This is a genomic window from Streptomyces sp. NPDC030143 (assembly GCF_055573695.1).
This window is the reverse complement of sequence record NZ_JBVIAY010000005.1, coordinates 115344-216517: the sequence shown is the minus strand read 5'-3', so window position 1 is coordinate 216517 and position 101174 is coordinate 115344. Positions and strand designations below refer to the sequence as shown.

Below are 101174 nucleotides of genomic sequence, written 5' to 3'. Positions count from 1 at the left end.
CTAAAATAATTTCTCCTTTCTTCCCGATACCACACCCCCCCCCCCCTCCCCCCCACCCCCCCCCCCCCCCCCCCCCCCCCCCCGCGCCGGCCGATCTCCCCCGTCGTGCTCATGAACGCATCGTGATCGATGCCGGTCATGCGGTGCAACAGCATTTCCCGGCGGCGCGAACACCCCACGCGTCGGCCGGAACATTGCATTCCTAGTCCTTGATAAGCCGTTTTGTACCCTTGTACGAATCGAGCGAACGGTCTTGGGTGGGACGAGTGATGCCGGTCCGGCCCCACCGACGCCGAACCGGTGGCATGGTGGAATCTCAGGAGGATCCCGACATGTCCGACTCTTCAAGCATCTCGGTGGGCGGCTGTACGGAGCCCCGTACCGCCCTCACCGAGGCCGAGGTCGAAGCCCTCGTCCGCGGCATCTGTTTCAAGACCGGCCCGCCCCGCACCGTCGGGGTGGAGCTCGAATGGCTCGTCCACGAGCTGCGCGAACCGCGGCTCCCCGTGACACCCGAACGACTCGAGGCGGCCTACGCCGCCCTGCGGACCGTGCCTCTCGGCTCGGCCCTCACCGTCGAACCCGGCGGGCAGCTGGAGCTCAGCTCGCGGCCCGCGGCCTCCCTCACGGAATGCGTCACCGCCGTCTCGGCCGACCTGGACGCCGTCCGCGCCGTCCTGCGGGAGCACGGGCTCGCCCTCTCCGGCCTCGGCACGGACCCCTGGCACCCGCCCCGCCGGTTCCTGCGCGAGCCCCGTTACGACGCCATGGAGGCCTGCCTCGACCGCACCGGCCCGGCCGGTAGGGCCATGATGTGCACCTCCGCGTCCGTGCAGGTCTGCCTGGACGCCGGCCACGAGGAGCCGGGCCCGCTGGGGTACGAGCGGCGCTGGTGGATGGCGCACACGCTGGGCGCGGTCCTGGTCGCCGCCTTCGCCAACTCCCCCGTGCTCGGCCGCACCCCCACCGGCTGGCGCTCCACCCGGCAACGGCTGTGGATGGAGATCGGCGCCGGTCGCGCGGGCGCGCCCGTCCCGGACGCCGAGCCGCGCGGGGCCTGGGCCCGGCACGTCCTGGACGCGCCGGTGATGTGCGTACGACGGGACGGCGGCCCCTGGGACGTGCCCGAACGGCTGACGTTGCGCGAGTGGATCAGGACGGGGTCGCCGACCCGGGCGGACCTCGACTACCACATCTCCACCCTGTTCCCGCCGGTGCGCCCGCGCGGCCACCTCGAATTGCGCATGATCGACGCGCAGCCGGGCGAGGACGGCTGGATCGTGCCGCTCGCCGTCACGACCGCCCTGTTCGACGACCCGGAGGCCGCCGAGAGCGCGCACCGAGCGGTGAAACCGCTGGCCGAGCGGGCCCTGTCCCGGCCGGCCCCGCACAACCCGCTGTGGGCCCAGGCGGCCCGCGCCGGACTGACCGATCCCGAACTGCACGAGGCCGCCGTCGCCTGCTTCACGGCGGCGCTGGAGGCCCTGCCCCGGCTCGGCGCCGGCCCCGCGGTCACGGACGCCGTCCGCGTGTTCCTGGACCGCCACGTCCTGCGGGGACGCTGCCCCGCCGACGACCTGCTCGACCGCTTGCGTCACACGGATGGCCGCGCACACGGGAAGGACCCGCGCCCATGACCGACCCCGCCCCCGAGTCCGTCGCGTCCTCCGGGTCCCCCGAGTCCTCCGGGTCCCCCGACGCCGACGCCCTGCGCAAGCGCGCGCTGACCGCGCTGCTCACGGCGCGCGACCGCACCACACTGCTGACCGGCTGCGTCGAGGACCCGGACCTCACCGCCCAGCACTCACCGCTGATGTCGCCCCTGGTGTGGGACCTCGCGCACATCGGCAACCAGGAGGAGCAGTGGCTGCTGCGCGCGGTGGCCGGCCGGGAGGCCATGCGCCCGGAGATCGACGGCCTGTACGACGCCTTCGAGCATCCGCGCGCCGAGCGGCCGTCACTGCCGCTGCTGCCGCCGGCCGAGGCCCGCCGGTACGTGGCGGAGGTCCGCGGCCGGGCCCTGGACGTGCTGGAGGCGGCCGACTTCCACGGCACGCGGCTGACGGAGGCGGGCTTCGCCTTCGGCATGATCGCGCAGCACGAACAGCAGCACGACGAGACGATGTTGATCACCCATCAGCTCCGCAAGGGCCCGCCGGCCCTGACCGCCCCCGACCCCGGCCCGGCACCGCTGTTCACCGGTCCGGCCGAAGTGCTGGTCCCCGGCGGCCCGTTCACCATGGGCACCTCCGGCGAGCCGTGGGCGCTGGACAACGAACGCCCCGCGCACCGGCGCGAGGTGGCGCCCTTCCACATCGACACCACCCCGGTGACCAACGGGGCCTACCAGGCGTTCATCGAGGACGGCGGCTACGACGACGAGCGCTGGTGGACCCCGCAGGGCTGGGCGCACGTCCGGAAGCACTCCCTGCACGCCCCGCTGTTCTGGCACCGCGACGGCCGCCAGTGGCTGCGGCGCCGCTTCGGCGTCACCGAGGTCGTGCCGCCCGAGGAGCCGGTGCTGCACGTGTGCTGGTACGAGGCCGACGCCTACGCCCGCTGGGCCGGGCGCCGGCTGCCCACCGAGGCCGAGTGGGAGAAGGCGGCCCGCTTCGACCCGGCGACCGGCGGCTCGATGCGCTACCCGTGGGGTGACGCCGACCCCGCCCCCGAACACGCCAACCTCGGCCAGCGCCATCTGCGGCCCGCCCCCGCCGGCAGCTACCCGGCCGGCGAGTCCCCGCTCGGCGTACGGCAGTTGATCGGCGACGTGTGGGAGTGGACGGCGAGCGACTTCCTGCCCTATCCGGGGTTCCGGGCGTTCCCGTACGAGGAGTACTCGGAGGTGTTCTTCGGGTCCGCGTACAAGGTGCTGCGTGGCGGGTCGTTCGCGGTCGACCCGGTCGCCTGCCGGGGCACCTTCCGCAACTGGGACCACCCGATCCGGCGGCAGATCTTCTCCGGGTTCCGCACCGCCCGCTCGGAGGCCGTCTGATGTGCCGTCATCTGGCGTACCTTGGGCCGGTCGAACCGCTCGGCCGGCTCCTCGTGGAGCCCGCGCACAGCCTGTACCGCCAGTCGTGGGCCCCGCGGCGGCAGCGGTACGGCACGGTCAACGCCGACGGTTTCGGGGTGGGGTGGTACGCCGAGGGCGATCCGGTGCCGGCGCGCTACCGCCGGGCCGGCCCCGTCTGGGCGGACCTGTCCTTCGCCGACCTGGCCCGGGTGGTGCGCAGCGGCGCGCTGCTGGCGGCCGTACGGGACGCGACGCTGGCGGGCGCGGACGCGGAGGCCGCGGCGGCGCCGTTCGCGGCGGGGACCTGGCTGTTCAGCCACAACGGGGCGGTCAAGGGCTGGCCGGGCTCCCTGGAGGCGCTCGCGCGCTCCCTGCCCGCGGCCGACCTGCTGTCGATGGAGGCCCGCAACGACTCCGCGTTCGTGTGGGCGCTGGTCCTCACCCGGCTGCGCGCCGGGGACACCGCGGGCCAGGCGCTGGCCGACACCGTGCAGGAGCTGGCCGCGGCCGCCCCCGGCTCCCGGCTCAACCTGCTGACCACGGACGGCGCGACGATCACCGCGACCGCCTGGGGCGACACCCTCTGGTACCTGACGGAGCCCGGCCACGGCACGGTCGTGGCCTCCGAGCCGTACGACGACGACCCGCACTGGCAGGAGGTGCCCGACCGCACCCTCCTCACGGCGAACCGCGCCGAGGTCCTGCTCACCCCACTGAAGGACCCGGACGCGGACGCGGCACCCGCCCGACCCGAGGAGACCCGTACGTGAGCCCGTTCCAGATCACCCGCACCCTGCCCGAGGACGCCACGGACGCCGCGCTGCGCGCCGACGTCCTGCACGGCCTCACCGCCACCCCGAAGACGCTGCCGCCGAAGTGGTTCTACGACGCCCACGGCAGCGAGCTGTTCGAGCGGATCACGGAACTGCCCGAGTACTACCCGACCCGTGCCGAGCGCGAGATCCTCGTCGACCGCGCCGGGGAGATCGCCGCCGCGGCCGGTGCCCGTACGCTGGTCGAACTGGGCTCGGGGTCCTCGGAGAAGACACGCCATCTGATCGACGCGCTGACCTCCCTGCGCACCTATGTGCCGGTCGACGTCAGCGAGAGCGCCCTCACCGGGGCCGGGCAGGCCCTGATCGACGCGCACCCGGGCCTGCGCGTGCACGCCCTGATCGCCGACTTCACCGCCCCGCTGACGCTGCCCGACACTCCGGGCCCGCGGCTGCTGGCGTTCCTCGGCGGCACCATCGGCAACCTGCTCCCCCGCGAGCGGGCGGCCTTCCTCGCCTCGGTCCGCGCCCTGCTGGCGCCGGGCGACGCGCTGCTGCTGGGCACGGACCTCGTCAAGGACGCGGGGGTGCTGGTCCGGGCGTACGACGACGCGGCCGGCGTGACGGCGGCGTTCAACCGGAACGTCCTGACCGTCGTCAACCGCGAGCTCGGCGCCGACTTCGACGTCGGCGCCTTCGCGCACGTCGCGCTCTGGGACGCGGGCAACGAGTGGATCGAGATGCGGCTGCGCTCGCGTCACGCGCAGACGGTGAAGATCCCGGCGCTGGACCTCGCCGTCGACTTCGCGGCGGACGAGGAACTGCGCACGGAGGTGTCGGCGAAGTTCCGCGAGGAGGGCGTGCGCTCCGAACTGTCGGCCGCGGGGCTGGAGTTGACGCACTGGTGGACGGACCGGGCGGGACGCTTCGCGCTGTCGCTGAGCGTGGCCCGCTGACCTCAGGGGGCGGATTTCGGGATGATTCCGGGGGGCGTTCCCGCCGGGTCCCGCGCGTCCGCCGGCGGGACCTGACCGGTCGGCGGGGACGGGTCGACGGGCTGGGCCGTCAGCGACCGGTCGGCGGCGGCGCCGGAGCCGTCGAGGCAGTCGACGAAGCTGACGAACCCCGGCCGGCCGGTGCCCTCGGCCACCACGAACTCGCTCGCGGGGTGGCTTCGCAGCAGACACATGTCGTAGCGGACGGCCGTCGGGAGGGTGTCCTGCCCGACGGTCGCCCGGTACTCGTGGCGGCCCACCAACTGGCAGGAGTCGTAACGGATCAACGGGCCGCGCGGCCCCACCGTGTAGCGGTGCGCCCGGACGTCGGCCGAGAAGCCCTTGAAGGCGAGTCCGGTGTCGTCGCAGTCGCTGAAGTGGACGGTGCCGGTCCGCCAGAGGCACTCGATGATCCGCGTGTCCGGGTCGCGCACCTCGAAGCGGATGTCCTCGGCGTGGAAGCGCTGCACCGAGTCGTGGTGCTGCGCCACGGGGAAGCGGAAGAAGGTGCTGGTGGTGCCGTACTCGTCGGAGCGGTACGGGCGGCTGCCGGTGATGATGTACGAGCCGCCCCGGCAGGTGATCGAGCCGCCGTAGGGGAACTCCAGGAAGTTTCCCCACTCGTACTCGACCTTCATGTCGGTGAACCAGTAGTTGAGGAACTGGTCCTGGTCGTTGGGGTCCGTCCGGTGGCGTCGTGACAGGCCCGAGTACAGGAACGCCCTGCGGTAGCTGCCGCCGACCCGGCACGCCTCCCAGCGCATCTCCGAGTTGGTGTCCGTGCCGTCGAGGGCGATCCCGAACTCCCACTCCCCCATCCACTCGCACTCCGAGAACCGGTAGTCCTGGGCCTGTCCGGTGGAGTACGAGCTGAAGAAGGAGGCGCCCGGCGTGGCCGAGCGGAACTGCATGCGCTCGAAGGAGAGGTTCGCCCAGATGTCCTCGTTGCGGCAGAGATAGGAGCCCGGCCCGTCGTCGGGACGGAAGACGAGGGAGGTCATGCGCTTGCCCGCGCCGCTGAAGCGCAGGCCGTTGGCCGCCCGCAGCGGAGCGACGCCGTTCAGCAGCGCGTGGGGACGGGTGATGAGGAACTCGCCGGCCGGGATCTCGATGACCGTGCGCCCGACTCCGCGGGTGACCCGGGACGCCGCGAGCGAGTAGGCGATCTCGAACGCCGCGGTGTCGTCGGTCCGCCCGTCGCCCACCGCTCCGAGGTCACCGACGTTGATCACGAGCGGCAGCCGGGTGGAGGTGCGGCCCCGCCCGCGTCCGGCGGGGCCCGGTGGCGCGGGAGGCCGCTCCGGCCCGACGGCGGCGGACGCGCTGGTCGCGGTCAGGGCCGTCGCCGCGACCACCGACGCCCCGCCACGCAGAAGCTGCCGACGGCTGACACGAGACATCCCGCCTCCCCGTTCTGCCATAATTGCCTTCTTTCCAACGATTTCTCAGTAAAGGAGGGAAATGACCGAGTTTGCCGAGGTGTTCAGACATCTGTCGGCGGCACAGAAGCCCGCGAAGGGGGTCTCGCTCTACACCCGGTTCGTCAACCGTCCGGCCGGCCGGTTCCTGGCGGCGCTGGCCTACCGGGCGGGAGCGACGCCCAATCAGCTGACCGTCCTCGGCGCGCTGTTCACCTTCCCGGCCCTGGCCGCGGTGGCGCTGGTGCCGCCGGGGCCCGGGATGGCGGTCTGCGTCGGCGCGGCCCTGGCCGTGGGGTTCGCGCTGGATTCGGCGGACGGTCAGCTCGCCCGGGGCCAGCGCTCGGGGAGCCCGTCGGGCGAGTGGCTCGACCACGTCCTGGACTGCGTCAAGATCCTCGCCCTCCACCTCGTGGTGCTGGTGTCGTTCTACCGGTTCTTCACGCTGCCCAGCCGGGCCCTGCTGCTGGCGCCGATGGTCTTCCAGCTCGCGGCCGTGGTGATCTTCTTCGCCGGGATCCTGACGGAGAAGCTCTCGCGGCGGACGCCGGGCGAGGCTCCGGCCGGGTCGCCCCCGGCACTGAGGTCGGTCCTGCTCCTGCCGGTCGACTACGGCCTGACCTGCGTGGCCTTCCTATTCCTGGGAAGCCAGCAGGTCTTTCTCACGGTCTACTGCACTCTGCTGGTGGCCCACGTGCTGTTCATGGGCGCCTTCCTGGTGAAGTGGTTCCGGGAGCTGCGCTGAGGGGATCTCCGGCGCCTGGCGTCGGGAGAGCAGTTCCAGCGCGCCGCGCAGCAGCGTGCTGGAGGTGTGCATGGTGTACGGGAAGTAGACGACGTCGACGCCGACCTGCGCGAACCGCCGTTCGTACTCCTCCCACTTGGGCGTGCCCAGCCAGTCGTCGCCCTTGAAGATGACGTGGAAGCCGACCCGCTTCCACGTCCTCAGCTTGTCGACCTCCGACTCCACGACGACGTCGTCGACGTAGCGCACGCTGCGGACGATCTCCAGGCGTTCCTCGATCGGGACCACCGGGGACCGGCCCTTCAGGCGTGCGGTCAGGTCGTCGGAGGTCACACCGGCCACCAGCCGGTCGCAGTGCCGGCGCGCCTCGCGCAGGATGTTGAGGTGTCCGATGTGGAACAGGTCGTAGACGCCGGGCGCGAATCCGATGCGCGTCACTGCGGGTCACCCACCAGTCGGTCCTGGGCCGCCTTCGGCGGCACGGTCACGGTCACGGAGTTGGACTTGGGCGAGGTGTTGGTTCCGTCGGTCACCTCGATCGTGTACAGGTGGGGCCCGGCGGGGACGGTGTCGGTGTACTCCATCTGCGGGCGCTTCCACTCCTTGGAGACCTTCGACTCCCGCGCCACGAGCTTGCCGTCGCGGTAGACCAGGTACGTCAGGGACGCGTCGTCCCGGTCCCAGGAGGCGCGCCAGGTGAGGGTGACCTCGCCGGGGTCGGTGTCGGCGACGGCGAGCGCGGGCACCCTGGGCGCGCCGGTGTCACGGCCGCCGAAGCGGGTCAGCCCCTGCTGCGGCGCGTCGTTGACCCGGGTGAACTCGCCGCCCACCCACAGCACGCCGCGCGAGACGGCCAGGGTGCGGGGGCCCACCTGTTCGCCGAGTCCGCCGTTGGTGTCGGGGAACCAGTGCAGGATCCTACGGTCGTCGAGCGACTGGACGAGCAGGTGCTGCCGGTCGCCGTGCTCCGGGAACCCGCCGGGCGTCTCGTTGCAATTGTGCGAGTGCGAGGCGCTGTAGAGGTTGCCCCGGTACGGCAGGACGGCCTGGGTGGCGCCGAAGCAGGTGTCCTTCCAGACCATGGTGCCGTTGGTGAGCCGGCCCGCGATCCGGCCGTCGAAGATGCCCGGGCCGTGGCCCTCGGCGCCGACGAAGAAGCGGGTCTGGTCGCGCGCGATCGTCTTCACCGACGACTGGCGCGGGAACCATCCGGGGTAGGACAGGACCGTCTTGCCGCTGGTGGGGTGGAGCGTGACCAGCGAGCGGGCCGACTGACCGTTGACCGACTCGAAGTCGCCCCCGACGAAGAGCCTGCCGTGCGAGGGCGCGGCCGCCAGGGCGCGCACCGGCAGGTCGACGTCGGCCCTGAAGGGCAGGACGGCGCCCTTGAGGTCCACGGCGGCGACCCGGTTCCTGGGCTGACCGCCGACCTGGGCGAAGTCACCGCCCAGGTAGACGGCCTTGTCGGTCGTCTCGATGGCCCGGACGGTGGCCGAGACCACCGGCCTGAAGGTCTTGCTCAGCGCGCAGTCGGCGGTGGTGAGGGCGACGGCGTTGGCCACCCGGGTGGATCCGACCTGGGCGAAGGAACCGCCCACGTACAGCACCCGGCCGTCGGGAGAGGCCTTCATGGCCCGCACGGTGTGGTTGTGGCCGGTGAACGTCGGGGCGCAGGGCAGCAGTTTGCCGGTCACGGCGTCGAAGGCGGCGAAGTTGCGCCGCCTTACCTGCTGTTGGCCGGGTGCGGCTCCCGGCGGGCGGACGGCGTCGAAGGACCCTCCGACGTAGACGACACCGTTCGCGGCGGCCATCGACCAGACGATGCCGTCCGTCTGCCAGGTGGCCAGCGGATCGGCGGAGAACGCGGGTGCGCCCTCGGCGGCGGCGGCGAGGGGGGCGTCGAGCAGGGCGACGGTGCAGCACACGAGCGCGGTGGCCGCGACCCTGGCGACCGGTTTCGTACGGCGTTTTCTCAGGTGCAAGGGAGACCCCGGATGACAGTGGTGTGAGGGGAGTGACGCCGTCGAGGGAGGGGTACGACCGTGTCCGGTCTCATGCGGCGCGGCGGCGCAGCACTCCGACCAGTTCGCTCACCCTCAGCGACGTCCGATATCGCCACAAAGTAATACCAAATACACACATTCCCAAAGCCATCCCGACGGCGAGTCCTGACGGAGTGTCACCTCGCGTCACACGGCAGGCGGTCAGCACCGTCCCTACGACCAACCCGGCGGCGAGGGCGTTCACATAACCGCGGTCGACGGTCGTGAAGCCGAGGCGCAGCCGGATGAGGACGGCCGCCGTGAGGTTCTCCACGACGATGGCGGCGCCCCAGGACACCGCCGCGCCGAGAACCCCCCACACCGGCACGGCGAGCAGGCCGACGGTCAGCTGCACCGTGAAGGCGACCGCGGTGACGGCCAGGTGCCAGGAGCTGCGCCCGGCCATGAGAAGCACGGTCTGGGCGTTGCCGACCGAGACGTTGACGAGGGAGGCGGCGCACAGCACCAGCAGCGCGAGGGCACCGTCGGTGAACTCCGGCCCGAACACGGACAGGACGGTGGCGGGGAAGCAGGCGACGAGACCGAACAGCGGCCACGAGAAGAGCACGGTCCAGCAGGTGGAGACGCGGTGCAGCTCGTGTGCCGCGGCGCGCTCGTCGACGGCGAGCAGCCGGCTGAGCTCGGGTGCGACGGCGAGCCGCACGGCGAGCTGGACGAGGGTGCCCGCGGTGACGACACGGCCGATGGCGGTGTACACCCCGGCGTCGCCGGCGGTGGCCAGCGCCGACAGCAGGATGACGCCGACCCACACGGCGCTGATGTCGAAGACGGAGGAGACCGCGCGGGGTGCGGAGAACGCCCAGAAGACCCGTCGCGGCACGGTCTCGCCCTCGCCGCCCCACGGCCCCGGGGGGCGGCCGGCGCGGCAGCGGCGCAGGGAGATCCAGGCGGCGAGGGAGCCGGCCAGCGCGGGCAGCAGCCAGGCCGAGGCGAGCGAGAGGACGCCGGGGGCGTAGAACGCGACGGGGACGGCGATCAGCACGCGCAGCACCGGCTTGCCGATCTGCTCCACGCCGACGAACGGCACCACCGTGCCGTATCCCCGGGTGGCGCCCAGCAGGATCATGCCGACGGTGGCGGCGGGCAGGAAGAGCCCGAAGAGCCGGACCAGGGCGATCGCGTCCGCGGGAGGCATCTGCGGCAGCAGGGCGGTGGCCACCGCCGGGGAGAGCACCAGGGGCACCGCGGCCGCGGTGCCGGCCACGGCCGCCGGCAGGACGGCCGTGCGCAGCAGCGCGTCCACCGAGCGGCCGTCGTTCACGGCCAGGTCGCGCGGCACGAAGCGGACGAGCCCGGTGTCGGCGCCGAGCTTGCAGGTGTTGCTGAGGATGGTGAACAGGGCGACGCCGGTGAAGATCGCGCCGGCCCCCTCGGCCCCGACGGCCCGGGTGATCAGGCCGACGAGGAGGAAGGAGAAGGCGGCGTTCGCGACGGAACCCGCCATCCCCCACCACCCGCCCCGCGCGGTAGCCGCCACCCCGCTCGGGGCGGCGGCCCCCGGGCGGGGGCGGGCGGTCGCTTCGGAGGCGGTCATCGGCGGGAGACGCTGAAGCTGCTGTCCTGCACGGGAAGGTCCATGGACGAGGTGTCGGCGGGAGACGTGGGACCGTACTTCGGGCGGCGGCGCAGCCGCAGGCGCCGGCGCGGGCGACCGGCGTCCAACACGGCCCCGAGCAGGCGTCCGCCGGAGCAGCCGATCAGCTCCTGGATCTGCCGCAGGTCGTCCCGCCGGGTGCGGTCGAGGCCCGCGACCACGACGACGGCGTCGACGCGCTGGGCGACGGCGAGGGCGTCGGCGTGGTTGAGCAGGGGCGCCGCGACGACCACGGTCGACATGTCGGTGTCGGCGGGCACCAGCCGGTTGCGCCGGATCGTGCCGCCGCTCGCGGAGAAGGCGAGACGGCCCTCGACGTCGGCGTCCACGCGGACGCTCCCGGCCGGCAGGAACGCCTCCTCCAGGGTGGGGGCCTCGTACGGCATCAGCGGCAGCCGGGTGGCGAGGCTGATGGTGTCGGGGGCGGTGTCCACCAGCAGGACGTCCGTCCCGTCCTCGGCGAGGGCGGCGCCCAGGTTGGCGGCGACCTCCTCGGCGTCGCCGTCCTGCCGGGGCGAGACCACGAGCACCTGGCCGGTGTCGGCGGTCACGCCGGTCTGGCGGATCCGGAAGGCGAGGGCCCGGTAGGCCTCCGTGCGGGGGCTGTTGATGCGGCCGACCGTCAGCAGCGCCTCGTCCCCTCCGTCGTCGGAGGGCAGGATGCCGAGCACCGGCGCGCGCAGCGCGGACTGGACCTCGCCGACCGAGCGGACGCGGTTGTCCAGTGCGGAGCGCACCCAGGCCAGCACGATGCCGAGGAGGAGTCCGCCGACGAGCCCGAGGGTGATCAGGGTGCGCAGTCCGGGCCCCGCGGGCAGCGTGGGGGCCGTGGCCCGGCGGACCATGTCGCCGCCGCTGGTGTCACGGGACTTGACGTCGAGGGCACGCTTTTGCAGGTTGTAGAGCTGGTTCTGCACGGCGGGCTTCGCCGTCGGCTCCAGCTTGCCCTGGTTCAGACGCTGGTTCAGCACGGCGATCTGCCGGTCCAGGCCCTGGGTGGTGCGCTGCACCATGGAGTCGTTGCGGCTCTTGCGGTCGGCGAGGTAGGCCTCTGCGAACGCGTTGGCGCCGCGCGCCGCGCGTTCGGGGGCGCCGGCGGTGAACTCGAAGCGCAGGACCTGGGACTTGAGCGGGTTGGTGACGCGCAGCCGGGCCCCGAGTGTGGTCGATTCGCCGGCGGGGCGGCCCAGGACGCGCGCCGCGCGCAGGGCGACGGTCGCGCTGGCGGCGATCCGCTGCTCCGTGCTCATGCTGATCTGGTTGTCGGCCGAGACGCCCACCGCGCCGAACGGGTCGGTGGTGGAGCGCACGAGCACTTCGCTGGTGGCGGTGTAGGTGTGGGCGCGCTGCAGGGAGAGGGCCAGCCCACCGAGGACTCCCAGGAGGATGCCCAGCGCGATCAGGACACGGTGGCGCAGGATGCGGCGCAGTTGGTCGCGTAGCTGGTCCGGCTCGTCGTACCGGTCGTCGAAGGGGATGGGGCCGGTCACAGGGGCCCTCCTGTTCCGGAGATCGTTGCGTGACGGATGGGTGCGGTCGGCACCGCCGCTGTGGACAGCCGGGGCGCCCGGGCGGTGCGGGTGCTGATGAGCAGCGGGATGGCCACCAGGAGCGTCAGCGGGCCGGCGATGCCGAGCAGGCTGCCGCGCAGGAAGACCATCTGGTAGAAGGCGAAGGCGGGGACCAGGAGCGCCGCGAGGGTTCCCGGCCGGTCGCGCAGCAGGTGACGTGTGTCGTCCACGCGCCGCCCTGACGCGCCGAGCAGGAGGAACACGACGACCACCGCGAAGGGGCCGGCCCACAGGTAGCTCTCGATCCACAGGGGTGCCGAGAGGTTGAGGAAGTCGTAGCCCGCGTACCGGGCCAGGGCGATGCCGGTGTCCTCGGGTTTCTCCGGCCACATCGAGCGCGGCACCATGAACAGCGGCGGGCCGAGCGCGTCCTGGGGGGAGAACCCGTTGTCCCGGGCGTGGTCGACGCCTGTCTGCACCTGCTGGAAGGCGTCGTAGTCGCCGTTGGCGGTGAACTGGTCGACCAGGGAGACGACGGTGATGTCCTCCCGGTCGCTGTAGCGGAAGTAGTCGCTGTAGGGGAAGACGACCAGGAGCGCGGCGACGAGGGCGGCGGCCGCCGCGCGGAAGACGCGGGGCCGGCAGAACAGGGGCACGGTGAACACCAGCGTCAGCAGGACCGTGCCGACCCAGAACCTCGGCTTGCTGATGGGGTTGTTGACGATCGCGTTCAGCGTGATCAGCACCGGCAGCAGCAGCCAGCGCAGTCCGCGCAGCCAGCGGTCGCCGCCCGGTGCGCGCGATACCTGCAACAGGCCGAGCAGTGCCCAGAACGCGGGCACGGACAGCGACCAGCTGAGCAGGACCTGGAGGAAGCCGTCCTGGGCGTCGGCCATCGCGCCGGCCTCGGTGATGGCCTGGCGGCTGGTGAAGTACGCGCCGAGACGGCCGGGTTGACGGGAGATCAGCAGAAAGGCGAAGGCGAGGGCGAAGCCGCAGAGCGCCACCAGGCGCCAGGGGGCGATACGGCGGGAGAGCACGCGCTCCAGCAGTCCCGGTCCGGCGTCGGGGCGGGCCCGGCGTCGGGCGGCGGCGAGAGCCGCCCCGGCACTGTAGGCGAGGAGCCCGAGTTCCACGACGGCCACGGCCGCGAGGGCGGTGTCCTCGCCGGAGCGGTAGGGCCACGGGTAGACGTCGGTGGCGATCTGGGCCAGCGGTGCCAGGCCGAGCCAGATGTAGGCGAAGACCCAGAAGCCGAAGGCGACGAACCGCACCTCGGGCGCGGTGAGCACACGGGCGAGCGCGGCACCGGCGTGCGCCACGACGACGCACTGCAGGGCGAGCGCGGGCGACAGGCGCACACCGTCCGACTGGAGGATCAGCCCCGGCAGCAGGACGGCCAGCACCACGGCCCAGAGGGAGACCGCAGCCACACTGCGGACGCGAGCGTCCTGCATCCCGACCTCTCTGCCGAGCGAGTTTTCAGGCTGAAACATCACCGAAAGATATATAGCGCCCTTACTCGTCAAACCATCTCAGGCGCGCACAAATCGTTGACTTTCTTTCATGAGCCCTCAAGCAGGGACATCGGGTGATCTTAGCTATCGGCGGCGTGCCTTTTATCTCAAATCATGACAAGTCTGCATAGCTTGTCGCGCAGGTCTCCGCCGGACCGGCGTCACAGGCGGCGGTGGACCGGCTGACCGCACACCAGATCACCGGACCCGCAAGGGAGTTGCGCATGAGCAAGCAGGTCGATGTCGTCGTCGCCGGAGGCGGAGGTTTCATCGGGGGGCATCTCGTGGGCGACCTTCTCGCCCAGGGACTGACCGTCCGCTCCATCGACATCAAGCCCCGGCACGAGTGGTACCAGGTCCACCAGGACGCCGAGAACGTGGTCGCCGACCTGTCGCTCCTGGAGAGCGCGCGGGCGGGCGTCGAGGGCGCCGGGCAGGTGTACATGCTGGCCGCCGACATGGGCGGCATGGGCTTCATCGAGAACAACAAGGCCGCCTGCATGATGTCGGTGCTCACCAGCACCCACATGCTCCGGGCCGCGCACGAGGCGGGTGTCGAGCGGTACTTCTACTCCTCCTCCGCCTGTGTGTACGCCGCCGGCAAGCAGACCGACCCGAACGTCACCGCCCTGCGCGAGGAGGACGCCTACCCGGCGCAGCCGGAGGACGGCTACGGCTGGGAGAAGCTCTTCTCCGAGCGCATGTGCCGCCACTACGCCGAGGACTACGGGTTCGTCACCCGCGTCGCCCGGTACCACAACGTGTACGGCCCCAACGGCACCTGGACCGGCGGCCGGGAGAAGGCGCCGGCGGCGGTGTGCCGGAAGGTGGCCGAGGCGGTCGTCTCCGGCGACCACCGGATCGAGATCTGGGGCGACGGACTGCAGAGCCGTTCGTTCATGTACATCGACGACTGCGTCCACGGCTCACAGATGATCATGAACGGGGACAGCGGGATCCCGGTCAACCTCGGCTCCTCCGAGCTGGTGAGCATCAACCAGCTCGTCGACATCGTCGAGCGGATCGCCGGTGTCCGCTGCGAGCGCACCTACCGGCTGGACGCCCCGCAGGGCGTGCGCGGCCGCAACTCCGACAACGCCCTGATCCGCGAGATCTACCGCTGGGAACCGTCGATCACCCTCGTCGACGGTCTGGAGAAGACCTACGCCTGGGTCTACGACCAGGTCAAGCGCTCCCACCAGTGACGCCCGACCGAGTCCACCGAGGACGCCGAGCACCAGGACACGGAGAACGATGAGGATCCTCGTCCACGACTACAGCGGCCACCCGTTCCAGGTCCAGCTGAGCCGGGAGCTGGCGCGCCGCGGCCACGACGTCGTCCACTCGACGTGCACGGCCTACGTCTCCGGCAAGGGCAACCTCGCCGGAGACACCCCGGGCCTGCGCTTCGCCACCATCGGGGACGGCACCGTCCTGCGGAAGGAGGCCTACTTCCGCAGGCTCCGCCAGGAGACCCTGCTGGGCCTCGAACTGGCCCGGCAGGTGCGGCGCGAGCGACCCGACGTGGCCCTGCTGTCCAACCTGCCCGTTCCGGTGCTGGTCGTGGCGGCGGCCGTGCTGCGGCGCCTGCGCATCCCCTGGGTGCTGTGGCACCAGGACGTCACGGCCGTCGCCCTGAAGAGCTTCGCCGCCGCCGACGTGGCGAAGTCGATGGGCGTCGCCGCCAAGGTGTTCGGGGCGGGCGAGAAGTGGTCGGCGCGGCGGGCCGCGGCCGTCGTGGTGATCGCCGAGTCCTTCGTGCGCATCCACGAGCAGTGGGGCACCGCCGGCAAGGTCACCGTCATCCCCAACTGGGCGCCGTTGGACGAGATCGTGCCGGTGGCCCGGGACAACGCCTGGTCCGCCGAGCACGGCCTGGACGGCGTGCGGACCGTGCTCTACTCCGGCACGCTGGGGCTGAAGCACAACCCGGTCCTGCTGGTGCGGCTGGCCGAGCGGCTGCGGGACCAGGGCACCCCGGTCCGCCTCGTCGTCGTCAACGACGGCCCGGCGGTGCCCGTCCTGCGCAGGGCGGCGGCCGAACGGGGGGTCGATCTGACCCTGCTGCCGTTCCAGCCCTACGAGCGGCTACCCGAGGTGCTGGGCACGGGCGACCTGCTCGTCGTCCTCCTGGCGGCGGACGCCGGCGAGTTCTCCGTCCCGTCGAAGACGCTGTCGTACCTGTGCGCCGGTCGCCCGGTGCTCGGTCTGATGCCCGCCGACAACCTGGCCGCGCAGTTGCTCCGGCAGGCGGGCTCCGCGGTGTTCCCGCCCGAGGAGTCCTCGCTCGACGACGCCTCGGCCTGGGCCCGGGAGATCCTCGCCGACCCGGCGCGCGCCGGGTCGCTGGGCAAGGAGAGCCGTGCGCTGGCCGAGCGGGAGTTCGCCCTGGAGGACTGCGCCTCCCGCTTCGAGAACATCCTGCGGAGGGTGAGCCGCGCATCGGCGCGGTGAGCCCCGCCCCGGTCTGCCGGACGCCCGCGGGGCCCGGGCCGACCGCCGGCAGGCCCCCGAAGGCCCCCCGGGCCCCGCCGCCACGGCGGGGCCCGGGGGGCCGGATCGCTGCCCCGCAACGGCCCCGGTCACGTGCGGCCGGAGCGGTCCCGGTAGACGGTCTCGAGGCGGTCGACGACCGCCCGGATCGAGAAGGTCTCGTCGATCGCGCGACGGCCGGCGGCGGCCATGCGGCGGCGCAGGGGTTCGTCGGCCAGGAGCAGACAGACCGCGTCGGCCAGGGCCTCCGGACTGCCGTCGGTCACCAGGGCCGCCTCCCGGCGCGCCAGTTCGGCCGCGATGCCGCTGCTGTCGGTGCACACCACCGGCGTGCCCTCGGCGAGGGCTTCCAGGACCGTCATGGGGAACGGCTCGTGCACGCTCGGCAGGACGTACACGGCGGCCCTGCGGTAGGCCTCCAGCGCGGCGGAGTGCTCCAGCGCGCCACCGTAGGAGACCACGTCGGTCAGCCCGCGGTCGGTGACGAGGCGTCGCACCGCCGGGAGGGAGCCCTCGTCCGCGCCGTAGAGCGTGAAGCGCGCCTCGGGCATCTCCTTGTGGACCAGGGCGGCCATCTCGACGAACGCCTCGGGACGTTTGCGGGGGTGGAGCCGGGCGAGGAAGATCACCTCGTGCTCGTGGCGCGGCCGGGCGCCCTCCCGTGCGGCGGCGACGCGCAGACCGTTGGGCAGCGGGAGCAGGGGGGGACCGTCCGGGCCCAGCACCTCGGTGAGGGCCTGCCGCTCGAGTTCGGTGAGGACGAGACAGCGGCGCGCCCGGCGCAGCAGGGGCACGTAGAGGCGGTCGAAGACCCGCGCGACGGCACCGGTGCGGGGCTCGACCATGCCGTGCGTCTGGGTGACGAAGGGGGTGCGGCGCAGGCGCGCGACGGCGAGGGCGGCGAGCGAGACGAGGTCCCGACCCACGTGCAGGTGCACGGCGTCGGCGCGCCCCAGGGAACGCCACAGGTCCACCAGCAGCAGGGGGTGCATGAGTCCGAGGCAGCCGCGGCCCGGCACGAGGCGCCATGCCGGACGGGAGACGAAGCGGACGGCACCGAGGCGCCGCGCGGCCTTGTGGCGGCCCCGCCACAGCGACACCAGCGTCACGGAGTGACCGCGGGCGGCGCACTCCTCGAGCTGGGCGAGGGCCACGCTCGTCGGCCCGCCGAAGGCCCCGTCGTCACTGACCAGCGTGACCACGTGGACGAGTCTCATGCCGTGGCCCCCTTCGCCGGTGCGGACGCCGCCGACGGGCCGGTGCCGGGCTTCCCGCCCGCCGTCAGGACCTCGCCCGCGGCGAGGTCCCGGTGGGCGACCGCGCCGGCGCCGACGACCGCGCCCCGGCCGACGGTGACGCCCCGCAGCACCGCGCCGCGGGCCGCGACCCAGCTGCCCGGCTCCAGCCGGACGGGGCCGTTGTCGAACTCGAAGGTGGCGCTGCGGCGGCGGTGGCTGCCCGTGCACAGCAGCGCGCTCTGGGAGACGCAGCAGTCGCTGCCGATGACGACCGGTTCGAGGTTGAGGATCCAGGCGTCCTCGCCGATCCACACGTCGTCGCCGATGTCCAGCTTCCACGGCCAGTGCACGCGCACCCCGCGCCGGATCAGCACGCGCCGCCCGACGCGTGCACCGAAGGCGCGCAGCAGGGGCGGCCGCCAGCGGGCGGGGAACCACCACTTGACGAAGAGCAGGTGCTGGGCGGCGTACCAGGCGGCCTGGACCGGCAGGGGCCGCCCCTTGTCGTACCCGGCGCCGGTGAAGCCGCGCAGGGAGCGCGCCACGACGGGCCGGGGCGTCGTGGCGCCGGCGGAGCCGGCCGGGGGCGGGGCGGCGGGTTGGGCGGCTGTGGTCTGTGCCATGACGGTGTCCCTTCCGAGGGCCCAAGACGTCGACGTCCGCGATCCTTCACGTCCCCGGCGACGGATCATCCGCGATCACGGCGTGTTGACGGCAGTCGTGCCCGGATGGAGGATGCGGCCCCCACGCCGCCGCGCCCCTCCTCAGTAGGCGCCCTGACCGTCCAGCACCGCGCGCAGGGTGCGGGCCATGACGTTCATGTCGCCGGCCAGCGACCAGTTGTCGACGTACCGCAGGTCGAGGGCGACCGTCTCGCGCCAGGACAGGTCCGACCGTCCGCTCACCTGCCACAGGCCGGTCAGGCCCGGTTTGATGCTGAGCCGGCGCAGTTCGGTCCGGTTGTACTTGGCGACCTCCTCGGGCAGTGGGGGGCGCGGACCGACCAGGGACATGTGGCCGCAGAGGATGTTGAACAGCTGGGGCAGCTCGTCCAGGGAGTAGCGGCGCAGGACGCGCCCGACGGCGGTGACGCGGGGGTCCCGGCGCATCTTGAACATGTGTCCGTCGTTCTCGTTGTCCGCCTCCAGTCCGCTCTTCAGCCGGTCGGCGTCGACCACCATCGTGCGGAACTTCCACATGGGGAACGGCGTCACGTTCCGGCCGACCCGGATCTGGCGGTAGAGGATCGGCCCGGGCGAGCCGAACCGGACGGCCAGCGCCAGCACGAGCAGCAGCGGGGAGAGCAGGAGGATCAGCGTCAGGGCGCCCAGCCGGTCCACCAACCCCTTCACCGCGGTGTGGACGCCCCGCTGCGGCGGAGGCGAGATGTGCAGCAGGGTGAGGCCGGCCGCCGACGTCAGACGCACCCGGCGGCGCGCCACCTCGACGATGCCGGGCAGCACCATCAGCGAGCGGCCGTGGTCGTGCAGCGCCCAGGACAGCCGGCGCACCCGCTCGCCGGACATGTGCGGTCCGGGCGCCACGAAGACCAGGGAGGCCGCGAGTTCGTCGGCGGCGCCGAGCACGGCGGCGGTGTCCGCCTCCGGTGCTTCGGGCGCCTCGTAGGGAAGCCGTTCGCACACCGGCACCCCGGAGCGCACCTCGCCGTCGCCCACCGGGCAGGCGCCGACGACGACGTACTCGTGGTCGGTGCGCTGGGCGAGCTGTTCGACGACCGCGTCGACCGCCGGTGCCTCGCCCACGACCAGCACGGGGCGCAGGGCGCGGGCGTCGCGGCGGGCGGCCAGGAGGTGACGGTGGATCATCTTCTGGCAGACGCCGGTGAACACCAGCGCGGGGATGAGCGCCGTGAACGCCTCGGCGGGCACGCTGTCGAGCCCGCAGACCACCCGGAGCGTGGCCAGGGCGCCGACCAGGACCAGCCAGTCCCGCGCGACCGCCCTGAGACCACCCCCGTCACCCCAGGCCTGCGGTGTGTAGCGCTTGCTCGCCACCCCGATCAGGGGCCAGAGCAGGGCCGCTACGGCCGCCAGCCGCAGCGGGTGCGGTTCGTGCACCTCCACGAAAGCCGCCGCGACCGGGAGGGCCGCGGCGAGGAGGTCCACGCTCACCGAGAAGGGGGCGTACCAGCGCGCCCGGCGCTCCTCGCGGTGGACGGGATGGCGCGCCATCGGGACGGGCGCCTGCCGGGACATCGGGATTCTGAACCGCCGCATGGTCTCCTCACCACCCGATCGCAGAGCGCGGGCATGGCTGCGGCCATCACCGACGACAGCAGCCACACCCCGACAACATGATCCTTATATCATCAGATAGATAGGAATATCGGTCTTCGACGCCTCGCGCTCCGTCGCGGCTTGGGGCACGGTGGAGTGACGCGTGGCGTACGCGTGACGCGCCGCAGCCGGAGTCACAGCCGCAGTCGCACGCAGCAGCAGTCGCAGTCGCGAGAGGAGCACCCGCATGTCGAACCACACGTACCGGGTCACGGAGATCGTCGGCACCTCGCCCGAGGGCGTGGATCAGGCGATCCGCAACGGCATCACCCGCGCCTCGCAGACCCTGCGCAACCTGGACTGGTTCGAGGTGACCCAGGTACGGGGTCAGATCGAGAACGGCGACATCGCCCACTGGCAGGTCGGCCTGAAGGTGGGCTTCCGCCTGGAGGAGTCGGACTGACTCAGGTGCGCCCCTCCCGCTCCTGGGCCACCCGGAGGGCGGCCGAGGGGAGCGCCCAGCGCGCCCGTACGACGGTGAAGCCGGCCGCTTCCGCGTCGCCGCACACCAGGTCGTCGTCGTCGACCAACACGCGCACCGCCCGGTCGCGCGCCAGACGGCGCAAAATGTCCAGCTTGGTGCGGCGGGCGGGGCGGCGGTCGCCGTCGCGCCGCATGTACACGCGCCCCTCGGGCAGGCCCTGCCGTTCGAGCCACTCCAGGGTGTCGCGCCGGCAGCGCTCGGGCCGCCCGGTGAGGTAGACGACCTCGCACTCCCGGGCGCTCTCCACGGCCAGCGCGATGCCCTCGGGGATCGGCGGGTCCTGCGGCGCGGCCGCGAAGAAGGCGTCCCAGTCCCGCGGCCTGCGCTCCAGGAACCGCTGACGGTGGGCGGTGTCGGCGAGGGTGTTGTCCAGGTCGAACACGGCGAGCGGCCGCGGGCTGGTCTCGGTCACACCGACCAGCCTAGGCCCGGGCGTCCCGGCCGCCAATTGTTAATGGGATCCATTTTCATGTAGCGTCCTCGGTGCTCACCGGCCCACCGAGGAGGTCCCCCATGGCCGTGCCCAAGCGGAAGATGTCCCGCAGCAACACCCGTCACCGCCGCGCCCGATGGAAGGCGACGACGGCGCAGCTCGTCCCGGTCACCGTCGACGGCGTGCGCCACCTCGTCCCGCAGCACCTGGTGAAGGCCTACGAGCGCGGCCTGCTGCGTCCCGAGGGCTGACGGCGTGCCCTACGAGCGACTGCCCGTCACCGTGCTGTCCGGGTTCCTCGGAGCGGGCAAGACGACGCTGCTCAACCATGTGCTGAGCGGTCGCGGCGGACTGCGCGTGGCGGTGATCGTCAACGACATGAGTGAGATCAACATCGACGCGGCCCTGGTCCGCGGCGGTGAGGCCGCGCTGTCCCGCACACAGGAGCGGCTGGTCGAGATGACCAACGGGTGTATCTGCTGCACCCTGCGCGACGACCTGCTGGAGGAGGTCGACCGGCTGGCCCGCGAGGGCCGCTTCGACCACCTTCTCATCGAGTCCAGCGGCATCTCCGAACCACTGCCGGTCGCCGCGACCTTCGCCTTCGCCCGGGACGACGGCGCCACCCTCGCCGACGTGGCCCGGCTGGACACGATGGTCACGGTGGTCGACGCGGCGAACTTCCTCACCGAGCTGGACGCCGGCGACGAACTCGCCGAGCGGGGACTCGCGCCCTTCGAGGACGACGAGCGCACGGTCAGCGATCTCCTCGTGGACCAGGTGGAGTTCGCGGACGTCCTCGTCCTCAACAAGCTGGACCTCGTCGACGCCCCGGACGCGGACCGGCTGCGGGCGGCGCTGCGCCGTCTCAACCCGCTGGCCAGGGTCGTCCCCGCCGTGCACGGCCGGGTCGACCTCGCCGAGGTGCTGGGCACCGGCCGGTTCGACCTGGAGCGCGCCCAGCAGGCACCGGGCTGGGTGCGGGAGCTCAACGGCGAGCACGTTCCGGAGACCGAGGAGTACGGCATCTCCTCCACCGTGTTCCGCTCCGAACTGCCCTTCCACCCCGGCCGGTTGTGGGCGTTCGTGACCGAGGGGCTGGACAGCGGGGACTACGGCAAGGTGCTGCGCTCCAAGGGGTTCTTCACCCTCGCCACCCGCCCGCGTGTGACGGGGCTGTGGTCGCAGGCCGGTTCGGTGGCCCGCTTCGAGCCGTCGGCCGCGCGCGACACCGACGCCCCGTACGCCCAGGAACTGGTCCTCATCGGCACGCGGCTGGACGCGGACGCCCTGCGCGCGGCGCTCGCCGGCTGTCTGCTGACACCCGGCGAGCCCCTCCCGGCCGACGACCCGTTCCCGGCGTGGGAGACCCACGGCGTCGACGACGCCTGCGAGCACGAGCAGACGGGAACGGGGGCGGGGACGGGTGGGAATCACCACGTCCCGTACGCGTTGAACACCGTGTGAGCTCTGCGATCGAAGCCGTCCGATTCTCCGTCCTGGACCGCTCCCGCACCCGCGAGGGCCGGCCCCCCGCCGAGGCGCTGCGGGACACCGTGGCGCTGGCGCGGGAGGCCGAGGCGCTCGGGTACCACCGTTTCTGGGTGTCCGAGCACCACGGTGTGCCAGGCGTCGCCGGTTCCGCGCCGACGGTCCTCGCGGCCGCCGTCGCCGGCGCGACGAGCACGATCCGGGTGGGCACGGGCGGGGTGATGCTGCCCAACCACCGGCCGCTGGTCGTCGCCGAACAGTTCGGGGTGCTGGAGTCGCTGTTCCCCGGCCGGATCGACATGGGCCTCGGCCGGTCGGTGGGCTTCACCGACGGCGTGCGCCGGGCCCTCGGCCGCGACAAGGACGACGCCGAGGACTTCGCGGCCCAGCTGGAGGAGCTGCTCGGCTGGTTCCTCGGCACCTCCCCCGCCGGTGTGCACGCCCGGCCCGCCGAGGGCCTGAGCGTGCCGCCGTTCGTGCTGGCCATGGGTGAGGGCGCGCGGATCGCGGCGGAGGCGGGCCTGCCGATGGTCATCGGCGACCTGCGCGACCGCGACCGGATGCTGCGCGGCATCGACCGCTACCGGGACCGCTTCCGCCCCTCCCCCTGGGCGTCCGAGCCGTACGTGGTCGTCTCGGGCACGATCGCCGTCGCCGGGACCCCCGAGGCGGCCCGGCGGCTGCTGATACCGGAGGCCTGGTCGATGGCGCACTCCCGCACCCACGGCACCTTCCCACCGCTGCCGTCGGCCGAGGACGTCGAGCGGCGTCCGATGACCGCGAAGGAACGCGGGTTCTACGAGTCGGGGCTCGCCGGCCACCTCGCGGGCACCGAGGAGCATGTCGCGCACGAACTGGAGGCCCTGCTGAAGGAGACGGACGCCCAGGAGGTCCTGGTCACCACCAGCACCCACGACCGGGACGCGCTGCTGGACTCCTACCGGCGGCTGGCCGCGGTCGTGCGGCCCGCGCGGCGGGACCGCTCGTAGAATCGCAGGGTTTGTCCCTCCCGGCGGCCACCGCCGCCGCAGACCCGTACGGAGCACCCCCGCATGACGAGTCCGCACGACCCGTTCGTCCGCGTGCGCGGTGCCCGCGAGCACAACCTGCGCGGGGTGGACGTCGACATTCCGCGGGACGTGGTGGCCGTGTTCACCGGAGTGTCCGGCTCGGGGAAGTCCTCGCTCGCCTTCGGCACGATCTACGCGGAGGCGCAGCGCCGCTACTTCGAGTCGGTGGCGCCGTACGCGCGCCGGCTGATCCACCAGGTCGGCGCGCCGAAGGTCGCGGAGATCACCGGACTGCCGCCGGCCGTCTCGCTCCGGCAGCGGCGCTCCGCGCCGACCTCGCGTTCGTCGGTCGGGACCGTCACCCACCTGTCGAACTCGCTGCGGATGCTGTTCTCCCGCGCCGGCGACCGTCCGCCGGGCACCCCGCGTCCGGACTCGGACGCCTTCTCCCCGAACACCCCGGCCGGGGCCTGCCCCGAGTGCCACGGTCTGGGCCAGGTGCACCGCACGAGCGAGGAGCTGCTGGTCCCGGATCCGTCGCTGTCCGTCCGGGAGGGCGCGATCGCCGCCTGGCCGGGCGCGTGGCAGGGCAAGAACCTGCGGGACATCCTCGACGCCCTCGGCCACGACGTGGACCGGCCGTGGCGTGAACTGCCCGAACGGGAGCGGCGGTGGATCCTGTTCACGGACGAGCAGCCGGTGGTGACGGTCCACCCGGTGCGGGAGGCCGACCGCGTCCAACGGCCCTACCAGGGCACGTACATGAGCGCGCACCGCTATGTCATGAAGACGTTCTCCGACTCCCGGAGCGCGACCCTGCGGGCGAAGGCCGAACGCTTCCTGACCGCCGCGCCCTGTCCGGCGTGCGGAGGCAGCCGGCTGCGGCCCGAGGCGCTGGCGGTGACCATCGCCGGACGGACCATCGCCGAGCTGGCCGCGTTGCCGCTCACCGAGCTGGCGGGGGTCCTCGCGGGCGCGACGGGCGGCACCGCCCGCGTACTGACCGACGACCTCGTCTCCCGCATCGCCCCCGTCACCGGCCTGGGCCTCGGCTACCTGAGCCTGGACCGGCCCACCCCGACGCTCTCGGCGGGCGAGCTGCAACGCCTGCGCCTGGCCACGCAGCTGCGCTCCGGGCTGTTCGGGGTGGTGTACGTGCTGGACGAGCCGTCGGCGGGGCTGCACCCGGCGGACACCGAGGCGCTGCTGACCGTGCTGGAGCGGCTGAGGGCGGCCGGCAACTCGGTGTTCGTGGTGGAGCACCATCTCGACGTGGTCCGGGCCGCGGACTGGCTGGTGGACGTCGGCCCGCGGGCGGGCGAGCACGGCGGGCGGGTGCTGCACAGCGGTCCGGTGGCGGGCCTGGCATCGGTCGCGGAGTCGGCGACGGCCCGCTTCCTCTTCGACCGGTCCCCCGCCCCCGCGCGCGAGGTCCGCGTGCCGCGCGGACGGGTCGAGGTCGGACCGGTCGACCGGCACAACCTGCGCGGCGTGACGGCCGCGTTCCCGCTCGGCGTGTTCACCGCGGTCACGGGGGTCTCCGGCTCGGGCAAGTCCACCCTCGTCGGCGAGATCACCGAGGAACTGGAGGGCGTTGGCCGGCTCGTCGCCGTCGACCAGAAGCCGATCGGCCGCACCCCGCGCTCCAACCTGGCCACGTACACGGGGTTGTTCGACGTGGTGCGCCGGGTGTTCGCCGCGGGTGAGGAAGCGCGGGAACGGGGCTACGGCGTCGGCCGGTTCTCCTTCAACGTGGCCGGGGGCCGCTGCGAGACCTGCCAGGGAGAGGGCTTCGTCAGCGTCGAGCTGCTCTTCCTGCCGAGCACGTACGCGCCGTGCCCGGACTGCGGCGGCGCCCGCTACAACCCGCGGACGCTGGAGGTGACCTACCGGGGGCGGAACATCGCCCAGGTGCTGGACCTGACGGTGGATGCGGCGGCCGACTTCTTCGCCGACACCCCGGCCGTCGCGCGCAGCCTGTCCACGCTGCTCGACGTCGGCCTCGGCTACCTCCGCCTCGGGCAGCCCGCGACCGAGCTGTCCGGCGGCGAGGCACAGCGCATCAAGCTGGCGAGCGAACTCCAGCGCGCTCGTCGCGGCCCCACCCTCTACCTCCTGGACGAGCCCACCACCGGACTGCACCCGGCCGACGTCGAGGTCCTCCTGCGACAGCTGCACGGCCTGGTCGACGCCGGCCACACGGTGATCGTCGTCGAGCACGACATGGCGGTCGTCGCCGGCGCGGACTGGGTGATCGACCTGGGCCCGGGCGGCGGGGACGAGGGCGGCCGGATCGTGGCGGAGGGGACGCCCGCGCAGGTGGCCGCGGCGGCGGAGAGCGCCACGGCGCCGTATCTGCGACGGGTGCTGTCGCCGGTCCGCTGAACGGGCGGGCTCAGTCGCCGTCCGAGCCGCCGCCCGACCTCCGGCCGCTCGAACGGGAGGCGTGACGCAGCAGCGAGCCCGCGGCGAGGGTCACGGCGGCCACCGCCCTCACCCAGCGCGGGCCGCCCCGCGACGCCCACACCACGCAGACGCATCCCCCCACGACGAGCACGAGCAGGCACGACACGACGAGCAGTTCCAACGACTTCCCCTCTCTCTTCCTTCCACCGCGGCCGGCGTCGTCCTCCCGGCGGGCTTTGGAGGACCCTGCGCTCCGCTACCGGCGTTGTGCGCGCCACGCCCGGTAGTGGTCCACGAGCGTCTCCTCGACCGGACGGTAGACGATCCCCAGCTCCTCGACGCTGCGGCGGTTGTCGACGCGGAAGCGTATGCCGAGGTGTCTGCGGATGTAGTCCTGGGTGAGGCCGAAGGCGGGGCCGAGGAGGCGCACGGGCCAGTGCGGGAGCGCGGTGCGGGGCAGGCGCAGGGAGCGCGGGTGGTGCGCGCGCAGGATCGTCGCCATCTGGTGGAACGACGTCATCTCCGGCGCGGCGACGATGTACCGGCCGTGCGCCTCGGGCCGTTCCGCCGCAGCGATGTGGGCCGCCGCGACGTCGCGTACGTCGGCCGTGGTGAAGCTGAAGTCGGGGGCGCCGTAGAAGAAGAGGCCCTTGAACAGCTCGTCCAGGAGGAACAGGCTGCCGGAGTCCGAGGCCGGGGTGAGCGAGGGCCCCAGGACCAGGCCGGGGTTGACGGAGACCATGTCCCAGCGGTCCTGGGCCCGTGCCGCTTCCCAGGCGGCCTGTTCCGCGACCGTCTTGGCGTAGTGGTAGGGGTTGTTCTCCACCGTGCTCGTCGTGTTGACGTATCTCTCGGACAAGGTCCGGTCGGCCATCTCCAGGACGTCGGCGTAGTCACCGAAGATGGCGCCCACCGTGGAGGTGAACACCAGCCGCTCGACGGTCGGCGTGCGGTCGATGCCGGCCAGGACGTTGCGGGTGCCCCGCAGCGCCGGCTCCACCACGTCCCGCCGGCCGTCCCTGATCCTCTCCGGCATCAGGAAGGGCGAGGCCACGTGGAAGACGACGGCGCAGCCCTTCAGCGCCTCGTCGAAGGAACCCTCGCGCAGGAGGTCGGCCTCGAAGACGTCGAGACGGCCCGGGTGCGCCGCGCGCAGCGCGTGCAGCGGGGCGCGTTTCGCCGCGCCCGCCGTGCCGCGCACGGTGGTGCGCACCCGGTGGCCGCGCTCCAGCAACTGCCGTACGAGGTGGGCGGCGACGAAACCGCTGCCGCCCGTCACCAGGACCGGCTTGCCCGCCGGGTTTGCACTCACGCGCGGGCTCCTCGGGTGGTCCACTCCGCTGTGCGACCAAGGTGCGGGACCGCGGCCGTCGGTTCTGTCATGATCGCACCATGACCGACCGATCACCTTCTGTCTACGGGGAGTTCCTGGCCCGCGTCCGCGCCGACCCGGCCGTGGTCGGCCTGGTCCTGAAAGGGTCCCGGGCCCACGAGGGCATGGCGAACGCCCACTCCGACCACGACCTGTACGTCGTCCTCGCGGACGGGGCCGCTCCGGCGGACCTCGGTCGCCGTACGCCCGAGCTGGACGTGGTCGTGGTGACGCTCGCCGAGCTGCGGGAGGCGGGCATGCCGGGGTTCGAGCGGTATGCCCTGTCCCGCGCCCGGGTCGTGCTCGACCGGCTCGACGGGGAGATCGGCCGGATCATCGCCGCGAAGGGGCGGTTGGACGCGGACGAGGCGTTCCGTGCGGCGGGCGGGTGGCTGGACGCGTACGCCAACTCCCACTACCGGTCCCTGAAGAACGCCCGTGACGGCGAGTCGCTCGCCGCCCGCCTCGACGCTGCGGACAGCCTGGGCTTCCTGCTGGAGTTCCTGTTCGCCCTGGACCGCCGGCCCCGCCCCTACAACAAGTACCTGCGCTGGGAGCTGGCGCACCGGGCGCTGCCGGGGTGGGACACGCAGGCCCTGCTGGACGCCGTGGAACACATCGCGGCGACCGCCGACGTCCGCGCCCAGCGGGCCCTGTTCACCCGCGCCGAACAGGCGGCCCGCACGTCCGGGCACGGCGACGTACTGGACGCCTGGGGCGAGGACCTGGAATTCATGCGGCCGGACGGGTAGCCCGGGCCGGACGGGTAGCCCGGGCCGGACGGGTAGCCCGGGCCGGACGGGTAGCCCGGACTGGGCGGATGGCCCGGACTGGGCGGATGGCCCCCGCCGGACGGGTAACCCGGGCCCGACGTCCTGGCCCGGCAGGTGCCCCGGCCAGGGAGGTGACCGCAGGCGACCCGGCCGGACGGCCGACCCCTGCCTGGCACGGCTGATACGGCCTGGCGGATGGCGTAGGCGAGTGGACGGCCCGCCAACGGGGCCGGGCCGGGCATGCAGGCCCGGCCTGCGAGCGGCCCGGCGCTGCGAGCGACTCCGCCCTGCGAACGGCCCGGCGCTGCCGGCCGGCCCGGCCGGGCCGGCCCCCGGGCTCCGCCACTGGTTCGGGTGGGTTCGCCCCGCTGCGGCGCCGCGCCGCTCGCGCCGGCCGGGTTCCCGGCTGGTCACCCCGCGAGGGCGTCCTCATGTCGGGGCGGGCCGGCCGGGGTGTGCGCCGGGCGTTCCCGGTGCGGCGGCCGGGGGCCCGGTACCAGCACCGTGGATGTCTCCCGCGGCGCGCCGCCCCGCACCCACTCCTCGGCTGCGGCCGCCAGGGCCTTGCGGTCGGGGTGGGCCGTCGGGGGGATCGCCGGACCCACCTCCACCTCCGCCACGAGACGCCGGGCCGTCACGACCCGCCAGAGCGAGGCGAGGAGGGGGTCGTCGCCGACGAAGGCGGGGGCCGTGCCGACGGTGCCGTCGGCCTGGGGGTAGCGGATGCGGACCGGCTGGACGGGGACCCCCGCGTCCAGTGCCGCCTGGAACACGGCCCGGCGGAAGCGGCCCTGCGCGCGGCCGCACCAGGTGCTGCCCTCGGGGAACACCGCGACAGCACTCCCGGCGCGCAGGGCCTCGGCGAGACGGGCGACCGCGGCGGGCAGGGCGCGCAACCGGTCGCGGTCGATGAACAGGGTGCCGCCGCGCTCGGCGAGCGCCCCGGCGACCGGCCACCGCCGCACCTCGGTCTTGGCGAGCATCCGGGCCGGCCGGACGGCGGCCAGCAGCGGGATGTCCAGCCAGGAGATGTGGTTGGCCACGAGCAGCAGCCCGCCGGCGGGGGCGGTGGCCCCGGTGACGCGGACGCGCACCCCCGCCGCCCGCACGACCGCCCGGCCCCACCACCGGACCGCCCCCGCCGGGATCCTCCCCCGCCGGCCGGGGCGCCCCCGGCCGAGCGGCGAGAGGAGGATCCCGGTGAGGACGAGCAGCAGCATCGCGGCCAGCCGCAGCACCGCCCGGGGAGCGGCGGTCGCGGACGCCGTCGCGGTCACGCACGCCCGGGGGGTGCAGGGCGCGCGGGGCAGCCAGACGCTCACGCCGGGACGAGGGAGAGGAAGTGCCGCAGGTAGCGCGGGTTGACCCGGCGCATCGACAGCAGCACGTACAGGTCGGCGACCCCGAAGTCGGGGTCGTGGGCCGGTTCGCCGCACACCCAGGCGCCGAGGCGCAGATAGCCGCGGAGCAGGGCGGGCAGTTCGGTGCGGGCGGCCGGCGAGGCGTCCGCCCGCGGCACCCACGGCAGCAGGGGGCGCACCCGGAACTCCTGGGGCGACAGGTGCTTGTCGCGCACCCGGTCCCAGGTGCCGGCCGCGAGGGCGCCGCCGTCGGCGAGCGGTACGGAGCAGCAGCCGGCCAGCCACTCGTGGCCGCCGTCGACCATGTAGCGGGCGATGCCGGCCCAGATGAGCCCGATGACGGCGCCATCGCGGTGGTCGGGGTGCACGCAGGAGCGGCCGACCTCGACGAGGCCGGGCCTGATGCCGTCGAGGGAGGCGAGGTCGAACTCGCTGTCGGAGTACAGCCGCCCGGCGACGGCGGCGCGCTCCGGCGGCAGCAGCCGGTAGGTGCCGACGACCTGTCCGGTGTCGGCGTCGCGCACCAGCAGGTGGTCGCAGTACGCGTCGAAGGGGTCGGTGTCGAGGCCGGGCTGCGCGGAGGTGAGCAGCGCGCCCATCTCCCCGGCGAAGACCTCGTGGCGCAGGCGTTGCGCGGCCCGCACGTCGGCCTCGTCGCGGGCGAGGGTGACGGTGTAGCGGACGGGTGCCGTGGACTGCGGGGGACGGTCGAGGGTGGAAACGCCGGTCATGGCTGACTCCTGGGCACGCCTGAGGTGGGGACGGAGCGGTACCCCCTGTTTCTTCCGATGCCGGTTGGCGTGTGCGTGACCTGCGCCAGGAGTGCGGATGTGGGAATGCTGAATGTCAGGCGTGCGCGGGCGCCGGAAAGCCAGACGGGACCGGGGTCGAGAGCACCACACCCGGTCCCGCCCGTCCGCCGTCGCGGCGAACGATCAGTGGGGCGGCGTCACCGCTTCACCTTCCGCGTGGCCCGCAGCCACTCCTTGTTCATGCCGGTGATCGACGTCAGCGGAATGCCCTTGGGGCAGGCTGTCGCGCACTCCCCGGCCAGCGTGCACCCGCCGAACCCCTCCTCGTCCATCTGCGCCACCATGTCGAGCACCCGTGTCTCGCGCTCGGGCGCCCCCTGCGGCAGCACGTTGAGGTGGTTGACCTTGGCGGAGGTGAACAGCATGGCCGCGCCGTTGGGACAGGCGGCCACGCAGGCCCCGCAGCCGATGCACTCGGCGTGCTCGAACGCGAGGTCGGCGTCCGGCTTCGGCACGGGCGTCGCGTGCGCCTCCGGCGCGGAGCCGGTCGGGGCGGTGATGTAGCCGCCGGCCTGGATGATCCGGTCGAACGCCGACCGGTCGACGACGAGGTCCTTGATCACGGGGAACGCGGACGCCCGCCACGGCTCGACGTCGATCGTGGCGCCGTCCTCGAAGGACCGCATGTGCAGCTGGCACGTGGTGGTGCGCTCCGGGCCGTGCGCGTCCCCGTTGATCACGAGGCTGCACGCGCCGCAGATGCCCTCACGGCAGTCGTGGTCGAAGGCGACCGGGTCCTCGCCCTCGAGGATGAGCTCCTCGTTGAGCGTGTCGAGCATCTCCAGGAAGGACATGTCGGGCGAGACACCGTCCACCTCGTACGTGGACATGGCGCCTTCGGCGTCGGCGTTCTTCTGCCGCCATACGCGCAGGGTGAGCTTCATGCGTAGCTCCGCTGGGTGGGGTGGACGTACTCGAAGACCAGGTCTTCCTTGTGCAGGACGGGTGCCTCGCCGGTGTCGGTGAACTCCCAGGCGGCCGCGTAGGCGAAGTCCTCGTCCCGGCGGGCGGCCTCACCGTCGGGGGTCTGCGACTCCTCGCGGAAGTGGCCGCCGCAGGACTCGGCGCGGTGCAGCGCGTCGAGGCACATCAGCTCGGCGAGTTCGAGGTAGTCGACGACGCGGTTGGCCTTCTCCAGCGACTGGTTGAACTCCTCGCCCGTGCCGGGCACCTTGATCCGCCGCCAGAACTCCTCGCGGATCTGCGGGATCCGCTCCAGTGCCTTGCGCAGTCCCGTTTCGGTGCGGGCCATGCCGCAGAACTCCCACATCAGCTCGCCGACCTCGCGGTGGAAGGAGTCCGGTGTGCGGTCGCCGTCGACCGACAGCAGCAGGTTCAGCCGGTCCTGGGTCTCGGCCAGGACGTCCTGCACGACGGGGTGCGCGGCGGTCACCGCGTCCTGGTGCGGGTTGCGGGCGAGGTAGTCGTTGATGGTCGCCGGCAGCACGAAGTAGCCGTCGGCCAGGCCCTGCATCAGCGCGGACGCGCCGAGCCGGTTGGCGCCGTGGTCGGAGAAGTTGGCCTCGCCGATCGCGAACAGGCCGGGGACGGTGGTCTGGAGGTCGTAGTCCACCCACAGTCCGCCCATGGTGTAGTGCACGGCCGGGTAGATCCGCATCGGCACCTCGTACGGATCCTCGTCGGTGATCCGCTGGTACATGTCGAAGAGGTTGCCGTACCTGGCCTCGACGGCCGTGCGCCCCATGCGCGCGATGGCGTCGGCGAAGTCGAGGTAGACGCCCTGACCACCGGGGCCCACTCCCCGGCCCTCGTCGCAGACGTTCTTCGCGGCGCGGGAGGCGATGTCGCGGGGGACGAGGTTGCCGAAGGAGGGGTAGATGCGCTCCAGGTAGTAGTCGCGCTCGTCCTCGGAGATCCTGTTCGGCGGCCGGGTGTCGCCCTTGGCCTTCGGCACCCAGATCCGGCCGTCGTTGCGCAGCGACTCGCTCATCAGCGTCAGCTTGGACTGGTGGTCGCCGGTGCGCGGGATGCAGGTCGGGTGGATCTGTGTGAAGCAGGGGTTGGCGAACCAGGCGCCGCGCCGGTGCGCCCGCCAGACGGCGGTCGCGTTGGAGTTCATGGCGTTGGTCGACAGGTAGAAGACGTTGCCGTAGCCGCCGCTGGCGAGGACGACGGCGTCCGCGAAGTACGTGTCGATCCTCCCGGTGACGAGGTCGCGGGCCACGATCCCGCGGGCGCGGCCGTCGACGACGATCAGGTCGAGCATCTCGGTGCGCGGGTGCATCTCGACGTTGCCGGCGGCGATCTGCCGGCTGAGGGCCTGGTAGGCGCCGAGCAGGAGCTGCTGGCCCGTCTGGCCGCGGGCGTAGAAGGTGCGGGAGACCTGGACGCCGCCGAAGGAGCGGGTGTCGAGCAGACCGCCGTACTCGCGGGCGAAGGGCACGCCCTGCGCCACGCACTGGTCGATGATCTCGACGGAGATCTGCGCGAGGCGGTGGACGTTGGACTCGCGCGCCCGGAAGTCGCCGCCCTTGACGGTGTCGTAGAACAGCCGGTGGACCGAGTCGCCGTCGTTGCGGTAGTTCTTCGCCGCGTTGATGCCGCCCTGCGCGGCGATCGAGTGGGCGCGGCGCGGGGAGTCCTGGTAGCAGAACTGGACGACGTGGTAGCCCTGTTCGGCGAGGGTGGCTCCGGCGGAGCCGCCGGCCAGGCCGGTGCCGACGACGATCACCGTGTGCTTGCGCCGGTTGGCCGGGTTGACCAGCCCGGCCTCGAAGCGGCGCTTGTCCCAGCGTTCGTGGATCGGGCCGGACGGGGCCTTGGCGTCGACGGCCGGCGCCCCGGTCGTGTAGTCGGTGTACGAGGTCATGTCAGCTCACCACTCCGGTCATGACGCCCACGGGGACGGCGACGAAACCGGCCGTGAGCAGCAGTGCGAGGACGTTTGCGACGGTCTTCAGGGCGCGGTCGCGGGTGCGGCTGCCGACGCCGAGGGTCTGGGCCGCGCTCCAGAACCCGTGCCGGACGTGCAGCCCGAGGGCAAGCATCGCGACGATGTAGACGGCGTTGCCGTACCAGGTGGAGAAGGTGTCCACGACGTTCTGGTACGGGTGGCCCTCCTGGAATCCGCCGGAGTGCACCGTGCCGGTGGTGAGGTCCAGGACGTGCCAGACGATGAACAGGCCGAGGATGATCCCGCCCCAGCGCATGGTGCGCGTCGCGTAGCTCGCCCGCGGCTTCCGGTGGACGTACCTGCTCGGGCGAGCCCGGATGTCGCGGCGGCTGAGCTGGTAGGCGGAGACGGCGTGCGCGACGACCGCGACGACCAGCACGATCCGGACGAGCCAGAGCGTCCACTCGTAGTGCATGAACGGTTCGCCGACCGTGCGCAGCCAGTGCCCGTAGTGGTTGAACTCCTCCGGGCCGAAGAAGATCTTCAGGTTGCCGATCACATGGGCCACCAGGTACAGCAGCATGATCACGCCGCTGACGGCCATCACCGTCTTCTTCCCGACGGAGGAGTCCCACACGGTACGCGCCATCGACGGCCGTCGGTCCGTCCGCGTTGCCTGAGCCATGGACAGGACGCTAGAGCCGACCGGCCCCATCAGTCCAAGACATGGAACGGCTCGTTTCGATAGGGCGGGGCTATCATGGCTGGGTGCAGTTCCAGCAGCTCCAGTACTTCGTGGCGGTTGCCGAGACGCGGCATTTCACCCGTGCCGCCGAACTCGTGCACGTCGCACAGCCGTCGTTGTCGCAGCAGATCAAGGCCCTGGAGCGGGAGTTGGGGGCGGATCTGTTCCTGCGGGCGCGCGGCAACATCACCCTCACCGACGCCGGCGAGGCGCTGCTGCCACTGGCCCGGCGGATCCTCGCGGACACCGAGACCGCGCGCCACGAGGTGCAGGAGCTGGTGCAACTGCGCGGCGGGCGGGTGCGGCTCGGCGCGACCCCGAGCCTGTGCACGGGTCTGCTGCCCGATGTGCTGCGCGCCTTCCACGACCGCTATCCCGGCATCCGGCTGCTCATCGAGGAGGGCGGCTCGCACGACCTGGTGCGCGGGCTGGCCCGCGGCGCCCTCGACCTCGCCCTGGTCGTCCTGCCGCTGCCGAGCCCCTCCCCCGCCCTGACGACGGTGGAGCTGCTGCGCGAGGACCTGGTGGTGGTCTCGTCCCCGGAGGCCCCCCACCCGGGCCACGGCCGCCGTGCCGTCAGCGTCGCCGACCTGGAGGGCGAGCGCCTGGTGATGTTCCGGCACGGCTACGACCTGCGGGAACTGACCGTCGCGGCGTGCCGCTCGGCCGGGTTCGAGCCGGATTTCGCGGTGGAGGGGGGAGAGATGGACGCGGTGCTGGGGTTCGTGCGGGCGGGGCTGGGCGTGGCGGTCGTCCCGCGCATGGTCGCCACGCGGGCCGGGCACGGGCTGCGGGTGACCCCGCTGGCCCGGCCCGGGCTGCATCGCACGATCGCGCTGGCGCACCGCAGTGACGTGGCTCCGCCCCGGGCCGCGCGGGAGTTGCAGCGGATGCTTCTCGAGCGGTGAGCGTCTGCCCGCGCCGCTGTCGGCACCGTCGCGGTCTCCCGCGTGGTTCCCCGCGCCCCTTTCGGGGCGCTGGTGCCGGGGCGGCGGGGTTCATCCCGCCGCGTCCACCAGGGCCAGTTCGTGCAGGCGGTCGGGCGGGCCCGGGCGGGCGTAGTACCAGCCCTGGGCGGTGTCGCAGCCCAGTATCCGCAGCTGGTCGGCCTGGGCTCCGGTCTCCACGCCCTCGACGGTCACCGCGAGGTCCAGGCTGTGGGCGAGCGAGACGATCCCCTCGACGATCTTGAGGTCCACGGGGTCGGCCGGGAACTGCTGCATGCTCTGGGTGAACGACCGGTCCAGCTTGAGCACGCTCACCGGCAGCCGGCGCAGGTTGGCGAGGTTGGAGTAGCCGGTGCCGAAGTCGTCCAGGGCGATGTCGACGCCCATCTCGGCGAGCCGGCGCAGCGGCTTGAGCAGGTCGTCGTCGGCGCCGATCAGCGCCGACTCGGTGACCTCCAGGCACAGCACCTGGGGCTCGACGCCCGCGCGCTCCAGGATCTCGACGGTGTCCTGCACCAGCCCGGGGTGGGTGAGCTGGCAGGGGGAGAGGTTGACGTTGATGCGCATGGGGTTGGTGTTGCCGTTGCGTTCTCGCCACTGCCGGGCCTGTCGTACGGACTGCTCCAGGACCCAGCGGCCCAGCGGGACGATCAGCCCCGTGTGCTCGGCGAGCGGGATGAACCGGTCGGGGCCGAGCACCCCGTGCTGCGGGTGCAGCCAGCGCACCAGGGCCTCGGCGCCGCGCACACTGCCGTCACCGAGGTGGACCAGGGGCTGGTACTCGATGAAGAACTCGCCGCGTTCCAACGCGGCCGGCAGGGCGGTGGTCAGGCCGTGACGGGTGATCGCGCGGGCGTCCGCCTCGGCGTCGGCGAGCTCGAAGCGGTTGCCGCCCGCCGACTTCGCCCGGTACATCGTGATGTCGGCGCTGCGCAGCACCTCCGCGGCGCTTCGCTCTCCGGCCGCTCCCTCCACGATGCCGATGCTGCCGCGCACGGTCAGCTCGCGGCCCTCGATGCGCACCGGGGCGATCAGGGCGTTCATGATGCGCGCGGCCAGGTCGTCGACCTCGCGGTGGGTGTCCGGTCCGGTGGTCAACGCCACGAACTCGTCACCGCCCAGCCGGGCGACCATCTCGCCGGGCGCGGTGGCGCAGGACTGCAGACGGTCGGCGACCTCGACCAGCAGCCGGTCCCCGGCCGCGTGGCCGAGGCTGTCGTTGATGGTCTTGAAGCCGTCCAGGTCCAGGTAGCACAGGCCGAAGCGCTGTTCCTCCCCGGCGGCCAGCACCTTCTCCAGCCGTTCGAAGAACAGCGTGCGGTTGGGCAGGCCGGTGAGGGCGTCGTGGGTGGCCTCGTAGCGCAGCCGCAGGTTGAGCAGGCGACGCTCGGTGGTGTCCTCCATCAGCGCCAGCTGGTACTGCGGGTTGCCGTCCGCGTCCCGCAGCAGGGAGACCGTCAGGTTCGTCCACAGGACGGTTCCGTCAGGGCGGTAGAACGCCTTCTCCACGTGGTAGTGCTCACGTTCGCCGCGCACCAGTTCCTCGTAGAGCTTCCACACGTGGGGCGCGTCCTCGGCGTGCGTCCACTCCTGGACCTTGCGGCCGCGGACGTTCTGCTCGCCACCGCCGAACATGCGCATCAGGGCGCCGTTGACCTGGAGGACGTTGCCGTCCAGGTCGGCGATGCCGATCCCTATCGCGGCGCCCTCGAAGACCGCGCGGAAGCGGGCCTCGCTCGCGTGCAGCGCCTGTGCCACCACGCCCTGCGCCTGCAACGCGGCCTGGGCGATGGCCTCCTGCTCGGCGAGCGTGCGCTCGCGCAACGCGTACGCGTACCCGGCGGCCATGGCGTGCTGCAGCCGTGAGCAGCGCGTGCGCAGGTCCTCCTGGGGCCCGTCCTCGCCGCAGTAGAGCACCAGGTAGGCGTCGACGCAGTCCAGGCTGGCGCTGAGCGCGTCGGGGTCGGTGCAGTGCGCACCCACGAGCGCGGCGCCGACGGTCCTGGCAGCCTCCGCGTCGAAGGCGCGCGCCCGCAGCGCCTCGCTCAACCGCCGGGCCAGCGGGAGCAGTCGCTCCTCGAACTCCGGCCGGGTCAGCGACGTCGAGGTCACCGGGTACACCGCCCGGCTCCAGATCGTGGCGAACCGGCGCAGTCTGTCCTCCGGCCCGTCCGGCTCGACGGTCACGAAGTACGCCCCACGCCCGCGAAACCGGAGAAGGCATACGGATCCTCGTCCTCCGGAGCCGTCTCCGGCCGCCAGTGCGGCATCGGCACCAGTCCCGGTTCCACCATGTCGTACCCCTCGAAGAACCGCTCGATCTCGGCACGCGAGCGCATGATCAGCGGGTTGCGAATGTCCTTGTACACGTCCACCGCGCCCTCCGCCCGCCGGGGCGGCAGCGGGATCCCCTCGTACGAGGCGTGCGTGAGGACGAGCAGGCTGCCGGGTGCGAGCGCCGCGCTCAGCTCGGCCACCGCCGTGTACGGGTCGTCCTCGTCCTCCACGAAGTGCAGTATGGCAACGAGCAGCAGGGCCACCGGCCGTTGCAGGTCGAGGAGTTGACCGACCTGGGGGCTGGTCAGGATCTCCTGCGGCTTGCGCAGGTCGGCGGCGACGACGTCCGCGTCGGCGTTGCCCTCGAGCACCGCCTGGCTGTGCGCGACGGCCACCGGGTCGTGGTCGACGTAGACGACACGGGCGCCGGGACGGGCCGCCTGGGCCACCTCGTGGACGTTGCCGTAGGTCGGGATGCCCGAACCGACGTCCAGGAACTGGGTGATGCCCTCGCCGGCCGCGTAGCGCACCGCGCGGCGCATGAACGCCCGGTTGGCCTGCATGATCTTCGGCAGTCCCGGCATGAACTCCATGGCTTTGCGGGCCGCTTCCCGGTCGACCTCGAAGTTGTGCGAACCGCCCAGGTAGTAGTCGTAGATCCGCGAGACACTGGGCACGGAGACGTCGATGCTCCGTGGGGCCCAGGCGGGACGCTCCATCCATTTCTCCAAGGCGTAGGCGATCCGGTGTTCGAGCAGAGGCTACTGATCGCCCGCCAAACGGGCGAGTGGAAACGGAAATTGACCGTCCGTTCCCGGTCACTGCCTGCGGCACGTGCCCGATCCGCATCCCCGAGAAGTCCGTCGCAAAGTACCCGATGCCGACAGCGCAGCGGTCCGCCCCCTCCGTGCGGCGCGGAGGGGGCGGACCGGGGGTCGTGCGTGCCGGGGCAGGTGCGGGAGTCAGCCCTGGGGAGGTGATCGCTACTGCTCCGGCGCGCCGACCAGCTTTCCGTCGGGGGCCACGGCGTACCACGTGCCGCCGACGCCCTGACCGTTGATGTCCCCGGGGGCCTTGTCACCGGAGAAGGTGTAGATCGGCGAGCAGTTGACCGTCATCTGCTTGACGCCGTCGGGCCGGGTGAAGCTCATCAGGCCCTTCTTCTGGACGCCCTCGGTGTCGTTGGTGGCGACCGGGGCGACGGCCGGCCACTTCTCCAGGCAGGCGCCCAGGCACTTCGTCACCGGCTTCGGCCACGCCGTGTCCTTCAGGAAGCGGTAGACCGTCATGCCGTTCTTGTCGACGACGATGTCGCCGAGGTTGGGGTCCTTGCGCACGGACAGGCCCGGCAGGTCGGACAGCTTGGCCTTCTTGCCGTCGGGGGCCAGCGCGAACCACTTGCCGCCCACACCCTGGCCGTTGGTGTCGCCGGGTCCGGTGTCCTTTGCGTAGCGGTAGACCGCCCAGCCGTCGATGGTCAGCTGCTTGGTGCCGTCGGAGCGGGTGATCTCGCCGAGCAGGGACTTGTCGATGCCGTCGCCCGCCGTGGCGTCGTCGGCGGGGACCGGCGGCCAGGTGGTCGCGCAGTCACCGTCGCAGTTGCTCTTGGGAGGCTCGGCGGTGTCCTGGTCGAAACGGTAGAGGGTCATGCCGTTGGCGTCGGTGAGGATCTTGCCGAGCTCCCCGTTCACGGACACCGACAACTGGCCCGCTCCGGAGCCGTCCTGGCCGGCCCCGCCGGCCGCTGTCCCGGCTCCCGGCGTGGCGCCGGTGCCCGCGCCGACACCGCCGGCAGCGGTTCCGGTACCGGTACCGGTGCCCACCCCGCCGTAGCCGCTTCCCACGCCCGCGATGCCGCCGGCCGGGGCGGTGGCCCCCACGTTCTGGCTCGCGTTCGACGTGCCGCTTTCCTGACCGCACGCCGTCGTCAGCGCCAGGACGGCCACGGCGCTCGCCACGAGTGAGGCGCTCCGCCAGGAGGTCTTCATCGTCAACAACTCCCCGATCATCACAAGGGTGTTGCAGCGCCCTGCTGCGCCGCCGCACGGTCATGGGTACGCATGTCGGTGGGTGTTGTGTTCAAACACGCCACGAAAAATCTTTCGGCCGCCGGTGACACCGGCCGCTGCGCGACACCCCGTTCGGACGTCTGTGCGTCCAGCCGGACGTGCGAGCGCCCTTCGGGCAAACCCCGCGACCAGGACTTTCCCCCGTTCGGGGCATTCCTGGCCGCACGCGGGCGTGCGCCCGCGCGGCAGGCCTCATGATCTCCGTCGTGCATGGACCCGAACCGACCCGATCGGCCCTCGCAGGCCGGGCGATGGCCCTGGTGACCGTGGCCTGGATCCTCGCGGCCGCGCCGGCCGGGGTGGCCGCGGCCGACGCCTGCGCGTACGCCTCGACGGGGCCGGGCGGTACCGAGGCGGTGGCCGTCGCGGGGAGTCCGCCGTGGCCGGCGCCGCCGCAGTGCCCGGTACCGACGCCGACCCCCGACCCGCCGAAGCCCGAGCCCCCACCCCCGCCTCCGCCTCCGCCTCCGCCGAAACCGACGCCCCCGCCTCCGCCGAAGCCGACGCCTCCGCCCGAGCCGACGCCCGCGCCCACCCCGCCGCCGGAACCGGCCCCCGCCCCCAAGCCGCCGCCTCCCGCGCCCCGACCGGTGCCACCGCCCGCGCCGGCCCCGCCGCAGCCGGCGGCGCCCCCGCCCCGGCCGATGCCCGAGCCGCCTCCCGCGCCCGCCCCGCCTCCGGCTCCCCGCCCCGCCCCGACCCCCGCACCGACGCCCCCGCCGCGTCCGTCCGTGACGCCGGTCAGCTACCCGGAGTACCGGTCGGCGCCACGCGCGCGGCCCGCGCGCGGCGGCCCGTCGCCCGTCACCTACGTCCTGCTCATCACGGTGCCCGCCGTGGTCGCCGTCGCCGCGCTGCGGCCCCGCTAGCGCCGATCCTGGAGGCTTCCCTTGCCGGAATGGCTTGTTCTCACCCTCGCGATGGCCGCCGCCTGTGCGGTGGTGGTCGTCGTCACCCTCCTACGGCACCGCACGGCGGCCGAGGACGAGGACCCCTCCGAGACCCCCGACGTCATCGAGTACATGACGATGTGGATCGGCGTGGTGTACGCCATCGTCCTCGGCCTGGCCATCGCCGGCGTCTGGGAGGCCCGCAGCGTCGCCCAGGACTACGTCCAGGCGGAGGCGCAGGCGCTGCACGAGATCTCCGAGCGGGTCCGGGTCTACCCGCCCGACGTGCGTGACCGCATTCGCGAGGATGTCAACGCCTATGTCGGACACGTCACCACCGTCGAGTGGAAGGCGATGGCCGACGAGGGACGGACGACCGACCGCGGCGACGCACTCCTCGCGCGGCTGCGCGCCGACCTCACCGACTACCGGCCCCGCTCGGACTTCGAGGCGCAGGCCTACCAGCCGCTCCTGGACCAGATGGCGGACGCGGACCAGGCGCGCAACGCCCGGGCCGAGTCCGTCGAGCCGACCATGCCCGGAGTGGTGTGGTTCGGGCTGCTGGCCGGGGCCGTGATCACCATCGGCATGGTCTTCGCCCTCCAGATCCGGCGCACCGCGCGCGAACTGATCCTGGCCGGGCTGTTCTCCGCGCTGATCGCGTTCCTGCTCTTCCTGATCTGGGACTTCGATGCGCCCTACAGCCGGGGCATCACCGCGTCCCCGGATCCCTTCCTGAACCTCTTCCCGGGCGTCGAGGGCTGACGGCGCGGCAGGCGCCCGTCCTCGCTCCGTCGCCCCGGATCCCTGGCGGGACCGGGGCGACGTGTCCGTACCGTGCATGGCTCCGCGGGCGGGTGGGGCGGGCGTGCTCGGCGGGCGGGTGGGCGGACGGGGCGGGTCAGGCGCGGCGTTCGGCGCGGCGGCGCATCCAGAAGACGCCGCCGCCGATGAGGGCCGCGGCCACGAGCCCGCCGCCGATGGCCACGTCGGTCGGGGTGGCACCGCTGGAGCTGCTGCCGCCGATGCCGCCGCGGACACCGCCGATGACGGTGAAGGCCGCGGGGTTGGTCAGGGTGCGTCCGTCGCAGCGGACGGTGATGCTGTGGGTGCCGGGGGTCGCGTTCTGGTTGACCATGGCGGTGCCCCTGGACGTGTGGTGGGCACCGCTGATCGGTGTCAGCCCGGTGGTCGGGAAGGCGTCGGAGCTCATGGTGCCGCCGCGGGGGCAGCCGTCCACGGTGACGGTCAGCTGGCCGCCGCGGGCGATGACACTGGGCAGCGCCACGATGTTGCTGGGGTTGACGTTCATGCCGTCCCGCGCGACGGCGGTGGGGGCGGCCAGACCGAGGGCGGCGACCGCGGCGGCCGAAGCCGCCGAGGCGGCCAGAGAACGAGTCCTGCGCATGTGATCCTCCGCGGAAGGCGCCCCGGGGCCCGTCCCCGGTCTGTTCGGCGAGAGAGCGCCTCCCGGAACGACCCTCGGATGCCGTGCACGGGCCCGCATGTCGGGAATGGTCCGTCCTGGTGAGAGGACACGCCGAGCGATCAGCACACCATCGGACATCACCGCAGGTCACGCCCCGTCAGAAAATATCTGTCCGCTGCAACTCGGATGGCGCACCGCGGAACGCGGGGGCCACCCGTTCGCTGCTGCGGCGTCGCCGGTTCCCCTTGCGGCACTTAGCGTTCTGTCATGCGCGAGAAGGACGCGGCGACGGCCGCGTCGAAAGGGGATGGCGAATGTATGGGTACGAGCTCCCCGCGATGGAGGAAGAGGAGGAGCGGCCGAAGAAGCGCGCCCCCTGGGGCGTCATAGCGCTTGTTCTGCTGACCGGCCTCGCGCTCATCCGCAACGGTTCGGGGGAGTTCGACGTCGGCCCGCCGCAGCCCGCCTCGGCGGCGGCCGCGGACGCCCACGCCGGCCAGGGCGCCTTCGGCCGCGCCCCCGACCCGCTGCCGTACGCCGTGCCCGACCGGGTGCGGATCGCCGCCATCCAGGTCGACGCGCCGGTCATGCCGGTCGGTCTGGACGTGGACGGCTGGGTCGGCGCGCCGCCGCCGGAGGACCCCAACCTGGCCGGCTGGTTCAGCGGCGCCGTCTCGCCCGGCGAGAAGGGGACGGCCGTGGTCGTCGGCCATGTCGACAACGCGCAGGGACCCGCCGTGTTCTACGGGCTCGGCGCCCTGAAGAAGGGGAACCTCGTCGAGGTGGGGCGTCAGGACGCAAGGACCGCGGTGTTCGAGGTCTACGGCGTCGAGGTCTTCGAGAAGAACAACTTCCCCGGCGACCGCGTGTACGCGTCCAAGGGGTCCGCCGAACTGCGGGTGATCACCTGCGGCGGCGGTTTCTCCAAGGTGAACGGATACGACGGGAACGTGGTCGTCTTCGCCCGCCTGGTCGAGGTCCGCTGACGGTTCCCCGACCGGGCGGGTGCCCGCACCCCGGGGCGCGTCCGTCAGACGTACGTCCGGCGCGGGACGGTGACGTGGTAGCCGGAGTCCAGCAGCCGGGGCAGGTATCCGCGCAGGGCCCGCACGCTCTGGGTGCGGTCGCCGCCGGCGTCGTGCGAGAGCACCACGACCCCTGGGCCGGCGCCGTCCTCGACGCGGTCGACGATGGTGCGGGCGCCGGGGCTGGTCCAGTCGAGGGTGTCGACCGTCCAGGCCAGCGGTTCCATGCCCAGCTCGGCGCCGAGCTGGAAGGCGGCGCGGTTCCAGGCGCCGTAGGGGGCGCGGAACCAGCGGGGCCGCTCCCCGTAGGCGTCCTCGATGACGTCACAGGTGCGGGCCATCTCGGAGTGGATCTGGCGGCGGGTCAGTTCGGTGAGCAGCGGGTGGGACCAGGTGTGGTTGCCGACGACGTGCCCCTCGTCGGCCATCCGGGCCAGCAGCTCGCGGTGGTCGGCCGCCATCTCCCCGCACACGAAGAACATCGCCCGCACGTCGTATTCGGCGAGGGTGTCGAGGATGCCGGGCGTGTAGCGGGGGTCGGGGCCGTCGTCGAAGGTCAGCACCATGGTCCGGCCGCGGCCGTCGACGCGCAGCAGGGGTGTGCTCCGCACCGGGGTGCGGCCGGGCGCGGTCTGCGGCGGGCCGTAGCCGGTGAGCGGCTGGAGGCGGTAGGCGGAGGGCCTCTCGGGGAGGTGGCGCGCCGGGGCTCCGGCGGTGGGCCGGACCGGCTCGTCGCCCGCACCCCGCACGAACAGTCCGGCGGTGCCGGCCGCACCGACGGCGGCGGCCCCGGCGAGCAGCGCACGGCGCCGCGTGAACAACGGATCCTTCTGCATGAGTCATCAGTCGCCCGGTGAGCCCCCGGCGCACCACGACGACACCACGTCAGCGGCACGAATCCACCCGCTCGGCCCATCACCCGGGCGTCGGGGCGGGTCGCGCCGCGCCGCGGTCGGCGCGTGCCGTCGGGCCGGAACGGCTCGTGGGTCCGGCTGCGGGAGCGGCGGTCTCGGGCGGGCGTGCGTCGCGCGGCCCGCCCGGCGGGGGGAGCCGGGCGTTCCGTCAGGGGTCCTTGCCCTGTGAGCGCCTGATCAGGCCGTACGACGTGCGCCGGGAGTTCCACACCTTCCGGGGCGACCCCTGCCGCGGTCCGGTGAAGGCGGCGGACGACCTTCGGGCCGACGCGGTGGTGGTGGGCGCCTCGGAGCAGGCCGGTCACCGGATCGTGGGATCGGTGGCGGTGCGGCTGGTGAAGGCGGGGCGGTGGCCGGTGACGGTGGTGTCGTAGCGCCCGGCCCGCCGTCACCGGTGGCCTCACGCGGTCATGCCCCCGGGGGCCGCGTACGCGCCCGCGAGTGGCCGTGCGCCAGGGGCGCCCGCCGTACCGCCCCGCAGGTGGTCGTGCGCCGCAGGTGGCCGTGCCGGTCCGCGGGTGCCCTACTCCCCCATCACCAGCCCGTCCTCGGCCGCGCCCCGGCTGAGGACGACGTCCCTGATGCGGTCGCGGATCCCCCGGACGTCGGCGCCCCGGGCGAGCGCCTTGTTGAGGTTGACGACCCGTCCCGCGTCGATGTCGAACAGCTGGGGGACGAACGCGGCCCTCGTCACCTCCCAGCGGCCGCCGGGCCGGGCGGGCGCGGAGAAGGTGAAGCGGGCGAGCGTGGACTGGTTGCCGCGCGGGTCCTTCACACCCCGGTGGTCGGACATCTCGCCGGCGATCTGGTCGCCCATGCCGTACACCACCCAGGTGCCGTTGACCTTCTCGTACGCCTGGGGCACGTGGGCGTGGGTGCCGAGGATCAGGTCGATGTCGGGGCGGCCGTCGGTACGGAAACCGGTGAGGGTCCGGGCGAGGGCGAGTTGGCGGGCGTCCGGCGCGTCCTGCCACTCGGTGCCCCAGTGCAGGGAGACGACGACCACGTCGGCGCCGGCCTTCCGGGCGGCCTGGGCGTCACCGAGGATGCGGTTCTCGTCGATGCGCTGGACGGCCCAGGGCTGCCCGGCGGGGAGCGGACGGCCGTTGGTGTCGGAGGTGTAGGCGAGGTGGGCGACCTTCGCGGGGCCGGCGTGCAGGAGGGTGACGGTGCTCGCCTCGGCCACGGTGCGGGCGGTGCCCGCGTGCCGGACGCCCACGCCGTCGAGGGCGTCCAGGGTGCGGCGGATGCCGTCCGCGCCGTCGTCCAGGCTGTGGTTGGAGGCGGTGGAGCAGCCGTCGTAGCCGGTGGCGGCGACGGCGTCGGCGATCTCGGGCGGGGACCTGAACAGGGGGTAGCCGCTGTACTGGCCGTTCGCGCCGTAGACGGTCTCCATGTGGCACAGGGCCAGGTCGGCACCGGCCACCACGGACCTGATCCCGGAGAACATGGGGCGGAAGTCGTGGCCGGTGCCCCCGGCGTCGAACCGCGCGCGGTCGATGATCGAGGTGTGCGGAAGGATGTCGCCGGAGGCGACGAGGGTGAAGGCGCGGGCGGAGGGGGACGGGCGGCCGGGCCCGCCGGTCGGCCGCTGTTCGTCCGCCTGGCAGGCGGCGGCCGCGGTGAGGACGGCGGTCAGGGCCAGCGCCACCTGGTGTCTGCGTGCGATCACCGGATCACCCCACTTCATGCTGATAGTCGTATTTACGCACGTCTTACTACTAATCCATGGGCGGATGCGTAGCGGCCCGGCGCTCCCTGTACCCCCCGCGATGCCCGCGATCGGCGTAGCCCGGACCGTTCGTCGAACCGTTCGTCGACGCGATCGACCGTCCGCCGCACAGGCGTGTGCGCGGGCTGTCCCGAACGGGCGCCCTGAGGTGCCATACGCCCATGACCGCCGGAGCCACCCTCACCGCCAGGACGACGACCGCCGAGCACGAACTCGCCGCACTGCAGCGCGACCACGGCCGGCCGCTCTTCGCGCTGCTGCTGAGGCTGTCCGACGGCGACCGCCAGCGCGCCGAGGACCTGGTCCAGGAGACCCTGGTGCGCGCCTGGCAGCATCCCGAGGCGCTGCGCGCCGACGCCTTCGACTCCGTGCGGCCCTGGCTGCTCACCGTGGGCCGGCGGCTCGCGATCGACGCGCGGCGGGCCCGGCAGGCACGGCCGGCCGAGGTGGGCGACGCGGTGCTGGAGAACGCGCCGGTCTGCGCCGACCACGCCGAGCGGGCCGCCGCGGCCCTCGACGTCCGCGAGGCTGTGAAGACACTCACTCCGGAGCACCGTGAAGTCCTGGTGCTGGTGTATTTCCAAGGGGCGAGTGTGGCGGAGGCCGCCGAAACCCTCGGGATTCCTCCCGGTACCGTGAAGTCCCGCGCGTACTACGCGCTGCGCGCCCTGCGCCGGGTGCTTCCCGGTTACGCGGCCGACCTGCGCTGAAACCCACGGGCGGGTCAAGCCTCCGTAAAGCGCCTTGCCGAGGACCCCGGTTGAGTAATCGGGTGTCCTTATCCGTGTTCCGGATGAGGGGTTCCGGCATCGGGTGACGCGCAGGCACCGGAGGAAGGCGGGAAGGGATGCTGCACAGAGGTCATCAGGACACGGACGGCGCCGACGGCGGTGAAGTGACCGTCCCCATGGCCTGGTTGTACGCCGAGTACATCGCCGACGAACTGCTGCGGACCGGCGATCTGATGCCGCCGACGTCCTTCGAGTTCCGCGCCGGCCGCGACGCGCTGGCGCTGACGATCTTCCTGTCCGACACGGACGGCGAACTCCCCGGCATCCGGGTCGTCACCCAGTTGGAGACCTGGCTCTCGCTGACCGCCTACGACCAGCCCTGGCAGGACTGGGTGGGCGAGCGGATGACCCGACTGGCCGTCGAGGCGGCCGAGTCGGGCGATCCCGACCCCGATCTGGAGCTGGCGGCCGCCGCCTGGCGCTGGCTGGAGGAGACCGAGCTGCTCGCCCCCGACCTGAACGCCGTACCGGGCGGCGCACCGGGGGTGGGCGAGGACGAGGGACCCAAGGTCTGGACGCCCGCGTGGCAGCTCGGACTGCCCCTCGGACACCTCGCCATCCACCTCTTCTAGATTCCGACCAATCCGCGGGGCGACCCGCTCCGAACACTTGGGTCACGATTCGGTATGGACCTTGAGTGATTCGGGTGCCTGGTCCGTACCGGTGGGAGCAAGGAGTAACCCCACTGGCACCCAACGGCACGAGGATTCGGCATGAGGTCCCTGGAGAGGCATCGCGACGTCGGCGCGTACGCGCTCGGCGTGCTGGACGAAGCGGAGGCCTTCCGCTTCGAGGACCACCTCATGGAGTGTCCTCGTTGCGCGGCGGAGGTCACCGAGTTCGGTCCCACCACCCGACAACTGATGTTGTACCGGCGGGCGACACCGCGCGCCGTCCATCCCTTCGCCGGGCCCGGCCCCCGGCTGCTGGACAAGCTCCTCGGCGAGGTCGCCGCCCGGCGGCGGACCGCCCGGCGCAGGCTGCTGTTCGCCGTGGCCGCCTCGGTGGTGGCGGCGCTCGCCGGGCCGGCGATCGCGATGTCCGCGGGCGGCGGCGAGGACACCGTCCGGGTCACCGCGACCGACGAGCGCTCCGGGGTCTGGGCCGAGGTGACGATCGACGACGAGGCCTGGGGCAGCGACATCGAGCTGAAGATCAAGGACGCCGCGGGCCCCCGCGCCTGCCACCTGGTCGTCGTCGGACGCGACGGCTCCGAGCACACCGTCACCAGTTGGAAGGCCCCCCATCACGACGCACGCCCCAACACCATGCAGGGCGGCGCGGCCCTGCACCCCGAGGAGATCGCCCGCTACGAGGTGCGGACACAGAGCGGCGAACGACTGGTGACGCTGGACGCTCGCTACTGAACTTGAACTCGTGATGTCGGTCGGCTCGTGGTGACGGCGTCAGGTTCCGAGACCGCCAGCTGTTACCGGCTCGGGTCAGGACGATGGCTGTAGCCAGCGCCGCGCCGAGGCGAGACTCACCTCGACGTCATCGCTCCAAGAGCAGACCTCCAGCCATGAGAGGTAGCCGCCTTGCGCGAAGACCAGGACCTCGCCAGGGCACTCGCCGGTTTCGGTGAACAGCTGTACGTCGGCAGCCACGACGGTGCCGGGGCCCGTTGGCGCGGGCTCCACCGCGTCGGCGTCAAGGTCGAAGTAGGCAGTGCCGCAACCGCACTCACAGCGAGATTGCACCCTGAGTCGGGGCACCTGCCGTCGGAGGGCGACGTGAACAGGCTCGTCCGGGTTCAGGACGAGGCCAAGCACGTCGGCTACGTCCTCGGGCAGGCTGTCATTCATGCCGCCACCGTAACTGACCAGTAGCTTTGGGCTTCGACCAATTTCGGGTCCGTCGACCCGGCGCTCACAGGTCCAGGACCAGGTCGGCTCCGGCCAGGCAGCCGTCGTCGAGCGTCCACCTGAGCGGTCGTCGGCCGTGGGCCCGCTACGCACCGGGACCCTTACTTCAGCAGCCGCGACAGCCTCCGGTCCGCCAGTGGCTTTCCGCCCGTCTGGCAGGTGGGGCAGTACTGGAGGGAGGAGTCGCTGAAGGACACCTCACGGATGGTGTCGCCGCACACCGGGCAGGGCTCGCCGGTGCGGCCGTGGACGCGCAGGCCGCTCTTCTTCTCCGCCTTGAGCCGGCCGGCGGCCACCCCCCTCGACCGTTGCACCGCATCGGTGAGCGTCGTGCGCAGCGCCTCGTACAGGGTGTGGGTCTCGTCCGGCGTGAGCGAGGCCGCCAGTTTGAAGGGGGACATGCGCGCGGCGTGCAGGATCTCGTCGCTGTACGCGTTGCCGACGCCGGCGAGCAGACCCTGGTCACGCAGGGCGCCCTTGAGCTGCCGCCGTTCACCGGCCAGGAGAGTGGCGAAGCGCCGCTCGTCGAAGTCGGGGGCGAGCGGGTCGGGGCCGAGACGGGCGATCCCGGGCACCTCCAGCGGATCCCGCACGACGTACACGGCGAGCCGTTTCTGTGTGCCGGCCTCGGTGAGGTCGAAGCCCTCGCCGGTCTCCAGGGCGACCCGCAGGGCGAGCGGGCCCTTGCCCGGGCGGGGCGGGCCGTCGGGGAGGCGGTCCTTCCAGTGCAGCCAGCCGGCGCGCGCCAGATGCGTGACGAGGTGAAGGCCGTCGTCGGTGGCCAGGTCCAGGAACTTGCCGTGCCGGTGCACCGCACCGACCGCGTGGCCCTCGAGGGCGGTCAGCGGCGGGTCGTAGGTCTTGAGCACGCTGATCGCCACGGGCAGCACCCGGACGATCTCCCGCCCGACCAGGTGCTCGACGAGGAAGTCCTTGAGCGCTTCGACCTCGGGGAGTTCCGGCATACGTCCAGGGTGCCACCCCGCCCGCCAGCCCTCAGCTCCGGCGGCGCGTCAGCGGCCCGGCGTCGCGCTGCCGCCGGTATCCCCCACCACGAACTCGCACCACACGCACTTGCCCCCGCCCCGCGCCTCCACCCCCCACACGTCGCTGAGGAGGTCGACCAGGAGGAGGCCCCGGCCGGAGACGCCGGACTCGCCCGCCTCGCGGCGGCGGGGCAGGGCGCTGGAGGAGTCCTCGACCTCGACGCGCAGGCGGCGGTCGCGGCCGGTGAGGACCCGCAGGGTGACGATGGCGGCGCCCTCGGTGTGCATGAGGGCGTTGGTGACCAGTTCGTCGGCGGCCAGCTCGATCGCGTCGGTGTGGTCCCGGCCGCCCCAGCCGCGTACGGCCGCGCGGATCATGTGCCGGGCGCCGGTGAGGGCCTCGGGGTCGCCGGGGGCGACGTGCTGCTGGATCCGGCCGCCGTCCTGCGGGCTGTCCTGGCCGCGCCGGCGCAGCAGCAGGAGGGCCACGTCGTCGTCGCCGCCACGCTCCTCGGCGACCTCGATGAGCCGGTCGGCGAGCCGGCGGACGTCGTCGGGGGCGGTGCCGATCAGGGAGATCAGGGCCTTCATGCCGTCGTCGAGGTCGGCGCCGGGCTGTTCGATCAGGCCGTCGGTGCACAGCAGCAGGGTGTCGCCCGGGTCGAGCTCGAGGGTGGCGACCGGGTACTCGAGACTGCCGAACTCGGCGGACAGACCGAGCGGCAGTCCACCGGGGACCTCGACGCGCCGGCAGCTCCCGTCGGTGGCGCGCACCAGCGGGTCGATGTGTCCGGCGCGGACCGCCTGGACCACGCCGGTGGCCAGGTCGGCCTCCGCGTACAGACAGGTGGCGAATCGGTCGGTGTCGAGTTCGTGCAGGAAGACGGAGGCCCGGGCCATCACGGTCGCCGGGGTGTGGCCCTCGGCGGCGTAGGCCTTCAGCACGATGCGGAGCTGGCCCATGACGGCGGCGGCGTGCGTGTCGTGACCCTGGACGTCGCCGATGACGGCGCCGACCCGTCCGCCGGGCAGCGGGATCAGGTCGTACCAGTCGCCCCCGATGTCCCGGCCGAGGGAGCCTCCGATGGTGGCGGCGCGGTAGCGGACGGCGACGTCGGCGCCCGGCACGCTGGGGATGGTGCGCGGCAGCATGGCCTGCTGGAGGCCCTGCGCGATGTCGCTCTCCTGCTCGTAGAACATGGCCCGTTGCAGGCTCTGCGCGATGCTGCTGCCGAGGGCGACGAGGATGTTGCGCTCCTCGGGGCTGAAGCCGCGGCGGTCGCTGTAGAGCAGGCCCATGGCGCCGATCGGGCGGGCCTGGACGATCAGCGGCAGATAGGCGGCCGAGGTGATCCTCAGGTCGGTGATGTTCGGCCACAGGAGCGGATAGCCGGCGGCGAACTCCTGGGGCGACTCGATGAACCGGGGCGTGAGGGTGCGCACGACCTCGCTCATCGGGTACGGCTCGTCGATCCGGGTGACGAGGGTGCCCGGGACGAAGCTGCCCTCGGGCCCCTCGGCGATCAGCCGGATGCGCCCCGCCTCGACCAGGCCCATGACGAGGCTGGTGGCGCCGAGGTGGGTGAGGCCGTGGGTGTCCTTGAGGACGTCGATGACGTCCTGCACGGTCCGGGCGTGCGCCAGGGCGGCGGTGGTGAGCTGCACGACGTTGGTCTGTTCCCGGCGCGCGTCGTCGAGGGCGGCCTCCTCGCTGCGGTCGGCGAGGTCGCGCAGTTCGTCGGTGGCGTCGCGGACGATACCGATGATCCGCCGGGGGCGTCCGGTGCCGTCACGCCGGATGTAGCCCTGGGTGTGGGTCCAGCACAGGGTGCCGTCGCGGCGGCGCAGGCGGAAGTAGGCGCCGTAGTTCTCGCTGCCGTCCTTGATGGCCTGGGCGACGAGGGTGTCCAGGCGGACGGCCTCGACGTCCGGGACGCGCGCGGACAGGCTCTCGGGGCGGCCGTCGTACTCCTCCGGGCGCACGTCGAAGATCTCGTACGCGCGGGCGTCCATGTGGAGCAGCCCGGCGTCCAGGTCCCAGTCGAAACTGCCCATGCGGTTGAGCGCCAGGATCGGATCCGGGTGGGCGGGCCAGTCGTCCGGGAGGGACAGCGCGCTCGCTCCCCGATCAGCCATGTGGCCACCTTGCCAGGGTTTGTCCGAATCTTCGACCTGGAGGGCACGACACGGCCGGGGTCCGCCGCCCGCTCCCCCCGGGTCTGCTTCACTCGCCGGGTTGCGGCCGCCGACGCGAGGAACACGACCGGCGTCAGAATGGAGTGAGGAGCGCACCGCCGTGGACTGGTTCACCGCATCCGAGTACTGGCTGAGCCGGCAGGTCTTCCAGCGGGGACTGGCCGGCGTCTACCTGGTCGCGTTCCTGACGGCGGCCCTGCAGTTCCGGGCGTTGATGGGTGAGCGCGGGATGCTGCCGGTACCGCGTTTCACCGCGCGGGTGCCGTTCCGGCGGGCGCCGAGCCTGTTCCACTGGCACTACTCCGACCGTTTCTTCGCGGCGTGCGCGTGGACGGGGTGCGCGGTGTCGGTGGCGTTGCTGGCGGGGCTGGACGGACGACTGCCGCTGTGGGGGGCGATGCTGCTGTGGCTGGTGCCGTGGGCGCTGTACCTGTCGATCGTCAACGTCGGACAGACCTGGTACGGCTTCGGCTGGGAGTCCCTGCTGCTGGAGACCGGCTTCCTCGCGGTGTTCCTCGGCAACGACGAGGTGGCCCCGCCGGTCGTCGTGCTGTTCCTGTTGCGCTGGGTCCTGTTCCGGGTGGAGTTCGGCGCGGGCCTGATCAAGATGCGCGGTGACGCCTGCTGGCGGAAGCTGACCTGCCTCGACCACCACCACGAGACGCAGCCGATGCCGGGTCCGCTGAGCTGGTTCTTCCACCACCTGCCGAAGCCGCTGCACCGGGTGGAGGTGGCCGCCAACCACGTCACCCAGCTGGTCGTGCCGGTGCTGCTGTTCGCCCCCCAGCCGATCGCGACGGCCGCCGCGTCGCTGATGATCCTCACGCAGCTGTGGCTGGTGTTGTCGGGCAACTTCTCCTGGCTGAACTGGGTCACCGTCGTGCTGGCGGTGCCCGCGCTGGAACTGCCCGCCGACCCGCCCTCCACGCCCGACGCCCCGCTCTGGTACGTGGTGGTGGTCCTCGCCGTGGCCGCGTTCCTGCTGTTCCTCAGCCACCGCCCGGTGCTCAACATGCTCTCCCGCCGCCAGGTCATGAACCGCTCCTTCGACCCGCTCCACATGGTCAACACCTACGGCGCGTTCGGCAGCGTGAGCCGGATCCGCCACGAGGTGGTCGTCGAGGGCACGCCGGACGAGGTGCCGCGCGAGGACTCCGACTGGCGGGAGTACGAGTTCCGGGGCAAGCCGGGCGATCCACGGCACTGGCCGCGTCAGTTCGCCCCCTATCACCTGCGGCTGGACTGGATGATGTGGTTCGCCGCGCTCTCCCCCGCGTATGCCGGCCCCTGGTTCGGCGCGCTGGTGGAGCGGCTCCTGGAGAACGACCCGGACACCCTCCGGCTGCTGCGCCGCTCCCCCTTCCCGCCCGACGAGCCCCCGCGGCACATCCGCGCCCGCCTCTTCCGCTACCGGTACACGACCTGGCGGGAGCTGCGGGAGACGGGCGCGTGCTGGGAGCGGACGTACGTGCGGGATTACCTGCCGCCGACCCGTCTGGCGCAGGGCGGGCACAGTGCGAGGACCCCTTAGGGGGTCCGTGGCGCGCAGCGGCCGGCTGGGGCTCGCCGAAGCGGGGAGGCCGGCGACTCCGAGGTGTACTCCCCCTCGACGGGGACCTCGGACTCGACACCGGCGGGAGCGCCGGGCGCCCGGGCGCAGAGGCCGGAGACCCGCGCGAGCGCCGGGCGCTCAGAGGCGGTGGACGCGCGTGGCGGTGCCCGTGAACACTTACTTGAACGACTTAAGGAGATGGCAAACGGCAAGGGGACGACCTTCACGCCCACTCGTTAGAGGGACACGACCATCAACGGTAGGAGCCGCTCGTTCGGCGAGGGCGATGTCAGACGCCCAGCCGGGAACTGCTCGTCTTCGACGAAGCCTCCGCGGACAACGTCGCCTTCGGCGCGACCGCGGAGCCGGAGACGTCGACGATCATCTCCCCGTTCCCGCGCTTGGAGGGCTAGCTCGGTGATTGTAGGTGTGCAGCCAGGCGGGGAAGGCGTCGCGTCGTTCTTGCTCTGAGCGGTAGGGGCGGGCGTAGGCCCACTCGTCCAGCAGCGTCCGGTGGAAGCGCTCGACCTTGCCGTTGGTCTGCGGCCGGTAGGGGCGGGTGCGTTTGTGCGTGATCCCGGCTGCCGTCAGCAGATCGCGCCAGGTATGCGACTTGTAGCAGGCGCCGTTGTCGGTCAGGACCCGCTCGACGGTGATCCCGCAGCCGGTGAAGAACGCGTGGGCGCGGGTCCAGAAGGCGGTGGCGGTCTGCTTCTTCTCGTCGGTGAGGATCTCGCTGTAGGCGAGGCGGGAGGGGTCGTCGACGGCGGTGTGGATGTAGCTGTAGCCGGCGCCGGAGCGGGTGGCCGCGCGCGACCCGGAAGCCGCCCGGGCGGCGGCCGCGCACGTGGGCGAGGTCGAGGAGTGGCTGCGGGCCCGGATCGGTTCCTGAGGGGTCCTTGCCCCGGGCCCGCCCGGGCAGCGCGGCCCGATCAGGCGCTCACAGTGCAAGGACCCTGAGCGGAACCTCTCGACGCGGGGCCCCTGGCGGGGCACAGTTCTCCCACGTACTCGCGAGTAGCACCGCACATCGAGGAGCCCCTGTGACCGAGTGGGTAGGCCGGACCGCCGTCGAGATCGCCGCCGCCGTACGCGACGAGCGCGTCACGCCCCGGGAGGTGGTGGCCGGGCACCTCGCGCGGATCGAGCGGTTCGACGGCCGGATCGGGGCGTTCCGCGTGGTGCGGGCCGAGGCGGCGCTCGCGGAGGCCGACGAGGTCGCCGGGCGTGCGGACCTGACCGGGCTCCCGCTGGCGGGGGTGCCGGTGGCGGTCAAGGACAACCTGGCTGTGCGGGGCGAGTCCTGCCGCGTGGGCTCGGCCGCGACACCCGACGTACCCGCCCGCCGGGATCATGTGACGGTGGCCCGGCTGCGGGCGGCGGGCGCCGTGGTCGTGGGGCTGACCAACGTGCCGGAGCTGTGTGTCTTCGGCACCACCGAGGGCGTCCACGGCACGGCCCGCAACCCGTGGGACACCTCGCGCACGGCGGGCGGCTCCTCCGGGGGCAGCGCGGCCGCGGTCGCCGCCGGGATGGTGCCGATCGCCCTCGGCAACGACGGCATGGGCTCGCTCCGCATACCGGCGGCCAACTGCGGCCTGGTCACCATCAAGCCCGGCCACGGTGTGGTGCCGGCCGGGATCGGCGACGGCGACTGGTTCGGGATGTCGGAGAACGGCCCGCTGGCCACGACCGTGGCGGACGCGCACCTGATGCTGTCGGTGCTCGCCGGGGACCGGGCCACTCCGCTGCGGGATCCGGAGCCGCACCGGATCGCCGTCTCGGTGCGCAGCCCGCTGGCCGGCGTGAGCGTCAGCGGACCGTACGTGGCGGCGGCGCGGGCGGCGGCCGGGGCGCTGGCGCGGGCGGAACACCGGGTGCGGCGGGCCGATCCGCCGTATCCGCTGTCGCTGGGGGTGACCTCGCTGGCGCACTGGACGGCGGGCACGGCCGTCGACGCCCGGGCGCTGGACGCGCGGCTGCTGGCCCGGCGCACCCGGGTGCACGCCGCCGTGGGTCGGCGCTTCGTGAAGGGGGTGGCGGACGGCTCGGCGCGGGAGACGCTGCGCCGGCGACTGGAGCCGTTCTTCGCGGAGTACGACGTGCTGCTGACACCGGCGCTCGCCCGGCGCTCCCCGCGGTCGGTGCCGTGGCACGAGCGGGGCTGGCTGAGCAACGTACTGGTGAACACGAACCACTCGCCGCTGACGCCGGCATGGAACCTGACCGGCTGGCCGGCGATGACGGTTCCGTGCGGCACGCTGCCGTCGGGCGCCCCCACCGCTGTTCAGCTGGTGGGGCGGCCGGGGTCGGAGCGGGAACTGCTGGTGGTGGCACGGCAGTTGGAGGAGCTGCGTCCGTGGCGCCGGACGGCCCCGCTCGACTGACGCGTCCGCGGTGACGCAACGGCCCCCGCGGGACCGGGCCGAACAGCCCCTGCGGACCGCGCCGCGTCCGCGGTGACGGACGGCCCCGCTCACCTGGGCCGGTGGGAAGCGGGGGGCGGCATGGGCGTGGCGCGCACGCCCATGCGGCAGGCGATCGCGACCGGTCCCCGTCCGGTGGTCAGTCCACGCTGGGCAGGATGTGCGGCTCGGCGAGGTCGTCCTCGTAGCCGGCGAGGCGGATGGGGGCGGAGCGTGCCCACACGTCGAGGTTTCCGATCTCTCCGGGTCGGCGGCCACGCTCCGCGCGTTCCTTGGGGCGCTGTTCGCGATTCGTCTTCTCCGGTGTCACCGCGCACTCCTTATGTGTCGGGTCACCCTCGGGTCGTGCCGTCCAGTCTGCGGTCCGGCGCTCAACACGTCCTGAGGTCTGGCTGAAGGCAGGTCGGACGCTGTGGCGCCGGCAACTCCGAGAAGAGCAGGCCGTGTGGACCGGCTTGTCCCATGACGGACCGTGGGTGTGAGGTAGCACTCCGTTCTGCTGTCCGTCCGCTACAGACTAACCAAATGAGCGGGGTGCCGCTCGATAGGGCTCGAAATTTGGGGTAACCATGGCATGTCGTCCCCATGTCGTCGCAGGTGAATTCAACCCTTTCGCCCGCGAAAGCACCCATCGGGGTTCACCCGGACGGGCTACAGGGGTGATCTCCTGCCGGTCATCGGAGCGCAGTTCGGGTTCCGTTGGTCCGGCCGCAAGCTCGCCGTGCTCGGCCGGCGTACCGCCACGGCCGTCTCGCGGGAGGACTGGCGCACGGCGCTGCGCGGCGTCGAGGAGCTGCTGGATCTGCTGCACTCCGGGCGGGGCGTGGGGGACGGCCCGCCCGACGCGGGCAACGCCGTGAGCTGCGACAGCAGGCCGCGCGGCCCAGGCGGGCACAGCGCGAGGACCCCTCAGCCTGCGCCAGGCGGCACAGGAGGCCCGGGCCGCCGTGTTCGACGCGGGGGTGCTGGAGGACCGGCGTACGGTACTGGAGCTGGCGGCGGCGAGGAGCTCCCGTCCGGGAGCGGTCGGCTGACGGCCCGTCGGCGGCCCGCGAGGACGGCCGACGCCCCGCGCGCGGCCGCTACCACTTGCCCGGCGCGTAGTCCTTCAGGAAGACGCCGTACACGTCCTCGCCGACCTCGCCGCGCACGATCGGGTCGTAGACCCGGGCGGCGCCGTCGACCAGGTCGAGGGGGGCGTGGAAGCCCTCCTCGGCCAGGCGCAGCTTGTCGAAGTGCGGGCGCTCGTCGGTGATCCAGCCGGTGTCGACGGAGGTCATCAGAATCCCGTCGGTCTGGAACATCTCCTGGGCGCTGGTCCGCGTGACCATGTTCATCGCGGCCTTGGCGGCGTTCGTGTTCGGGTGGCCCGCGCCCTTGTAGCCGCGGCCGAAGACACCCTCCATGGCCGAGACGTTCACGACGTACGCGCGCCCGCTCGCCGCCCTGCGCGCGGCCTCGGCCATCGCCGGCCGCAACGCGCTGATCAGGATGAACGGTGCCGTGTAGTTGCACAGCTGGGTCTCGAGGAGCTCCACCGGAGAGATCTGCTCGATGGTCTGCACCCAGGTGTTGGTCTCGACGACGTCGGGGACCAGGCCGCCGGCGTCGATGGCCGTGCCGTCGAGGTGGCGGGCGACGCTGGCGTTGCCCGCCACCAGGGCGAGGTCGGCGACCTTCTGCGCGTCGAGGCCGCTGGTGCCGAGCGGCAGCGCGGCCAGTCCGTCGACGGCGCCGGAGTTGAAGGCGCCGATGACGTGGTGGGCGGGGAGTTCACCGGCGGGCAGCGGGGCGCTCTCGCCGTCGACCAGGGCGGCATAGGCCGAGGGCAGGCGGCGCACGGTCTGCGTCGCGTTGTTGACGAGGATGTCGAGGGGGCCCGCCTCGGCGACCTGGTCGGCGAGGGCCACGGCCTGCGCCGGGTCGCGCAGGTCGATGCCGACGACCTCCAGGCGGTGCAGCCAGTCCGCCGAGTCGTCCATGGCCTTGAAGCGGCGGATGGCGTCCTTGGGGAAGCGCGTGGTGATCGTCGTGTGGGCGCCGTCGCGCAGCAGCCGCAGGGCGATGTACATGCCGATCTTGGCGCGGCCGCCGGTGAGCAGGGCGCGCTTGCCGGTGAGGTCGGCGCGGGCGTCGCGCTTGGCGCGGTTCAGACGGGCGCAGTCCGGACAGAGCTGGTGGTAGAAGTAGTCGACCTCGACGTACCGGGTCTTGCAGGTGTAGCAGGAGCGCGGGCGCTGGAGTATCCCCGCGATCTTGCCCTCCTCCGTCACCGACGAGGGGAGGATGCCCTCGGTCTCGTCGTCGATGCGCTGCGCGGAGCCGGTCGCGGTGGCCTCGGTGACCGCCTTGTCGTGCGCGGTCTTGGCGGCCCGGCGCTCCTGGCGGCGGCGCTGCTTGACCATGCGGTAGACGCCGGCGGTGGCGCGGCGCACCGCGATCGCGTCGGGGTGGTCGACCTCCAGCTTGTCGAGCTCCTCGAGCACGCCGAGGCAGACGGCCAGGCGCTCGGGGTCGATACCCGGCCCGTAGACCACCTCGTCGACGGACGCCGAGCCGTCACTAGTCACCGTCATCGCGCTGCGTTCCCTGCTCACCCGTGCGGCGCTCCGACCGCGTCCGCTTTCGAACGCGGAAGTCTACGGAGCGCTGGGCCCCTCCACCAAACCCGATCGGGTCAGCAGTCGCAGGCCGTGATGAGCGTCTCCACCTCCTCGGACAGCGCCCGCGCCAATCGGTCCAGGTCCCGGACGGCCTCGGCGTCGGCGACCAGGCCGAAGTGGACCCTGCCGCGGTAGGTGGAGATCGCGACGGCCAGGGACTGGCCGTGGGCGAGCGGGGCGTAGGGATAGACCTCGGTGAGCGGGTTCCCACCGAGCTTCATGCCGAGGCTCGGCAGGGGCACGCTGGTCACCAGGATGTCGAACCAGAGCCGCGCGGCCTGGCCGGCCAGGGGCCCGCCGATCCGGTGGCCGAGGGCGGGGACGTGGTCGGCGAGCAGGGCGACGGCGCCGGCGCCCCGGCCCGGCCCGGCGTCCTTGTTGCGGTTCATGGCGGCGCGCACGCTGCCCAGCCGGCCGACCGGGTCGGGGTCGTCGACGGGCAGCCGCACCAGGTACCCGGAGAGGCGGTTGCCCTGCGGGTGGGCGGTGCGGGGGCGGCGCTGGGAGACGGGGATCAGCGCGCGCGGGGCGACGCCCGCGCTGCCGTCGCCGCGCTCGTCGAGCCAGCGGCGCAGGGCGCCGGCGACGACCGCGATGAGCACGTCGTTGACCGTGCCGCCGACGACCTTGCGGACGCGGTGCACGTCGTCGAGGTCGACGGCCACGCCGGCGGTGCGCCGGGTGCCGGTCGGAGCGGCGGTGAGGGCGGCGCTGGACCGCTTGGCGAGGGTGTGGACGGCGACGGAGGCGCCGATGTCGAGGGCGCGGCCCACATGGGTGAGGGCCCCCAGCAGCCGGTGCGGGAGCCGGCGCGCGTCGGGCCGGTGGTCGCGGGCCGGCTCGGCGGGACGGGGCCGGCGCTCGGGCAGGTCCATGGGGTCGAGGACGGCCGCGGCCAGCATCAGCGCGCGCAGGCCGTCGGCGAGGGCGTGGTGGAACTTGAACAGCACGGCGAAGCCGTCGCCCCCCTCCCCCGGCAGGACGTGGGCCTCCCACGGCGGGCGGCCGCGCTCCAGCGGGCGCTCCATGAGCCGGCCGGCCACGCTCTGGAAGTCGGCGGCGGGAGGGTGCAGCCGCACATGGTGCAGGGGGTCGAAGTGTGGGTCGGCCTCGCGCACCGCGCCCCCGAAGGAGAGCGGCTGCCAGACGTCCCGGATCCGCATGCGCAGGCCGGTCACGGCGGCCGCCCGCGCGGCGAGCAGGTCCGCGGCGTGCGCGGCCGCGGTCGGCGAGGGCGCGGCGAAGACACCGAGCGCGCCGAGGTGCATGGGGTGCTCGGGGGACTCGATGTTCCAGAAGGCCAGGTCCAGGGGTGCCAGCAGATCGTCAGGGGTCACGGGCCTGCCTCGCGTCGACGGCGGATGGGTCAGCCAGTCAAGCGCCGCGAGCGATTACGGTCAAGGACGGTCGCGCTACGCACAGTTAACGCTGGATTAAGTTCACGGCACCTGCTGGCCCTTTCCCAGGGCGATCACCCCGCCCGGGGACACCGTGTACAGCTCCGCGTCGCGCTCCGGATTCACCCCGATGGTCGCACCCGGCGGCACCTGGACGTTCTTGTCCAGGACCGCTCCGCGCACCACCGCGCCCCGCCCGATGTGGACGTTGTCGTGCAGGATCGAGCCCTGCACGACCGCCCCCGGATCGACCACCACCCCCGGCGACAGCACGGAGCGGGTGACCTGCCCGCGGATGAGGCAGCCCGCGCTGATGATCGACTCGCCGGCGATGCCGCCCGCGTTGAAACGGGCCGGGGAGAGCTGGTTGGAGTGGGTGTAGATGGGCCAGCTCCGGTTGTACAGGTTGAAGGCCGGACGCTCGGCGATCAGGTCCATGTGGGCGTCGTAGTACGCGTCGAGCGTGCCGACGTCGCGCCAGTAGCCCTGGTCGCGGCTGGTCTCGCCGGGCACGTGGTTGTCGCTGAAGTCGTAGAGCTGCGCCTCGCCGCGCCGGGTGAGCTGGGGCAGGATCGAGCCGCCCATGTCGTGGACGGAGGACTCGTCCTCGGCGTCGCGCTGGAGCGCCTCGATGAGGGCCTTGGTGGTGAAGAGGTAGTTGCCCATCGAGGCGAACACGGTCTCCGGGTCGTCGGCGAGGCCGGGCGGGTCGGCGGGCTTCTCCAGGAACCGCTCCACGATCTGCCCGTCCGAGCCCGGCGTGATCACCCCGAAGGACGACGACTCGGCGCGCGGCACGCGGATCCCGGCCACCGTCACGCCCGCCCCGCTGTCGATGTGCTGGGTGAGCATCTGCCGCGGGTCCATACGGTAGACATGGTCGGCACCGAACACCGCCACGTACTCCGGCTGTTCGTCGTGGACCAGGTTCAGCGACTGCAGTATCGCGTCGGCGCTGCCGAGGTACCAGCGCGGGCCGAGCCGCTGCTGGGCCGGCACCGGGGTGACGTAGTTGCCGAGCAGGCTGGACATCCGCCACGTGGTGGTGATGTGCCGGTCCAGCGAGTGCGACTTGTACTGCGTCAGGACGCAGATGCGCAGGATGTCGGCGTTGACGAGGTTGGACAGGACGAAGTCGACGAGCCGGTACGTGCCGCCGAAGGTGACCGCTGGTTTCGCCCGGTCCGTCGTGAGGGGCATCAGGCGCTTGCCCTCACCGCCCGCCAGCACGATCCCGAGAACCGAAGGCCCTCCACGACGCATGGCCGCTCCCCTCACCCTGGTTGACACCATGACTTCCCCGCACGGGGCGCCCTACGCCTGTTTGACGATCTCCTCGTACAGCCGGACCGTGCGCCGGGCCACCGCGTCCCAGCCGAACTCCGCGACCGCGCGGGCCCGTCCGGCCTCGCCCATGCGGCGGCCGGCCCGCGGATCGCCGAGGACCGAGTCGAGCGCCCGCGCGAGACCGGCCTCGAAGTCCTCGTCCACGGTGACCAGCACCCCCGTCTCGCCGTCCTCCACGACCTCGGGGATGCCGCCGACCCGCGAGGCCACGACGGGCGTGCCGCACGCCATCGCCTCCAGGTTGACGATGCCGAGGGGTTCGTACACCGAGGGGCAGACGAACACCGCGGCGTGGGTGAGGAGTTGGACGACCTCCGGGCGCGGCAGCATTCGCGGGATCCAGTGCACGCCGTCCCGGGCCCGGCCGAGCTCCTCGAACAGCTCACGGAACTCGCGGTCGATCTCGGGCGTGTCGGGGGCGCCCGCGCACAGGACGACCTGCGCGGCCGGGTCGATGTCCCGCACGGCGCGCAACAGGTGCGGAACGCCCTTCTGGCGGGTGATGCGCCCGACGAACAGCACGTACGGCCGGGACGGGTCGAGGCCGATCCGGGCGAGGGCGTCGGTGCCGTGGTCGGGCCGGTAAAGGGTCGTGTCGATGCCGTTGTGCACGACGTGGACCCGCTCCGGGGCGAGGTTCGGATAGCAGGCCAGGATGTCCTCGCGCATCGCGCCGGAGACGGCGATCACCGCGTCGGCGGCCTCGACGGCGGTCCGCTCGGCCCAGCTCGACAGGGCGTACCCGCCGCCGAGCTGCTCGGCCTTCCAGGGGCGCAGGGGCTCCAGCGAGTGGGCGGTCAGCACGTGCGGGACGCCGTGGAGCTCCTTGGCGAGGTGGCCGGCGAGGTTGGCGTACCAAGTGTGCGAGTGGACCAGTTCGCGGCCCTGGAGCGCGGCGGCCATGGCGAGGTCGACGGAGAAGGTGCGCAGCGCGTCGTTGGCGCCGTCGAGGGCGGACCAGGGGCGGTGGCGCAGGACGCCGGCCGTCCGGTCCGCCGAGGACACCTCGCCCCAGCAGTGCACCTCCAGGTCGACCAGCTGGCGCAGTTCGCGGGCGAGGAATTCGACGTGGACCCCCGCACCGCCGTACACGTCCGGGGGATACTCCCGGGTCAGCAGTCCCACTCGCACCCGGAACCCCCCATTCTCCGCGGCCGGTTCCTTCATGGTCACCCAGACGGGGCGCGGGGGGAAGAGCGCGGGGGCCGAACGAGGCAGCAGTCGCCGCAGACGCCCCCGCCGGGCACCCGGTAGTAGAGGCAGCAACTGCGGCGCCGGAACGCCGTCCCCGTGAGGGTGCCGGTGCCGGCGAGCAGCGGGTGGGTGAGCAGCTCCGCGGTGAGGGTGCGGGCCCGGTCGGCGGCGTCGGGGCGGCCGTGGGCGTGCGCCCACCGCTCCAGCAGCCGGGCGGCGCCGGCCAGGGCCGAGGCGGCGTTGCCCCGCAGCAGGCCCGGCGCGACCGGGTGGCGGGCGCGCAGGGCCGCCGCCAGGGGGGCGAGGTGACCGTGCAGGACGGTGTCGGCCAGGGTCGTCGTGTCGCCGGGCAGGGGGCGGACCCGCGTCAGCCACAGGTCGTCGGGGGCGCTGCCGTCCGGGTTCCAGCGCAGCAGCCGCGGATCCGTGTCGGGGACGGCGCCGTACAGGGCGGCGCAGCCGAGCGTCACCGACCACAGCCGTGCCGCGAGCCCCTGGTGCGCCACCGACGCGGCGACGCGCGTCTCGGGGGCGCGCAGCGCGCCGGACACCTTGCGGACGCGGAAGGCCAGGGGTTCGCCGTACGGCTCGGACGGCCGGTTCGCGTAGGCGTCGGCGAGGGTCGGCGGGGGCGGGAGCGACGCGGCCGGGGGCGGTGTCGTGCGCAGGGCGAAGAAGCCGCCGAGCGGGCGGAGCGCGGCGAGGTCGGGGTCGAGGTCCACGACGGGCAGTAGTACCAGGGGAGCCGGGGGCGGCGGTCGGGGGGATCCCCGAGACCGCCCCCACCCTGGGGAGGACGGCGGGACCGTCGTACTCCATCGGCAGTAGGACCCGATCGGTGCTCAGGGACGACGACGGGGAACAGATCGACAGGGCAATGTGTTCCCCATGAAAGCCGACCGCTCGCCGCGCCGGGCCCGACGCGCCCGCCTCCCGCAGAGGAGCAGCTCATGAGCGCCCTCGCGTTGTCCGTGCTTCTGTCCCTCGTGTCCGCCGTCGCCTACGCGGCGGGGGCGATCGTGCAGGAGCAGGTCGCGGTGTCCTCGCCGGGCGAGCAGTACGCGCCGCTGCGGCGGCCGGGCTGGTGGGCGGCGGTGGCGCTGAACGGTCTCGGCGGTGTGCTCCACGTGGTGGCGCTGGCGTACGGCCCCCTCAGTCTGGTGCAGCCGCTGGGCGCGCTGACCATCGTGGTGGCGCTGCCCATGGCGGCGCTGTTCGTCGGCCGCAGGGCCGGGGCGACGGCCTGGCGGGGCGCGATCATGGCGACGATCGGCCTGGCGGGTCTGCTGTCGCTGGTCGGTGCCGCCGACGCGCAGTCGCTGAACACCCCGCAGCGGGTGGCCGCGGCCGTGGTCACGGCCGGCGCGGTGGTGGCGCTGACGATCGCCGGACGGGCCGCGCACCGGCACCCCGCGGTACGCAGCATGCTGCTGGCGACCGCGTCCGGTGTGGCCTTCGGCATGTCGTCGGTGTTCACCAAGACCGTCGCGGTCGACTGGACCGGCGGTGTGTCGGCGGCCGACGTGCCCTCCCTCGCGGTGATCGGGGTCCTGGCCACGGCAGGCATGCTGCTGTCGCAGGCCTCCTACCGCAGCGGCGGTCTCGCGGCTCCGCTGGCCACGCTGACCGTGGTGAACCCGGTGGTGGCGGCGGCGGTCGGGATCACGATGTTCGGCGAGACGTTCCGCTACGGCACCACGGGCACCGTCCTCGCGCTGGGGTGCGGGGTGGTGGCGGCGGGCGGCCTGATCCTGCTGACGACCGAGCGCCTGCGGGAGACACACGCTCCGGCCCCTGCGAAGACGGCGGCCTCGGCGGCCGGAGCGGCCGCGGCCCCTGCGAAGACGGTCACCCCGGCGACCGCCGCGGAGCTATTGGAGAAGATCGACGGCCTCCACGGTGTCGGCGCGCCGGACGGGGTCGACGCGACCGTCGGGACGGCCGGGACCGGCGGGCTCGCGCGAAGCGGTGCGCCGGACGGGATCCGCGGGACGGACCGGATGGACGGCCTCGACGAACTCACCGGGATCGACGAACTCACCGGGGTCGACGCGATCGACGAACTCGCCGGCATCGACGCGGTGGCCCTCGTACCGGCGGCCCGCACCGAGGTGTCCGGGGTCGCGGAGAGGTTGTTCGACCCGGTGCCGGCCCTCGACCGGCACCGGGTGCGCGTCAAATCCTGACGCCGCCGGCCCGCAGGTAGGCCAGCGGGTCGATGTCGCTGCCGAAGCCGGGCCCCGTCCGCACCTCGAAGTGCAGATGCGGGCCCGAGCTGTTGCCGGTGGAGCCGGAGCGGCCGATGCGCTGGCCGGCGCCGACCGACTGACCGTCCCGGACGGAGATGGCCGACAGGTGCGCGTACTGCGAGTAGCGGCCGTCGGCGTGCCGGATGACGACCTGGTAGCCGAAGGAGCCGCCCCAGCCCGCGGTCACGACCTCGCCCGAGGCGACGGCCTTCACCGAGGTGCCGGTGGGCACCGGGAAGTCGACGCCCGTGTGGTAGCCCTTCGACCAGGACGAACCCCGCGCGTGGTAGGCCGTGCCCGCGTCGGCGCTGACCGGCGCGACGAGGCCACGGGTCTCGGTGGCCTTGCGGCCGGACTGCCGGGAGGTGTCGGTGGCCTTGCGGCCGGACTGCCGGGAGGCGTCGGAGCCGGCCTTCTGCGACCGCGAGCCGGAGCCGGCCTTCTCCGACCGGGATCCGGAGCCGCCCGGGGCCGGGGCGGTGGACGGGGCCGCCTGGGCGCGCACGTTCAGCCTCTGACCCGGCACGATCAGGTCGGGGTCGCTGCCGATGATGGTGCGGTTGGCGGCGTACAGGCGCTGCCAGCCGCCCCTCACGTCCTGCTCGTCGGCGATCCCGGAGAGGGTGTCGCCGCGGACGACGGTGTACATCTCGGCGGTGCCGGCGCGCGACTGGGGCGTGCTCTGCGGCTGCACGTCCTTGAGCGTGGTCCGCGCGGACTTCGCCTCGGCCTTCTTCTCGGTCTTCTGTGCGGCCTGCCGGCCCGAGGACTGCCCGGACGGGTGGACGTCGGGCGTGTCACCGCCCCGGGTCAGTCCGGCCCGCACCGAGCAGGCGGGCCAGGCACCCGGCCCCTGGCCGTCCAGCACCTTCTCGGCGACGGCTATCTGCTGGTCCTTGGTGGCGAGGTCGGCGCGGGGCGCGTATCTCGTGCCGCCGTACGCCTCCCAGGTGGACTGGGTGAACTGGAGGCCACCGTAATAGCCGTTGCCGGTGTTGATGTTCCAGTCGTTGCTCGACTCGCACGCGGCCACCTTCTCCCAGGTGTCCACGTCGGCAGCCTGGGCGGCCCCGGCTCCGATCAGCGGAATCGCCATGCCGGCGCCGCCCGCCGTGACGGTGAGTGAGGCACGGTTGATCCTGTTGGGCTGATACCGGCGGTGCCGGCCGCGTACGGCCATGGAGGTCCCCCTCGACATGCGTCAGGAGGGGCAAAAGTAAGGGCTGCTAACAGGCCGTGACAAGGCGACTATCGGCCGCCCTGGCTCAACTGAAGCGGGTGGCACACCGGTTGCGCACCCGCTGCGCCGGGGCACGCGACCCGGTGCCGCCTACGTGCGGCCGACGCACCGGCGCGCAAGGATGGTCGGCGGGACGACACCGGTTCCGGTTCCGACCGCGGCGGCACGGACGACACCGGCGGACCAGTACCGCACTCCACGAGCACAGGATCCTTGAGGAGCAACACCGTATGAGCACTTCAGCCCAGATCGGCGTCACGGGACTCGCGGTGATGGGCCGCAATCTCGCCCGCAACTTCGCGCGCAACGGTTACACGGTCGCGGTGCACAACCGGACGGCGTCGCGCACGCACGCCCTGGTGGAGGAGTTCGGTCACGAGGGCGACTTCGTGGCGGCGGAGACCGCCGAGGAGTTCGTGGCGGCGCTGGAACGGCCCCGCCGGCTGGTGATCATGGTGAAGGCGGGTGAGCCGACGGACGCGGTGATCAAGGAGTTCGCCCCGCTCCTGGAGTCGGGAGACATGATCATCGACGGTGGCAACGCGCATTTCGCGGACACCCGGCGCCGGGAGCGCGAGCTGCGCGAGCGGGGCATCCACTTCGTCGGCACGGGCATCTCGGGCGGCGAGGAGGGCGCGCTGCACGGGCCGAGCGTCATGCCGGGCGGCTCCCCGGAGTCGTACGCCTCGCTCGGTCCGATGCTGGAGAGGATCTCCGCGAAGGCGGCGGACGGCTCGCCCTGCGTGACGCACGTGGGTCCGGACGGCGCCGGGCACTTCGTGAAGATGGTGCACAACGGCATCGAGTACGCCGACATGCAGCTGATCGGCGAGGCGTACCAGTTGCTGCGGGACGTGGCCGGCTACTCCCCCGCCGAGATCGCGGACATCTTCCGCACCTGGAACACCGGCCGGCTCGACTCGTACCTGATCGAGATCACCGCCGAGGTGCTGTCGCACGTGGACGCGGCGACGGACGGGCCGTTCGTGGACGTCGTCGTGGACCGGGCCGAACAGAAGGGCACCGGTCGCTGGACCGTGCAGATCGCGCTGGACCTCGGCGTACCGGTGTCGGGCATCGCGGAGGCGGTGTTCGCCCGGTCGCTGTCCGGCCACGCGGCACTGCGGAAGGCCTCCGGCGGGCTGCCCGGGCCGAAGCCGTCCCCGCTGGACCGGGCGGAGGCACAGACTTTCGCCGACCGGGTGGAGCAGGCGCTGTACGCCTCGAAGATCGTGTCGTACACCCAGGGCTTCCACGAGATCGCCGCCGGCAGTGAGGAGTACGGCTGGGACATCGACCTCGGCGCGGTGTCGGCGATCTGGCGCGGCGGCTGCATCATCCGCGCGGCCTTCCTCGACCGTATCCGCGCCGCGTACGACGCCCGCCCGGACCTGCCGAGCCTGCTGTCGGACGAGACGTTCGCCCGGGAGATCGGCGACGCGCAGGACTCCTGGCGCGAGGTGCTGGTGTCGGCGACGCTCCAGGGCGTCCCGACCCCGGGCTTCGCGGCGGCGCTCGCCTACTACGACGCGCTGCGCGCCGAGCGGCTGCCCGCGGCGCTCACGCAGGGGCAGCGGGACTTCTTCGGGGCGCACACGTACCGCAGGGTGGACCGGGAAGGGGCCTTCCACACGTTGTGGGGCGGGGACCGGTCGGAGGTCGAGGCGTAGCGGAGCGGGGTCCGGTCAAGGACCCGGCCGGAGGGATCAACTCGGCTCGGGTCCGGCTCGGGTCGGCTCGAGTGGGCGGCTCGCGCCTCGGGCCGAGTGCGGCCCGGTCGCGCGCGGGCCGAGCGCGCGCGGGCCGAGCGCGGTCCTCCGTGCCGTGGAGTGCCGCATTCCCGACGGCCGGCCGGGGGGGCGGGGCGAGGGGTGGTCCCGCACACGGCCGCCGGGCAGGGCGGCGGGCAGAAGGCGACGATGCCCTCCCACACCGGGGACCGCGTTGACGGTGCCGCACGCCGGGCCGGCCGGCGTGCGGTGGCGTCCCGGCGGACCGGTCGGCGGCGCGGTGGCGTCCCGGCGGACCGGCCGGCGGACGAAGCGCCGGCGGGGCAGGAGGGCGGGCGGACCGACGGTGGGCGGCACTCCCGGCCGCCCACCGCTGCTCGTCCTCTTTCCGCTCGTCCACGTGGGTCAGGTGAGCGGAGGGCCCGGCTCCGGGTTCGGGGCGGGTTCCGGTCCCGGGGGGATGGGGGACGGGGAGGGGTCCGGCGGCGGACCCGGGTGCGGTGGGGCCGGCGGGGTCGGGCCGGGCGAGGGGGTCGGGTCGGGACCGGGCGGCGACGGCGGCGGGGTCGGGTCGGGACCCGGAGGCGGCTCGGGGGGCGGCACCGGGGTGGGGTACGGATCCGGACCCGGCGTCGGCGGGGGTTGCACGGGGTCGGGGTACGGGTTGGTCATCAGGTCCTCCGGCCAGTGGTGAAGCGTGGCTCTGGACTACTCCCCCGCGTACCCGGGTCCGGCGCGGACAGTCACCCGGTGGTGGCAGCGGGTGCGCCGCTCGGGCCTGTGCGCTCGCGCGTGCGCCCGGCCGGGCCCGTGCGCCGGCGGAGTCAGCCGCGGCGCGCCGCCCGCGCACCCGCCGCCAGACCCGGGCGGGGGCTCGACAGCACCGGCACCCCGGTGCGGACGTGGTCCTGGGCGGGCGTCATGGAGGCCTGGGCGAGGACGATCGCGTCGGCGTCGCGGACGGCGTCGGCCGCGGCGGCGACCAGGCGGGCACAGGCGTCCGTGTCGCCCGTCTCGAAGCGGTCCCAGGCGTCGTCGACGAGGACCGGGCGGACGGTGACGGTGCGGCCCGCGCGGGCGGCCTCCTCCTCCAGCAGCTCGGTGGTCGGGCCGAAGGTGCTCGCGACCGTGGCCAGAACGACGACGCGCGGGCCCTCGGCCACCGCGGCGGCGGCCATCGGCCGGTCGACCCGCAGCACCGGGACGGGCGCCCGGGTCGCCTCGGCCACCGCTCCGAGCGTGGAACAGGTGCACAGCACGGCCCCCGCTCCTTCGGCGACGGCGCGATCCAGGAGGGCGCGGACGTCGTCCGCGACCGCGTCGGGGCCGTGCCGGCGCGCCCGGGCCAGCAACTCGGCGTCGACGACGTGCCGCAGCTCCAGGTCCGGGTGGTGGGCGTCGCGCAGGGCGTCGAAGACCGGAACGTGGGCGGGTGAGGTGTGCAGCAGGGCGAGCGCCGTCATCAGAACCGGCCCGGGTGCGCGCGAAGCCAGTCCTTGGCGGCGCCCAGCAGGTCGGGGTCGGCGGCCGGCGCCTCCTCGGGGTGGCGCGCGGCCCACTTCACGACGTACGGGCACAGCGGCGCGACGGGGATCCCCTCGCGCGCGGAGATGCCGTACAGCTCGCGCGCCAGGGAACCGGCGATACCCCGGCCCTCGTGGGCCGGTTCGACGACGGTGTGCACCGGGACGAGGGCGCGCCCGGGCGACTCCAGCACGAAGTACTCGATGCGGCCCACGACGTCACCGCCGTCGCCGACGGCCTCGAGGCGGCCGACCGCCCGGTCGTCGCGGATGTCGAAGTCGCTCATGGGCTCGCTCCTGGTACGTCGGTCAGGCGGACACCGCCTGCGGGCTGCGCTCCTGGTCGGAGCCCGGCACCGGCTCCGAGGGGTCGCTGCCCAGGGCCACGATCCGGTTGTCGCCGTCCACGTGCACGACCTTCGGCCGCAGCGCCCGCGCCTCGGCGTCGGTGACCTGAGCGTAACTGATGATGATCACAAGATCCCCGGGGTGGACGAGGTGGGCGGCGGCTCCGTTGATGCCGACGACGCCCGACCCGCGCTCCCCCTCGATGACGTACGTCTCCAGCCGGGCCCCGTTGGTGATGTCCACGATGTGGACGAGTTCACCGGGCAACAGATCGGCGGCGTCGAGCAGATCGGCGTCGATGGTCACGGAGCCGACGTAGTGCAGGTCGGCCTGGGTGACGGTGGCACGGTGGATCTTGGACTTGAACATGGTGCGCAGCATGTTGGACTCCCGAAAGACGGCTCCCTGCCAGCTTTCTGCAGGTCAGGGGCGTCGCTCACTGTACACGGGCACGCGTCGAACTCGAAGGTGTCGAGGAACATCGGCTGACTCTGCGACAAGGCTCTCTGCCTGCACTTTTACGAGAGCCCGGCTGCCGTGGCAGCACTGATCCGGCATCTGTCAGGACAGCCGTTTCGGAATGTTCAGGCACTGATGCCGATCAGCTGCCGCGTTACCTGATGATGCATCAGATGAATGGGCGGGCCTCTCAGCACGCAAGTGCGATGTATCGGCCGCTGAGGGAGCTGGTGGGCGCCACGCGGCAGTTGTCGCCGTCGGCGCAGGAACCTCTTCGATTACGGGCGGTGACCGCGTTTGTGGTGGGCCGGTTCGCAAGGATGTCGCGGCGGTGTTCCGGGGGTCACTCAAGGCGGTGGACAACTCGGTGGGCGAAGAGGCTGACAGGCGGGCTCAAGGCGACGGTTCGGCATCGTGCCGCTCGCCCTACCGCTTCAGCTCGACGTCGAGGAACTTCAGCGCCGAAGTGACGAGCATGAGCCCGTAGACCGCGTCGATCCGCGAGTACTGCGTACGGGACACGCCGTGCGCACTCGGGTGCGTGCCTGCCGAACACGCGCGGGGACCGGGTCGCCGTTCTTCGGCCAGTACTCGGCGTGTGCGCACCAGACCGGAGTACGGGGCCGCGAGCACGGCCGCCACCCGCGCCTGGGCCCCCGAAGGCCTCGACGAACAGCTGACGTTGACCGACCTCACCGCCCACCGAAGAGGGGCGTCGCCTCACACCGGTTGCCAGATCCGGGCGAGCGTCGAGGCGGTGAGAAGTTGTTCGGGGTGCCCCTGCCCCGCCAGCTGACCGTCGCGGAGCAGGAGGCACGCGTCCGCCGAGCGTGCGGCTTCCAGGTCGTGGGTGGCCTGGACGACGGTTTTGCCGTCGGTGACCAGCTCCGTCAGCAGTGCGGCGATCCGGTCCCTCGCTTCGGGGTCCAGGCCGGTGGTCGGTTCGTCCAGGAGGAGCAGGTCCGACTCCTGGGCGAGTCCTTGGGCGATCAGGACGCGTTGCCGCTGCCCGCCGGAGAGTTCTCCGAGTTGGCGGGTGGCGAGGTCGGTGATGCCGAGCCTCTCCATGGACTGGTCCACGGTGGCGCGGTCCTGCCGGGTCAGTCGGCGCCACGGCCCGCGGTCGCTCCAGCGTCCCATCTCCACTGTCCGCCTGACCGTGAGCGGCAGTGCGTCAGTGACGGCACTGCGCTGGGGGACGAACGCCGGCGGCCGGTCGCCGGAGTGGTGGAGTCGGCCCGATGTGGGTTGGATCACTCCGGCCATGACTCCGAGCAGGGTGGACTTCCCGCTGCCGTTCGGGCCGACGAGCGCCGTGATCGCCAACCCCGGTATCTCGGCGTCGAGTTGACGCAGAACAGGGCGGCCGGGGTATCCAGCGGAGAGCTCTGTGAAGCGGACCCGGGGCGTCCGGATCTCGGCGACGACGGGAGAGGGGCCCTGTGATTTGAACATGGTTTTCATTATAGTTCGTTTACATGGATTGGTTGACGGGTCCCTTCGAGGTGACCTTCGTGCAGAGGGCGCTGTGGGGCGGAATGCTGGTGTCGGCGATCTGCGCTCTGGCCGGCACCTGGGTGGTGCTCAGGGGAATGGCCTTCCTCGGGGACGCCATGTCGCACGGGCTGCTGCCCGGTGTCGCGCTCGCCGCGCTGTTCGGCGGCAACCTGCTGGTGGGGGCGCTGCTGAGCGCGGCCGTCATGACCGTCGGCGTCACGGCCCTCGGCCGCACCCCGCGGCTGTCTCAGGACACGGGTATCGGACTGCTGTTCGTGGGGATGCTGTCGCTGGGTGTGATCATCGTGTCGCGGTCTCAGTCCTTCGCCGTCGACCTGACCGGGTTCCTCTTCGGTGACGTCCTCGCCGTCCGCGAGCAGGATCTGGTGCTGCTGGGGGTGGCGCTGCTGCTGGCACTGGCCGTCGCGGTCCTCGGTCACCGGGCCTTCCTCGCCCTGGCCTTCGACTCGCGCAAGGCCCAGACGCTCGGCCTGCGGCCCCGTCTGGCCCACGCCGTGTTGCTCGGCTTGCTGGCGCTGGCCATCGTGGCCTCCTTCCACATCGTGGGCACGCTGCTGGTGCTCGGCCTGCTCATCGCCCCGCCGGCCGCAGCGCTGCCCTGGGCGCGCAGCGTGCGGGGTGTCATGGCCCTCGCGGCGCTCCTCGGCATCACCGCCACCTTCGGCGGCCTGCTGCTGTCCTGGCACCTGAGCACCGCGGCCGGCGCGACCATCTCGGCCCTCGCGGTGAGCCTGTTCTTCCTCTCACATCTGGCATCCGCTCTCCGGCACCGCCGCCGTGCGCGCCTTCTCGGCGCTCACGCCACAGCGACCGACTGAAAGAACCTGAGGCGATCCCTTTGCACGTCCGAAGAAGCGTCATACCCTGGGCGCCCACCGCGCTCGTGGCGATCTCCCTGCTCACCACGAGTTGCGCGAGCCACGACGACACCGCCTCCGCCCCGCGGGCCACCGCCTCGGCCTCCGCCCCGCACGGCTACGTCGAGGGGGCCCAGGAGAAGGCCGAGCAGCAGTCGCGGCTGCTGCTCAACGACCCGGCCACCGGCGACACCGCGGTCCTCGATCTCATCACCGGGAAGACACACAAGGTGTCCCGGACGACGGGCACCACCGAACTCACCACCGACGGCCGCTTCGGCTACTTCCACACCGCGGACGGAACCCACGTGCTCGACGGCGGCGCCTGGATGGTGGACCACGGCGACCACGTCCACTACTACCGCGCGGCGATACGTGACGTGGGCCGGCTGCCCGCAGGCCCGGGCACCGAGGTCCGCAGCGACGCCGCCGTGACCGCGGTGACCGACGAGGACGGCCGCGCCCGGATCTACCGCCGGGCCGATCTGGAGAAGGGCAAGGTCGGCTCCGCCCGCACGCTTCCCGGGACGCACGCGGGAGCTGTCGTGCCGTACGCGGAGCACCTGCTGGGCGTCACGGACGACGGGAAGGTCGCGGTGTACGACCGCGAGGGCCGGCGGGGCGCGTCGCCGGACGCCCGGTGCGAGGAGGCGCGGGGCGACGCCGTCACCCGGCGCGGAGTCGTCCTCGGCTGCGCCGACGGCGCTCTGCTCGTCCGTGAAGCCGACGGCGAATTCACCGCCCAGAAGATCCCGTACGGCAGCGACGTACCCGAAGCGGAACGGGCCAGGGCCTTCCGGCACCGGCCCGGCAGCGACACGCTCACGTCGCCGGCCGGAAGCCGGGCCGTGTGGGTCCTGGACGTCACCGAGCGCATGTGGACACGAACCAGGACCGGGCCCGTCGTCTCCGCCAACACCGCAGGCGAGGGCTCCGTCCTGATCGTCCTGGAGACCGACGGAGCACTCCACGGCTACGACATCGCCACCGGCAAGCAGGTCTCCAGGACGAAGCCGCTTCTGACGGGGGCCCCCGAGACCCGTACCGACGCGAACGCGGGACCGGTCATCGAGGTCGACCGCAGCCGCGCCTACCTCAACGACCCCAAGGGAAAACGCGTGTACGAGGTCGACTACAACGACAACCTGCGCCTCGCCCGCACCTTCGACCTGGACATCAAGCCGGCCCTGATGGTGGAGACCGGACGATGACCACAAGGACGCGAGGCTCGCGGCGGCCCCGCACCCTCCTGCTGGTCCTGCTCACCCTCGCCCTGGCCGGTGCCGGCACCGGCTGTACGAGCAGCGACGACCGGCCCCGGGTGGTCGTGACGACCAACATCCTGGGCGACATCACCCAGCAGATCATCGGCGACGAAGCCGACGTCACCGTGCTGATGAAGCCGAACGCCGACCCGCACTCCTTCGGCCTGTCCGCCGTGCAGGCCGCCGACCTGGAGCGCGCCGACCTGGTGGTCTTCAACGGGCTGGGCCTGGAGGAGAACGTATTGCGGCACGTGGACGCCGCCCGCGAGGCAGGGGTGGCCACCTTCGAGGCCGGCAAGGCGGTCGACCCGCTCACCTTCCAGGCGCATGACGACGGCGGCCCCGAGGAGGACGCCGGGCAGCCCGACCCGCACTTCTGGACCGACCCCGACCGCGTCCGCAAGGCCGCCCGTCTGATCGCCGACCAGGTTGTCGAGCACGTGGACGGCGTGGACAAGCAGACGATCCGCGCCAACGCCGAACGCTACGACGCGCAACTCGACGACCTCACCACCTCGATGGAGAAGTCCTTCGACCGCATACCCGAACATCGGCGCGCGTTGGTGACCAACCACCACGTCTTCGGCTACCTCGCCGAACGCTTCGGCTTCCGGGTGATCGGCGCGGTGATCCCGAGCGGTACGACGCTGGCCTCACCCAGCTCCTCCGACCTGCGCTCCCTCACCCAGGCCATGCGCAAGGCAGGAGTCCGGACCGTATTCGCCGACTCCTCCCAGCCCAAGCGGCTGGCCGAGGTCCTGCGCACCGAACTGGGCGGCGGCGTGCGCGTCATCGAGCTCTACTCCGAATCGCTGACCGAAAAGGGCGAGGGTGCCGGCACCTACCTGCAGATGATGCGCGCCAACACCACCGCCATGACCGACGGCCTGACCGGCGCCTGAACCAGCCCGCCCCGCACATGAGCCCTGGCCGACCGGCCGCTCGAGCACACCCCCACCCACTGCCGCACCCGCGCGGCACAGAAAGGAACACACCGGTGAACAAGTCCATACGCAACAGAGCCTTCACGGGCACGGCCCTCGCCCTGGCGGCCTCTGCTGTTCTGACCGCATGCGGAGGGGAGGACGGCTCCTCGTCCGACGCGAAGGCCGAGGCAGCGCCGAGCAAGAAGGCCGTGGCGGTCAAGGACCCGGTGGTCGCCACGTTCGACGGCGGACTGTACGTCCTGGACGGCGAAAGCCTGAAGCTGGGTGGCACGATCGAGCTGCCGGGCTTCAACCGGCTCAACCCCGCCGGCGACAACTCCCACGTCATGGTTTCCACCGACGCCGGCTTCCGCGTCCTGAACGCCGCAGAACAGACCCTCACCAGCGTCGAGTACAAGGGCGCCAAGCCCGGTCACGTCGTCCAGCACGCCGGCAAGACGGTGCTCTTCACCGACGGCACCGGCGAGGTCAACGTCTTCGACCCCACCGACCTCAAGAGCGGCAAGAAGCCGGAAGGCCGCACCTACACCTCCGCCGAACCGCACCACGGCGTCGCCATCGAACTGACCAACGGCGAACTCCTCACCACCCTCGGCACCGAGGAGAAGCGCACCGGCGCCCTCGTCCTGGACAAGAACAACAAGGAGCTCCAGCGCAACGAGAAGTGTCCCGGCGTCCACGGCGAGGCCGCCGCCAAGGGCGAGGCCATCGGCATCGGCTGCGAGGACGGCATCCTGATCTACAAGGACGGCAAGTTCACCAAGGTCCAGGCCCCCGACGAGTACGGCCGCATCGGCAACCAGCGCGGCAGCGACACCTCGCCCATCCTCCTGGGCGACTACAAGACCGACCCGGAGGCCGAACTGGAGCGGCCGACCCGCATCTCCCTCATCAACACCGAGACCGCGAAGCTGCGCCTGGTCGACCTGGGCACCAGCTACTCCTTCCGCTCACTCGGCCGCGGGCCCCAGGGAGAGGCCCTCATCCTCGGCACCGACGGCGCCCTCCACATCATTGACCCGGAAACGGGCAAGGTGGACAAGAAGATCCCCGTCGTGGACGAGTGGCAGGAGCCGCTGGACTGGCAGCAGCCCCGGCCCACCCTCTTCGTACGCGACAACACCGCGTACGTCTCCGAACCGGGCAAGCGCAAGCTGCACGCCGTCGACATCGAATCGGGCAAGAAGGTCACCTCTGTGACCCTGCCGCACAGCACCAACGAACTCTCCGGCGTCGTCGCGGGCCACTGATCCTCCGACCTCGGTGAGGCCGTCCCACACCGGGCACTGGCTTGTCGTTGCCGCGCCGGTGCACCGTGGTCTCACCGAGGTGGTCCGAGCAGACCCGTCACCTTGGACGGGCCGCTGGGAGACGCGGGCCACGGGGGTTCCCCGGTTGCCAGAGCCGTGACTACGCGTCCAGGCCACATCCCGCGTCGCCGCAGGTCACGGTGCCTGGCCTCCGCACCGTGCTCGGGGCGGAAACGGCCCGATCGGCGGCGGACGGTGCGGCACCTCGAGGACGCGCACTCCCGGCATCGTGCCTTGGCGACGGGGGTGAGCCCGCCGCCCCTGGGCGACCGGGTCAGGGCGATGTGCCGGGCCCGGCCACGGCGACTGCGTCGCTCCGGGCGGTTGTGATCAGCCCTGCGGAGGCTGCCCGGGACCTCGCTGTGGTGCGGGTCGGCATGGTGAGTACGGCGAGGCAGCCGACGACCAGGCCGATGCCGGCCCACCCCAGCAGGGGCAGCCGTTCACCGACGACGAGGACGGCCAGGACGGCCGCGACGGCGGGTTCCAGCAGCGAGAGGGTGGTCGCGGTGCTGGCCGGCACGTGCGCCAGCCCCCAGCCGAACAGGATGTAGCCGGCGAGCATGGGCACCAGAGCCATGTAGGCGCCGACGGCCGCGTTGGACCAGGAGGCCAGGAGGGGGGCACCGGTGGCCGACAGCACCGGCATCAGCAGCAGCCCGCCGATCCCGAAGACGGTCCCCATCGCCGCACGGGAGGTGACACCCCGGCTGATCAGGCGGTGGGCAGCCCAGGAAAACAGGGCGTAGGTGAGCCCGGCCACCAGGCCGAGTCCCACACCGAGCACGGTCTCGCCCGCGGAGCGTGCGCCGGGACCGGAATGGGAGCCGACGGCTTCGGCCGCGCACAGCAGGACCGTCCCGGACAGGCCCAGAACGGCGCCGGTGATCCAGCGGCGCGTGAGGCGGCGCCCGTCGACTACACGCTCGATCAGGGCCGAGGCGAGCGGGGCCGAGCCGATCGACACGACCGTGCCGACGGCGACCCCGGCCAGGTGCATGGAGCTGTAGAACGCCAGGGGATAGGTCCCCACCGACAGCGCCCCCACCAGCACCGCGCCCTTGTGTGCACGCAGCCGAGGGCCCTCTCGGCGGATACGGGGGGCGGCGATGAGTCCCTGGAGGAGTCCGCCCAGGCCCATGGCCACGGCCCCGATCGCGAGCGGCCCCACTGCGGGGGCGAAGGTCGCGGCGGTGCCAGTGGTGCCCCACAGCACGGACGCGATCAGCACGCACACCGCCCCCACGCCCGTCGAGCCGGCCGTAGGTCCGACGGCCCGCGTCACAGCCGGTCCAGCAGGTCGGCCGCCATCGCCCGGGCGTGCTCAAGACGTGCCCCCGCACCCTCCAGGCCGGCCCGCGCCGTCGCTCCTTCCAGCAGGAACGACAGGTGTTCCGCCATGGCGCGGGCTTCCTCGGGCCGCCCCGGCAGCAGCTGATCAAGATGCCCGGCGAGCAGATCCTCGACCTCTTCCTTGTGCCGGCGCACCACGGCCCGCCCCGCGTCACCGGCAGGCAGCTCGGCGGCGGCATTCAGCAGGCCGCAGCCCCGGAAACCGTGCTCGTAGGCGAAGGCCGCATGATCGGCGTACGCGTCGAAGACGGCCAGCACGCCGCCGCGAGCGTCCTGTGCCCCTTCCAGTCTCCGCCTGTACAGGCCCAGCCACTCCTCGTGCCGCGCATCGAGGTAGGCCATCACCAGCTCGGCCTTGGAGGAGAAGTTGTTGTACAGGCTCATCTTCGCCACGCCCGCCTCGGCGGTGATCGTGTCGATCCCCGTCGCCGCCACGCCGTCCGCGTAGAAGCGCCGGGCTGCGGCAGCGAGCAGCTTTTCGCGCGCTGTCCTCATCACACCGCCTCTCTGTCACTAGGTAGGTCAGTCTACCTAATGGCCGGAAGGGCACCCGCTCGGCGTCGGCCTTCTCTCGCTGCGGCCCTTCACTTGGTACAGCTCAGCGCCAGTTCCGTTGCCGGTATCTGGTGCACCAGGTGTGGCGCCATCGAGGAATCGGGCGATGGCGACCTCGGCCCGTACGAGCCCCCACAACAAGCGCAGGTCAGTAGGGACGACCGCCAAGATGGTCGACAAACGACTATCTGGCGGCTATCTTGAGCCACCACGCGGCAGCGAGAGCAGGTCGTCCGATGGTCGACATACGACAATCCGGCGGTCAGTTTGAGCCACCACGCGGCATTCCGCCCATCCTGTTGCTCAGAAGGAGAGCCGGGCAGAAATGATCGAGATACATACGAGTCGCGCTGTTGGTCACTGCCACCGTGGTCAGCGATCGGGTCCCCGATCAGGTCATCCCCGACGCGGGAACAGGCGTTCCTGGACAGGACTCCTCCCCCTGCAGGTCGGCGAGTTCCGCCTCGGCCTCGCCACGGTGGTGCGGGTGGTGCCGGTGGTGCAGAACCACGTATGCCCGGGCGTCCCCGATGCCGAGGACCTGCTCGTCACCGACAGCGCGGACACGTCGCTGCGGCGGTGGCGGGTCGACGCCCGCGGATTCCTCGACTGACCGACCCCGGGACGACTCCCCCGGCCGAGCGCGAATCGACCGCCCCCCGTGAAGGAATACCTGACATGAGACTCAAGAACGTCGCGGCCCTGGTGACCGGCGCCAGCAGTGGCATCGGGCAGGCGGTGAGTTCCCACTTCCGCCGTGAGGGTGCGCGGCTGCTGCTCACCGGTCGCAGGGAGCGGCTCGACAGCGTTGAGCCCGACGACCTGTACATCCCTGGAGACCTCAATGACGAGGCGTTCGTCGAGCACCTGGCCAAGCAGGCCGCCGAGTCCCTCGGCACCGTCGACGTCGTCGTCCTCAACCACGGCCTGCAGGCCAGCAGTCCGCTCACCGAGATGGCCGTCGACGACGCGAAGGATGTGCTCGACAGCAACCTGCTCAGCGCGTTCCTGGTGATGAAGCACTTCGCGCCACTGATGCCTTCCGCAGGTGGCTCGTTCGTCTGTATCAGTTCACGGCTCGGCATGGTCGGCAAGCCCGGGGAAGTCCTGTACTCCGCCGCCAAGGGAGGCCTCATCATGCTCGCCAAGGGCGCAGCGATCGAATGGGCTCCCCGCAACATCCGCGTCAACGTCGTCGCTCCCGGCCTGACCGCCACCCCGATCATCGAAGCAGCGATCCAGCGCAGCGCCGATCCCGAGGCCTACCGCCGCGAGCGCGAGGGTCAGATCCCGCTGCAACGCCTCGCCACCCCTGAAGAGGTCGCCGACGCGGTCCTCTTCTTCGCATCATCGGAGTCGTCGTACATCACCGGAGCGGTCCTCCCGGTTGACGGCGGATACACCGCCTTCTGAGCACCCCCGCTTCTGTCGTACGTGAAGGTCGCGAACCGCGGGACCGGTCGAAGCGATGAGCGGATGCCATCCGGCACCCCACGGGGCCCAACGCCCAGTCCGACGGGTTCCTGACCATTCCCAGCCAGTGAGAAACACCACCCCTCCGGGATCTGAGCGCTCCCAGCGCCCTTCCCTTTGAGTAAGGAGCAGACCCATGCGAGTCAGCAGAAACGTGAGCGTCCCGATCGTCACTACGGCCCTGGCCCTCGCGCTCGCCGCGTGCGGGGCGAGCGGCACCGGGCAGAACGTGGGGGCGAAGAGCACGAAGCAGGGCGGGGGTTCCGGTGCGTCGGCCGAGCACACCGACGACATCTCGGTGGGCGTGAAGCCGGACGCGAAGGCGGTGAAGCTGCTGCCCGCGGCGGTGAAGGCCAAGGGCACGCTCTCGGCGGCCATGGACCTGACCAGCCCGCCCACCACGTTCATGGCGTCGGACAACAAGACCCCGATCGGGTTCAACCCGGACATGGCCCGGCTGATCGCCGCCAAGCTCGGCCTGAAGCTGCAGATCAACAACATCAAGTTCGACACCATCATCACCGGCCTGCAGGCCAACCGGTACGACTTCACCGCCTCCACCATGGGCGCCACCAGCGACCGGCTGAAGGTGCTCGACATGGTCAACTACTTCAAGGCCGGGACCGGAGTGTCCGTCCCCTACGGCAATCCGCAGAAGCTGGGCACCCACACCCTGTGCGGGCACCGCGTCGCCGTCCAGTCCGGCAGCACCGCGGAGCTGCAGTGGCTGCCCCAGCTGTCCAAGCAGGACTGTACGAGCAAGGGCAAGGCGGCCATCAAGGCGGTGACCCTGCCCAGCGTGAACGACGCGCTGACCCAGCTGGCCTCCAAGCGGATCGACGCGGTGATGTACGACTTCACCGGGCTTCAGTGGGCGGCCACGCAGCAGCCCAATACGTTCGAGGTCCTCAAGCCTTTGGTGGCCACCAAGACCGTGACCGTCGCGCTGAAGAAGGACTCGCCGCTGACGCCCGCGGTGCAGGCCGCCATCCAGTCGATCATCGACAGCCCCAAGTACGCCGAGGCGCTGGGCCGCTGGGGTTTCAAGGACCTGGGGATCACGACCGCGGCCATGGCCGTCCCGCAGGACTGACATGTCCACGGATCTGATCGGTACGAAGACCAGGAGCGGACCGGTGTCACAACTGCTGGCCGAAGAAAAGAAGCGCATCACGCCGAAACGTCCGCGCGACTACGTCGCCTGGGCCGTCGCGACAGCGATCGTCGCCGGTCTGGTGTGGACCACGGTGACCAACGAGAACTATCGCTGGCCGGTGGTGTTCAGCTACTTCACCACCGAGACCATCCTCAACGGCCTGCTGATCACGCTGCTTCTCACCGCGGCCAGCATGGCCCTGGGCACGCTGCTCGGGCTGATTCTGGCCGTGATGCGGATGTCGCACCTGCGGCCCGTCTCCGGGCTGGCCCAGCTCTACATCGCCTTCTTCCGCGGCACCCCGGTGCTCGTGCAGCTGATCTTCTGGTTCAACATCGCGGCGCTGTACCCGAACATTTCCATCGGCATCCCCTTCACCGACATCTCCACGCCGGTGAACGTGAACGCGATCATGACACCGATGACCGCGGCCGTCGTGGGGCTGACGCTGAACCAGGCCGCCTACATGTCCGAGATCATCCGCGGCGGGTTCGCCTCCGTCAGCCGCGGACAGCACGAGGCCGCCGAGTCCCTGGGCATGTCGGGATTCACCAAGCTCCGCCACGTGATCATCCCGCAGACCATGCCGGCGGTCATCCCGGCCACCGGCAACCAGGTGATCGGCATGCTCAAGGAAACCTCCCTGGTGAGCGTCCTCGGCGTCGCCGACCTGCTGCAGAGCGCACAGTCGATCTACTCCCGCAACTACCAGACCATCCCGCTGCTGATCGTGGCCAGCCTCTGGTACCTGATCATGACACTGGTGCTGAGCGTGCCGCAGTCCATGATCGAGCGCCGCTTCTCCCGCTCGACCAGGACGCGGCTCACCCCGGCCGCCACCCCGGCCGAGCCCGGGGCCGGCCAGCCCGTCCCCACCACGAGGGAGTCCCTGCTGTGAACGCCGACGGAACCATCGTCGCACGCAAACTGTGCAAGAGCTTCGGACGCCACCAGGTCCTGCGTGACATCGACCTGACCGTCGCAGCCGGAGAGATCTCCTGCATCATCGGCCCCAGCGGCTCCGGCAAATCAACCCTGCTGCGCTGCATCAACGGCCTGGAGACCGTCGACCGCGGAGTCCTGAAGGTCAACGGAGAGGACTTCGGCTACGTCGAGAAGGACCACGCCTACCACGCCGTCCGCCCCCAACGGCTGGCCGAACAGCGCACCCGCATCGGCATGGTCTTCCAGCAGTTCAACCTGTTCCCCAACATGACCGCCGAAAGCAACGTCATGTCCGGACCGGTACTGGTACAGAAGAAGAACCGCGAGGCCTGCCGGGAACAAGCGCGAGAACTGCTGGCCAAAGTCGGCCTCGAAGGGTGCGGCCACAAGTACCCCGCCCAGCTCTCCGGCGGCCAGCAGCAACGCGTCGCCATCGCCCGGGCGCTGGCGATGGAACCCACCATCATGCTCTTCGACGAACCCACCAGCGCACTGGACCCCGAACGCGTGGGCGAAGTACTCGCCGTCATGCGCGACCTCGCCGGCAACGGCATGACCATGCTGCTCGTCACCCACGAAATGGGCTTCGCCCGCGAGGTCGCCGACGAAGTGCTGTTCATGGACGAAGGCATCGCCGTCGAACGCGGCGACGCCCGCGAAGTCCTGGGCAACCCCCGCGAGAAACGAACCCAGGCCTTCCTCGAAAGAGTCCTGTAGCAGGGCACGGACCTGCGGCAGCGGTTCGGTAGCGCGCCCGGCCCGGCTTTCGCTCCAGTCAAAGCCGTCGTCTTCGGCGAGCTTGTGGACCTTGGCCGGGGTGGCGCCGATGCTGTGACCCGTGGTCCATGTCCAGGCCGCGGGCGGCGACCGGGCCGATGTGGATGCGAATGGCCGCCCCAGGGGCCGGGGCGGCCTGGTAGCCGAGTCCGGTGACGGCTTCGGCCAAGGGCCTGGATCGCTCCGTATGTGGCGCGTTCATCTGATGCGTGGGTGCACTCGCGCGAAGAACCCGATCCACCTCGTGCTCCACCGCAACCTGCGTCGCCGCACGTCTCTGACCGGCGCGGCAACACCGTGCAGATCAGTCCGCCGTTCATCGCCACCGACGACGAGGCCCGGCGTCTCGTGGCCGCCATCGACACCGTTCTCTCCGCCCAGGAAGCCGAACAAACACCACACGCACGCTGCCCGATGCCGAACCGTCCGCCCTGGCCGGTTCGGAAAAGGTTCTGACCAACCTCGATCTCGCCGTGCCGGGCGTGACCCGCACCTTCGACGTCCATGATCCGGCGACCGGCCAGGTGATCGCGCAGGTTCCCGACTTCGGCGTCCAGCAGGCTGTGGAGGCCGTCGCCCGTGCCGACGAGGCCGGCCAGTTGTGAGCTGCCACCACCGCCCGGCACCGCCTTCAGCAGCGCCGTGCTGGCCGATCCGCGGGTGCGCAAAGTGTCCTTCACCGGTTCGACCGCGGTCGGCAAGGTCCTCCCGGATCTGGGGGCGGACGACGTGCTGAAGAGCTCCATGGAGCTGGGCGGAAACGCCTCGCTGCTGGTCTTCGACGACGCCGGCCTGGAGCGGGCCGTCGACGGGGCTTCGCCGCCAGGACGCGCAACGGCGGACAGTCCTGCATCGCCGCCAACCGCATCCTCGTCCAGGACGGCATCGCCGACGCCTTCACCCGACCGGCCGGCCGCCTTGCAGATCGGCAACGGACTCGCCCCCGGCGTGGGGCTCGGCCCCGTGACCGACCACAACGCCGTGACCACACTCACCGGCCGGGTCGAGGACGCCACCCGCCGCGGCGCACACCTGCTCACCGGCGGCTCCGCTCCCAGCCACCCCGGCACGTGCTTCGAACCGACGCTCCTGGACCACGTACCGTCCGACTCCGACCTCGCCCGCACCGAGATCCTCGGGCCCGTCGCCGCCGTCCAGCGCTTCTCCCACCAGGACCAGGCCATCGCCCGCGCCAACGACACCGAGCACGGCCTGGCGGGCTACGTCTTCACCGAGGACCTCGACCGCGCCTTCAACGTGGACGACCAACTGGCCACCGGCCTGGTCGGCATCACCCAGGGCGTCCCCTCGAACGCGGCCGCACCGTTCGGCGGCATCAAGCAGTCCGGCCTCGGACGCGAGGGCAGCGGCGAAGGACTCGAGGAATACGAGGAGATCCGCTACTACAGCCTCCGACTGCGCCCCACCACGTGACCCGTGTTGGGGCCGACACCCCTGCTGTCGCTGCTCAGGGGCTGGCGGGACTGAGAGAGGGCTGATGCGGCTGTAAGGGGCAGGGTCATGAGCGAAACCGGAACGGCGGCAGAGCGTCCCAGGCGGGCGACAGCGCGCGAGAGGCTGCTCGCCGCTCCAACGGGGCCCTGACTGACCATCGTGGCCCTCGCCGTAGAGGCCGACGTCCCCCGCGACGCCCTCACCCGGCGACACTTCGACCTGCAGAACGAGTTCTGCGCCAAGGTCAAAGCCCGAGGACAGCCCACCGACGCCGAGACCCGGCTGCCACCCCGTCCACCGCGGCGGCGGTGCCGGGATTCAGCGGCCCGCGGACGCCGGCCACGCCCCACTGGTGTCCTGGTCATCCTCTACGGTCCCGGTGTTTCAAGCACCCCGGTGCGGCTGTTGCCGTTGTCGTCCTTGCTTTTCACACAGCCGTCGCGGACGGGCCATGAGCTTGCGAGCGCTCCCGGACATTCGTCACGCGGAGGGGGAGGTCGGTCGGGTTACGGGCTCGCCAGGGGGTGCCGTCCCGGGCCGGTCAGTTGAGGAATCCGCGGGCGTCGACCGGCCACCGCTGCAGCGACGTACCCGTGCTGTCGGTGACGATCAGTTCCTCGAAATTGATGACGACCGGGCATACGTGGTTCGGCACCACCGGTATGACGGTGCCCACGCTGGGGCGGAAGTCGCCGTCCGGCAGCGGGAGGAATCCGTGGTACTCGTTGAGCTTGGACAGGACGGCCTTCGTGCCGGCGACACCTCCGTAGCCGAGCTCGGGGCTGCCTTCGCGGCTGAGGGCCTTGGTGCCCGCATCGAGGATGAGCTGGTCGGGGACCCAGTCGCTGACCACGGTGGCGGCGACGAACAGTGCGATCTGGTCGTCCGTGCAGGCGCCGAGCCGGGTGTTGTTCAGGTCGCAGAAGACGTACTCGCCGGGACGGATCTCGGTGATCACGCTGCTGGTGGAGAACTCGACGGTGGGCGTGGAGCCGGCGCTGACCACCGCTGCGGTGATGCCGACGCCGGCGAGGCTGCGTACCGCGGTGGTGAGCGCGGCCTCCTGGTCCTGCGCGGCGCGCTCGCGAGCGTCCCGGCCGGAACTGCCGTGACCCGGATAGGTGAAGACACCCACCGGCACCAGGCCGCGCTTGCGGGCGGCGAGCGCGAGGTCGCCCGCGAGCTCGGGCGGCGCCCCTGAGCGACGGGCGCCGCAGTCGACCTCGATCACGACCTGCAGCCGGTCCGGTTCGTCTCCCATCGCGTCGGCGAGGGCCTCGATCGCCGCGACGTTGTCGACGCCGACCCGCAGCCGGGCGGACTCGGCGAGCCGGCGGATCCGGGGGCCCTTCGTTCCCGCGGGCCAGATGGGATAGGCGAGGAAGATGTCATCGAATCCGGCCGCGGCGAAGACCTCGGCCTCACCGACATTGCCCGCGGTGATCCCGACCGCACCGGCCTCGACCTGGCGCCGCCCGATCTCCACACACTTGTGCGTCTTGACGTGAGGCCTGACGTCGAGGTTGTGCTGGTCGGCGAAGCCCTGCATGCGGTCGATGTTGTCCTGCATGACGTCGACCAGCACGATCGGCGCGGGAGTGTCGATTCGCTCGACCAGGGTGTCGAGTGCTCGTTGAAGCCGGTTCACGCTGCCCTCCTTTTTCTGGTTCTGCCTGGGAATGACCGAGGGGCGCGGGTGTGAATCCCTCGGCATGCCGAACGTGCGCGGCCCGCGACATCGCGCGCTCGCGCCACACCAGCGTCGTGTTCGCCCTACACCTCGGTACGGACCATCTGGATCCCGACCGGACCTGAGCGGTAGTCCGCCGACACCGCTTCCCTGAGGTGCGCGACGACGTCGTCCAGGCTCACGGTCAAGGAACGCTCGACATTGATCCAGTCGTCCTTGGCGTGAGCGAGGAGGTACTCGCGCCGTTCGGGTGTGCGCTCCGCGCGCCAGTTCGTGATCAGTGCACGCAGTGTGAGCCGCGCCAACGCGGCAACCGGGAGCAGCGGGAGTTCCGAGGCCCGGATCGGGCGCGTGCGCTGGTAGCCGGCGGCGAAGGCGCAGGCCTCCCGCCAGGGGTGATCCGGCGTCCTGCCGAGCAGGTTCGCCATGGGAACGGCGGGGTCGAAGATGACGGCGCTGCGCACCGTGTCGCCGAAGTCGATGACACCGGTGACGAAGTGATCGCTCTTCTCTGGGTCCACCACGATGTTGTAAGGGCTGAAGTCACCGTGGATCACCTGTGTTTCGAGATCACTCAGCCTCGGGACGACGTTCTCGCCGAAGAGCCGGAAGACCGACCGGGCCGACTGACGGTGCTCGGGACTCGGCGTGTGCTCGACCAGTTCGGTCATCTGGTGGAAATGCCGGATGTCCCATGCCAGACCTCGTCGGTCCGCCGGGTGCGTGAACGGCCTGAGCGCCACGTCGATCAGCCCCAGCATCTCTCCCGCCTCGCGGAGCTGCTCCGCGTGCGGGTGCGCGTCGGCCAGGACCTGGCCTTCGACGAAGTCGAACACCCGCAGGATGCGAGCCCGGCCGTCGTTCAGCCTGATCGTGACGTGGTCGTCTCCGTCCGCGGTCAGCTTCACCCGCTGGACGGGCAAGTGCGCGGCGGTGGTTTCGAGGTAGCGCATCGCGGCGGTCTGGAGGGCGACGACCGCCTCCGCCTCGTCAGGTGGTGAGACCTTCACGAGGTAGTTGCTCGAGTCGGTGCTGAGTCTGAACGTGTCGTCCTTCTCGGTCGCCAGTCGTCCCAGGCTCCCGGTGAGGCGGTAGTGCTCCTCGAGGAGGATGCTCACCAGCAGCACGTCGACGGGCTCGTGGGACGACGTCAGGCCGCTCTCCTCGAGGAGCCGCTGAGCGTGGTTCTTAGCTGGTGAGGTGTTCACGGTCAGTCCCTATCGAAGGAGCCAGGCTGCGACGTGTCGATTGTCGACGATAAGATTATTGTCGACAACTGTCAACAGGCTCGAACCTCCCCGCGATTCCCGGAGAGCGGTGTGTCGAGCCGGTGGGGGGTGAACTTCATGGCGCCGCCCTCTCCTGCCGGTGCGTCCGCTGCGAACGCGCGGCGCGTGGGTCAGGCGCTTTGCGAGGGTTCCCCAGGGTGGGCCTGAGGGAAGTTCGGGCCTGTTTGACAGTTGTCGACAATGCGCTTATCGTCGACAATCGACAAGGGTTTCGGCCGATGCAGCGGAGCAACCCCGGATCGAGACTGAAGGTGTGCCTGCCGATGACTTCGACGCTGAGTCGGGCGATAGCCCACTACCCCAACCGGTTCGACCCCGGGGTACTGGGCGAGCTCCCCGAGCACCTCCGAGAGACCATCCAGCGCCGGAACAAGGTCCTGGGCCCGGGCTACACACTCATCTACAAGGAGCCGGTCGAGTTCGTCTCCGGTCACGGGGCCCACCTGATCGACCGTGACGGCAACGACTACCTCGACGCCTACAACAACGTCCCCTGCGTCGGACACGCCCACCCCCACGTGGCCGAGGCCGTCGCCCGCCAGATGACGGCGGTCAACACCAACACGCGCTACGTCCAGGAAGCCCTGGTCGACTACGCGGAGCGGCTGCTCGCGACCTTCCCCGCGGAGCTGTCCAGGCTGAGCATCGCGTGCAGCGGGTCGGAGGCGAACGACCTGGCGATGCGGGTGGCACGGTTCCACACGGGCGGCGAAGGCATCATCGTCACCCGCTGGGCCTACCACGGCATCACCCGGGAGGTGGCGAGCTTCTCGCCGCACCTGGGCGCGGGATCACCGCTGGGCCCGAACGTCCGGCTCATCGATCCGCCGGACCCGCGCCTCGCCGCGCCGGGAACCACGCTCGCCGAGCACATGCGGCAGCAGGTACGCGGCGCGGTCGCCGACCTGGAGCGCCACGGCTACCGCCTGGCGGCGCTGATCACCGACTGCGCCTACACCAGCGACGGCATCTTCACGGACCCGGTCGACTACATGCAGGCCGTGGTGGAGGAGGTGCACGCGGCCGGCGGTGTCTACATCGCGGACGAGGTCCAGTCCGGATTCGCCAGGCTCGGGGAGTCGATGTGGGGCTTCACCCGCCACGGCGTGCTGCCGGACATCGTCACCATGGGCAAGCCGATGGGCAACGGCAGGCCGATCTCGGGCGTCGTCTTCCGCCCCGAGGTCTGCGAGGAGTTCGGACGCAACGTCCGCTACTTCAACACCTTCGGCGGCAGCTCGATCCCCGTGGCGGCCGGCGCTGCGGTGCTGGACGTCCTCGAGAAGGAGAACGTGCAGCAGCGCGTCCTGGAGAACGGCAACGCTCTGCGCGCGGGACTGCGGGAGATCACCGAGAACTCCCCCTACGTCGCCGAAGTCCGCGGCGCCGGCCTCTACGTCGGCGTGGAGATCGTGAAGGACCGCCAAACTCTTGAGCCGGACCGGCTGCTGACCGAAGACGTCATCAACGACATGCGCGATCGCCGGATCCTCATCAACGGCACGGGCAAGTCGGCGAACACCCTGAAGATCCGCCCGCCGCTGGCCTTCGACTCCGCCGATGTGACCCGATTCCTGGAGACCTTCGCCGAGGTCGCGAAAAACCGCCTGTGACAGCCTGACCGATCGGCAACCGGAGAGACCCATGGAGTTCGAGAGCAAGCCGAAGTTCGTCACGTTCGACATGAACGGGACGCCGAGCCAGCGGGCCATCGACAAGACGGCGGTGGACGGGGGCCTCCAGGCAGGGGCGGCCGTGGTCGAGGCCGGCACATCGGGAGCGGCACGGCGATGACGCACACCACCTCGGCCCTGGAGCCGCTGGCCGAGCGGCTCGCCGAGACCGCGCCCGGCCTGCGGGTGGAGACCGGCCCCGGATCCACCGGCCTCTACGCCTACGACGCCTCCAACTACCGGGTCCCCCCGAGGGCCGTGGTCTTCCCCCGCAGCGCCGACGACGTCGTCGCGGTGCTGCGGGCCTGCCGCGAGACGCACGTCCCCGTCACCGCGCGAGGCGGCGGCACCAGCATGGCGGGCAACGCCGTCGGGCCCGGTGTCGTCCTGGACTTCTCCCGGTACATGAACCGGATCCTGGACATCGACCCGGTGGCGCGCACCGCCCGCGTCGAGGCCGGAGCGATCCTGGACGCGCTGCGCAGCGCGACCGCCCTGCACGGGCTCACGTTCGGGCCCGACCCGTCCTCGCACAGCCGCTGCACCCTCGGCGGCATGATCGGCAACGACGCGTGCGGCAATCGGTCGGTGCGGCACGGGCGTACCAGCGGGCACATCGAGGCGCTGGAGATCGTGACGGCCGACGGAGTGCGGGCCGTCGCCGACCGCACCGGCCTGCGCGCGGCCGACCCGGACGACACGGACGCCGTCCGGCGGGTCGCCCGCCTCGAAGCGGACGTACGCCGCCTGATCGACGCCAACCTGGCGTCGATCCGTACCGAACTGGGCCGGGTACCGCGCCAGGTCTCCGGCTACCAACTGCACCACCTGCTGCCCGAGCACGGCTTCGACATGGCCCGCGCCCTGGTGGGCACCGAGGGCTCCTGTGCGGTCGTCACCGCAGCGACGGTCCGCCTGGTGGCGACCGCACAGTCTTCCGCCTTGCTGACACTCGGCTACGACGACGTGGTCGACGCCGCGGAGGACGTGCCCGAGATCCTGCGCTGGAACCCCACCGCCGTGGAGGGTATGGACGAGGCGATCGTCGCCACCATGCGTGCCCGGCGTGGTCCGGGCTCCGTCACCGGACTCCCCGAGGGCCGGGCCTGGCTCTACGTCGAACTCGACGGCGACGACCAGGCGGCCGTCGACGCCCGCGCGGACGAACTGCTGGACGTGCTCAGAGCACAGGGCCGGATGACCGGGGGGCGGGTCGTGCACAGCCCGGCCGAGCGGCGCTCGCTGTGGCGGGTCCGCGAGGACGGGGCGGGGCTCGCCGCCCGGCTCGTCGACGGCTCGGAGTCCTGGCCCGGTTGGGAGGACGCGGCCGTCGCACCGGAGGACCTGGCCGCCTACCTGCGCGACTTCCGCAAGCTGCTGGCCGCGCACGGCCTGACCGGCGTGCTGTACGGGCACTTCGGCGCGGGCTGCGTGCATGTGCGCATCGACTTCGACCTCGCCACGGACTCCGGCCGGGCCGCCACCCGCCGGTTCCTCTCCGAAGCCGCCGCCCTGGTTGTGGAGCACGGCGGCAGCCTGTCGGGCGAGCACGGCGACGGCCGGGCCCGGGGCGAGCTGCTGGAGGTCATGTACAGCCACCGTATGATCCGGGCGTTCGCCGCCTTCAAGGAGATCTTCGACCCGGAGGGGCTGCTCAACCCCGGCGTGATCGTCGGCCCGGCACGCCTCGACGCCGACCTCGCCCTGCGTGAACTCCCGCTCCTGGACACGACGTTCACCTTTCCCCACGGCGAGGACGGCTTCGCGGGCGCGGTACGCCGCTGCGTCGGTGTCGGCCGCTGCCGCAGCGACGCCGGCGGCGTGATGTGTCCCAGCTACCGGGCCACGGGCGAGGAGAACGACTCCACGCGGGGCCGGTCCCGCCTGCTCCAAGAGATGGTGCGCGGCGAACTGGTGACGGACGGCTGGCGCTCGACCGAGGTGCGCGACGCCCTCGACCTGTGCCTGTCCTGCAAGGCCTGCTCCAGCGACTGCCCGGTCGGCGTCGACATGGCCACGTACAAGGCGGAGTTCCTGCACCACCACTACCAGGGCAGGCTCCGGCCCCGCTCCCACTACTCGCTCGGCTGGCTGCCCCTGACATCCCGGCTCGTCGGATACGCGGCCCGACCGGTCAACGCGCTGCTGCGTGGACCGGTCGGCAAGCTCCTCGCGCGCCTCGGCGGCGTGACCACGAAACGCCGGATCCCCGCCTTCGCCTCCCGCCGTGCGCTGCGCCGGGCCCTGCGCACGGCGAGGACCGGTGAACCAGCGAAGACCCTTCTTTTCGTCGACAGCTTCACCCGCGCCTTCCGCCCCGAGGTGGCCGGAGCCGCGAGCCGCGTACTCGCCGACGCCGGCCTTCCCTGCACGGCGGAGGACGACCTGTGCTGTGGCCTGACCTGGGTCAGCACCGGGCAACTGACCACCGCGCGCCGCATCATGGCCCGCACGGTCGCCCGCCTGGACAACGGCGACGACCGGCCCATCGTCGTGGCCGAACCCAGCTGCGCCGCAGCGCTCAAGCGTGACGTGCCCGAACTCCTCGGCACCGACGCCGCCCGCCGTGTAGCGGCCCGCGTCCACACCATCACCGGAGCCCTGACCGACCTCGCCGTACCCGGCTGGAGATCCCCGGCGCTGCCCGACAACGTCGTGCTGCAGACCCACTGCCACGAGTACGCCACGTTCAAGGGCCACCACCCGCGCGACCTGCTCGGCCGCCTCGGCGTGACGAAGGTCGACGAGGCCGAGGGCTGCTGCGGACTCGCCGGCAACTTCGGTTTCGAGGAACAGCACTACGACACCTCGATGGCCGTCGCCGACCTCGCGCTCAAGCCGCGTCTCGACGACGTGGACCCGCATGCACCGGCGGTCGTCGTGGCCGACGGCTTCAGCTGCGCCACCCAGATCGACCACCTCGCCGGAGGCCGGGGCATCCGCGCCCTGCACCTCGCGGAACTGCTCGACCCCGCCGCCGACCGACCCGGACAACCAGGAGAGAACTCATGACCGACACGCCCACGCAGTTGTTCATCGGCGGTGCCTGGGTGGACGCCGCGGACGGCGCCACCATGCCCGTCGACGACCCCGCCACCGACGAGATCCTCTGCCACGTCGCCGATGCCGGTCCCAAGGACGCGAAGCTCGCCGAGGAAGCGGCCGTGCAGGCGCAGGAGGAGTGGGCGCGTACGGCCCCGCGGGTGCGCAGCGAGATCCTGCGCCGCGCCTACGAGATCATCATCGAGCGCACCGACGAACTCGCCCGCCTGATGACGTCCGAAATGGGCAAGCCGCTCGCCGAGGCCAGGGGAGAGGTGGCGTACGCGGCGGAGTTCTTCCGCTGGTTCTCCGAGGAAGCCGTCCGTATCGACGGCGGCCACGCCACCTTGCCGGACGGCCGCAACCGCATGCTGCTCTCCCGCCGCCCGGTCGGCCCCTGCCTGCTGATCACCCCGTGGAACTTCCCGCTGGCCATGGGCACCCGCAAGATCGGCCCGGCGATCGCCGCCGGCTGCACGATGGTGCTCAAGCCGGCCCCGCAGACCCCTCTCTCCAGCCTGGCCCTCGCCGCGATCCTCAAGGAGGCCGGGCTGCCGGACGGCGTGCTGAACGTCGTCACGACCTCCCGTGCGGGGGAGGTGTGCGAACCGCTCCTGCGCGGCGGGCGGATTCGCAAGCTCTCCTTCACCGGCTCCACGGCCGTCGGGCAGCTGCTCCTCGCCCAGAGCGCCGAGGCGGTCGTACGGACCTCGATGGAACTGGGCGGCAACGCGCCGTTCATCGTCTTCGAGGACGCCGACCTGGACAAGGCCGTGGACGGCGCGATGGTCGCCAAGATGCGCAACATGGGTGAGGCCTGCACGGCCGCCAACCGCTTCTTCGTCCACCACTCGGTGGCGGAGGAGTTCGGCCGGCGGCTCGCCGAACGGATGGGCGCGTTGGTCGTCGGTCCGGGCGCCCGGAACGGCGTCGACGTCGGCCCGCTGATCGACAAGAGGGGGCGCGCCAAGGTGGAGGAGCTGGTCGTCGACGCGGTGGAGCGCGGGGCGCAGGTGCTCGTAGGCGGCCGCACACCCGAAGGCCCCGGCAGCTTCTACCCACCGACCGTGCTGGCCGACGTCGATCCCGGCAGCCGCCTCATGGACACGGAGATCTTCGGCCCCGTCGCCGCGATCCTCACCTTCGACGACGAGGACGAGGTGATCCGCCGGGCCAACGACACCCCCTGGGGCCTGATCGGCTACGTCTTCACCGAGGGCCTCGACCGCGCCCTACGGGTGAGCGAGCGGCTGGAGGTGGGCATGGTGGGGCTGAACACGGGCCTCGTGTCCAACCCGGCCGCCCCCTTCGGCGGCGTCAAGCAGTCGGGGCTGGGCCGCGAGGGCGGCCGGGTGGGGATCGACGAGTTCCTGGAGTACCAGTACCTCGCGATGCCCGTGAGCTGACGGCGGTCATGCCCTGACCGCGCCGCAGCACGCACCGCGAAGGGCTTCACCCGTGCCCGGTTTCCACGCCGCCGGGCACGGGTGGGCGGCCGTCGATGTCCCGGGCCCGACCACCGGTTTCCCGAGCCGGACCATCAATCAACCGGGCCCAAGGAAAAGAGAACACGTCGTTCCTGAAGACCATCGACACTCATCCCTCCTTCACGCCGCACGGGTACGTCCCGGCGCCGCGGGCGTCGCGCGCCGGCATCACTTCACGGTCACGTAGATCTTGCGCACGGTTTCGATGGTCTTCCACACGCCGACGAAGCCCGGCTTCATGACAAAGCTGTCGCCCGCCTTGCAGACCACCGGCTCGCCACCTTCCGGCGTGAGTTCGATGAGGCCGGCGAGGATGTGGCAGAACTCGAGCGTCTCGCCCTTGATCGAGCGCATCTCGCCGGGCGTCGCCTCCCCGGACTCCAGTAGGCGTAGCCACGCTCTCTCACGCGGCCGAGCTCCGCGCGCAGCTGCCCAGGGCCGTTAATGGTCTCCTCGCCGTAGCCCTCCGGCGTCCCCGCGATGACCTCGGCTGTCTCGGACTTCCCCAGATGGGCCAGGACGGCGTTCCCGGAGGCGGTGGCGTGCAGGGGCGAGGTGTCGCCGATGGTGTGGAAGGTGCCTACGGCGTGGTCGCAGTCGACGCGGCTGACGACGACCATGCACTGCAGGGCGTCGGGCACCGGCAGGTGGACGGAACGGACCCGCCCGCGCAGCTTCCCCAGCAGCCGTGCCCCCCCTTGCCCCCTACCCGTCTCACCGTGCCGACCACTGGCAACCCTCACCCAAGATCCACTGCAAGATCACGTAGATGCTGCGGGCTCGATCCTTGACTTCCCGGCATCGGTCTACAGCGTCACGGAGGCAAGCGGGCCTGGACCACGCAGGCAGCATGGCCTCACATGTGCCGGGGCGTGCGCTCCCCTTCGTCTCCCGTATGGGCTCCCAGCCCCATGGGAAAATGGGCGGCCAGTTCCCGGTGGAACGCGTCGGTGTCGCCTTCCAGGGCAACCGCGGCCAACCGCTCGTGCTCGACGACCAGTTGCTGCGGGTTGTCGCTGTAGGTGCGGTGATCGACGCTGAGGTGGAGGCGCAGCTTGGTCTCCCAGCCGTTCCAGAGACTCTGCAGGACGCCGTGCCCCGAGAGCTCGTAGAAGAGCCTGTGGAAGCGAAGGTGCGCGTCGATGCTGGCCGGAATGTCGTCCTTATCCATGGCCCGGCGGAGATCCTCGACGGTTTGCAGCAACTGAGGCCGCTCAGGACCGCGCAGTGCTTCGGCCGAGAGTTCGGCGGCGAACGGCTCGACGCGCAGCCGGACCGAGTCGATCTCGGCGACCTCGCGAGCGCTCACCTCTACGACGAACGCCCCACGGTAGGGGATCTTGACGACGAGCCCCTCCTCCTCCAGCTTGGTCAGCGCCTCGCGCAGCGGGGACCGGCTGATCCCGAGATCCGCGGCGATGTGCGCCTCGCGCAGCTGGCCACCAGGAGGTACGGTCCCGTCGAGGATGGCGGCACGCAGTGTGCGGTAGACGCCGTCCGGCGTCGTCATCCGCTGCTCCTGCCACTCGAACTTGTGGTCCACTCCGGAGGCCTCCCTCGGCCGTTGTCGACCATTGTTTTGTCGACTATACCTCTACTGATCTTGCATCGACAATCAAATCCACGCTGCGGCCCCAGCCCCGTCGCGGCAGCACCCGGAGCTGGGCCACCAGTCGGTGCGCCAAGGGTGCGGGTGGCGGCAAGGTGGGTGGTGGCGCATTCCCGGTGAGCGCGCCATGGGCGATGCGGGTCAGGACGCCCCCGCCGAACGCGTCTGCGCCGTACACACGCCCGCTGACCGGCGTTCACCTCAGCCTTGCAAGCCCATGTCCACACCCTCCGCCGCGCCGATGCGGCGCGGGCGACCGAGGCCCCCGCCGAGGCGGAGCCGCCGATGGCCGGAGGGGACGCCGACCGCCCGAACGTTGACAGTCGACACCTGCATGGTCGACAATCGACAGTGCTGGTCGACAATCGCCCATAGCGGCTCAGGCCGCTGTGAAGCACTAGGAGGACTCATGGGATTCGACGTCAAGCCCAAGTTCGTGACGTTCGACATGAACGGAACGCTGATCAAGTTCAGCATCAACGACACGATGCGTGAGGTCCTGGGCGACCGCCTGCCGGCCGAGGTCGCCGACGAGTACCTGCGGATCTGCAAGGCCTACCGGATCGACGAGTGCACGGGCGCGTACCAGCCGTTCCACCGTGTCGTCGCCCACTCCATGGAACGCGCCTCGCGCAGCGTCGGTATCGAGTACCGCGAGGACGACGCGCGGGCGGTGTACGAGACCATCCCCACCTGGGGCCCGCACCCCGGTGTCACCGAGGCGCTGAACCGCCTGGCCGAGGCGGTCCCGCTGGTCATCATCACCAACAGCGACACCGCGCACGCCGTGCGCCTCGCGGAGAACCTCAAGGCCCCGTTCGAGGTCGTCATCAGCGCCGAGGAGATGGGCGTCTACAAGCCACGGCTCCGCGCCTTCGAGTACATGTTCGACAAGCTCGGCGTGACACCCGACGAGGTCGTGCACGTCTCCGCGAGCCCGATGTACGACCTGCGCTCTGCGGCCATCATGGGCATCGAGAACAAGGTGTACGTCGACCGCGGCTGGGAGCACGACGAGCACTGGCTCGGCTACGAGCGGATCACCGACATCGCCGACCTCCCCGTCCTCTTCGGCCTGCCGCGCCCCTGACACCCGAGCGAGAACCGAGAAAATGATCGACAGCAAGGCGGTGGCGGCATGAGTCAGCCCCTGCCACAAACCGTCAAGGGTGACTCGGCTTCGGAAAGGCTCCAGAACCTCGGACTGGAGCTACCCGACCTCGCCGGTAACGCGTACTTCGTGCACCACCGAGCGGTGGGCTCCAGCATCCACATCTCCGGCCAGCTGCCTTTCAAGGATGGCGAGCTGTTGGGGCAGGGTGTTGTCGGCCGGGACGTGGAGCTGGAGGCCGCGAAGGAGCTCGCGCGCCATGCCGCGCTCAACTGCCTCGCCGCCGCTGTGCAGGCGGTGGGCGATCTGGACCGGGTCCGGATCGTGCAGATGCTCGTCTTCGTGGCCAGCACGCCGGACTTCGGTCTGCAGTCGCAGGTCGCCAACGCGGCCAGTGAACTGCTCATCGAGGTGCTGGGTGAGAACGGACGGCACGCCCGGACCGCGATCGGTGTCGCCGGACTGCCCCTCAACACCCCTGTGGAGATCCAGATGATCTGTACCGCGGTGTAGCGGCGAACCAATCATGGGCAGTGCAGCTGTGAACCGGCTGCGACAGGCACTCGGCGCCCTCATCGAGCGCATCGACACCCCGGCGCCGATCGTGCCGGCCCGCGTGATGCGGGACGACACCGACCGCGTTCAGGGCTTCGCCGCCGAGCACAGCCCCGACGTCAGGCCGCACGTCAAGACGCACACATGAGTTGTGATCGGTCGGCGCCAGGTCAAGGCGGAGACCGACGGAATCACCGCGGGCAACGTGGGTGAAACCGAGGTCTTCGCCGAGGCCGGATTCGACGGCATCTTCATCGCCCACCCGATCCGGCCCGCGGGGAACGAAAGGGCCGCGGATCCGGTGGCTGGCCGAGACGACCCGTCTGCGGGCCGGCGTCGACGACGTCGCGGCCATCAGCGCCCTCGCCGATGCGAGGGGGGACGACGCCGGACGGCTGGAGGTCCTGATCGAGGTCGACGGAGCCCGTCGTTCCCCGCTCCCCGTCGGTGGCGACCACACCGCCTTCCAGCACCGGCCCACACGGTTTCCAGACGCAGAAGGAAAGACTCGATATGAACGCCCTTGCGGCATCCCCTCGAAACGGAGAGCTCGGCTTCTGGGTGGCCCAACTGGCCGACAAGAGGCGCTCGTTCCCCCGCTTCACCGGCCAGGACCGTGTCGACGTGGCCATTGTCGGCGGCGGCTACACCGGCCTGTGGGCTGCGTACTTCGCCAAGAAGCTCGAACCGTCCCTTTCGGTCGCCGTCTTCGAGGCCGAACAGGTCGGCTACGGCGCATCAGGACGCAACGGCGGCTGGCTCTCGGCCATGCCACCGGGCAACCGTGCCGCCTTCGCCCGCGTCGGCGGCGGGTTGGAGGCGAGCCGAGCGCTGCAGCAGGAGTTCGTCGCCGGCGTCGACGCGGTCCTGGACATCCTCCGGGCCGAGGGCATCGACGCGGATCAGCACAAGGGGGGCGCGCTCGTCGCCGCCCACACCCGGGCGGGGCTGGGCCGGCTGGTCACCAGGCGTGATGCCGATCTGAAGTACGGGCTGACCGAGGACGAGATCCAGCTGCTCGACCGGGGCGAGTTCCAAAGCCGGATCAACATCTCCACCGTCCACGGCGGGCTCTTCTACAAGCACTGCGCGCGGATCCACCCCGCGAAGCTCGTCTACGGCCTCGCCAACACCCTGACCTCCATGGGGGTGAGGATCTACGAGGGCAGCCGCGTGGACAGTGTCGGGGGCAAGACCCTCACTTTGGCCAACGGGCGTGTCACCGCAGCGAAGACGTTCATCTGCACTGAAGGCTATTCGGGACAGCTGCTGGGCAGCCGGACCCTGATCCCGGTCAATTCCTCGATGATCGTGACCAAGCCCCTGCCGAAGGAGGCATGGCAGCAGATCGGCTGGGACGGTCCCCAGTGCCTCAACGACTCCGCGCACGCGTTCATCTACGCCCAGCGGACATCGGACGGCCGAATCGCCATGGGGGGCCGCGGTGTCCCCTACCGCTTCGGGTCCGGCACAGGAGGAGCCGGTGCGACCGCCCAGTCCACCATCGACCTGATCTCGCACAAGCTCAGTTCGTTCTTCCCGGGCATCCCCTTCGAGGTGGACCACGCCTGGTCCGGAGTCCTGGGCGTCACGCGTGACTGGAACGGCGGCGTGCACTGGGACCCGGCGGCGGGGATCGGCTCGTCCACCGGATACGCGGGACACGGCGTCACGGCAGCCTACGTCGGCGGCAGGACTCTCGTGGAGCTCGCCTTCGAGAAGGAAACCGAACGGACCACCCTGCCCTGGGTGGGCTACCGGGCGCGGAAGTGGGAGCCGGAACCCGTTCGCTGGCTGGGTGTGCACGCCATGTACCGGCTCTTCGGCATTGCCGACCAGTGGGAAGAGCGCAGGGGTTCCAGCAAGACCTCACTCCTGGCCAGATTCGGTAGCCGCCTCGCAGGACTTCACGAGTAGACGAAAAGGGAACTGCTGTCATGGACGCACAACTCGCAGTCATCGGCCTGGGCAGCATCGGAAGCATGGCCCTGTGGCAGGCCTCCCGGCTGTCCGACTCGGTAGTCGGTTTCGAGGCCGCCACCCCCGCCCACGGCCGCAGTGCCGTAGGCGGAGACACCCGCCTGTTCCGCATGATCTACCTCGGCAAGCCCGACTACTACCCCATCATCGAACGCTCCCGCGGCCTGTGGGCCGAGCTCGAAGAGGAAACCGGGCAGGAAATCCTCACCACTACCGGGGGCCTGTCCATCGGCACGGCGAACGGCAGCTACATCAACAGCCTCCTCGAGGCGACGCGCATCACCGGAGCCGAGCACAGCGTCCTGAGCCGGGAGGAGTTGGCGGAACGCTACCCCCAGCACAATCTCCGCCCCGACGACTGTGCCGTCTACGACCCCCGCGCCGGCGTTCTGCGCACCGACCGCGCCGTCAGCGCCGCCGTCGCGGCTGCCCAGGCCAACGGTGCCACCGTCCTTCAGAACACACCCGTGGACAGCATCACCGAAACCGACCACGGCGTGGTCGTCACCTCGGGCAACAGAAGCTGGACGTTCGAGAAGGTCATCGTCGCCTCGGGCGGCTGGTCCCGAAGGCTCATGCCCGACCACCTCAAGGCCGTCACGGAAACCCATCGGATCGTCCTGACCTGGTTCGTCGCGCAGGACGGCACGCAGTTCTCGCCGGAGAAATTCCCCGCCTTCAGCCGGTGGTACGAGGATCGCTCCATGTACGGCGCACCCGCCGTCGACGGCGTGACGGTCAAGGCGTCGGTGGACGGACCGCCGGCCGGGCGCGCAAGGGCAACTCCCGACCCGGACGCCGTGCCCAGGGAACTCACCCGGGAAGAAATCGAAAAGGTCACCGAGATCGTCACCGACTTCTTCCCCGGCCTGATCCCCACCATCGCGCGCTCCGACGCCTACCCCGACCTGTTCACCGAGGACAGGCATCCCCTCGTCGGCTGGCTGGACGAGAACAGCAGGATCTACTGCGCCACCGGATTCTCCGGAAAAGGCTTCAAGACGGCGACCGGCTACGGCCACATCGCCGCACACGAGGCGCTCGGCAAGCAGACCATCGACGGCCTGGACTTCGCGCGTCCGGACCGGTTCAGGAACAGGTAACCGCCCACTCCGGCCACCTCGGCGCAGTGGCCTCGTCAACGGCATCCGGCTGACGGTCGTTGCGGGACTCATCTCTTGACGTCCCGCAACGATGCCGAGAACCAGCCGTATGCCGAACGCGCCCCCTGGGCGGTCCTCGCCCCGGCCGCCGTCCTGGGCCCTGTTTGCTGAGCGCGGCCGGACAGGCCGGTGCCTTCATCGGCCCGCTGCTCGGCGCCCTGCTGCTCGCCGTCGACTTCCGCACCACCTGCCTCGCCGGAGCCGCCGTTTTCGTCCTCGTCCTCGCCGGACACGTATGGCTGATGCCGCAGCACATCCCCGGCCGAGAGCGCACCCTACAGCGGGGCGGCACGCGCGTACTGCTGCGCAACCGCCGCTTCCTCGCCCTGTGCTGCGCCTACGGCACCCACCTGCTCGCCTGCAACCAGCTCTACCTCGCCCTGCCGGACGAGGTGCAGCGCGCGACCGGCTCCCAGGCAGCCCTGTCCTGGCTGTTCGCCCTGTCCTCCCTGCTGGTCGTCTGCGCCCAACTGCCCCTCACACGCTGGGCGGGCGACCGGCTGGGCCTGCGCCGCTCGATGATCGCCGGGCTGCTGCTCATCGCGGCCGGTTCCGGAGTCGTGGCCGCCGCCCTGCCCGCCGGCCGGACGGGTGTGGCCGGTTTGCTGCCCGCCGCCGGGTACGTCGTCCTGCTCACCCTCGGCCAGATGCTGGTCGTCCCCGCCGCCCGCGCCTGGGTGCCCGACCTCGCCACGGACGGCCGCATCGGCCTCTACACCGGCGCGCTGTCCTCCGTTTCCGGCCTGATCGTCCTCATCGGCAGCTCAGTCACCGGCTCCCTGCTCGACCTCGACCTGTCACCTGCCGTGCCCTGGCTGGTCCTCGCCGCGGTGCCGGCCCTGGCGGTGGCGATCCTGCCGAGCTGCTCGGAACGGCAGGCGGATGCGGGAGGGGCTCACTGACGTCGTTGGTTCCTGCCCGCACACAGGCGGCCTGACCCGTCGCCGTCTCAGCCGCGCCGGCCCGCCTGGCCTGAAGGTCAGCTGGACCGGGGCAGGTGGACGGGAAGGACACGCACGGCCGGGTCGGGAGCCGACAGCAGTCCGCGCAGGTGCCGGTATCCCGATGTCAGTCGGCTGACCGCCCGCACCAGCCCTTCGACATCGGCCCGGAGTTGTTCGAGCTCGGCTTCGTCCTTGTCGCGGAGTTCCTTGAGCCGTACCCCTGACGGCACATCAGGTAGGTGAGGGGACATGGGCAGAGTGATCGCTTCACAGAACACGCCGGGCAGGGCATGGGCCGCGTCGGCGTTGTGGATGTCCAGGTTCGGGTTGTGGTGGAGGAGCCGCTGGGGTCAGGGTGCGGTCGGGCCGGGACAGACTTCCGAAGGGCTGGGCCGACCGGAGATGAAGGCGGCCGCGACTGCTGCGGCCGCCTCCACACCTCTGTTCAGCCTCGGGTCCAGCGTTGGTTGACGCCGGTGTGGCAGGTCCACACGATCACCGCAGCGCCGTTGGCGGTGCTGCCGCCGTCGACGTCCAGGCAGAGTCCGGTCTGGACGTTACTGACGGTTCCGTCGGTGTTCACGTTCCATTGCTGGTTCGCGCCGCCGGTGCAGTCCCAGATCCGTGCTCGGGCACCGGAGGCGGCGTCGCCCGGCACGTCCAGGCATCTGCCCATCACCCGAAGGGTCTGTCCGGCCTGAGTGAACTGCTGGTTGGCGCCGGTGTGGCAGTCCCAGATGATCATCTGGGCGCCGTTGGACGAGTTGGCACCGCTGACGTCCAGGCATCGGTCGGCGGACTGGCTCCGCAGCCGGAACGTGGTCGGGTTCGGGGGAGTCGGGTTCGGGGCAGCACCTGTGAAGAAGCTCCAGATCTCTCCCTTGACCCAGCTCCTGGCGCCGCTCTCACAGCCGGCGCACCCGTCCACGGGGCCCTGCTGGTGACCTCCGTCGAACGCCGCCCAGACGACCGGATACCCCTCTCGGCAGCCCGAGTAAGCGGTGGTGATGTGGGTGCGGCTGCCCGACGCGGGCTCCCGCGGGTTCTGGGGAGTGCAGCCGTTGTTCCTGACGAACCTGTCCCGCATGCCGCGGCCGGCGCCGATGTTGTCGTTGATGCCGTGGATTCCCATGTACGCGAAGGGCTGGGTCCCCCCGCTGCACCCGCTGATCCCCCCGGGCGCGGCTATCGCGGCGACCGCACGGAAGACGTTCGGCCTGGCACATGCGAGTGCGTAGCTCATGGCTCCGCCGTAGCTGAAGCCGAGGGCGAAGCGCTGCGTGGTGTCGACACAGAGGTCGTTGTCGATACGCCTGATCATGTCGTCGACGAAGGTCACGTCCTCGCCGCCGGAGTTGCCCCAGCCGTTGTTGAGGCCCTGCGGAGCTACGAAGATCGCGCTGTTGTTCGCCAGTCGCCGGAGTCCGTAGTGGGCGTAGACATCGCCATCGCTTCCGCCGCCGGCGACCTGCCCGGCGGTGCCGCCCAACCAGTGGAATCCGAAGACCAGTCGGTGTTGGCGGGTGTTGTCGTAGTTCTCAGGGATGCTCAGGATGAAGGAGCGATTCTTGCCGCCGCTTTGGATCGTGTGCGTACCGCTCGTCAGTGTGGGGGCACGTCCGCATCCGGCGGTCCCCGCAAGGGTGGCCCCGGCGGTGGGCGACGTGTCGGCCGCCACGCTGACTCCTGCCGCGCCGGTCATGGCCAGAGCGAGCAGTGCCGCTGACACGACTCGCCCGAACAACCATCTGTGGATCGACATCATGCGACTCCCTCGCTGCTCGGTGACATGGCTCTGACTGGTCGGTGGGACCGCAGTTCGCCCGGGGGCTGGATGCGGTGGAGTTGGAATCGCTGGTTGGTGCTGCCGGTGGCTGCCCACTGGGAGATGCGGGCTCCGTCAGCGGTGGAGGCCTCCCACACGTCCAGGGCGAGGCGGCTCTGCCGGTTGACCAGACTGATCACGCCACCGCCGTGGTCGACTGTCCGCCACTGCTGGCCGGTGGTGCTGGTGTCCGGCTGCTGGGTGATGTCGGCGCCGCTGCTGCTACTGGAGGCGTGCAGGAACAGACCACTGTGCCCGAGCCGGATCTTGTAGTGCCCGCCGTCGGAGGGCAGGAACTCGAAGTGCTGGTCGGGACCGGTGGTGATCTGCCACTGGATGAGCCGCGCACCGGCGGCCGTGGACGCGCCGTTGATGGCGGCGGCCTTGCCGCTGTGCTGGGCCACCAGCCGGTAGGCCACGCCGGCCTCCACCGGCCCAGACCCGGGTGCGGACGCGCGGTAGGTGCGGCCGGCCTGGCCGGCGAACTCGATGAGATCGGCCTCGAGCCGCTTCGGCTGGACCGGCGCGCCGCTCGATTCGTCCCG

General features: G+C 71.8%; 89 protein-coding genes and 5 pseudogenes (1 of these 94 only partly in view). 46 read left to right on the top strand and 48 right to left on the bottom strand.

All coding sequences use genetic code 11. The features are described from left to right. The first annotated feature begins 332 nt into the window (after window positions 1-332). The 4 genes from egtA to egtD are packed head-to-tail and all read left to right on the top strand — an operon-like array spanning window position 333 to window position 4745. The gene (egtA, locus tag ACZ4YY_RS11540) at window positions 333-1637 is read left to right on the top strand and encodes an ergothioneine biosynthesis glutamate--cysteine ligase EgtA (protein ID WP_468287126.1); all 1305 of its coding nucleotides are present in this window, start codon (window positions 333-335) and stop codon (window positions 1635-1637) included. Next, on the top strand, window positions 1634-2995 hold the full coding sequence (gene egtB / locus ACZ4YY_RS11535; protein WP_468287123.1) for an ergothioneine biosynthesis protein EgtB: 1362 nt from the start codon (window positions 1634-1636) through the stop codon (window positions 2993-2995). The genes egtA and egtB overlap by 4 nt, the downstream gene beginning before the upstream one ends. Beyond that, window positions 2995-3786, top strand: coding sequence for an ergothioneine biosynthesis protein EgtC (gene egtC, locus ACZ4YY_RS11530; protein WP_468287121.1), 792 nt, complete (start codon window positions 2995-2997; stop codon window positions 3784-3786). The genes egtB and egtC overlap by 1 nt, the downstream gene beginning before the upstream one ends. Beyond that, window positions 3783-4745, top strand: coding sequence for an L-histidine N(alpha)-methyltransferase (gene egtD / locus ACZ4YY_RS11525; RefSeq protein ID WP_468287118.1), 963 nt, complete (start codon window positions 3783-3785; stop codon window positions 4743-4745). The genes egtC and egtD overlap by 4 nt, the downstream gene beginning before the upstream one ends. A gap of 2 nt (window positions 4746-4747) precedes the next feature. On the opposite strand, the gene ACZ4YY_RS11520 is transcribed toward egtD, so the two are convergent. After that, the gene (locus ACZ4YY_RS11520) at window positions 4748-6184 is read right to left on the bottom strand and encodes a glycosyl hydrolase family 28-related protein (RefSeq protein ID WP_468287115.1); all 1437 of its coding nucleotides are present in this window, start codon (window positions 6182-6184) and stop codon (window positions 4748-4750) included. Between the two features lie 61 nt (window positions 6185-6245). On the opposite strand from ACZ4YY_RS11520, the gene ACZ4YY_RS11515 reads away from it, so the two are divergent. Further along, window positions 6246-6947, top strand: coding sequence for a CDP-alcohol phosphatidyltransferase family protein (locus ACZ4YY_RS11515; protein ID WP_468287112.1), 702 nt, complete (start codon window positions 6246-6248; stop codon window positions 6945-6947). Window positions 6948-6965: 18 nt separating this feature from the next. Here ACZ4YY_RS11515 and ACZ4YY_RS11510 read toward each other — a convergent pair. The 5 genes and pseudogenes from ACZ4YY_RS11510 to ACZ4YY_RS11490 form a co-directional block, all read right to left on the bottom strand. After that, window positions 6966-7385, bottom strand: a pseudogene (locus ACZ4YY_RS11510) (FAD synthase family protein); the annotation flags it as partial. Continuing rightward, window positions 7382-8929: a fibronectin type III domain-containing protein gene (locus ACZ4YY_RS11505; RefSeq protein ID WP_468287109.1), complete on the bottom strand. Its 1548-nt coding sequence runs from the start codon at window positions 8927-8929 to the stop codon at window positions 7382-7384. The pseudogene ACZ4YY_RS11510 and the gene ACZ4YY_RS11505, both read right to left, overlap by 4 nt. Before the next feature lie 70 nt (window positions 8930-8999). Further along, complete coding sequence (locus tag ACZ4YY_RS11500; protein ID WP_468287106.1) at window positions 9000-10454, bottom strand: oligosaccharide flippase family protein; 1455 nt, start codon at window positions 10452-10454, stop codon at window positions 9000-9002. An 86-nt stretch (window positions 10455-10540) separates the two neighbouring features. After that, complete coding sequence (locus ACZ4YY_RS11495; RefSeq protein ID WP_468287103.1) at window positions 10541-12094, bottom strand: P-loop NTPase family protein; 1554 nt, start codon at window positions 12092-12094, stop codon at window positions 10541-10543. Continuing rightward, a complete protein-coding gene (locus tag ACZ4YY_RS11490) occupies window positions 12091-13572 on the bottom strand; it encodes a hypothetical protein (RefSeq protein ID WP_468287100.1) in 1482 nt (493 codons plus the stop codon). The genes ACZ4YY_RS11495 and ACZ4YY_RS11490 overlap by 4 nt, the downstream gene beginning before the upstream one ends. A gap of 284 nt (window positions 13573-13856) precedes the next feature. Here ACZ4YY_RS11490 and ACZ4YY_RS11485 point away from each other — a divergent pair, with 284 nt between their 5' ends. Both ACZ4YY_RS11485 and ACZ4YY_RS11480 read left to right on the top strand, forming a co-directional pair. Next, a complete protein-coding gene (locus tag ACZ4YY_RS11485; protein ID WP_468287097.1) occupies window positions 13857-14837 on the top strand; it encodes an NAD-dependent epimerase/dehydratase family protein in 981 nt (326 codons plus the stop codon). Window positions 14838-14886: 49 nt separating this feature from the next. Then, window positions 14887-16086: a glycosyltransferase family 4 protein gene (locus ACZ4YY_RS11480; RefSeq protein ID WP_468287094.1), complete on the top strand. Its 1200-nt coding sequence runs from the start codon at window positions 14887-14889 to the stop codon at window positions 16084-16086. A 128-nt stretch (window positions 16087-16214) separates the two neighbouring features. Here the strand turns inward: ACZ4YY_RS11480 and ACZ4YY_RS11475 are convergent, their stop codons facing one another. The 3 genes from ACZ4YY_RS11475 to ACZ4YY_RS11465 form a co-directional block, all read right to left on the bottom strand. Further along, the gene (locus ACZ4YY_RS11475; protein ID WP_468287091.1) at window positions 16215-17342 is read right to left on the bottom strand and encodes a glycosyltransferase; all 1128 of its coding nucleotides are present in this window, start codon (window positions 17340-17342) and stop codon (window positions 16215-16217) included. Then, window positions 17339-17986, bottom strand: a complete 648-nt coding sequence (locus ACZ4YY_RS11470) for an LbetaH domain-containing protein (RefSeq protein ID WP_468287089.1) — start codon at window positions 17984-17986, stop codon at window positions 17339-17341. The genes ACZ4YY_RS11475 and ACZ4YY_RS11470 overlap by 4 nt, the downstream gene beginning before the upstream one ends. Before the next feature lie 141 nt (window positions 17987-18127). After that, window positions 18128-19489, bottom strand: a complete 1362-nt coding sequence (locus ACZ4YY_RS11465) for a sugar transferase (RefSeq protein ID WP_468287703.1) — start codon at window positions 19487-19489, stop codon at window positions 18128-18130. Between the two features lie 358 nt (window positions 19490-19847). Here ACZ4YY_RS11465 and ACZ4YY_RS11460 point away from each other — a divergent pair, with 358 nt between their 5' ends. Then, complete coding sequence (locus ACZ4YY_RS11460) at window positions 19848-20063, top strand: dodecin (RefSeq protein ID WP_468287087.1); 216 nt, start codon at window positions 19848-19850, stop codon at window positions 20061-20063. Between the two features lies 1 nt (window position 20064). Here the strand turns inward: ACZ4YY_RS11460 and ACZ4YY_RS11455 are convergent, their stop codons facing one another. Beyond that, window positions 20065-20556, bottom strand: coding sequence for a phosphatase domain-containing protein (locus ACZ4YY_RS11455; RefSeq protein WP_468287084.1), 492 nt, complete (start codon window positions 20554-20556; stop codon window positions 20065-20067). A 101-nt stretch (window positions 20557-20657) separates the two neighbouring features. On the opposite strand from ACZ4YY_RS11455, the gene rpmF reads away from it, so the two are divergent. From rpmF to ACZ4YY_RS11435, 4 genes are all read left to right on the top strand, one after another. After that, a complete protein-coding gene (gene rpmF / locus ACZ4YY_RS11450; RefSeq protein ID WP_468287081.1) occupies window positions 20658-20828 on the top strand; it encodes a 50S ribosomal protein L32 in 171 nt (56 codons plus the stop codon). Between the two features lie 4 nt (window positions 20829-20832). Then, window positions 20833-22044, top strand: coding sequence for a GTP-binding protein (locus ACZ4YY_RS11445; RefSeq protein WP_468287078.1), 1212 nt, complete (start codon window positions 20833-20835; stop codon window positions 22042-22044). Continuing rightward, complete coding sequence (locus ACZ4YY_RS11440) at window positions 22041-23057, top strand: LLM class flavin-dependent oxidoreductase (protein WP_468287077.1); 1017 nt, start codon at window positions 22041-22043, stop codon at window positions 23055-23057. The genes ACZ4YY_RS11445 and ACZ4YY_RS11440 overlap by 4 nt, the downstream gene beginning before the upstream one ends. Window positions 23058-23120: 63 nt before the next feature. Beyond that, a complete protein-coding gene (locus ACZ4YY_RS11435; RefSeq protein ID WP_468287074.1) occupies window positions 23121-25463 on the top strand; it encodes an ATP-binding cassette domain-containing protein in 2343 nt (780 codons plus the stop codon). Between the two features lie 10 nt (window positions 25464-25473). Here ACZ4YY_RS11435 and ACZ4YY_RS11430 read toward each other — a convergent pair whose 3' ends face one another. Both ACZ4YY_RS11430 and ACZ4YY_RS11425 read right to left on the bottom strand, forming a co-directional pair. Beyond that, window positions 25474-25665 carry a hypothetical protein gene (locus ACZ4YY_RS11430; protein ID WP_468287071.1) on the bottom strand — a complete coding sequence of 64 codons (192 nt, stop codon included), beginning with the start codon at window positions 25663-25665 and terminating at the stop codon, window positions 25474-25476. Window positions 25666-25740: 75 nt separating this feature from the next. Further along, window positions 25741-26796: an NAD-dependent epimerase/dehydratase family protein gene (locus ACZ4YY_RS11425; protein ID WP_468287069.1), complete on the bottom strand. Its 1056-nt coding sequence runs from the start codon at window positions 26794-26796 to the stop codon at window positions 25741-25743. An 80-nt stretch (window positions 26797-26876) separates the two neighbouring features. Between ACZ4YY_RS11425 and ACZ4YY_RS11420 the strand changes: the two genes are divergently transcribed. Then, window positions 26877-27608 (top strand): hypothetical protein, encoded by a 732-nt coding sequence (locus tag ACZ4YY_RS11420; RefSeq protein WP_468287067.1) that lies wholly within the window; start codon window positions 26877-26879, stop codon window positions 27606-27608. Between the two features lie 431 nt (window positions 27609-28039). Here the strand turns inward: ACZ4YY_RS11420 and ACZ4YY_RS11415 are convergent, their stop codons facing one another. The 5 genes from ACZ4YY_RS11415 to ACZ4YY_RS11395 form a co-directional block, all read right to left on the bottom strand. After that, window positions 28040-28951 carry a lysophospholipid acyltransferase family protein gene (locus ACZ4YY_RS11415; RefSeq protein ID WP_468287064.1) on the bottom strand — a complete coding sequence of 304 codons (912 nt, stop codon included), beginning with the start codon at window positions 28949-28951 and terminating at the stop codon, window positions 28040-28042. Next, a complete protein-coding gene (locus tag ACZ4YY_RS11410; protein ID WP_468287062.1) occupies window positions 28948-29721 on the bottom strand; it encodes a GNAT family N-acetyltransferase in 774 nt (257 codons plus the stop codon). Before ACZ4YY_RS11410 ends, ACZ4YY_RS11415 begins: the two co-directional genes overlap by 4 nt. A 218-nt stretch (window positions 29722-29939) precedes the next feature. After that, the gene (locus ACZ4YY_RS11405; RefSeq protein ID WP_468287059.1) at window positions 29940-30686 is read right to left on the bottom strand and encodes a succinate dehydrogenase/fumarate reductase iron-sulfur subunit; all 747 of its coding nucleotides are present in this window, start codon (window positions 30684-30686) and stop codon (window positions 29940-29942) included. Next, complete coding sequence (locus tag ACZ4YY_RS11400) at window positions 30683-32632, bottom strand: fumarate reductase/succinate dehydrogenase flavoprotein subunit (protein WP_468287057.1); 1950 nt, start codon at window positions 32630-32632, stop codon at window positions 30683-30685. The genes ACZ4YY_RS11405 and ACZ4YY_RS11400 overlap by 4 nt, the downstream gene beginning before the upstream one ends. Before the next feature lies 1 nt (window position 32633). Next, complete coding sequence (locus ACZ4YY_RS11395; protein WP_468287700.1) at window positions 32634-33305, bottom strand: succinate dehydrogenase; 672 nt, start codon at window positions 33303-33305, stop codon at window positions 32634-32636. Window positions 33306-33424: 119 nt separating this feature from the next. Between ACZ4YY_RS11395 and ACZ4YY_RS11390 the strand changes: the two genes are divergently transcribed. After that, window positions 33425-34309, top strand: a complete 885-nt coding sequence (locus tag ACZ4YY_RS11390) for a LysR family transcriptional regulator (RefSeq protein ID WP_468287054.1) — start codon at window positions 33425-33427, stop codon at window positions 34307-34309. A gap of 90 nt (window positions 34310-34399) precedes the next feature. Here ACZ4YY_RS11390 and ACZ4YY_RS11385 read toward each other — a convergent pair whose 3' ends face one another. From ACZ4YY_RS11385 to ACZ4YY_RS11375, 3 genes are all read right to left on the bottom strand, one after another. Then, on the bottom strand, window positions 34400-36535 hold the full coding sequence (locus tag ACZ4YY_RS11385) for a putative bifunctional diguanylate cyclase/phosphodiesterase (RefSeq protein WP_468287051.1): 2136 nt from the start codon (window positions 36533-36535) through the stop codon (window positions 34400-34402). Continuing rightward, entirely contained in the window at window positions 36532-37344 is an 813-nt protein-coding gene (locus ACZ4YY_RS11380) for an SAM-dependent methyltransferase (RefSeq protein ID WP_468287049.1), read from the bottom strand. Before ACZ4YY_RS11380 ends, ACZ4YY_RS11385 begins: the two co-directional genes overlap by 4 nt. Before the next feature lie 264 nt (window positions 37345-37608). Further along, on the bottom strand, window positions 37609-38613 hold the full coding sequence (locus ACZ4YY_RS11375; RefSeq protein ID WP_468287046.1) for an SCO0930 family lipoprotein: 1005 nt from the start codon (window positions 38611-38613) through the stop codon (window positions 37609-37611). A gap of 812 nt (window positions 38614-39425) precedes the next feature. Between ACZ4YY_RS11375 and ACZ4YY_RS11370 the strand changes: the two genes are divergently transcribed. Together ACZ4YY_RS11370 and ACZ4YY_RS11365 are read left to right on the top strand one after the other, a co-directional pair. Further along, entirely contained in the window at window positions 39426-39563 is a 138-nt protein-coding gene (locus ACZ4YY_RS11370) for a hypothetical protein (RefSeq protein ID WP_468287043.1), read from the top strand. Window positions 39564-39584: 21 nt separating this feature from the next. Further along, the gene (locus ACZ4YY_RS11365) at window positions 39585-40349 is read left to right on the top strand and encodes a bestrophin-like domain (protein ID WP_468287039.1); all 765 of its coding nucleotides are present in this window, start codon (window positions 39585-39587) and stop codon (window positions 40347-40349) included. A gap of 136 nt (window positions 40350-40485) precedes the next feature. Here ACZ4YY_RS11365 and ACZ4YY_RS11360 read toward each other — a convergent pair whose 3' ends face one another. Beyond that, a complete protein-coding gene (locus ACZ4YY_RS11360) occupies window positions 40486-40992 on the bottom strand; it encodes a hypothetical protein (RefSeq protein ID WP_468287036.1) in 507 nt (168 codons plus the stop codon). 335 nt (window positions 40993-41327) lie between these two features. On the opposite strand from ACZ4YY_RS11360, the gene ACZ4YY_RS11355 reads away from it, so the two are divergent. Continuing rightward, window positions 41328-41999, top strand: a complete 672-nt coding sequence (locus ACZ4YY_RS11355) for a class F sortase (protein ID WP_468287033.1) — start codon at window positions 41328-41330, stop codon at window positions 41997-41999. A gap of 44 nt (window positions 42000-42043) precedes the next feature. Here ACZ4YY_RS11355 and ACZ4YY_RS11350 read toward each other — a convergent pair whose 3' ends face one another. Beyond that, a complete protein-coding gene (locus ACZ4YY_RS11350; protein ID WP_468287030.1) occupies window positions 42044-42874 on the bottom strand; it encodes a polysaccharide deacetylase family protein in 831 nt (276 codons plus the stop codon). Between the two features lie 17 nt (window positions 42875-42891). Between ACZ4YY_RS11350 and ACZ4YY_RS11345 the strand changes: the two genes are divergently transcribed. Further along, complete coding sequence (locus ACZ4YY_RS11345) at window positions 42892-43326, top strand: universal stress protein (RefSeq protein ID WP_468287027.1); 435 nt, start codon at window positions 42892-42894, stop codon at window positions 43324-43326. Window positions 43327-43475: 149 nt separating this feature from the next. Here ACZ4YY_RS11345 and ACZ4YY_RS11340 read toward each other — a convergent pair whose 3' ends face one another. Then, window positions 43476-44624 (bottom strand): CapA family protein, encoded by a 1149-nt coding sequence (locus ACZ4YY_RS11340; RefSeq protein ID WP_468287024.1) that lies wholly within the window; start codon window positions 44622-44624, stop codon window positions 43476-43478. A gap of 221 nt (window positions 44625-44845) precedes the next feature. On the opposite strand from ACZ4YY_RS11340, the gene ACZ4YY_RS11335 reads away from it, so the two are divergent. The 3 genes from ACZ4YY_RS11335 to ACZ4YY_RS11325 all read left to right on the top strand — a co-directional run bounded on the left by ACZ4YY_RS11335 (window position 44846) and on the right by ACZ4YY_RS11325 (window position 46842). After that, entirely contained in the window at window positions 44846-45394 is a 549-nt protein-coding gene (locus tag ACZ4YY_RS11335) for a sigma-70 family RNA polymerase sigma factor (RefSeq protein WP_468287021.1), read from the top strand. A gap of 137 nt (window positions 45395-45531) precedes the next feature. After that, complete coding sequence (locus ACZ4YY_RS11330) at window positions 45532-46047, top strand: hypothetical protein (protein WP_468287018.1); 516 nt, start codon at window positions 45532-45534, stop codon at window positions 46045-46047. A gap of 141 nt (window positions 46048-46188) precedes the next feature. Continuing rightward, window positions 46189-46842: a zf-HC2 domain-containing protein gene (locus ACZ4YY_RS11325; protein ID WP_468287015.1), complete on the top strand. Its 654-nt coding sequence runs from the start codon at window positions 46189-46191 to the stop codon at window positions 46840-46842. A 75-nt stretch (window positions 46843-46917) separates the two neighbouring features. Here ACZ4YY_RS11325 and ACZ4YY_RS11320 read toward each other — a convergent pair whose 3' ends face one another. The 3 genes from ACZ4YY_RS11320 to ACZ4YY_RS11310 all read right to left on the bottom strand — a co-directional run bounded on the left by ACZ4YY_RS11320 (window position 46918) and on the right by ACZ4YY_RS11310 (window position 50462). Further along, complete coding sequence (locus tag ACZ4YY_RS11320) at window positions 46918-47280, bottom strand: hypothetical protein (RefSeq protein ID WP_468287013.1); 363 nt, start codon at window positions 47278-47280, stop codon at window positions 46918-46920. A 161-nt stretch (window positions 47281-47441) separates the two neighbouring features. Next, window positions 47442-48305: an Fpg/Nei family DNA glycosylase gene (locus ACZ4YY_RS11315; protein WP_468287009.1), complete on the bottom strand. Its 864-nt coding sequence runs from the start codon at window positions 48303-48305 to the stop codon at window positions 47442-47444. Between the two features lie 48 nt (window positions 48306-48353). Next, entirely contained in the window at window positions 48354-50462 is a 2109-nt protein-coding gene (locus ACZ4YY_RS11310; RefSeq protein ID WP_468287006.1) for a SpoIIE family protein phosphatase, read from the bottom strand. Window positions 50463-50622: 160 nt separating this feature from the next. Here ACZ4YY_RS11310 and ACZ4YY_RS11305 point away from each other — a divergent pair, with 160 nt between their 5' ends. Further along, on the top strand, window positions 50623-52053 hold the full coding sequence (locus tag ACZ4YY_RS11305) for a lipase maturation factor family protein (protein ID WP_468287003.1): 1431 nt from the start codon (window positions 50623-50625) through the stop codon (window positions 52051-52053). A gap of 402 nt (window positions 52054-52455) precedes the next feature. Here the strand turns inward: ACZ4YY_RS11305 and ACZ4YY_RS11300 are convergent. Then, window positions 52456-52899: pseudogene (locus tag ACZ4YY_RS11300) on the bottom strand (DDE-type integrase/transposase/recombinase); the annotation flags it as partial. Between ACZ4YY_RS11300 and ACZ4YY_RS11295 the strand changes: the two are divergent. After that, window positions 52877-52966: pseudogene (locus tag ACZ4YY_RS11295) on the top strand (GntR family transcriptional regulator); the annotation flags it as partial. The pseudogenes ACZ4YY_RS11300 and ACZ4YY_RS11295 sit on opposite strands and share 23 nt — an antisense overlap. Before the next feature lie 151 nt (window positions 52967-53117). Then, the gene (locus ACZ4YY_RS11290) at window positions 53118-54461 is read left to right on the top strand and encodes an amidase (RefSeq protein ID WP_468287000.1); all 1344 of its coding nucleotides are present in this window, start codon (window positions 53118-53120) and stop codon (window positions 54459-54461) included. Between the two features lie 178 nt (window positions 54462-54639). Here ACZ4YY_RS11290 and ACZ4YY_RS11285 read toward each other — a convergent pair whose 3' ends face one another. From ACZ4YY_RS11285 to ACZ4YY_RS11260, 6 genes are all read right to left on the bottom strand, one after another. Next, entirely contained in the window at window positions 54640-54810 is a 171-nt protein-coding gene (locus tag ACZ4YY_RS11285) for a hypothetical protein (RefSeq protein ID WP_468286997.1), read from the bottom strand. Window positions 54811-55582: 772 nt separating this feature from the next. After that, on the bottom strand, window positions 55583-57076 hold the full coding sequence (locus ACZ4YY_RS11280) for an SDR family NAD(P)-dependent oxidoreductase (RefSeq protein WP_468286991.1): 1494 nt from the start codon (window positions 57074-57076) through the stop codon (window positions 55583-55585). Window positions 57077-57177: 101 nt separating this feature from the next. Continuing rightward, complete coding sequence (locus tag ACZ4YY_RS11275) at window positions 57178-58500, bottom strand: wax ester/triacylglycerol synthase family O-acyltransferase (RefSeq protein WP_468286989.1); 1323 nt, start codon at window positions 58498-58500, stop codon at window positions 57178-57180. A gap of 102 nt (window positions 58501-58602) precedes the next feature. Next, complete coding sequence (gene glgC, locus ACZ4YY_RS11270; protein WP_468286986.1) at window positions 58603-59823, bottom strand: glucose-1-phosphate adenylyltransferase; 1221 nt, start codon at window positions 59821-59823, stop codon at window positions 58603-58605. A gap of 51 nt (window positions 59824-59874) precedes the next feature. After that, the gene (gene glgA / locus ACZ4YY_RS11265) at window positions 59875-61038 is read right to left on the bottom strand and encodes a glycogen synthase (protein ID WP_468286982.1); all 1164 of its coding nucleotides are present in this window, start codon (window positions 61036-61038) and stop codon (window positions 59875-59877) included. A gap of 38 nt (window positions 61039-61076) precedes the next feature. After that, window positions 61077-61823 (bottom strand): (2Fe-2S)-binding protein, encoded by a 747-nt coding sequence (locus ACZ4YY_RS11260; RefSeq protein ID WP_468286977.1) that lies wholly within the window; start codon window positions 61821-61823, stop codon window positions 61077-61079. A 228-nt stretch (window positions 61824-62051) separates the two neighbouring features. Between ACZ4YY_RS11260 and ACZ4YY_RS11255 the strand changes: the two genes are divergently transcribed. Beyond that, window positions 62052-63287, top strand: a complete 1236-nt coding sequence (locus ACZ4YY_RS11255) for a DMT family transporter (RefSeq protein ID WP_468286974.1) — start codon at window positions 62052-62054, stop codon at window positions 63285-63287. Here the strand turns inward: ACZ4YY_RS11255 and ACZ4YY_RS11250 are convergent. Continuing rightward, on the bottom strand, window positions 63277-64530 hold the full coding sequence (locus ACZ4YY_RS11250) for a transglycosylase family protein (RefSeq protein ID WP_468286972.1): 1254 nt from the start codon (window positions 64528-64530) through the stop codon (window positions 63277-63279). The genes ACZ4YY_RS11255 and ACZ4YY_RS11250 overlap by 11 nt on opposite strands. 290 nt (window positions 64531-64820) lie before the next feature. Here ACZ4YY_RS11250 and gndA point away from each other — a divergent pair, with 290 nt between their 5' ends. Beyond that, a complete protein-coding gene (gene gndA, locus ACZ4YY_RS11245; protein WP_468286970.1) occupies window positions 64821-66260 on the top strand; it encodes an NADP-dependent phosphogluconate dehydrogenase in 1440 nt (479 codons plus the stop codon). 884 nt (window positions 66261-67144) lie between these two features. Here gndA and ACZ4YY_RS11240 read toward each other — a convergent pair. The 4 genes from ACZ4YY_RS11240 to aztA all read right to left on the bottom strand — a co-directional run bounded on the left by ACZ4YY_RS11240 (window position 67145) and on the right by aztA (window position 70114). Further along, window positions 67145-67783 (bottom strand): aspartate/glutamate racemase family protein, encoded by a 639-nt coding sequence (locus tag ACZ4YY_RS11240; protein WP_468286967.1) that lies wholly within the window; start codon window positions 67781-67783, stop codon window positions 67145-67147. Beyond that, window positions 67783-68130 (bottom strand): GNAT family N-acetyltransferase, encoded by a 348-nt coding sequence (locus tag ACZ4YY_RS11235; protein ID WP_468286965.1) that lies wholly within the window; start codon window positions 68128-68130, stop codon window positions 67783-67785. The genes ACZ4YY_RS11240 and ACZ4YY_RS11235 overlap by 1 nt, the downstream gene beginning before the upstream one ends. Before the next feature lie 22 nt (window positions 68131-68152). After that, on the bottom strand, window positions 68153-68572 hold the full coding sequence (panD, locus tag ACZ4YY_RS11230) for an aspartate 1-decarboxylase (protein ID WP_468286962.1): 420 nt from the start codon (window positions 68570-68572) through the stop codon (window positions 68153-68155). Window positions 68573-69370: 798 nt separating this feature from the next. Further along, entirely contained in the window at window positions 69371-70114 is a 744-nt protein-coding gene (gene aztA, locus ACZ4YY_RS11225) for a zinc ABC transporter ATP-binding protein AztA (protein WP_468286960.1), read from the bottom strand. 14 nt (window positions 70115-70128) lie between these two features. On the opposite strand from aztA, the gene aztB reads away from it, so the two are divergent. From aztB to aztD, 4 genes are all read left to right on the top strand, one after another. Continuing rightward, window positions 70129-70986 (top strand): zinc ABC transporter permease AztB, encoded by an 858-nt coding sequence (gene aztB, locus ACZ4YY_RS11220; RefSeq protein WP_468286957.1) that lies wholly within the window; start codon window positions 70129-70131, stop codon window positions 70984-70986. 20 nt (window positions 70987-71006) lie between these two features. After that, window positions 71007-72236, top strand: coding sequence for a hypothetical protein (locus ACZ4YY_RS11215; protein WP_468286954.1), 1230 nt, complete (start codon window positions 71007-71009; stop codon window positions 72234-72236). Next, the gene (gene aztC / locus ACZ4YY_RS11210; protein WP_468286951.1) at window positions 72233-73192 is read left to right on the top strand and encodes a zinc ABC transporter substrate-binding protein AztC; all 960 of its coding nucleotides are present in this window, start codon (window positions 72233-72235) and stop codon (window positions 73190-73192) included. Before ACZ4YY_RS11215 ends, aztC begins: the two co-directional genes overlap by 4 nt. 95 nt (window positions 73193-73287) lie before the next feature. Beyond that, a complete protein-coding gene (aztD, locus tag ACZ4YY_RS11205; RefSeq protein ID WP_468286948.1) occupies window positions 73288-74487 on the top strand; it encodes a zinc metallochaperone AztD in 1200 nt (399 codons plus the stop codon). Between the two features lie 334 nt (window positions 74488-74821). Here the strand turns inward: aztD and ACZ4YY_RS11200 are convergent, their stop codons facing one another. Continuing rightward, a complete protein-coding gene (locus tag ACZ4YY_RS11200) occupies window positions 74822-75778 on the bottom strand; it encodes a DMT family transporter (protein ID WP_468286945.1) in 957 nt (318 codons plus the stop codon). A 50-nt stretch (window positions 75779-75828) separates the two neighbouring features. Continuing rightward, window positions 75829-76395, bottom strand: a complete 567-nt coding sequence (locus tag ACZ4YY_RS11195) for a TetR/AcrR family transcriptional regulator (RefSeq protein WP_468286942.1) — start codon at window positions 76393-76395, stop codon at window positions 75829-75831. A 738-nt stretch (window positions 76396-77133) separates the two neighbouring features. Here ACZ4YY_RS11195 and ACZ4YY_RS11190 point away from each other — a divergent pair. The 6 genes from ACZ4YY_RS11190 to ACZ4YY_RS11165 all read left to right on the top strand — a co-directional run bounded on the left by ACZ4YY_RS11190 (window position 77134) and on the right by ACZ4YY_RS11165 (window position 82240). Next, window positions 77134-77868, top strand: coding sequence for an SDR family NAD(P)-dependent oxidoreductase (locus tag ACZ4YY_RS11190; protein ID WP_468286940.1), 735 nt, complete (start codon window positions 77134-77136; stop codon window positions 77866-77868). Window positions 77869-78064: 196 nt separating this feature from the next. After that, window positions 78065-79021, top strand: coding sequence for an ABC transporter substrate-binding protein (locus ACZ4YY_RS11185; protein WP_468286937.1), 957 nt, complete (start codon window positions 78065-78067; stop codon window positions 79019-79021). A gap of 1 nt (window position 79022) precedes the next feature. Continuing rightward, complete coding sequence (locus ACZ4YY_RS11180) at window positions 79023-79982, top strand: amino acid ABC transporter permease (RefSeq protein WP_468286934.1); 960 nt, start codon at window positions 79023-79025, stop codon at window positions 79980-79982. Next, window positions 79979-80746 carry an amino acid ABC transporter ATP-binding protein gene (locus tag ACZ4YY_RS11175; protein WP_468286928.1) on the top strand — a complete coding sequence of 256 codons (768 nt, stop codon included), beginning with the start codon at window positions 79979-79981 and terminating at the stop codon, window positions 80744-80746. Before ACZ4YY_RS11180 ends, ACZ4YY_RS11175 begins: the two co-directional genes overlap by 4 nt. A gap of 542 nt (window positions 80747-81288) precedes the next feature. Beyond that, entirely contained in the window at window positions 81289-81411 is a 123-nt protein-coding gene (locus ACZ4YY_RS11170) for a hypothetical protein (protein ID WP_468286923.1), read from the top strand. Further along, entirely contained in the window at window positions 81386-82240 is an 855-nt protein-coding gene (locus ACZ4YY_RS11165) for an aldehyde dehydrogenase family protein (protein WP_468286921.1), read from the top strand. The genes ACZ4YY_RS11170 and ACZ4YY_RS11165 overlap by 26 nt, the downstream gene beginning before the upstream one ends. Before the next feature lie 562 nt (window positions 82241-82802). Here the strand turns inward: ACZ4YY_RS11165 and ACZ4YY_RS11160 are convergent. Further along, complete coding sequence (locus ACZ4YY_RS11160) at window positions 82803-83909, bottom strand: alanine racemase (RefSeq protein WP_468286918.1); 1107 nt, start codon at window positions 83907-83909, stop codon at window positions 82803-82805. A 125-nt stretch (window positions 83910-84034) separates the two neighbouring features. Continuing rightward, entirely contained in the window at window positions 84035-85159 is a 1125-nt protein-coding gene (locus tag ACZ4YY_RS11155) for a phosphotransferase (protein WP_468286916.1), read from the bottom strand. Window positions 85160-85503: 344 nt separating this feature from the next. Here ACZ4YY_RS11155 and ACZ4YY_RS11150 point away from each other — a divergent pair, with 344 nt between their 5' ends. From ACZ4YY_RS11150 to ACZ4YY_RS11135, 4 genes are read left to right on the top strand one after another with little or no spacing between them, the layout of a single operon-like run. Next, window positions 85504-86853 (top strand): aspartate aminotransferase family protein, encoded by a 1350-nt coding sequence (locus tag ACZ4YY_RS11150; RefSeq protein ID WP_468286913.1) that lies wholly within the window; start codon window positions 85504-85506, stop codon window positions 86851-86853. A gap of 31 nt (window positions 86854-86884) precedes the next feature. Then, a complete protein-coding gene (locus tag ACZ4YY_RS11145; RefSeq protein WP_468286910.1) occupies window positions 86885-87034 on the top strand; it encodes a hypothetical protein in 150 nt (49 codons plus the stop codon). Further along, the gene (locus tag ACZ4YY_RS11140; RefSeq protein WP_468286907.1) at window positions 87031-89925 is read left to right on the top strand and encodes an FAD-binding and (Fe-S)-binding domain-containing protein; all 2895 of its coding nucleotides are present in this window, start codon (window positions 87031-87033) and stop codon (window positions 89923-89925) included. The genes ACZ4YY_RS11145 and ACZ4YY_RS11140 overlap by 4 nt, the downstream gene beginning before the upstream one ends. After that, the gene (locus tag ACZ4YY_RS11135; RefSeq protein WP_468286905.1) at window positions 89922-91361 is read left to right on the top strand and encodes an NAD-dependent succinate-semialdehyde dehydrogenase; all 1440 of its coding nucleotides are present in this window, start codon (window positions 89922-89924) and stop codon (window positions 91359-91361) included. The genes ACZ4YY_RS11140 and ACZ4YY_RS11135 overlap by 4 nt, the downstream gene beginning before the upstream one ends. A gap of 249 nt (window positions 91362-91610) precedes the next feature. Here the strand turns inward: ACZ4YY_RS11135 and ACZ4YY_RS11130 are convergent, their stop codons facing one another. The 3 genes and pseudogenes from ACZ4YY_RS11130 to ACZ4YY_RS11120 form a co-directional block, all read right to left on the bottom strand. Then, complete coding sequence (locus tag ACZ4YY_RS11130) at window positions 91611-91826, bottom strand: cupin domain-containing protein (RefSeq protein ID WP_468287697.1); 216 nt, start codon at window positions 91824-91826, stop codon at window positions 91611-91613. 59 nt (window positions 91827-91885) lie between these two features. Next, window positions 91886-92062, bottom strand: a pseudogene (locus tag ACZ4YY_RS11125) (IclR family transcriptional regulator domain-containing protein); the annotation flags it as partial. A gap of 236 nt (window positions 92063-92298) precedes the next feature. After that, window positions 92299-92985: a GntR family transcriptional regulator gene (locus tag ACZ4YY_RS11120; RefSeq protein WP_468286902.1), complete on the bottom strand. Its 687-nt coding sequence runs from the start codon at window positions 92983-92985 to the stop codon at window positions 92299-92301. 475 nt (window positions 92986-93460) lie between these two features. Between ACZ4YY_RS11120 and ACZ4YY_RS11115 the strand changes: the two genes are divergently transcribed. From ACZ4YY_RS11115 to ACZ4YY_RS11090, 6 genes and pseudogenes are all read left to right on the top strand, one after another. Continuing rightward, window positions 93461-94141, top strand: coding sequence for a haloacid dehalogenase type II (locus ACZ4YY_RS11115; RefSeq protein WP_468286899.1), 681 nt, complete (start codon window positions 93461-93463; stop codon window positions 94139-94141). 48 nt (window positions 94142-94189) lie between these two features. Further along, window positions 94190-94675, top strand: a complete 486-nt coding sequence (locus ACZ4YY_RS11110; RefSeq protein ID WP_468286896.1) for a RidA family protein — start codon at window positions 94190-94192, stop codon at window positions 94673-94675. 13 nt (window positions 94676-94688) lie between these two features. Further along, window positions 94689-94865 carry a hypothetical protein gene (locus ACZ4YY_RS11105; protein ID WP_468286893.1) on the top strand — a complete coding sequence of 59 codons (177 nt, stop codon included), beginning with the start codon at window positions 94689-94691 and terminating at the stop codon, window positions 94863-94865. A gap of 299 nt (window positions 94866-95164) precedes the next feature. Next, the gene (locus ACZ4YY_RS11100; RefSeq protein WP_468286890.1) at window positions 95165-96634 is read left to right on the top strand and encodes an NAD(P)/FAD-dependent oxidoreductase; all 1470 of its coding nucleotides are present in this window, start codon (window positions 95165-95167) and stop codon (window positions 96632-96634) included. Between the two features lie 20 nt (window positions 96635-96654). Then, complete coding sequence (solA, locus tag ACZ4YY_RS11095; RefSeq protein ID WP_468286887.1) at window positions 96655-97800, top strand: N-methyl-L-tryptophan oxidase; 1146 nt, start codon at window positions 96655-96657, stop codon at window positions 97798-97800. Between the two features lie 164 nt (window positions 97801-97964). Next, a pseudogene (locus ACZ4YY_RS11090) lies at window positions 97965-98762 on the top strand (MFS transporter); the annotation flags it as partial. Between the two features lie 77 nt (window positions 98763-98839). On the opposite strand, the gene ACZ4YY_RS11085 reads toward ACZ4YY_RS11090, so the two are convergent. The 3 genes from ACZ4YY_RS11085 to ACZ4YY_RS11075 form a co-directional block, all read right to left on the bottom strand. Next, window positions 98840-99055, bottom strand: a complete 216-nt coding sequence (locus ACZ4YY_RS11085; protein WP_468286884.1) for a hypothetical protein — start codon at window positions 99053-99055, stop codon at window positions 98840-98842. A 194-nt stretch (window positions 99056-99249) separates the two neighbouring features. Then, on the bottom strand, window positions 99250-100569 hold the full coding sequence (locus ACZ4YY_RS11080; RefSeq protein WP_468286881.1) for a ricin-type beta-trefoil lectin domain protein: 1320 nt from the start codon (window positions 100567-100569) through the stop codon (window positions 99250-99252). Further along, window positions 100566-101174: the 3' end of a glycosyl hydrolase family 95 catalytic domain-containing protein gene (locus ACZ4YY_RS11075; RefSeq protein ID WP_468286878.1), read on the bottom strand. Its footprint extends 2313 nt past the window's final position; only the last 609 of its 2922 coding nucleotides appear in the window; the start codon falls outside the window, past its right edge — the gene reads right to left on this strand; it ends in the stop codon at window positions 100566-100568. Before ACZ4YY_RS11075 ends, ACZ4YY_RS11080 begins: the two co-directional genes overlap by 4 nt.

Bases quoted from the DNA above. Each gene is read 5' to 3' on its own strand.
- egtA (WP_468287126.1), top strand. From the start codon at position 333: ATGTCCGACTCTTCAAGCATCTCGGTGGGCGGCTGTACGGAGCCCCGT.
- ACZ4YY_RS11110 (WP_468286896.1), top strand. From the start codon at position 94,190: ATGAGTCAGCCCCTGCCACAAACCGTCAAGGGTGACTCGGCTTCGGAA.
- rpmF (WP_468287081.1), top strand. From the start codon at position 20,658: ATGGCCGTGCCCAAGCGGAAGATGTCCCGCAGCAACACCCGTCACCGC.
- ACZ4YY_RS11185 (WP_468286937.1), top strand. From the start codon at position 78,065: ATGCGAGTCAGCAGAAACGTGAGCGTCCCGATCGTCACTACGGCCCTG.
- ACZ4YY_RS11400 (WP_468287057.1), bottom strand. From the start codon at position 32,632: ATGACCTCGTACACCGACTACACGACCGGGGCGCCGGCCGTCGACGCC.
- ACZ4YY_RS11085 (WP_468286884.1), bottom strand. From the start codon at position 99,055: ATGTCCCCTCACCTACCTGATGTGCCGTCAGGGGTACGGCTCAAGGAA.
- ACZ4YY_RS11470 (WP_468287089.1), bottom strand. From the start codon at position 17,986: ATGGCACAGACCACAGCCGCCCAACCCGCCGCCCCGCCCCCGGCCGGC.
- egtB (WP_468287123.1), top strand. From the start codon at position 1,634: ATGACCGACCCCGCCCCCGAGTCCGTCGCGTCCTCCGGGTCCCCCGAG.
- aztA (WP_468286960.1), bottom strand. From the start codon at position 70,114: ATGAAAACCATGTTCAAATCACAGGGCCCCTCTCCCGTCGTCGCCGAG.
- ACZ4YY_RS11475 (WP_468287091.1), bottom strand. From the start codon at position 17,342: ATGAGACTCGTCCACGTGGTCACGCTGGTCAGTGACGACGGGGCCTTC.
- aztC (WP_468286951.1), top strand. From the start codon at position 72,233: ATGACCACAAGGACGCGAGGCTCGCGGCGGCCCCGCACCCTCCTGCTG.
- ACZ4YY_RS11335 (WP_468287021.1), top strand. From the start codon at position 44,846: ATGACCGCCGGAGCCACCCTCACCGCCAGGACGACGACCGCCGAGCAC.
- aztB (WP_468286957.1), top strand. From the start codon at position 70,129: ATGGATTGGTTGACGGGTCCCTTCGAGGTGACCTTCGTGCAGAGGGCG.
- ACZ4YY_RS11315 (WP_468287009.1), bottom strand. From the start codon at position 48,305: ATGCCGGAACTCCCCGAGGTCGAAGCGCTCAAGGACTTCCTCGTCGAG.
- ACZ4YY_RS11250 (WP_468286972.1), bottom strand. From the start codon at position 64,530: ATGGCCGTACGCGGCCGGCACCGCCGGTATCAGCCCAACAGGATCAAC.
- ACZ4YY_RS11310 (WP_468287006.1), bottom strand. From the start codon at position 50,462: ATGGCTGATCGGGGAGCGAGCGCGCTGTCCCTCCCGGACGACTGGCCC.
- ACZ4YY_RS11360 (WP_468287036.1), bottom strand. From the start codon at position 40,992: ATGCGCAGGACTCGTTCTCTGGCCGCCTCGGCGGCTTCGGCCGCCGCG.
- ACZ4YY_RS11515 (WP_468287112.1), top strand. From the start codon at position 6,246: ATGACCGAGTTTGCCGAGGTGTTCAGACATCTGTCGGCGGCACAGAAG.
- glgC (WP_468286986.1), bottom strand. From the start codon at position 59,823: ATGCGTCGTGGAGGGCCTTCGGTTCTCGGGATCGTGCTGGCGGGCGGT.
- ACZ4YY_RS11355 (WP_468287033.1), top strand. From the start codon at position 41,328: ATGTATGGGTACGAGCTCCCCGCGATGGAGGAAGAGGAGGAGCGGCCG.
- ACZ4YY_RS11380 (WP_468287049.1), bottom strand. From the start codon at position 37,344: ATGGAGCGTCCCGCCTGGGCCCCACGGAGCATCGACGTCTCCGTGCCC.
- ACZ4YY_RS11145 (WP_468286910.1), top strand. From the start codon at position 86,885: ATGGAGTTCGAGAGCAAGCCGAAGTTCGTCACGTTCGACATGAACGGG.
- ACZ4YY_RS11405 (WP_468287059.1), bottom strand. From the start codon at position 30,686: ATGAAGCTCACCCTGCGCGTATGGCGGCAGAAGAACGCCGACGCCGAA.
- ACZ4YY_RS11435 (WP_468287074.1), top strand. From the start codon at position 23,121: ATGACGAGTCCGCACGACCCGTTCGTCCGCGTGCGCGGTGCCCGCGAG.
- ACZ4YY_RS11485 (WP_468287097.1), top strand. From the start codon at position 13,857: ATGAGCAAGCAGGTCGATGTCGTCGTCGCCGGAGGCGGAGGTTTCATC.
- ACZ4YY_RS11410 (WP_468287062.1), bottom strand. From the start codon at position 29,721: ATGACCGGCGTTTCCACCCTCGACCGTCCCCCGCAGTCCACGGCACCC.
- ACZ4YY_RS11420 (WP_468287067.1), top strand. From the start codon at position 26,877: ATGACCGACCGATCACCTTCTGTCTACGGGGAGTTCCTGGCCCGCGTC.
- ACZ4YY_RS11330 (WP_468287018.1), top strand. From the start codon at position 45,532: ATGCTGCACAGAGGTCATCAGGACACGGACGGCGCCGACGGCGGTGAA.
- ACZ4YY_RS11105 (WP_468286893.1), top strand. From the start codon at position 94,689: ATGGGCAGTGCAGCTGTGAACCGGCTGCGACAGGCACTCGGCGCCCTC.
- ACZ4YY_RS11375 (WP_468287046.1), bottom strand. From the start codon at position 38,613: ATGAAGACCTCCTGGCGGAGCGCCTCACTCGTGGCGAGCGCCGTGGCC.
- ACZ4YY_RS11235 (WP_468286965.1), bottom strand. From the start codon at position 68,130: ATGAGCGACTTCGACATCCGCGACGACCGGGCGGTCGGCCGCCTCGAG.
- ACZ4YY_RS11135 (WP_468286905.1), top strand. From the start codon at position 89,922: ATGACCGACACGCCCACGCAGTTGTTCATCGGCGGTGCCTGGGTGGAC.
- ACZ4YY_RS11395 (WP_468287700.1), bottom strand. From the start codon at position 33,305: ATGGCGCGTACCGTGTGGGACTCCTCCGTCGGGAAGAAGACGGTGATG.
- ACZ4YY_RS11325 (WP_468287015.1), top strand. From the start codon at position 46,189: ATGAGGTCCCTGGAGAGGCATCGCGACGTCGGCGCGTACGCGCTCGGC.
- ACZ4YY_RS11490 (WP_468287100.1), bottom strand. From the start codon at position 13,572: ATGCAGGACGCTCGCGTCCGCAGTGTGGCTGCGGTCTCCCTCTGGGCC.
- ACZ4YY_RS11150 (WP_468286913.1), top strand. From the start codon at position 85,504: ATGACTTCGACGCTGAGTCGGGCGATAGCCCACTACCCCAACCGGTTC.
- ACZ4YY_RS11500 (WP_468287106.1), bottom strand. From the start codon at position 10,454: ATGGCGGGTTCCGTCGCGAACGCCGCCTTCTCCTTCCTCCTCGTCGGC.
- ACZ4YY_RS11115 (WP_468286899.1), top strand. From the start codon at position 93,461: ATGGGATTCGACGTCAAGCCCAAGTTCGTGACGTTCGACATGAACGGA.
- ACZ4YY_RS11280 (WP_468286991.1), bottom strand. From the start codon at position 57,076: ATGACGGTGACTAGTGACGGCTCGGCGTCCGTCGACGAGGTGGTCTAC.
- solA (WP_468286887.1), top strand. From the start codon at position 96,655: ATGGACGCACAACTCGCAGTCATCGGCCTGGGCAGCATCGGAAGCATG.
- egtC (WP_468287121.1), top strand. From the start codon at position 2,995: ATGTGCCGTCATCTGGCGTACCTTGGGCCGGTCGAACCGCTCGGCCGG.
- ACZ4YY_RS11350 (WP_468287030.1), bottom strand. From the start codon at position 42,874: ATGCAGAAGGATCCGTTGTTCACGCGGCGCCGTGCGCTGCTCGCCGGG.
- ACZ4YY_RS11240 (WP_468286967.1), bottom strand. From the start codon at position 67,783: ATGACGGCGCTCGCCCTGCTGCACACCTCACCCGCCCACGTTCCGGTC.
- ACZ4YY_RS11255 (WP_468286974.1), top strand. From the start codon at position 62,052: ATGAGCGCCCTCGCGTTGTCCGTGCTTCTGTCCCTCGTGTCCGCCGTC.
- ACZ4YY_RS11140 (WP_468286907.1), top strand. From the start codon at position 87,031: ATGACGCACACCACCTCGGCCCTGGAGCCGCTGGCCGAGCGGCTCGCC.
- ACZ4YY_RS11460 (WP_468287087.1), top strand. From the start codon at position 19,848: ATGTCGAACCACACGTACCGGGTCACGGAGATCGTCGGCACCTCGCCC.
- ACZ4YY_RS11190 (WP_468286940.1), top strand. From the start codon at position 77,134: ATGAGACTCAAGAACGTCGCGGCCCTGGTGACCGGCGCCAGCAGTGGC.
- gndA (WP_468286970.1), top strand. From the start codon at position 64,821: ATGAGCACTTCAGCCCAGATCGGCGTCACGGGACTCGCGGTGATGGGC.
- ACZ4YY_RS11195 (WP_468286942.1), bottom strand. From the start codon at position 76,395: ATGAGGACAGCGCGCGAAAAGCTGCTCGCTGCCGCAGCCCGGCGCTTC.
- panD (WP_468286962.1), bottom strand. From the start codon at position 68,572: ATGCTGCGCACCATGTTCAAGTCCAAGATCCACCGTGCCACCGTCACC.
- ACZ4YY_RS11520 (WP_468287115.1), bottom strand. From the start codon at position 6,184: ATGTCTCGTGTCAGCCGTCGGCAGCTTCTGCGTGGCGGGGCGTCGGTG.
- ACZ4YY_RS11180 (WP_468286934.1), top strand. From the start codon at position 79,023: ATGTCCACGGATCTGATCGGTACGAAGACCAGGAGCGGACCGGTGTCA.
- ACZ4YY_RS11080 (WP_468286881.1), bottom strand. From the start codon at position 100,569: ATGATGTCGATCCACAGATGGTTGTTCGGGCGAGTCGTGTCAGCGGCA.
- ACZ4YY_RS11320 (WP_468287013.1), bottom strand. From the start codon at position 47,280: ATGAATGACAGCCTGCCCGAGGACGTAGCCGACGTGCTTGGCCTCGTC.
- ACZ4YY_RS11480 (WP_468287094.1), top strand. From the start codon at position 14,887: ATGAGGATCCTCGTCCACGACTACAGCGGCCACCCGTTCCAGGTCCAG.